This window comes from Microvirga aerophila (assembly GCF_003332305.1).
GTDB classification, from domain to species: Bacteria; Pseudomonadota; Alphaproteobacteria; order Rhizobiales; family Beijerinckiaceae; genus Microvirga; species Microvirga aerophila.
Window position 1 is genome coordinate 1 of sequence record NZ_QOIO01000026.1, and the last position, 82,829, is coordinate 82,829.

77 protein-coding genes and 1 tRNA gene are annotated in these 82,829 nt (G+C 64.3%); 37 read left to right on the forward strand and 41 right to left on the reverse strand.

What is annotated here, in order from left to right; genetic code table 11:
- Positions 1–254: 254 nt before the first annotated feature.
- A complete protein-coding gene (locus DRB19_RS30595) occupies positions 255–785 on the forward strand; it encodes a hypothetical protein (RefSeq protein ID WP_170148925.1) in 531 nt (176 codons plus the stop codon).
- A 67-nt stretch (positions 786–852) separates the two neighbouring features.
- Here the strand turns inward: DRB19_RS30595 and DRB19_RS15360 are convergent, their stop codons facing one another.
- Together DRB19_RS15360 and DRB19_RS15365 are read right to left on the reverse strand one after the other, a co-directional pair.
- Positions 853–1,854: a tyrosine-type recombinase/integrase gene (locus tag DRB19_RS15360; RefSeq protein WP_114186911.1), complete on the reverse strand. Its 1,002-nt coding sequence runs from the start codon at positions 1,852–1,854 to the stop codon at positions 853–855.
- Positions 1,855–1,963: 109 nt separating this feature from the next.
- A tRNA-Arg gene (locus tag DRB19_RS15365) sits at positions 1,964–2,040 on the reverse strand.
- A gap of 369 nt (positions 2,041–2,409) precedes the next feature.
- Between DRB19_RS15365 and DRB19_RS15370 the strand changes: the two genes are divergently transcribed.
- Entirely contained in the window at positions 2,410–2,706 is a 297-nt protein-coding gene (locus DRB19_RS15370; protein ID WP_114186912.1) for a hypothetical protein, read from the forward strand.
- 282 nt (positions 2,707–2,988) lie between these two features.
- Here the strand turns inward: DRB19_RS15370 and minE (DRB19_RS15375) are convergent, their stop codons facing one another.
- The 5 genes from minE (DRB19_RS15375) to DRB19_RS15395 form a co-directional block, all read right to left on the reverse strand.
- Positions 2,989–3,261: a cell division topological specificity factor MinE gene (minE, locus tag DRB19_RS15375; protein WP_114186913.1), complete on the reverse strand. Its 273-nt coding sequence runs from the start codon at positions 3,259–3,261 to the stop codon at positions 2,989–2,991.
- The gene (gene minD / locus DRB19_RS15380) at positions 3,258–4,064 is read right to left on the reverse strand and encodes a septum site-determining protein MinD (RefSeq protein ID WP_114186914.1); all 807 of its coding nucleotides are present in this window, start codon (positions 4,062–4,064) and stop codon (positions 3,258–3,260) included. Before minD (DRB19_RS15380) ends, minE (DRB19_RS15375) begins: the two co-directional genes overlap by 4 nt.
- A 365-nt stretch (positions 4,065–4,429) precedes the next feature.
- On the reverse strand, positions 4,430–5,563 hold the full coding sequence (locus DRB19_RS15385; protein WP_245439535.1) for a YsnF/AvaK domain-containing protein: 1,134 nt from the start codon (positions 5,561–5,563) through the stop codon (positions 4,430–4,432).
- 78 nt (positions 5,564–5,641) lie between these two features.
- A complete protein-coding gene (locus DRB19_RS15390) occupies positions 5,642–6,001 on the reverse strand; it encodes a PepSY domain-containing protein (protein WP_114186915.1) in 360 nt (119 codons plus the stop codon).
- 82 nt (positions 6,002–6,083) lie between these two features.
- Positions 6,084–6,521 carry a YsnF/AvaK domain-containing protein gene (locus DRB19_RS15395; protein WP_114186916.1) on the reverse strand — a complete coding sequence of 146 codons (438 nt, stop codon included), beginning with the start codon at positions 6,519–6,521 and terminating at the stop codon, positions 6,084–6,086.
- Between the two features lie 390 nt (positions 6,522–6,911).
- On the opposite strand from DRB19_RS15395, the gene DRB19_RS15400 reads away from it, so the two are divergent.
- A complete protein-coding gene (locus DRB19_RS15400) occupies positions 6,912–7,121 on the forward strand; it encodes a cold-shock protein (RefSeq protein ID WP_114186917.1) in 210 nt (69 codons plus the stop codon).
- A gap of 92 nt (positions 7,122–7,213) precedes the next feature.
- Here the strand turns inward: DRB19_RS15400 and DRB19_RS15405 are convergent, their stop codons facing one another.
- Together DRB19_RS15405 and DRB19_RS15410 are read right to left on the reverse strand one after the other, a co-directional pair.
- Positions 7,214–7,693, reverse strand: a complete 480-nt coding sequence (locus tag DRB19_RS15405) for a DUF4399 domain-containing protein (RefSeq protein ID WP_373867367.1) — start codon at positions 7,691–7,693, stop codon at positions 7,214–7,216.
- Between the two features lie 14 nt (positions 7,694–7,707).
- A complete protein-coding gene (locus tag DRB19_RS15410) occupies positions 7,708–9,315 on the reverse strand; it encodes an SUMF1/EgtB/PvdO family nonheme iron enzyme (protein ID WP_114186918.1) in 1,608 nt (535 codons plus the stop codon).
- Between the two features lie 353 nt (positions 9,316–9,668).
- Here DRB19_RS15410 and DRB19_RS15415 point away from each other — a divergent pair, with 353 nt between their 5' ends.
- The 4 genes from DRB19_RS15415 to DRB19_RS15430 all read left to right on the forward strand — a co-directional run bounded on the left by DRB19_RS15415 (position 9,669) and on the right by DRB19_RS15430 (position 13,463).
- Positions 9,669–10,868: an MFS transporter gene (locus tag DRB19_RS15415; protein ID WP_245439536.1), complete on the forward strand. Its 1,200-nt coding sequence runs from the start codon at positions 9,669–9,671 to the stop codon at positions 10,866–10,868.
- A 192-nt stretch (positions 10,869–11,060) separates the two neighbouring features.
- Positions 11,061–11,450 carry a septal ring lytic transglycosylase RlpA family protein gene (locus DRB19_RS15420; RefSeq protein WP_114186920.1) on the forward strand — a complete coding sequence of 130 codons (390 nt, stop codon included), beginning with the start codon at positions 11,061–11,063 and terminating at the stop codon, positions 11,448–11,450.
- Between the two features lie 83 nt (positions 11,451–11,533).
- Positions 11,534–12,325, forward strand: coding sequence for a hypothetical protein (locus DRB19_RS15425; RefSeq protein ID WP_114186921.1), 792 nt, complete (start codon positions 11,534–11,536; stop codon positions 12,323–12,325).
- Complete coding sequence (locus DRB19_RS15430) at positions 12,318–13,463, forward strand: thermonuclease family protein (protein ID WP_114186922.1); 1,146 nt, start codon at positions 12,318–12,320, stop codon at positions 13,461–13,463. The genes DRB19_RS15425 and DRB19_RS15430 overlap by 8 nt, the downstream gene beginning before the upstream one ends.
- Before the next feature lie 72 nt (positions 13,464–13,535).
- Here the strand turns inward: DRB19_RS15430 and minE (DRB19_RS15435) are convergent, their stop codons facing one another.
- The 3 genes from minE (DRB19_RS15435) to minC are packed head-to-tail and all read right to left on the reverse strand — an operon-like array spanning position 13,536 to position 15,346.
- Positions 13,536–13,799, reverse strand: a complete 264-nt coding sequence (gene minE / locus DRB19_RS15435; RefSeq protein WP_114186923.1) for a cell division topological specificity factor MinE — start codon at positions 13,797–13,799, stop codon at positions 13,536–13,538.
- Positions 13,796–14,611 carry a septum site-determining protein MinD gene (minD, locus tag DRB19_RS15440; protein WP_114186924.1) on the reverse strand — a complete coding sequence of 272 codons (816 nt, stop codon included), beginning with the start codon at positions 14,609–14,611 and terminating at the stop codon, positions 13,796–13,798. Before minD (DRB19_RS15440) ends, minE (DRB19_RS15435) begins: the two co-directional genes overlap by 4 nt.
- Positions 14,612–14,632: 21 nt before the next feature.
- A complete protein-coding gene (minC, locus tag DRB19_RS15445) occupies positions 14,633–15,346 on the reverse strand; it encodes a septum site-determining protein MinC (RefSeq protein ID WP_114186925.1) in 714 nt (237 codons plus the stop codon).
- Positions 15,347–15,766: 420 nt separating this feature from the next.
- Between minC and DRB19_RS15450 the strand changes: the two genes are divergently transcribed.
- Positions 15,767–16,954: a TAXI family TRAP transporter solute-binding subunit gene (locus DRB19_RS15450; protein WP_114186926.1), complete on the forward strand. Its 1,188-nt coding sequence runs from the start codon at positions 15,767–15,769 to the stop codon at positions 16,952–16,954.
- A 149-nt stretch (positions 16,955–17,103) separates the two neighbouring features.
- Positions 17,104–18,924 (forward strand): coiled-coil domain-containing protein, encoded by a 1,821-nt coding sequence (locus DRB19_RS15455; RefSeq protein ID WP_114186927.1) that lies wholly within the window; start codon positions 17,104–17,106, stop codon positions 18,922–18,924.
- Positions 18,925–18,949: 25 nt separating this feature from the next.
- On the opposite strand, the gene DRB19_RS15460 is transcribed toward DRB19_RS15455, so the two are convergent.
- Positions 18,950–19,210: a hypothetical protein gene (locus tag DRB19_RS15460; RefSeq protein ID WP_114186928.1), complete on the reverse strand. Its 261-nt coding sequence runs from the start codon at positions 19,208–19,210 to the stop codon at positions 18,950–18,952.
- Between the two features lie 325 nt (positions 19,211–19,535).
- On the opposite strand from DRB19_RS15460, the gene DRB19_RS15465 reads away from it, so the two are divergent.
- Positions 19,536–20,303, forward strand: coding sequence for a sulfite exporter TauE/SafE family protein (locus tag DRB19_RS15465; protein WP_114186929.1), 768 nt, complete (start codon positions 19,536–19,538; stop codon positions 20,301–20,303).
- Positions 20,304–20,418: 115 nt separating this feature from the next.
- Complete coding sequence (locus tag DRB19_RS15470; protein ID WP_147021759.1) at positions 20,419–20,850, forward strand: hypothetical protein; 432 nt, start codon at positions 20,419–20,421, stop codon at positions 20,848–20,850.
- A 55-nt stretch (positions 20,851–20,905) separates the two neighbouring features.
- On the opposite strand, the gene DRB19_RS15475 is transcribed toward DRB19_RS15470, so the two are convergent.
- On the reverse strand, positions 20,906–21,937 hold the full coding sequence (locus DRB19_RS15475) for a cysteine synthase A (RefSeq protein ID WP_114186931.1): 1,032 nt from the start codon (positions 21,935–21,937) through the stop codon (positions 20,906–20,908).
- A gap of 213 nt (positions 21,938–22,150) precedes the next feature.
- Here DRB19_RS15475 and DRB19_RS15480 point away from each other — a divergent pair, with 213 nt between their 5' ends.
- On the forward strand, positions 22,151–23,386 hold the full coding sequence (locus DRB19_RS15480; protein ID WP_174799954.1) for a YeeE/YedE family protein: 1,236 nt from the start codon (positions 22,151–22,153) through the stop codon (positions 23,384–23,386).
- Between the two features lie 42 nt (positions 23,387–23,428).
- Here DRB19_RS15480 and DRB19_RS15485 read toward each other — a convergent pair whose 3' ends face one another.
- Both DRB19_RS15485 and DRB19_RS15490 read right to left on the reverse strand, forming a co-directional pair.
- Positions 23,429–24,061 (reverse strand): DsbA family oxidoreductase, encoded by a 633-nt coding sequence (locus tag DRB19_RS15485; RefSeq protein WP_114186933.1) that lies wholly within the window; start codon positions 24,059–24,061, stop codon positions 23,429–23,431.
- On the reverse strand, positions 24,048–25,046 hold the full coding sequence (locus DRB19_RS15490) for a hydrogen peroxide-inducible genes activator (RefSeq protein WP_245439538.1): 999 nt from the start codon (positions 25,044–25,046) through the stop codon (positions 24,048–24,050). The genes DRB19_RS15485 and DRB19_RS15490 overlap by 14 nt, the downstream gene beginning before the upstream one ends.
- Positions 25,047–25,086: 40 nt before the next feature.
- On the opposite strand from DRB19_RS15490, the gene DRB19_RS15495 reads away from it, so the two are divergent.
- The gene (locus DRB19_RS15495) at positions 25,087–26,553 is read left to right on the forward strand and encodes a catalase (RefSeq protein ID WP_114186934.1); all 1,467 of its coding nucleotides are present in this window, start codon (positions 25,087–25,089) and stop codon (positions 26,551–26,553) included.
- A gap of 70 nt (positions 26,554–26,623) precedes the next feature.
- Here DRB19_RS15495 and DRB19_RS15500 read toward each other — a convergent pair whose 3' ends face one another.
- A complete protein-coding gene (locus DRB19_RS15500; RefSeq protein ID WP_114186935.1) occupies positions 26,624–27,277 on the reverse strand; it encodes an MBL fold metallo-hydrolase in 654 nt (217 codons plus the stop codon).
- A gap of 140 nt (positions 27,278–27,417) precedes the next feature.
- On the opposite strand from DRB19_RS15500, the gene DRB19_RS15505 reads away from it, so the two are divergent.
- The 4 genes from DRB19_RS15505 (at position 27,418) to DRB19_RS15520 (ending at position 31,154) form a co-directional block, all read left to right on the forward strand.
- Positions 27,418–28,530 carry an S-(hydroxymethyl)glutathione dehydrogenase/class III alcohol dehydrogenase gene (locus DRB19_RS15505; protein WP_114186936.1) on the forward strand — a complete coding sequence of 371 codons (1,113 nt, stop codon included), beginning with the start codon at positions 27,418–27,420 and terminating at the stop codon, positions 28,528–28,530.
- Between the two features lie 14 nt (positions 28,531–28,544).
- Positions 28,545–29,390, forward strand: a complete 846-nt coding sequence (gene fghA, locus DRB19_RS15510; RefSeq protein ID WP_114186937.1) for an S-formylglutathione hydrolase — start codon at positions 28,545–28,547, stop codon at positions 29,388–29,390.
- Between the two features lie 200 nt (positions 29,391–29,590).
- Entirely contained in the window at positions 29,591–30,127 is a 537-nt protein-coding gene (locus DRB19_RS15515; RefSeq protein ID WP_114186938.1) for a hypothetical protein, read from the forward strand.
- Positions 30,128–30,215: 88 nt separating this feature from the next.
- The gene (locus DRB19_RS15520) at positions 30,216–31,154 is read left to right on the forward strand and encodes a tellurite resistance TerB family protein (protein WP_162815710.1); all 939 of its coding nucleotides are present in this window, start codon (positions 30,216–30,218) and stop codon (positions 31,152–31,154) included.
- A gap of 10 nt (positions 31,155–31,164) precedes the next feature.
- Here DRB19_RS15520 and DRB19_RS15525 read toward each other — a convergent pair whose 3' ends face one another.
- Positions 31,165–31,740 (reverse strand): NUDIX domain-containing protein, encoded by a 576-nt coding sequence (locus DRB19_RS15525; RefSeq protein ID WP_114186940.1) that lies wholly within the window; start codon positions 31,738–31,740, stop codon positions 31,165–31,167.
- A 136-nt stretch (positions 31,741–31,876) separates the two neighbouring features.
- On the opposite strand from DRB19_RS15525, the gene DRB19_RS15530 reads away from it, so the two are divergent.
- On the forward strand, positions 31,877–32,698 hold the full coding sequence (locus DRB19_RS15530) for an SIR2 family NAD-dependent protein deacylase (RefSeq protein WP_114186941.1): 822 nt from the start codon (positions 31,877–31,879) through the stop codon (positions 32,696–32,698).
- Between the two features lie 57 nt (positions 32,699–32,755).
- Positions 32,756–34,075 (forward strand): AmpG family muropeptide MFS transporter, encoded by a 1,320-nt coding sequence (locus tag DRB19_RS15535; protein ID WP_245439540.1) that lies wholly within the window; start codon positions 32,756–32,758, stop codon positions 34,073–34,075.
- 128 nt (positions 34,076–34,203) lie between these two features.
- Here DRB19_RS15535 and DRB19_RS15540 read toward each other — a convergent pair whose 3' ends face one another.
- The 4 genes from DRB19_RS15540 to xylF form a co-directional block, all read right to left on the reverse strand.
- Positions 34,204–34,956 (reverse strand): SDR family NAD(P)-dependent oxidoreductase, encoded by a 753-nt coding sequence (locus tag DRB19_RS15540; RefSeq protein ID WP_114186983.1) that lies wholly within the window; start codon positions 34,954–34,956, stop codon positions 34,204–34,206.
- A 29-nt stretch (positions 34,957–34,985) separates the two neighbouring features.
- The gene (locus DRB19_RS15545; RefSeq protein WP_114186942.1) at positions 34,986–35,765 is read right to left on the reverse strand and encodes an ATP-binding cassette domain-containing protein; all 780 of its coding nucleotides are present in this window, start codon (positions 35,763–35,765) and stop codon (positions 34,986–34,988) included.
- A gap of 11 nt (positions 35,766–35,776) precedes the next feature.
- Positions 35,777–37,075: a sugar ABC transporter permease gene (locus DRB19_RS15550; RefSeq protein WP_114186943.1), complete on the reverse strand. Its 1,299-nt coding sequence runs from the start codon at positions 37,073–37,075 to the stop codon at positions 35,777–35,779.
- Between the two features lie 164 nt (positions 37,076–37,239).
- Entirely contained in the window at positions 37,240–38,286 is a 1,047-nt protein-coding gene (gene xylF, locus DRB19_RS15555) for a D-xylose ABC transporter substrate-binding protein (protein ID WP_114186944.1), read from the reverse strand.
- A gap of 287 nt (positions 38,287–38,573) precedes the next feature.
- Here xylF and DRB19_RS15560 point away from each other — a divergent pair, with 287 nt between their 5' ends.
- From DRB19_RS15560 to DRB19_RS15575, 4 genes are all read left to right on the forward strand, one after another.
- Positions 38,574–39,707, forward strand: a complete 1,134-nt coding sequence (locus tag DRB19_RS15560; RefSeq protein WP_162815711.1) for an ROK family protein — start codon at positions 38,574–38,576, stop codon at positions 39,705–39,707.
- A gap of 75 nt (positions 39,708–39,782) precedes the next feature.
- Positions 39,783–42,830, forward strand: coding sequence for a DNA polymerase I (polA, locus tag DRB19_RS15565; protein ID WP_114186946.1), 3,048 nt, complete (start codon positions 39,783–39,785; stop codon positions 42,828–42,830).
- 21 nt (positions 42,831–42,851) lie between these two features.
- A complete protein-coding gene (locus DRB19_RS15570) occupies positions 42,852–43,562 on the forward strand; it encodes a glutathione S-transferase (protein ID WP_114186947.1) in 711 nt (236 codons plus the stop codon).
- A gap of 158 nt (positions 43,563–43,720) precedes the next feature.
- Positions 43,721–44,005: a hypothetical protein gene (locus tag DRB19_RS15575; RefSeq protein ID WP_114186948.1), complete on the forward strand. Its 285-nt coding sequence runs from the start codon at positions 43,721–43,723 to the stop codon at positions 44,003–44,005.
- Between the two features lie 12 nt (positions 44,006–44,017).
- Here DRB19_RS15575 and DRB19_RS15580 read toward each other — a convergent pair whose 3' ends face one another.
- Positions 44,018–44,809, reverse strand: a complete 792-nt coding sequence (locus DRB19_RS15580; RefSeq protein WP_114186949.1) for a class II glutamine amidotransferase — start codon at positions 44,807–44,809, stop codon at positions 44,018–44,020.
- Positions 44,810–44,977: 168 nt separating this feature from the next.
- Between DRB19_RS15580 and DRB19_RS15585 the strand changes: the two genes are divergently transcribed.
- Complete coding sequence (locus DRB19_RS15585) at positions 44,978–46,384, forward strand: sodium:proton antiporter (RefSeq protein WP_114186950.1); 1,407 nt, start codon at positions 44,978–44,980, stop codon at positions 46,382–46,384.
- A 196-nt stretch (positions 46,385–46,580) separates the two neighbouring features.
- On the opposite strand, the gene DRB19_RS15590 is transcribed toward DRB19_RS15585, so the two are convergent.
- The 3 genes from DRB19_RS15590 to DRB19_RS15600 all read right to left on the reverse strand — a co-directional run bounded on the left by DRB19_RS15590 (position 46,581) and on the right by DRB19_RS15600 (position 50,323).
- Positions 46,581–47,675: an NAD(P)/FAD-dependent oxidoreductase gene (locus DRB19_RS15590; RefSeq protein ID WP_114186951.1), complete on the reverse strand. Its 1,095-nt coding sequence runs from the start codon at positions 47,673–47,675 to the stop codon at positions 46,581–46,583.
- A gap of 134 nt (positions 47,676–47,809) precedes the next feature.
- On the reverse strand, positions 47,810–49,420 hold the full coding sequence (locus tag DRB19_RS15595; protein WP_114186952.1) for a phosphoenolpyruvate carboxykinase: 1,611 nt from the start codon (positions 49,418–49,420) through the stop codon (positions 47,810–47,812).
- A 165-nt stretch (positions 49,421–49,585) separates the two neighbouring features.
- Positions 49,586–50,323: a HugZ family pyridoxamine 5'-phosphate oxidase gene (locus tag DRB19_RS15600; protein WP_114186953.1), complete on the reverse strand. Its 738-nt coding sequence runs from the start codon at positions 50,321–50,323 to the stop codon at positions 49,586–49,588.
- Positions 50,324–50,518: 195 nt separating this feature from the next.
- On the opposite strand from DRB19_RS15600, the gene DRB19_RS15605 reads away from it, so the two are divergent.
- From DRB19_RS15605 to trxA, 12 genes are all read left to right on the forward strand, one after another.
- Positions 50,519–51,217 (forward strand): response regulator transcription factor, encoded by a 699-nt coding sequence (locus tag DRB19_RS15605; RefSeq protein WP_114186954.1) that lies wholly within the window; start codon positions 50,519–50,521, stop codon positions 51,215–51,217.
- Positions 51,218–51,342: 125 nt separating this feature from the next.
- Positions 51,343–53,130 (forward strand): sensor histidine kinase, encoded by a 1,788-nt coding sequence (locus DRB19_RS15610; RefSeq protein WP_114186955.1) that lies wholly within the window; start codon positions 51,343–51,345, stop codon positions 53,128–53,130.
- A complete protein-coding gene (locus DRB19_RS15615) occupies positions 53,127–53,594 on the forward strand; it encodes an HPr kinase/phosphorylase (protein ID WP_114186956.1) in 468 nt (155 codons plus the stop codon). Before DRB19_RS15610 ends, DRB19_RS15615 begins: the two co-directional genes overlap by 4 nt.
- A gap of 89 nt (positions 53,595–53,683) precedes the next feature.
- A complete protein-coding gene (locus DRB19_RS15620; protein ID WP_114186957.1) occupies positions 53,684–54,085 on the forward strand; it encodes a PTS sugar transporter subunit IIA in 402 nt (133 codons plus the stop codon).
- 4 nt (positions 54,086–54,089) lie between these two features.
- On the forward strand, positions 54,090–54,410 hold the full coding sequence (locus tag DRB19_RS15625) for an HPr family phosphocarrier protein (protein ID WP_114186958.1): 321 nt from the start codon (positions 54,090–54,092) through the stop codon (positions 54,408–54,410).
- Between the two features lie 110 nt (positions 54,411–54,520).
- Complete coding sequence (ahcY, locus tag DRB19_RS15630) at positions 54,521–55,951, forward strand: adenosylhomocysteinase (RefSeq protein WP_114186959.1); 1,431 nt, start codon at positions 54,521–54,523, stop codon at positions 55,949–55,951.
- Positions 55,952–56,320: 369 nt separating this feature from the next.
- Positions 56,321–58,882, forward strand: coding sequence for a sensor histidine kinase (locus tag DRB19_RS15635; RefSeq protein ID WP_114186960.1), 2,562 nt, complete (start codon positions 56,321–56,323; stop codon positions 58,880–58,882).
- A 29-nt stretch (positions 58,883–58,911) separates the two neighbouring features.
- Positions 58,912–60,465, forward strand: a complete 1,554-nt coding sequence (gene tsaE / locus DRB19_RS15640) for a tRNA (adenosine(37)-N6)-threonylcarbamoyltransferase complex ATPase subunit type 1 TsaE (protein ID WP_245439542.1) — start codon at positions 58,912–58,914, stop codon at positions 60,463–60,465.
- 11 nt (positions 60,466–60,476) lie between these two features.
- A complete protein-coding gene (locus DRB19_RS15645; RefSeq protein ID WP_114186962.1) occupies positions 60,477–61,202 on the forward strand; it encodes a nucleotidyltransferase family protein in 726 nt (241 codons plus the stop codon).
- A gap of 10 nt (positions 61,203–61,212) precedes the next feature.
- The gene (gene addB, locus DRB19_RS15650; RefSeq protein ID WP_245439544.1) at positions 61,213–64,365 is read left to right on the forward strand and encodes a double-strand break repair protein AddB; all 3,153 of its coding nucleotides are present in this window, start codon (positions 61,213–61,215) and stop codon (positions 64,363–64,365) included.
- Entirely contained in the window at positions 64,362–67,808 is a 3,447-nt protein-coding gene (gene addA, locus DRB19_RS15655) for a double-strand break repair helicase AddA (RefSeq protein WP_114186963.1), read from the forward strand. Before addB ends, addA begins: the two co-directional genes overlap by 4 nt.
- Before the next feature lie 99 nt (positions 67,809–67,907).
- A complete protein-coding gene (gene trxA, locus DRB19_RS15660; protein WP_114186964.1) occupies positions 67,908–68,228 on the forward strand; it encodes a thioredoxin in 321 nt (106 codons plus the stop codon).
- Positions 68,229–68,485: 257 nt separating this feature from the next.
- Here trxA and DRB19_RS15665 read toward each other — a convergent pair whose 3' ends face one another.
- The 14 genes from DRB19_RS15665 to DRB19_RS15730 form a co-directional block, all read right to left on the reverse strand.
- Positions 68,486–69,811, reverse strand: a complete 1,326-nt coding sequence (locus tag DRB19_RS15665) for a bifunctional folylpolyglutamate synthase/dihydrofolate synthase (protein WP_114186965.1) — start codon at positions 69,809–69,811, stop codon at positions 68,486–68,488.
- 21 nt (positions 69,812–69,832) lie between these two features.
- Positions 69,833–70,714, reverse strand: coding sequence for an acetyl-CoA carboxylase, carboxyltransferase subunit beta (gene accD, locus DRB19_RS15670; RefSeq protein ID WP_114186966.1), 882 nt, complete (start codon positions 70,712–70,714; stop codon positions 69,833–69,835).
- Between the two features lie 104 nt (positions 70,715–70,818).
- Positions 70,819–71,658: a tryptophan synthase subunit alpha gene (gene trpA, locus DRB19_RS15675; protein WP_114186967.1), complete on the reverse strand. Its 840-nt coding sequence runs from the start codon at positions 71,656–71,658 to the stop codon at positions 70,819–70,821.
- Between the two features lie 73 nt (positions 71,659–71,731).
- Positions 71,732–72,181: a hypothetical protein gene (locus DRB19_RS15680; RefSeq protein WP_245439546.1), complete on the reverse strand. Its 450-nt coding sequence runs from the start codon at positions 72,179–72,181 to the stop codon at positions 71,732–71,734.
- 22 nt (positions 72,182–72,203) lie between these two features.
- Positions 72,204–72,542, reverse strand: a complete 339-nt coding sequence (locus DRB19_RS15685; RefSeq protein WP_114186968.1) for a hypothetical protein — start codon at positions 72,540–72,542, stop codon at positions 72,204–72,206.
- Positions 72,539–73,756 carry a tryptophan synthase subunit beta gene (trpB, locus tag DRB19_RS15690; RefSeq protein WP_114186969.1) on the reverse strand — a complete coding sequence of 406 codons (1,218 nt, stop codon included), beginning with the start codon at positions 73,754–73,756 and terminating at the stop codon, positions 72,539–72,541. Before trpB ends, DRB19_RS15685 begins: the two co-directional genes overlap by 4 nt.
- A gap of 86 nt (positions 73,757–73,842) precedes the next feature.
- Positions 73,843–74,496 carry a phosphoribosylanthranilate isomerase gene (locus tag DRB19_RS15695; protein WP_114186970.1) on the reverse strand — a complete coding sequence of 218 codons (654 nt, stop codon included), beginning with the start codon at positions 74,494–74,496 and terminating at the stop codon, positions 73,843–73,845.
- Positions 74,497–74,505: 9 nt separating this feature from the next.
- Complete coding sequence (gene lhpI, locus DRB19_RS15700) at positions 74,506–75,453, reverse strand: bifunctional Delta(1)-pyrroline-2-carboxylate/Delta(1)-piperideine-2-carboxylate reductase (protein ID WP_114186971.1); 948 nt, start codon at positions 75,451–75,453, stop codon at positions 74,506–74,508.
- Between the two features lie 7 nt (positions 75,454–75,460).
- Entirely contained in the window at positions 75,461–75,811 is a 351-nt protein-coding gene (locus tag DRB19_RS15705) for a lipopolysaccharide assembly protein LapA domain-containing protein (protein ID WP_114186972.1), read from the reverse strand.
- A 112-nt stretch (positions 75,812–75,923) separates the two neighbouring features.
- Entirely contained in the window at positions 75,924–76,235 is a 312-nt protein-coding gene (gene ihfB / locus DRB19_RS15710; RefSeq protein ID WP_114186973.1) for an integration host factor subunit beta, read from the reverse strand.
- 26 nt (positions 76,236–76,261) lie between these two features.
- Positions 76,262–77,227: a signal peptide peptidase SppA gene (gene sppA / locus DRB19_RS15715; RefSeq protein ID WP_114186974.1), complete on the reverse strand. Its 966-nt coding sequence runs from the start codon at positions 77,225–77,227 to the stop codon at positions 76,262–76,264.
- Between the two features lie 117 nt (positions 77,228–77,344).
- Positions 77,345–77,749, reverse strand: a complete 405-nt coding sequence (locus tag DRB19_RS15720) for a YkvA family protein (RefSeq protein WP_114186986.1) — start codon at positions 77,747–77,749, stop codon at positions 77,345–77,347.
- A gap of 139 nt (positions 77,750–77,888) precedes the next feature.
- A complete protein-coding gene (gene rpsA, locus DRB19_RS15725; RefSeq protein WP_114186975.1) occupies positions 77,889–79,589 on the reverse strand; it encodes a 30S ribosomal protein S1 in 1,701 nt (566 codons plus the stop codon).
- 373 nt (positions 79,590–79,962) lie between these two features.
- Entirely contained in the window at positions 79,963–80,589 is a 627-nt protein-coding gene (locus DRB19_RS15730; RefSeq protein WP_114186976.1) for a 2-hydroxychromene-2-carboxylate isomerase, read from the reverse strand.
- A 175-nt stretch (positions 80,590–80,764) separates the two neighbouring features.
- Here DRB19_RS15730 and DRB19_RS15735 point away from each other — a divergent pair, with 175 nt between their 5' ends.
- Positions 80,765–81,997, forward strand: coding sequence for an argininosuccinate synthase (locus DRB19_RS15735; RefSeq protein WP_114186977.1), 1,233 nt, complete (start codon positions 80,765–80,767; stop codon positions 81,995–81,997).
- A 66-nt stretch (positions 81,998–82,063) separates the two neighbouring features.
- Here DRB19_RS15735 and DRB19_RS15740 read toward each other — a convergent pair.
- Positions 82,064–82,829: M10 family metallopeptidase C-terminal domain-containing protein (locus DRB19_RS15740; RefSeq protein ID WP_114186978.1), on the reverse strand; the 766-nt coding region annotated here is incomplete at its 5' end.

Here is an 82,829-nt window from a genome sequence, read left to right on the forward strand (position 1 = left end):
GCAGGCCCTCCAGCACGATGCGGATCTTCTCCTCGGCGGAATAGTGCTTGCGGGTGGCGCGGCGGATCTCCTTGACCACCGTCTCGGCCGGCTCCTTGGCCGGTCTTGGTTTCTGTCTCATCGTCACGTCCTCATGGGCTACGATGAACCAGAACCTCTCCCTTCTTCAACTCACCCGATCTGTCTCATGAGCGCTGACGGCGGACAGCAGTCGACCAAAAATCGAACTAGAAGCTGATCAATTTGCTGGGTTCGTGATCGCCAAAATGGGTGGAAGTTTACAGCAGGCGCAAGCTTGCTTCCGTCAGATGAGCACCCAGGGTTCTGCCACGCACCCAGGACGGGCGGCGCGTATTGAAGCTGTAACTGTTGGGTGGAAGCGAGGACGGCCCAACGGAAATCAAACTGAACGGCAACAAGAGCCACAGCAGCCGCAAGAAACTCAACAACCTCAAGAGCCACAACAACCGCAACAGCCTCAGCCCACAGCGCAAGGCAATCCGGTAACTATTTTAGGGTGGGTCATTCAGGCCCTTACTACTGGGACCCTTAACGTATCGCGGTTAACACCCCAGCTGGCGATGTTCTATAACCAGCAGCGGTTCGCGATTTCTCAGCGAATGCAGTTCATGGGAGCGCCGGTCAATATTCAACTAGTGAACCAAAGCCAGAATGCCGACGGTTCGGCGCTCTATCAATTCTTCGTTCAGTTCCAACGTGGGCAGATGCAGTTCCAGCTTGGCCTATTGCCGAATGGGACTATCACTGCTCTCTGGTTCAACTAGTCGAATAAGCTGAATGATGAAGGGGCTAGATCGCGGTCTTAGCTCGCCATGCGTTCGCAGTGGATCGCTAAAATCGCTCTGAAGCAAGCTTGGCAAGCTTCTCAGCTATTTTCTCTGGCCTCAGGTGCGTATAGCGATTGAGCATCCTTGGGTCCCGATGACCGCTAATGAGGGCAACCTCAGGAGTCGTTAGTCCAAGCTCAAAAAACCTAGAAACCGCCTCGTGCCTCAGGTCGTGCAGCCGTAGGTCCTCAATACCAGCCCTCGCCCTGAGCCTCTCCCAAGCCAACCGGACGGCATTAGCCTTCACCGGAAACACGAGGTCATCGGACTTTTGAAGCGAGGACAGTAGGACCACGGCCTTAGGGGTTAGCGGAACGACACGAGGCTCACCGTTCTTCGTCCTGTAGAGCTTAACCGTGCAAGTCCTCAGGTTTACATCCCGCCATCGGACGGAGAGGAGTTCTCCACGGCGCATCCCTGTCTCAATCGCCAAGAGCAAGAGGGGACGAAGATACCAAGCTGTGCGCTTACCAAGAGCGTTGAGGATTTGCTCCGTCTCATGCTCCTCAAGCCGCCTCTCCCTTGGTCGGGAGTCGCTAGGCAGTTTGATGGCATGAACAGGATTACTCGTGAGCGGAACATTCCACTCGGAACGAGCGACCTCAAAGACATGCCTGAGGATCACAAGCTCTCGCCGGACGGTGGCGGGCTTCACCGCCCTCAGACGCTCATCCCGATACTTTGCTGCATTGGCTCCTGAGAGGTCACAAAGCTGCATCTTGGCTATCTCATGCTTCTTGAGAAGGCCGATGCGGGACCGCTCTATTTTTTCACCGCGCTTTGTGGGTGTGACCTCCCGTTCATAGCGGCTCAAGAGGTCGTCTACGGTCAGCTTGCGTAAGTCATGGATGTTCGACGGGAGTTCGGCTCGGTCAATCTGCGTCTCAATGCCCCTCGCCCATGCCATAGCCTCAGACTTCGTGGGAAAGCTTTTGGATAGCGGGGGATGCCCTTCGCGCCTGACTTGGACCTGCCAAGAGGAGCCGCGCTTTCTGAAGGTCGCCATAAGTGTCTCTGCCTCAGCGTTGTGACAATTGCTGTGACAGACGGGTGTTTCTGGCGGTTTCTGAAGGGACCCTTTGGAGCCAAACCTAAGCCTCTCAAGGACTTAAGAATGGCGCACCCGACACGATTCGAACGTGTGACCTTTGCCTTCGGAGGGCAACGCTCTATCCAGCTGAGCTACGGGTGCATTGAGGCGGCAAGCCTTGATGCTTTCCCTACCCGATTAGAGGCCGAAGAGCAACCTCTGTGGAGATTCACCTGCGCGAGCATTTTTTCAGGCGCAAAGGTGCCGCATTCTACGCTGCGGTAAGCTTGCTCAGTGATGACAGGGATATTGGTTAGGCCGACGCAGTTGAGGAAAGGTTTGTTTTGCATCCAGCCACAAAAGCCCAGCAACAGAACCACGATTTACCAAATGACAATCGACGAAATGCTATTTCATCCACTGTCTCTTTTGGATGAGTGGGTCGGATTTGCACAAGCCTCGACGAAACAATGGCATTCTTAAACTCTACGTCGCCGCAACCTGACCACATTCACAGTCGAGCTTGGCGCAGTGATTCTTGTGCTGCGTTTTGTGTTCCGGCCGGCCGTTGAGCCGAATGCCGCGAACTCCCTTCATTCGAACCTTGGGGCAGAAGGCATGCGGCGGATCCGATCGAAACGAATGGAAAACCTTGCCGGCTGGTCGGCCCTCATTGCAGCTTTCACCATTTGTCTTTCGATTGTTTTGCTGAGCTGGCCCATCACGAGCGACACGAAATACGCGAGCGCCCCCGAGGCGGGATGCTGCGAGGTCGGCGCGGGCAAAGTGATTTTCGTTTCGGGTTCGTTGGATGATTTGAAACGCTAGCGGCTGAACCACCTGTTGGACGCGATGTTCGCTGCGTGGTCCTCCCGCCGCCGGAGATGGCTCATCGAAGTGCCGTCAAAAGGTCGAACCGGGACTGACAATCTGTGGGCGGGGTTTGGAGCACTCAGGTTCGGCCTGGGCCATTAATCAGCAGATACGCCCTGCATCTCAGCGATGTGCAGCGGAACGCCAACGCAAAGGGCGCCGTTGTTTGAATTCAGCCTGCCATTCCAGGTCATGAAAAATGCCGCCGGCTGGTTGCCGGCGGCATTGGATCGTCCGTCATGCTGCAGGCCGGACGACGCTGTCGGGCGTCGGGATCTCGATGTCGACCTCCAGGGTCGATACCGATGCGCCGCGGTCCATCTTGACCTGCACGTTGTCGCGCTCCACTGCCATGTGCTTGGCGATCACCGCCAAGATCTCCTCACGGAGCGTGGCGACGAGGTCGGGCTGCCCTCCCACGATACCACGTTCGTGGGCGAGCAGGATCTGCAGCCGCTCGCGGGCGACCGGCGCCGACGTGCGGCGGTTGAGGAAGTTGAAGAAGCTCATGCGGCCCTCCGTGTGAACAGCTTGCTGAACAAACCACGCTTCTCGGGCGTCACGACCGCATCCCCGTTCAACCGGCGCGCAGCATCCAGATAAGCCCGTCCGGCGGCGCTGTTGGGGTTGTTGAGGGTCACAGGCGCACCGACGTTCGAGGCGCGAACCACTTCGGCGCTTTCCGGGATGATGCCGAGGAGCGGGATCGACAGGATCTCGAGCACGTCCTCTTTCTTGAGCATCTCGCCGCGCTCGGCGCGCACCGGGTCGTAGCGGGTGAGCAGCAGGTGCTTTTCCACCCGCTCGCCTTTTTCCGCCTTTTCGGTTTTGGAGTCGAGCAGGCCGATGATGCGGTCGGAGTCGCGCACCGAAGACACCTCCGGGTTGGTCACCACCACGGCCACGTCCGCGTGGCGCATGGCCAGCGTTGCGCCGCGCTCGATGCCGGCCGGGCTGTCGCAGATGATCCAGTCGAACCTCTCGCGCAATTCGCTGATGACGCGGGCAATGCCCTCGTCGGTCAGGTTGTCCTTGTCGCGGGTCTGGGAGGCGGGAAGGAGGGAGAGCTTGTCGAGGCGCTTGTCGCGGATCAGCGCTTGGCTGAGCTTCGCATCGCCTTGGACCACGTTGATGAGGTCGAAGACCACCCGGCGCTCTGCGCCCATCACCAGATCCAGGTTGCGCAGGCCGACATCGAAGTCGACGACGACCACGTTTTGCCCGCACTGAGCCAAAGCGGCTCCAAGTGCGGCCGTAGACGTTGTCTTGCCGACGCCTCCCTTGCCCGATGTCACAACAAGAACTTTCGCCATCCTCATCCTCCCGATAGGGTGTCTTGGTTCAAAGCTGCCCTGACAACGGCGCCCAGTGAGCTGCACGAAGAACGGCGAAGCCGGATCGGATGAGCGGGAGCGGGTTGCAATGGTCTTGGCTGCTTGAGCCTTGCTAACAGGCCAATTTCGCGCCCAACATGGTTACCGGCTGGTTAACAGCGCCCGGCCCGAAAGGGTTATTCAGGGGCTAAATGTCGGAAAAGCTTCATTTTGCGGCGAATCGGCGAGCTTTACAGGCTGAGGAGAGGCCGACAGCCATCGGAAAACGGGACTGACAGCCGCGAAAAAGAATTCGGCGCGCCTGCAAGCGCGCCGAATCGTGTCACGCACAGAAGTGCGTCGGCTTAAGGCAGATCGGTCGGCTTGCCGGTCGTGCCCGTGCCCCGACGGGTACGCTCGTCGTCCACTTCCACCTCGGTGCTGCGGACCGTGTCGGAAATCGTCTCGGCGCGCTGGTCGACGTCCTTGCGGATGACGAGCTCTTCCTTGACGCGAGCTTCCTTGGAGACCACGGCCTCCTCAGAGCGCTCTTCCATTTCGATGGTCCGCTCCTGGAAAAGGGCGTCCCTGTCGGCGGTTCCCGCCTGCATCGAGCCGCTGACGGGCCGGCGCTCCACATGGACCCGCTCCTCGCGCAACTCTACCTGCTCGTGAACGGGGCGCTCCACGATGTGCGAGTGGATGCGGACCTTCCCGCGGCTGACATCGCGCTTGCCGACGTGCAGCTCCTCTTCGACCACGGGGATCACTTCGTCCTCACGGCCCGACGTCGATGTGGCAGACATCCTGTCGCTGCCAGCACTCATACCTGTGCGGTCCATACCGGCGCCGGACGCGCCAATATCGGAGCCCAAGCCAGGAGTCATGCCGGTGGTGAGACCGGTCGTGGTGGAGCCGGCAGCCCCGATGGGTCCGGCATCGCGACCAGCCCAGCCTTCCGACCGCCACGTGTCCTGACGCTCGTCGAGGTCCACAGTTCCGTCATCGTCGAGGATGTCCACGATCCGGTCCACATCGGCTTCCGAGGATCGCACCGTCACGAGGGCGCCGCCGCGGCGAACGCCTTCGGCATAGGCATGGGCGTCGTTCTCATCGACACCCGCATCGACCAGCGCGCCCCCAAGACCGCCGAGCGCGGCGCCAGCGCCAGCGCCAACAAGCGTCGATACAAGCCAGCCGGCGGCCACGACAGGGCCGAGGCCGGGGATAGCCAGCATTCCGAGGCCGGCCAGAAGGCCAGCGCCGCCGCCGGCGAGCGTTCCTACGGTAGCGCCAGTTGCAGCACCGTCGCTGGCATCGTCATCAAAGCTGCTCGTCGAGTCGTAGGTGCGCTTGGCGTGGGACGAATAGCGGTCCCCCTCGTTGTTCGCCACAAGGCTGATGTCGCGATGCGGGATGCCAGCAGCTTCAAGCCGGCTCACAGCGTCGGATGCCTCTTCGTAACGCTCGAAGAACGCCGTAATGGTTTTCTGTGTCATGGGGTCTTTTCCTTTGGTGATAGAGCGAGCCATGGACGTAGGCGGCTCATGTGTTCGGCAATCTAGTTGGAACGCGAACTACTGCGCCTGCACGGTGCCCTTGTAGTCGATGGCGACGGTGACCGATTGGCCGTTGCGCATGGCTTTGCCGCGCCAGATGCCTTGGTCGTCCTTGCGCAGCTCGGCGACGTTGCTGAAACCCTGCGCTTCCAAGCGTGAGCGGGCTTGACCCTCGGTGAAGCTGTTTGCACCGGACTCGACCGAACCCGTGCTTTGCGGGCTGCCGGCAGGCTTGTTGGTGAGGGCTGGGTTCGACGAACCCGTCTGGCTGTTCATCGGCTGCGTGGCCGAACCGTTTCCTTGGGAAGTGGACGTCTGGGCAACAGCCGCTGTGGCAAGAACCGCAACGGTTGCTCCTATTGCGAGCGCAAGGCGCATGAAAGATCTCCGCATCTGAAAGGACACAGCGTCTCAATGTGCCAACACCAGAAGGGGTTCCTCTTTTGGTTAACGTGGGGGCTTATTCCTGCACGGGCGGGTCCTCGTCAGCAGCAAGCCGCTCCACGATTGCCCGCTGTTTGCGAAGCTGGACCGGTACCTCGACCTGCTCCGTTTTGACGTGACGGCGGATATGCAGCTCCTCCTTGAGGACAAGCCGCTTCTCGACCACGAGAACCTCCTCGACGATGGGCACGATGGTGACCCCGTCTTCTGTCCGAACAGCGGGCGCTTCGTCGACCATCCTGTCAACCGGCACACGCGTGACTTCGACCGTTTCTTCCTCAAGGGAGGCTTGAGCCATCTCGTCGACCACGTCGACGACGGTTCGCACCCGAACCTTGCCGGTCACCACGCTGCGCTTTTCCAGCCGCAGCTCCTCCTCAACCAGAGGGATGGTGTTCGAAGTATTCAGCTCGTCCCGCAGGGGCAGCCGGTCCGGATCGTCTTGTTTTGTCATGGGAGATCTCGCTTGCAGAACATGAACGTGTGCTTTGCAACGTCAGTTCCGCCCCTTCGGCGCACGTGACCGAAGGAGCTATTATCGCCACCATGATTGGGCGGCGGGGAGAAATTCCTTGAACCGTCAAGACCAAAAGACTTGCCGCCGGAGCCCTGCGAAACCGGCTTTCATCACTAAGCCTTTTGAGAGCGCATGCGGCTGCGCGGACAAGCTTGTAAAACCTAGTGGCTGATTATACGGTTTACTCATCGACATTTGGCCGGACGACTGGGCTACTCCGCTTTGGCACTGCCGAGCGCACGTTGCTTCTCTCTCTCACCAATATCGACCAACGGGTGGCTGGTTTCTCTGCCACCTACGTGCAAACGACAGTAGAAGGGACCCCTGATGGCTACGGGAACCGTGAAGTGGTACAATGAGACCAAGGGTTATGGCTTCATTCAGCCTGACACCGGCGGCAAGGACGTGTTCGTCCACGCGACTGCCCTGGAGCGCTCCGGAATGCGCAGCCTCCAAGAAGGCCAGAAGATCTCCTATGAGGTCGAAGCCGACCGCCGCACCGGCAAGGAAGCGGCCACCAATCTCAAGTCAGCCTGATTGAATGGGATGATCGCGTGGGTTCGCCCGCGCCTTCAAAAGCCGCTCCGCCTCGGGGCGGCTTTTTTGTTTCAAGCATGTGCTTCAGCGCCTCATCGCTCCGTTCGACTGGTCCGAGCCGGCTGGCGGGGCCGCGGGGGCAGCACCGTGACGGTGATCTTCTTCGAGATGAGAAGCGGCTTGAAAGGCTTGTGCTCCGCATCCCCCAGGATGAGCTGCAGCGTATGCCGTCCGGGCGGAAGATCGAGGCGGGTCTCCGTTTGGCCCGTGCCGAAGTGGAGATGCTGCCGATCGGTCGGGATTGGCTCCGTCGGATCGAGTTCCTCGCTCACGTCCACCAGGAGGTGATGGTGGCCCGTATTCGGCGTGGCGTCGCCGGCCCGCGTGACTCCCATGTTGCGCAGACCGAAGCGCACCGGGAACGAGCCTCTGATGCGCTGTCCATCATAAGGATAGATGATGTAGAGATGAGCGTCCGGGGGCGCCGGCGTCTGGGCCGAGGCCGGCCAAGACATCCAGCAACCTGCCGCCAGTACGGCGGCGATCATGCTCCGGCCCGTTGCACCGCTCATGGGTCTCTTTCCTTTCACAGCGACCGCGCAACCCGGAAACCATGGGCCGGATAACGCACGCCGCTGTCGTAATGCGCCCGGCTGGCGGACCGGGCATAGCTTGCATCGTTGCGCCATGATCCGCCGCGAAGCACATTCTCGCGGCAATTCGGTTCGCTCCAGGCCTTGCCGTCGGCCGGCGCGCCCTGATAGGTCGCGTGCCAGCAATCGGCCACCCATTGCGCGACACTGCCGGTCAGGTCGTGGAGCCCGAACGGGTTTGCCGGAAAGCTGCCGACATTCGCCGGCTGACGCGGGTCGTAGGGTTCGTTGCAACCTTTGCAATTGGCCATTTTCGGCGCAACTCTCTCGCCCCACCAATACCGGCTGCTCGTGCCGCCCCGCGCAGCGTATTCCCACTCCGCCTCGCTCGGCAGGCGATAGGCCTGTCCCGTGCTGCCGGAGATCCAGGTGATGTATTGCTGGGCGTCGGCCCAACTCAGGTTCCGGGCAGGTGCGGAGTCTTCCCCGTCCAGAACGAACTTGCAGGCCTTGGCGGCAACACATTGCCGCCATTCTCCGATCGTTACCGGATAACGCCCCATGGCAAAGGGTGCGACGTGAACCTGATGGATCGGCAACTCTGAGGGATCCTCGCTGCTTCCCATCCGAAAGGTCCCGCCAGGAAGGCGAACCATCTCCGGACATCCCTGGCAGTCACGGAAGCTCGTGCCGGGTTCCTGCGGGCGGTCCAACGGCTGGGGCGGAACAACCGCCGCCGTCTGGGTTCCGGCCGAGGGTGCAGGCGGGGCGATGACCGGGATCGGAATCGGCAGGTTGCCGGTGGAGGGCGGCGGAGGCGGAGGCAGGCCGGGCAAAGTTCCGGATGATGACAAGGCCGTGGCGGCTGGAGGCTCTGGCGGCGTGGAGGTCGCCGGATCTCCTCCAGCGGCGGTCGCGGCCATCTCGCGGAGATTTTCCAGACCGTCGGGATTCAAGGCGAACCAGCCGATGCCTGCCGCCGACAGAAGGGCCGCCGCCGCGAGGCCGCCCCAGCGCCACTTGTTGGAGAGGGCCGCACCTGAAACAGCCGCCGGATCCGGCAGAACGCGGTAGATCCGCACCGGGTCGGTAATGTTCTTGAGCTTCTCGTCCCCGAGAGACTGATAGCCGACCACCAGCTTGTTCTTGATCTGCTCGTAGACGCCGCCGGAAATATAAACCCCGCCGGGCACGGCGATGCTCTCCAGCCGCGCAGCGATGTTCACGCCGTCGCCATAGATGTCATCCGGATCGACGATGACGTCTCCCAGGTTGACGCCGATCCTGTAGCGAATCCACTGGTCGGGCGGGAGCGACATGTTGCGCGCCGCCATGGATTGTTGAATCACGATGGCGCAGCGCACGGCCTCCAGCGGAGAGTCGAACATCGCCAGAAAGCCATCGCCGTTCGTCTTGATGATGCGCCCGAAATGCTCCTGGACCGTCGGCTCGATCAATTCGCGGCGATGCCGTTTCAGGCGCGCAAGGGTGCCCTCTTCGTCAAGGCCCATGAGACGGCTGTATCCCGCGATGTCGGCGGCGAGAACGGCCACCAAACGCCGCAGATGACCAGCGTCATGCGATGCACTCTCTCCGGGCATGGTAACCCTCGATGGCGCGTTAGAGCTCTGGCAAAGTACACCCGATCACCCTTCCTGAGCAATCGATCATCCGTTTTTGCCCAGGCGTTCGCGAAGCGGCCGCATGGGGTCGGGCGGATCATCGGCGGCCTGATGGATTCTATCCCTAGATAGGGGAAGATTCAGTCCGTCATGACAGGATGAAAATCTTCGTCCCGATAGCGAGTGCGAGCGCAAAGACCGGATACGCTCCATGTCGGGCGAGAACGGATCAGCACTTGGTTCACGCTGGGTTTGCGTGGCATGGAGTTGATGCCGATCCATGCCCAGGAGTTCAGGGAACCGCGATGCAGCAGGACACGCCGGAAGCGCCGATGCTTCTTCAGAATGGCACGCCCGCTTTTCGCAGGCTGAACCTTGCGCTTTTCGCCGCCGGCTTCTCGACATTCGCGATCCTCTACTGCGTCCAGCCTCTCCTACCTTTGTTCTCGGCAGAGTTTCATGTCAGCGCCGCCGTCAGCAGTCTGTCTCTCTCGCTCACCACCGGCCTGCTGGCGGTCGCCATGCTGGTCACGGGTTCCCTGTCCGAGGTCTGGGGACGAAAGCCCATCATGGTGGCGTCACTGCTCTCGTCGGCGATTCTGACCATTCTCCTGGCCGCAGCGCCGAACTGGGCGACCCTGCTCGTTGCCCGCATGCTGGTCGGAGTGACGCTCAGCGGACTTCCGGCGGTGGCCATGGCGTATGTCAGCGAGGAGGTCGATCCGAAATCGATTGGGCTCGCCATGGGTCTTTTCATCGGCGGCAACGCCATCGGCGGGATGGCCGGGCGCCTCGTCAGCGGCGTGCTGACCGATCTCGGATCGTGGCGCTTCGCCATCGGCGTCATCGGAAGCCTCGGCTTCATCGCGGCTCTCCTTGCTTGGCGGAGCCTGCCGCAATCGGCGCAGTTTCGCGCCCGTTCGGCAAACCCTGCGGAGTTGCTCCGCTCCTTCGGACAGCACCTGCGGGACCCGGGCCTGCGTTATCTCATCGCCGAAGCGTTCCTGCTCATGGGCGGGTTCGTGACGCTCTACAATTATCTCGGCTACCGCCTCACGGCGGCCCCTTATGGCCTGAGCCAGACCGCTATCGGGGCGATCTTCATCATCTACCTCATCGGAACAGCGAGTTCAGCCTGGGTCGGTGATCTGGCCGGACGCTTGGGCCGCGGGCGAGTGTTTTGGATTATGATCGTTCTCATGCTGGCCGGCGCCGTCCTGACGCTCCTTGATGCAATCGTCCCCATCCTGATCGGAATGGTCACGGTCACCTTCGGATTTTTCGGCGCCCATTCCATTGCAAGCTCCTGGGTGGGACGCCGGGCCCGCACCGCCAAGGCGCAGGCCTCGGCGCTGTATCTCTTCTGCTACTACGCAGGCTCGAGCGCCATCGGAACGCTCGGCGGCGTGTTCTGGTCGAACTGGGGTTGGCAGGGGGTGGTGGCATTGGTGACAGCCCTGCTGATGGCAGCCCTGGCCTTGGCCTTCAGACTGGCAGCGCTTCCACCCATTTCACCGCAGCAGGAGGCATGAAGCCGAGGAAGGCTATAACGCATCCAATAATCCCAAGGTATAGGCTAATTCCGAGATAATATCGCACCTTCTACAGGGGCCACGAACGTCATTCGGTCAAGCTCGAGCCTATATCTATTTTCAGCAAGGTCTTATTCTCGCCCCATTAGCCTACAAATTGCGCTCCCCTACGAAAGCACAAGGGAATGCAACTTGAAACAACGTCAGATAACGCTTGCGCTCGCGAGCCTATTCATCGCAACGATCGCAGCCTCATCTCCGTCCTCCGCAGAAGCACAGCCCAAGTCCAAAGCCGGCGCTCACGTTCAGAGCGGTAAAGCCTCCTGGTACGGCCCGGGATTTCATGGAAAGCGCACGGCGAGCGGCGAGCGCTTCAACACCAACGATATGACGGCGGCGCATCGCACCCTTCCATTCGGCACCCGCGTGCGCGTGGTGAACAAGAACACAGGACGTTCGGTCGTCGTGCGCATCAACGACCGGGGCCCCTATGCGCATGGCCGGGTGATCGACCTGTCCCGCGCCTCGGCGCAGGCCATCGGCATCCTGGGCGTCGGGACCGTGGAGATGGTGCAGATCTAAGCCGCGCCATGGAACCTGGAGTGCGCCATTCCGCTTTTCCTCCGGCTCCCCTTGTTCCCTAAGGCGAGCATTTGGAGGGTTTTATGCGGCCTCGCTGGCACACTGCATCAAGCGCTGTTCTGCTGCTGACGCTGCTTGCAAGCACAAGCTCGGGTTTGGCCCAATCCCGCAGGACATGGGTCGACCCACCGGGCGACGCGGCGACGGCGGCTCCCAAGCCGCCGGACGTCCAGGGTCAGGCCGCTCCCGAGGCTCCGAGGTTGCCTGAGCCGCCAACCCCGCCGCCGCAAACGGCTCGGCCGCAGACGCCTCCCGCGTCCGAAGCGGCGCAGGCTCCACGCGCCGCGCCGCCTGCCGAGGCTGTCGAGGCCGCCAAACCGCCTGAAAAGCCCCGTGAAACGGCGCAGCCAAGACGACAGGACGACACTCGGCTGGCATCCCGTGACGAAGAGGCCCGGAAATTCGTGACCGGCTACCTCACATCATGGTCGGCGCCCAATGATGAAGCCCTGGAGGCAACGGCCGATCTCTATGCGGACCGTGTGCTTTTTCATGGACGCAGCATGAGCCTGGGACGGCTGATGAGCGAGAAGCGCCGGTTCGTACGGCGCTGGCCCGAACGCCAGTACCGCGCACAGCCGGATTCCCTGAAGGTCACCTGCGACCCGCAAGGCCAGTTTTGCACCGTGCACACGGTGTTCGATTTCTCGGCCGAGAATCCGAGGCGGCGCAGGCGAACCGAGGGCGTCGCGGCGCTCCAGGTCATCGTGAGCTTCGCCGAGAACCAGCCTGTCATCGTGGCGGAAAACAGCATGGTGCTCGATCAGAACCGTCGCAGACGGAATCTTGCCCTAGAGGGGGTCTCGGATGATTGATTCCAACCTCTTGAGCGCCGAATCACGCGCGAAGGCTGCGGACACGGACTGGACGCAGCTTCGAAATCAGGTCCGCGACATGATCCGGGCCGAGGTGGAACGGTTCAACCCCACGGATGAGGCGCGCCGGCCCCTCGAACTGATCGTCGAGTCGTTCGTGCGCTATGCCAATAAGAATGGCCGCCCGGTCATCACGGTGATCGACGCGAGCGGGCAGCCGCGAACTAAGACCGAACGGGGACAGGCTCTCGATTTCACCATCGGCGACCTGCTCGAGGAGCAGCGCCGGACCCGCCCCATGCTGTTCAAGGCGGTGCACGATCATGGCGAAAAAGCACAGCCCCCCGTTGCCGCCGTTAAGGAGCCGCCGCGGCGCGACTGGCTGAAGATCGACTCGGGCCCCATGGCGTCAGGCGAGGAAGCTTCAGAGAGTGCGCCCCAAGAACAGCGCATCCGCCGGCTGCGGCGCGGCAAGACGCGGCTGCACGTCCTGAATCCTAAGGCGTTCAAGCGGTGGGTCCGCCCGGCTGCGGCTCTCGGCTCGGCAAAGCTCCAGGCGGCCCGGAAAGAACTTCCGCACCGCTTTGATCAGGCCCGGAGCCTGATGGACCGAAGCTGGACGCCCTCTTTGCACGGAGGTCGCGGGCTCGTCCTCGGGGCCGTTGCGGCCTTAGGCTTTCTGATTATCGGCGGGTTTGTCCTGTCCGCACGGGACAGTGCCCCGGATGCCAGCAATGATGGGCCCGCGACGACCGGAACCGTGTCGGCCCAAGCGCCCGAGCCCGAGCGGCCGAGGGCGCCCACGAGAACGCCCCTTCGCGGGGTGCCAGACGTGATCGACACGGCGACGCTCTCGCTCCAGGGCGAGGTCGTCCGTCTGTTTGGCGTCGAATGGGCTCCGGGCGCCGGCAAGCCCGACGACCTGACCCAATATCTGAGCGGGCGGGAGGTGGTCTGCGAGCCGGCGGGCCAGTCCGACGCCTATCGTTGCCAGGTGGCCGGAGGCGCGGACCTGTCGAAGGTGGTTCTGTTCAATGGCGGCGGAAAAGCGACGGCGGACGCCTCGCCTGATTTGAAAGACGCCGCCGACAAGGCCCGCGATGCGCAGCTCGGCGTCTGGAGCAAGTCGCAGCCGTAAGAACAAGACGAATGCCGGGTCGATCCGCTGCAGGACAGGATCAACCCGGTATCCTTTGGTCGAAGCGCCACATTAGGCGCGGGCCAGGGTCGGACCTGGAATCTCGACTTCGATTTCGAGCGTCGAAAGATCTGCGCCGCGGTTCATTTTGACCTGCACCCGGTCCTGTTCGATCGTCACGTGCCGACCGACGACCGCCAGGATCTCCTCGCGCAGCAGCGCGACAAGATCAGGCTTACCGCCGACAATGCCGCGTTCGTGGGCGAGCAGGATCTGCAGCCGCTCGCGGGCGACCGGCGCCGACGTGCGGCGGTTGAAGAAGCCCATCAAGCTCATGCGGCCCTCCGTCCGAACAGCTTTCCAAGCAGGCCTTTCCTGTCGGAGGGGATTATCATCTCGACGTTCTCGCCCTTGAGACGGCGGACAGCATCGAAATAGGCCCGTCCGGGCGCGCTATCCGGATTGTTGAAGGTCACAGGCGCACCCACGTTCGAGGCCCGCAGGACCTCCTCGCTTTCCGGGATGATGCCGAGGAGCGGGATCGACAGGATCTCGAGCACGTCCTCTTTCTTGAGCATCTCGCCGCGCTCGGCGCGCACCGGGTCGTAGCGGGTGAGCAGCAGGTGCTTTTCCACCCGCTCGCCTTTTTCCGCCTTTTCGGTTTTGGAGTCGAGCAGGCCGATGATGCGGTCGGAGTCGCGCACCGAAGACACCTCCGGGTTGGTCACCACCACGGCCACGTCCGCGTGGCGCATGGCCAGCGTTGCGCCGCGCTCGATGCCGGCCGGGCTGTCGCAGATGATCCAGTCGAACTTCTCGCGAAGATCGGCCAGCACGCGGGCCACACCCTCTTCCGTCAACGCGTCCTTGTCGCGGGTCTGCGAGGCCGGAAGCAGCGAAAGGTTCTCCATCCGCTTGTCGCGGATCAGCGCTTGGCTGAGCTTCGCGTCGCCTTGGACCACGTTGATGAGGTCGAAGACCACCCGGCGCTCTGCGCCCATCACCAGATCCAGGTTGCGCAAGCCGACGTCGAAGTCGATGACGACCACCTTCTCGCCCCCATGAGCGAGCGCTGCGCCGAGCGCCGCCGTCGATGTGGTCTTGCCGACGCCGCCTTTGCCCGATGTGACGACCAAGATTTTGGCCATTGTGGTCTCTCTTTCTGTCTATCAGTCCATAGATTTCAGGATCATCGACTCACCATCCAAGTTCACCTGGATCGGCTGGCCGCGGAATTTGGAGCCGAGGTCGTCGGCGGTCTTGTAGAGGCCGTCGATGGCGATCAGTTCGGCCTCGAACTTGCTGCAGAAGATGCGCGCCTTGCCGTTGCCCGTGCATCCGGCGATGGCGCGGCCCCGCAAGGCTCCGTAGATGTGGATCGATCCGCCTGCCACGACTTCCGCTCCGGATGCCACGGACCCGAGGATGGTGACGTCGCCCTCCGTATGGATGACCGATTGTCCGGAACGGACCGATCCTTCGATCATCAGGGCGGTGACCGGCGCGGGCTGGGATTGCGGCGCCGCCGGAATGGGAACGGCATCGAAATCGGGCATCTCGATATCGCCTGCGGGACGTCCGCCATTGACCGGGGCCGGCATGTCGGCATCGACGACCGCTGCGGCCGCGCCCTCGAGGCCGATGATGCGGATTTCGCGCATCTTGAGCGCCGCGAGAAGAAATTTCAGCTCGGACTTCGACGGCTTGAGGGCGGACACGTCGACGATGATCGCTCGGCCGTCGAAGAAGCCCGGCGAGCTCTTGGAAACGGCGTCAACGTCTTCGAGCCAGTCCCGGAGCGGCACCGTCGGCGCAAGGACGAGCGCCAGGAACGACTTGCCACGGAAACGGAGAGAGGGGCGGGTGCGAACGGCGATGGTCACGGGTTATCAATTTCCTGCTGCCCGACGACTTCATCCTTTTATGGTTAATGGACGGTTAAGAACGGCCTCACCGAACCGGAATTTTTAACCTTGTGGAGCATGGCGGAGCGGCCGTTCCTCAGCCTGCCGAGGAAACGCGCCTGCCACGCTCGAAATATTCATGCAACCGAAGGGAACGAAATCGGCCTGGGCATAAGCCGTTGGACCTGTCTCAGGAATATAAAGATAAAATGTAGCCCTTTTGGCTTAGGCAAATCTCTTTTTGATTACTTTTAGGCACGGAAAGCTTGATTGACCAAGTACAAGATCCGCCTACGATGACTTTAACTTATCTCAACATACGCTCTGCCGCACATATCATAACATGGCAGGACATCAGAGGGACTTACACAACTACGGGACCGTCCTGGGGAGGACATCATGTCAGGTCGAATTTTCCGTTTTGCAACCTGGGATCGTGGCGAAGAATTGGGCTTCTGGAGCGGGACGAAGCGAAGGTTAACCCAGGCTCTCGCCATCGCGGCAGCACTCCTTTGCGGGACCCTGTCCGCCTCGGCCCAGAACACGACCGCTTCCAATTCCAACCGAGCCAATGCCGGAACCGTCGGGATCATATCCGGCGGCGCCGACGGCACCTATATTCGCATCGCGGCGGACCTGGCCAACGTTCTCGACGGGGAGAACCTGCGCATCCTGCCGATCATCGGACGTGGCTCCCTGCAGAACCTGCGCGACGTCATGTTCCTGCGCGGCGTGGATATCGGCATCGTGCAGATGGACGCCCGCGAGCAGCTCAAGGCGGAGAACCTTCAGGTCGATGCGGTTCGCCGGCTGCGATACATCACCCGCCTCTACAACGAGGAGGTCCATATCATCGCCAACCGGGACATCACGGATATCCGGCAGCTGGAAGGCAAGAAGGTCAATATCGACAAGGCCGGGAGCGGCACCAACCTGACGTCCCGCATCATCTTCGAAAAGCTGGGGATCAAGCCTGAACTGACCACATTCGACCAAGGCTCATCCTACGAGCGCCTGCGGTCGGGCGAGATCCAGGCCGCCGTTTACGTGGCCGGCCGGCCGGTCCGCGCCATTGCAGAGTTCCAGAGCGAAGGCCGGTTCCATCTGCTGCCGATCCCGTTCGAAGGCGAGATCGCCGAAACCTATTTCCCGGCGCGCTTCGCCAACGCCGATTACCCCCGGCTCGTCGAGGCGGATAGGCCGGTCGAAACCCTGGCGGTCGGCAGTCTCCTCGCAGTGTTCAACTGGCCCGAGAACTCGGATCGCTACAATCGGGTGAAAAGATTCGTGGACGCGTTCTTCTCGCGCTTCGACGAATTTCTGCAACCCGGCCGCCACCCGAAGTGGAAGGAAGTCAACTTGGCGGCCGACGTTCCCGGCTGGGAGCGCATGAGGCCGGCCCAGGACTGGCTCAGCCGCGTCGCCAGCGGTCCCTCCGCGGCGGAGCAGCTCCAGAGCTTCGAAGCCTTCATGAAGAGCACGGGTGCGCCTGTGTCGGCGGCGCAGCGTAAGGTTCTGTTCCGGGAATTCCTGTCCTGGCAGAGCGAGCGGCAGAAAACAAACCAGAGAGCCAACCGGCAGGATTGAGCATTGTTGACGGGACCGTCGCTCGCGGTCGGCGCAGACGCCGCCAAGAGCTTTATCGAAGGAGGTCCGACATGAATGGACGAGACCATTCCGCATGTTCCGCCGCACCGGCCCACGCAAGGCGACCGTCGCGTTCCGTGAGGGCTTGGATGCGTGGAGTTTCGATTGCGGCCCTTGCGATTGTGCTCACAGGCGTTCCGCTCGACCGGCATGCGAACGCCGCCGAGACCCCGAGCACTTCGGCACAGCCTGGCTCCATGGATGACATCTCGGCCCTTCTTCCGCTCCTTATGTCGTCGCCGGAACGCAAGCAGCTCGCATTGAACCTCGAAACCTCGATCCGTCAGGGTGATCTCGAGGAGGCCGAGCGCCAGCTGAACGGCGCAATCGAGATGGGGACGCTCGCCATCGTGCTCGTCGATCGGCTCCGCGACCCCACCTTCCTGCCGACTCTTCATGCGCTTGGCATCAAGGGAGCCGAACACTCGGCGGCATCCAGCCGAGCGGGGAGCCAGTCTGCGGCCGTCTGCACTCCTTCACCGACCCCAGCAGCGTCCAATGTGTCCGAATTGCAGGAGGCTTTGGAGCGGGAGCGGGCGAGAGGCGACGCCACCGCATGGGAGCTTGCAACGCTCACCGACGAGTTCCGCAATCTGCAGAGCTCACGCGAAAGCGACGCCACGTCCACAACCTCCAAGGTGGTCGAATTGCAGGACCAGTTGCAGCGCGAACGCGAGCAGGGCAGCGCTGCTTCACGGGAGCTTGCGGCGGCCCGGGAAGAACTTGCCAAACTCAAGGCCGATCTTGTGGCGATGCAATCGCGGCAGACGCATGAATCCACGAGCACGGCCGAACTCGCAGACCTCAAGAATGCCCTTTCGCAAGAACGGGAGCGGAGCACCGCAGCCAGCCGCGAAGCGATGGCCGCCAAGGAGGAGTTGCACGCCCTTCAGTCCACCCGTGAACGTGAGACCGCATCGACGGCTTCGAAAGTTGCGGAGCTTCAAGGAACGTTGCAGCAGGAACGGGAGCGCAGCGCCGCAGCGGCCCGTGATCTGAATGCCGCCCAACAGGAGATCCAAGCTCTTCGAACCGCTTACCAGTCCGACGCCACATCCACCTCCTCGAAGGTTGCGGAACTCCAGGGAGCCTTGCAGCAGGAGCGCGGTCGCAGCGAGGCGGCAACACGCGACCTTGCGGCCGCGCGGGACGAACTCAGCGCCGTGCAAGCGCTTCTGAAGCGCGAGACAGCCGGAGCAGCCGAGCTGACCGAGCAGAGGTCCATCGAGCTCAAGCAACTACGGGAAGCCTTAGGCCGGGAGCGGGCGCGGGCGGACGCGGTCTCCCGTGAACTCGCAGATGCGATCGACGAGGTTCGCTCGGCCCGAAACGTCCACGGAGGCGGATCGACTCCCCTGTTGTTCCGGCTGGACGCAACCGGAGCACCGAGCCCGATTGCGGTGCGGCATGTGACCGGCCCCCTGCAAGTCTCGGCCGATTCACTGCCGATCTCTTATTCGAACCAGACGCCACAGGTCGAGGATACAGGCTCTACCCCGGTCCGGATCAGCTCGCTCGGCGATGCGCCGCTTCCCGTGAGGGAGCCAAGCGCCTCCTCTGCCGCGTCGGCTCCAGACCAAAGGGCCTCGATTACTCCCCTTCCTGACGCCAGCAAGACGCAGGGCGCTTCCGCGCAAGCGACAAGCGACGACCGCCTGGTGATCCGCGCCGATACGCTCCTGCGGGCAGGCGACGTGAGCGGGGCCCGCCTTCTGCTCGAGCGGTCGATGGAATCGGGCAATGCACGGGCGGCGTTCCTGCTGGCCGAAACGTTTGATCCGCATTTCCTGTCGAAGCTAGGCGCCTTGGGGATCCGCAGCGATGTCGCCAAGGCCCGCGAACTTTACGCGCGGGCTCGCGCCCTCGGGATTACGCAGGCGGAAGAGCGCATGCAGGCTTTGAAACAATAAGGCTTCAACCTCAGGGGCGGCGTTTTTAGAACGGCACCCACTCTCCGCCTTCGGTCAGGGCGTCCATCGCCTCTTCGATTGCTGTGGCGGCATCGAGCAGGTGCTGCGCGGTCTGCTCGGCCCGGAGCGACGGCCCGGAGAGCACAGCCGCGCGGGCGGTCGCTTCGCGGACACGATCCATCAGATCGATCAGCGCGCCGGCGAGCGCGGCCCTCTCCTCGTCGGCGGAGGCGTCCGGTGCCTGCTGCCGCTGCTTGCGTGAGGAGAATGGGATCACGTTCGACATAGGTTTCAGAGTCCGCCTTTGCCCCGGCCGAAGCAATGGGCGAGTCACGTGATCCACAGCATTTGGCGATATAACCTGACATGAAGACTTCAGGCTACCGGGTCAGGCGTATGCCTGCGATTGGTCTTGGAGCATCGACGAAGCATCGAAACGCCGAACCGCGATACTTGGTTTTAGCCTCGCGTGCTACGGCGAAATCTCCCCTGGGGCGTCGCATTCGACCTGCATAGGATCAGGATTCACGGGTGGGCAGAGACGGGCCCGCCGTGCTATCGCGGGTTCGCCCCACCTCAGGCGGCCAAAATCGCCACAACAGAACGCCATCATGGAACTCTCGACTGCGCTCCTCCTTGCGGCTTCCGGCCTTGCGGCCGGTCTCGTCAACGCCATAGCCGGCGGAGGAACCTTCTTCACCTTTTCGGCCCTTGTGGCGGCGGGCCTTCCTCCTGTCGTCGCAAACGCCACGAGCGCAGTCGCGGTCACGCCGGCCAATCTGGCAAGCGCCTGGGCTTACCGCAAGGAGCTCATGGCCAACCTGAGGCGCTTCGCTGCCTTGGGAATCGTGAGCCTCCTGGGCGGCCTCGTCGGCGCATACATCCTGACCGTGACCAACAACGAGGCGTTCCGGCAGCTGGTGCCCTGGCTTCTCCTGTTCGCCACTCTGCTGTTTGCCGCAAGCCCCCGCATCGTGGCGCTTGCCCGGGCCATCGGTCGGCACGAGGGGCACCACCCCTCCGCCCGCGCCTGGGCGGCCGGGCTGGCGTTCCAGTTTTGCGTATCGATCTATGGCGGCTTCTTCGGCGCAGGCATGGGCATCGTGATGCTGGCGGCGCTTGCCATCACCGAGGGCGACGACTTCCACCTGATCAATTCGGCGAAGCATTTGTGCTCGACCCTGATCCAGCTGATCGCCGTCGTGCTGTTCGTCGCCGCAAGTCTGGTGAGCTGGCGTGAAACCGCTGTCGTGGGCGCGGCGTCCGTGATTGGCGGATATCTTGGGGTCGTGTTCGGCCGCCGTCTGCCCCCGGTGGCGATCCGCTGGCTCGTGATCGGCGTCGGCGCTGCGCTGACTGTTTACTTCTTCTTAAGGTAACCACGAAGACGCACTCGTCTGATGGGGATTTTTCAGACCGCCGCCTGATTCACGCCACACGAGTCACCCTAGCTGGCGCGGTGTGATTCCACCCTCTTGTGAAAAGGACGACGCCGTGGCCGAACCCAGAAACCCGTCAGGACTCGAAGGATCTCAATCGGTGAGCGCCCTCGGCCTGAGATGGGCCGCCTTGCGTGGCATGCTGACCTCGCCTCTGATCCTGATCGAGGAGCAACGGCCCCTGCGCGAGGAGCTGCTGCGGGAGCTCGGATCGATCGAACAGGATTTCGTTGCGCTGCAATCCCGCAACCCCATGGAGATTTCAGCCAAGATCGACATTGCGAAATCCGCAATCCGCGAAGGTTTGCAGGCGGGCCAGCCCTGGCTGCTCAATCTCCTGGAGAGCATCCAGTCCGACCTGCAGGCGGCAAACGCCAGGCCGACTGCGGCTCCGGCCGGACGGCCGACGACCAACCTCGTGCGCTCGCAGCAGCAGCGTCCCGAGGGAAGCACGGGCTCTGAGGCCGAGACACCTTCCGCGGCCTGATCTCCCTTGCACGACAGCAATGCGCGCCGCCTCCGTTGCGGCGCGCAAATTTTTATCAGACGAGACCAGGATCGATGGTGCTCTGGCGTTCCAGCCAGGCCGGGACCGGCAGGTTCTTTGCGCGCAGAAACTCCGGATTGAAGAGCTTGGTCTGATAGCGAGTGCCGTAGTCGCACAGCACCGTCACGATGGTGTGGCCGGGACCCAGATGCTTCGCGAGGCGGATGGCGCCCGCCACGTTAATCCCTGACGACCCCCCGAGGCACAGGCCTTCATTCTCCAAAAGATCGAAGATCACCGGCACGGCCTCTTCGTCGGGAATCTGGAACGCAACGTCGATGGGCGCTCCCTCCAGGTTCTTGGTGATGCGGCCCTGGCCGATGCCCTCCGTGATGGAGGAACCGGCCGCCTTCAGTTCGCCGGTGGTGTAGTAACTGTAGAGCGCCGCCCCCATGGGATCGGCAAGACCGATGGCGACCTTCGGGTTGCGTTCCTTCAGCGCCATGCCGACGCCCGCGAGGGTCCCGCCGGTACCGACCGCGCAAATGAACCCGTCGACTTTGCCGTCGGTCTGTTCCCAGATCTCGGGACCGGTGGTCTCGATATGCGCTTGCCGGTTCGCCACGTTGTCGAACTGGTTGGCCCAGATCGCCCCGTTCGGTTCAGAGGCGGCGAGGCGCTCGGCCAGCCGGCCCGACACTTTCACGTAGTTATTGGGATTGGCGTAGGGGACAGCTGGCACCTCGATCAGCTCGGCGCCTGCGAGCCGCAGCATGTCCTTCTTCTCCTGGCTTTGGGTGTCCGGAATGACAATGACGGTGCGAAAACCCAGGGCATTCGCCACGAGCGCCAAGCCGATGCCGGTGTTGCCGGCTGTTCCCTCGACGATCACGCCGCCGGGTCGCAGCGCCCCGCGCCTGACTGCATCCTCGATGATGGACAGCGCGGCCCGATCCTTCACGGACTGGCCTGGGTTCATGAACTCGGCCTTGCCCAAGATGGTGCATCCGGTGAGTTCGGAGGCGCGGCGAAGTTTGATCAGCGGCGTATTGCCGATTGTGGCAGGAACGTCAGGCTTGATGGTCATAGGAGCTTACCCAACAGAGGCGGCTCTCCGGCGAGAGCGAATGGAACGGGCTCTAGCCCGCCAGGTCGAGGAGATAAATTACATTTTAACTCCGTGATTATACGCGTAAATACATCTATTGACGTTTTATATCAAAAACAACATTTAATGGCGAACAAGCCGGAGGCGTACCGCCTGTCGGTCCAAACATCGGCGCGCACAAGAGGAAAGCCTATGTCCAGCTCTGCAGTGGCCTCGCCCATGCTTATCTCCAGCCGGGCGGGACTTGACGTCAACGTGCCCGCTTCTCTGGTGGCCGCAACGGGCATTCTCGGTGGCGCAGCCCTGATCGGGTCGATCGCCAATCCGAAGCAGGCGACGCTCTACATCCTGGGCGCGGCGCTCGGGCTCGTGCTTTACCACGCGGCCTTCGGATTCACTTCCGCTTGGCGCGTGTTCATCGCCGATCGCCGCGGCGAGGGCCTTCGCGCCCAGATGGTGATGCTCGCCATCGCGTCCACACTGTTCTTTCCGGTGCTGGCCTCCGGCTCCCTGTTCGGTCAGCCCGTGACCGGCCTGGTTTCACCAGCGAGCCTGTCCGTGGTCTTCGGCGCCTTCATCTTCGGCATTGGCATGCAGATGGGTGGCGGCTGCGCGTCAGGCGTCCTCTACACGGCTGGCGGCGGTTCGACCCGCATGCTGATCACGCTCGCGGCCTTCATCGCGGGCTCCGCTATCGGCGCGGCGCATCTTCACTGGTGGACGGCGCTGCCGAGCCTTCCCAAGATTTCCTTGGTCGAGGCTTGGGGCCCCTGGACGGCGCTTGCCGTGCAGCTCGCGATCTTCGCCACGATTGCGGCTGTCACCGTGGTGCTGGAAAAGCGCCGGCACGGTCGCCTAATCCCGGCTAACCCGTCTCCACGGGAGGGCCTCGCCCGCTTCCTGCGTGGTCCCTGGCCGCTGGTAGCCGGTGCGGTGGCTCTGGCGCTGTTGAACTTCGCAACTCTCTATCTGGCCGGCCGCCCTTGGGGCATCACCTCGGCCTTCGCGCTCTGGGGCTCGAAGATTGCAGCCGGAATCGGTTTCGACGTGGCGAGCTGGCCCTATTGGTCTAGCCTTGCCCGGCAGGCCGAACTGAACGGAAGCGTTTTCAATGATATCACGTCCGTGATGGATTTCGGCATTGTGCTCGGCGCGCTTCTGGCGGCGGCGCTGGCGGGCCGTTTCTCGCCGGTCTGGCGCATTCCTCTGCGCTCGGCGGTAGCCGCCGTCGTCGGCGGTCTGTTGCTCGGCTACGGCGCACGCCTCGCCTATGGGTGCAATATCGGAGCGTATTTCTCCGGCATTGCATCGGGCAGCCTGCATGGCTGGGTGTGGCTGGTGGCAGCCTTCTTCGGCAACGTCCTCGGGACGAAGGTACGCCCGCTCTTCGGTCTTGAAGTCGAGCGGGTCAAGCTGACCGCCTGCTGATCGGCTCGGTCTTGTGGCGCCGCCGCGGGACCCGAGCTCCAACTAGGCGATTCCCGGGGCCTCGGCTCTGGCCCGGGTAATGACCTCCTTGACGGTCTTGAGGGGCTGAGCGCCGCTGAGGAGATAAGCCTGCCCGCCCGCGCTGACGATGAGCGCCGGCACGCCCGAAATTCCGACCTCCCGCGCAACCCGCTCGTCTTCCACGACGGCTTGCGTATAGCGTCCACTGTCTAACCCATCGCGCAGGGCCACTGCATCGAGACCAGCCGACAGGCCGATGTCGATGAGCACATCGAGGCTGGCAAGATCGCGTCCATCTTCGAAAAAGGCCTTGAACAAGGCGCGGTTCATCTCGTCGAGCAGCCCCTGCTCCCGGGCGAATTCCGCGGCCTCGTGCGCCTTGCGGCTATAGGGCTGGACTGGCGGCAGGCGCAGCGTCATGCCGCGCTGCTCCGCCATGGGATAAACCGACTGGTTCCACACCCGATGGAGATATTCGCCATTAGGATCGAGGGTTGGCGTGGGCTCGGGCCGAAGCTCGAAGGCGCGCCAGTCGATCTGAACCTGCTCGCCGAACTCATCCTTCACCTGGTCGAGAACAGGCCGCTCCAGATAGCAGAAAGGGCAGACGTAATCGCTCCAGACCACGATCTGGATGGTATCATGCTTTTGCATCGCGCGTCTCCATGGCGGCCGGGGTTCGGCGTCCCCCATCGACGCCAGGCTGCAAGCCTCTGACGATCTGGCCGAGCGCTGTGAAATCGTCCTTTCGGCTCGACGTTTTGCGCCACGCCAGGCCAATCGTGCGCATCGGCGGATTGTCGGGAAACTGAATCAGGGCCACGCGCTGCCGGTCGACTTCCGCGGCCGCGCAGAGTTCCGGCAGGAGCGTGATCCCATGGCCCGCCGCAACCATCTGCATGATGGTGGTCAGCGACGCGGCGCCCAACGCCTTGCGGGACTGCACGTTGGCGATCTTGCAGAACTGAAGCGCCTGGTCCCTCAAGCAGTGCCCCTCCTCCAAGAGCAACAGGCGCTCGCGCACCATGCGCGCGTGCAGATTGCCGGACGACCAGCTCGGCGCTGCCTTGGCCTGAACGGCGACAAGAAACCGGTCGTCGAACAGCGCGGTCGCTTCCAGTTGGGGATGAGCCACGGGCAAGGCCAGCATCACCGCGTCGAGATCTCCGCGCACGAGCTCGTCGAGCAGCGTGTCCGTCTGGGTTTCGCGGACCAGAAGGTCGAGGGATGGGTAGCTTGCCTCCACCCTGGTCAGCAGGCTCGGCAGCACATAAGGAGCCACGGACGGGATGATCCCCAGGCGCAGTGCGCCCGTGAGCACGCCCCGCTGCTGGCGGGCAAATTCGCTCAGATCGCGAACATGATGCAGGATCGTTTCGGCCCGCGCGGCGATTTCCTGACCGGCCGAGGTCAGCGAGACACTGTTTCCCCGCCGCTCGACAAGTCTAACTCCCAGCTCCTGCTCGAGCTCCTTCACCTGCATCGAGAGCGCCGGCTGTGTCACGGCGCATTGCTGGGCCGCCATGCCGAAATGGCGGGTGCGCGAGAGCGTTTCAAAATAGCGGAGCTGTCTGAGCGTCACCATGCCGATAAGAATAACTGATCGGACGGCGCATGCAAAGCGATTGGACCTGATCATGCCCCTCGGCCATGGTTCCGCCCAAGCTTTGGAGAGGACCATGACCAAAAGCACCATCATGACGACGACGGGCGGCGCGCCGATCCCGGACAACCAGAACAGTATCTCGGCCGGCGAGCGCGGCCCGCTGCTCCTGCAGGACTACCAGCTGATCGAAAAGCTGGCGCACCAGAACCGCGAACGCATCCCGGAACGCGTCGTGCACGCCAAGGGCTCGGCCGCCTACGGCACGCTCACCATCACGCAGGACATCACCCGCTACTCGAAGGCGAAGGTGTTCTCGGAAATCGGCAAGCAGACGGAAGTGTTCCTGCGCTTCTCGACCGTGGCCGGCGAGCGCGGCGCGGCCGATGCGGAGCGCGACGTGCGGGGCTTTGCCCTCAAGGTCTACACGGAAGAGGGCAACTGGGACATCGTGGGCAACAACACGCCTGTGTTCTTCGTGCGCGATCCGGTGAAGTTCCCCGACTTCATCCGCACGCAGAAGCGTCACCCGGCCACGAACCTGCGCTCGGCCACGGCCATGTGGGATTTCTGGTCGCTCAGCCCCGAGACTCTGCATCAGGTAACGATCCTGTTCTCGGATCGCGGCCTGCCTGTCGGCTACCGGTTCATGCACGGCTTCGGCTCGCACACCTACTCGTTCATCAACGAGGCGGGCGAGCGCTTCTGGGTCAAGTTCCACTTCAAGTCCATGCAGGGCATCAAAACCTGGTCGAACCGCGAGGCCGAGGCCGTTGTCGCCAAGGACCGCGAGAGTGCCCAGCGGGACCTCTATGAGGCGATCGAGAACGGTGACTTCCCGCACTGGAAGTTCTGCGTTCAGATCATGCCCGAGACGGACGCGGAGAAGACCTCCTACAACCCCTTCGACGTCACCAAGGTGTGGCCTCACGCGGAGTATCCGCTGATCGAAGTGGGCGTGCTCGAGCTCAACCGAAACGCGGCGCACTACTTCGCCGAAGTCGAGCAGTCCTCGTTCTCGCCGTCGAACATCGTGCCCGGCATCGGCTTCTCGCCGGACAAGATGCTCCAGGGCCGTATTTTCGCCTATGCGGATGCGCATCGCTACCGGGTCGGCACCCATTACGAGGCGTTGCCGGTGAATCGTCCGCGCTGTCCGGTGAACCACTACCACGCGGATGGCGGCATGCTGTTCGACGTGCCCAACCGCGGCAATGCCTACTACGAGCCGAACTCCTTCAGCGGACCGGTGCAGACGCAGCGCGCCGCTGAGCCGCCGCTCAAGATCTCGGGCGATGCGGACCGCTACGATCACCGCGCCGGCAACGACGATTACAAGCAGCCGGGCGATCTCTTCCGCCTGATGACGCCCGCCGAGCAGGGACGCCTCATGGACAACATCGCGGAAGCCATGCAGGGCGTGCCGCAGGAGATCGTGAAGCGACAGATCGTGCACTTCTACCTGGCCGACAAGGCCTATGGCCTTGGTGTCGCAGACCGCTTGGGACTCAAGGGCGCGGTGTTGATCCAGGCGGCCGAATAGACTAAACCTCCGGCGAGGCAACGATTCTAGGCGGCTCAGGGGCAACCCTGGGCCGCTTTTTCGTTGCGGCTCAGATGAGCCCTTCGCCCTGAAGGAACGGATTGGTCTGCCGCTCCTGGCCGATGGTGCTCGTGGGGCCGTGACCGCAGATAAAGGCCACGTCGTCGCCCAGCGGCAGCAACTTCTCCTTGATGGAACGGATCAGCGCTTTTCCATCGCCACCGGGCAGATCCGTGCGACCGACCGATCCCTGAAACAGTACATCTCCCACGATGGCGAAGCGCTGGGTTGGCGACACGAATACGACGCTGCCGGGCGAATGGCCCGGGCAATGCAGGACGTCGAGAGCGAGGTCACCGATTGTCACGGTGTCACCTTCGTTGAGCCAGCGATCCGGCGTCACCGCGCGAGCGTCCCCGATTCCGTAGCCTTGGCCGGTCTCGGCCAAGCGGTCGAGCAGAAAACGATCCGCCTCATGCGGACCTTCGATCGGCACCCCGAGATCTTCCTTCAATTGGGCCGCGCCGCCTGCGTGATCGATATGGCCATGGGTCAGGATAATCTTTTCGACCGTTATGCCCATCTCCGCGATGGCCTGCCGAATGCGGTCGAGATCGCCCCCGGGATCGATCACCGCCCCTTTCTTGGTCTGATCGTTCCACAGCAGGGTGCAGTTCTGCTGGAACGGCGTCACGGGAATGATGGCGGCGCGGACTTCTGTCACAGGGAACCCTCAACTGATGCACGCAGCACATATAGCGGGTGAGGGTCCGTTTGAACCCCCAGGGCCGCGCGCTCCTTCTATTGACCTCGCATCGCGGTGGTTCACATAGTCCCGGCACAGAATCAGAGAGAGACATCACCATGGAAACACGGGCCGCAGTCGCCTGGGAGGCCGGCAAGCCTCTCACCATTGAGACCATTCGCATCGAGGGTCCGCGTCCAGGGGAAGTGCTCGTGGAGGTGATGGCGACCGGCGTCTGCCACACGGACGCTTACACCCTGTCGGGCCTCGACTCGGAGGGCAAGTTTCCGGCGATCCTCGGCCATGAGGGCGCAGGCATCGTGCGCGAAGTCGGCGCCGGCGTGACGACGCTCAAACCCGGCGATCACGTGATCCCGCTCTACACGCCCGAATGCCGCAACTGCAAATCCTGCCTGTCCCGGCGCACCAATCTCTGCACGGCAATCCGATCCACGCAGGGGCAGGGCCTGATGCCGGACGGCACCTCACGCTTCCGCTGCGACGGCGACACCGTATTCCACTACATGGGCTGCTCCACCTTCGCCAATTTCACGGTGCTGCCGGAGATCGCCCTGGCCAAGGTCCGCGAGGACGCACCCTTCGACAAGATCTGCTACATCGGCTGCGGTGTCACCACGGGCATCGGCGCGGTGATCTACACCGCGAAGGTGTGGCCCGGCGCGAATGTGGTGGTGTTCGGCCTCGGCGGCATCGGCCTCAACGTGATCCAGGGCGCCCGCATGGTCGGAGCCGACAAGATCATCGGCGTCGACATCAACCCGGCAAAAGTCGAAATGGCGAAGAAGTTCGGCATGACGGACTTCATCAACCCGAAAGAGGTCGGCAACGACAAGGTCGTGCAGGCCATCGTCGATCTCACCGGCGGTGGGGCGGATTTCTCGTTCGACGCCACGGGCAACACGGACGTGATGCGCCAAGCATTGGAATGCTGCCATCGCGGCTGGGGCGAGAGCATCATCATCGGCGTGGCGGAAGCCGGCAAGGAAATCGCCACCCGTCCGTTCCAGCTCGTCACGGGCCGTGTCTGGAAGGGCACGGCGTTTGGCGGCGCGCGCGGCCGCACGGACGTGCCGAAGATCGTCGACTGGTATATGGAGGGCAAGATCAACATCGACGACCTGATCACCCACAAGATGCCCCTTGAGGAGATCAACACCGCCTTCAACCTCATGCATGAGGGCAAGTCGATCCGCTCCGTGATCGTCTACTGAGCGAGGGCAAGCGCTTGAGCTTCGAGACGGTCTCGCAATCGCGCTGCTTCAACGGCACGCAGTTCGTCTATCGCCATGCATCGCATGAGACAGGCACGCCCATGCGTCTTGCCGCCTACGTTCCGCCCCAGGCGGAACACGGCAAGGCGCCGGTGGTCTGGTTTCTCTCCGGCCTGACCTGCACGGAGGAGAACTTTACCGTGAAGGCAGGCGCGCAGCGCGTGGCCGCCGAACTCGGCCTGATCCTCATCGCACCCGACACCAGCCCGCGGGGCGAAGGAGTCCCGGACGATCCCGAGGGTGCTTATGACTTTGGCCTTGGGGCGGGCTTCTATGTGGACGCCATACAGGAACCGTGGGCGAAGAACTATCGCATGCGCTCCTATATCGAGCGCGAGCTGCCGGCCCTGGTGGCGGAAAACCTTCCAGCCGACATGGGCCGCCAGGGGATCATGGGCCATTCCATGGGCGGCCACGGGGCGCTGACCATCGCGCTGCGGAATCCGGACCGTTTCCGCGCCGTTTCGGCCTTCGCGCCGATCGCCTCGCCGATGAACTGCCCCTGGGGCGACAAGGCCCTGTCGGGCTATCTCGGGCCCGACTGCTCCACTTGGCGGGAATACGACGCCTGTGCGCTCATCGAGGACGGCGCGCGGGTGCGCGATCTCCTGGTCGATCAGGGAGCGGCCGACAGCTTCCTGGAAACACAGCTCAAGCCCGAACTGCTGGAGCAGGCCTGCGTTAGGGCGGGTATTCCGCTGACCCTGCGCCGCCAGCACGGCTATGACCATTCCTACTTCTTCATCGGCTCCTTCATCGAGGATCACCTTCGTTGGCATGCCGAGAGGCTGAAAGCTTAACGGCCATTTCGAGGTATTCGACCACCAGCGACCCAAACGAAATCATGGCTTTGCAAGGTGTTCTGGCGCACCGCGGCAGAAATGACGCAGAGGAATAGATGTGCCTGGAACGATAGAGCATAGCTCTAAAAGCCTAAAGCGGCTAAGAGTGCATTCCTTCGTGCGAATCTTTCAGACCCTTGATCCCAGAAGCATCGACCATGGAACAGACCCGCGAGCCCATCCTGACCCCGAATGCCGGCAAGCTTGCCAGCAAGGCCATTGATCTTACCAAATCCGCCCTTGCGTCGGAGGCCAGCAAGGCTGCGATCAGAACCGCGATCACCAAGGGTCCTGATGGTCTCATGCAGCACTTGGCCCAGGCAGCCCAGAAGGCAGCGCCCGACCCGATCACTCACGCGCGCCTCCTGCTCGCCGAGCAGAGCCAGAACTTCGACGTGATGCGCGGCGCCATCGGCCAGATCGGCCAGTCCCTCGCGCATCTCCATGAAACAGCTCCGGACGCGCAGGCGCAGCAGCCCTACACCGTCGCGTTGCTCAACGCCCAGGCGGAGGCGATCCAAGGGCTGACCCTTCTGGTGCTCAAGGGCCAGCAGGTTCAGGCGGAGTTGATCAATGCCGTGGATGCCCAAGCTCATCGGGCGGCTCCCTCCGGCATGCCGAAGTGGGGCTATTACGCCATGGGGGGCATGATGGTCTGGAGCATGCTGAGCATGGTCTTCTCGTCGATCTTCTAAACTTCGAGAAGCGCTAAACATCCCGCAGTCTTGTTTGCCTCTTTACGTCACTTTCCATTAAATGCCATGGATTCGTGGGGACAGGTCCATGCTCGACGCCAAAAAACTTCTTGATGCCTTGGGAACGCCTGCCAGTCCGCCGGCGCCCGCTGCGGCTGCGCCAGCCCCGTCGCCTGACGCGCCTCCCAAGCCAGCCGAGGCTAAGCCTAGCGCGGCTGTTCCGTTGGGAGCTGGAACGTTGCTGAGCGAGCTGATCGGCTATGCGAACCAACCGTCGCGCCCGCCTGCCCAGGAGTCGACCCAGGATTCAGCATCGGAGCCCCCTGCCGAGGGAGAACAGGCTCCAGCTCAACCCAAGCCCGCCAAGGCAGCTCCCCAGCAGCCGGCGGACCTGACGGATCTGGTTCTCGGAAAGGTCCAAGACTTCCTCAAAACTCCGCAGGGGAACGCCGCCGCGAATGCGGTCGTCATCGGCTTGACCAAGGCCATGGTCAACTCGGAAGCGGGACGCAAGCTGACGGCCACCGCCAAGACCAAGGGCACTGCTCTCTTCAACCGCTTCCTGAACAAGGGAGCCGGGCCCGCGCCTGTCATCGACGGCACGGCGGCCCTGGTTCCGCAGTCCGAAATGGCCGCTCTCGCGCCCCCTGCCGAAGTGACGGCCGCAAGCGGCGAAACCGCCCTTCTGGTGATGCGGGCCATGATCGCGGCCGCCGCCGCCGATGGCCGGGTCGACGAGGGCGAGCGCGAACGGATCCTGGGAACCCTGAAGCGCGCCGGGATCGGTCAGGAAGGGGTTGCCCTCATCGAAGCGGAGCTCGCCCGACCAGCCAGCGTGGCGGATCTGGCCGCTGCCGTGAAGACGCCCGAGATGGCCGTGCAAGTCTATACGGCGGCGCGGCGCATCATCACGCCCAACACGGTGGAGGAGCGGGTTTTCCTTGCCCACCTGTCCGGCGCGATTGGCCTCGATCCGCGGAGTGTTGCCCAAATCGACGCCGCCGCCTCAGGAGCGTTCCAGGCCTGAGGGCCCTCCCTCAGGTCCTGCCGAACAGGTCCGGGCGCTGGATCCGCAGGGCTTGCACGAGCATCACAGTCTTGAGATCCGTGATGTCGCCCCGCTCCAGCAGGTCGACCAGATCATTGAAGCCGACCTCCAGCACCTCGATATCCTCGCTCTCCTCGGCAAGACCGCCCCCCTCGGCGACCCGGTCGGCTGCTGTGTAGGGCGCCAGAAAGAGCGAGATGCGCTCCGTTGAATAGCCTGGGGAGGTCCAGATCACGCCGACAGGTTCGAGCGTCGTCAGGCGAAGGCCCGCCTCTTCCATGGCCTCGCGCCTTGCGCACGTCTCGGGATCGTCCTCATCGAGAAGTCCGGCAATGGCCTCCATGAGGTTCGGCTCGCCCCCGGCCTGCAGGACCGGGGCGCGGAACTGCCGGACCAGGATGACCTGTCGCCGCTCAGGGTCATAGGCGAGCACAGCCGCCGCGTCCGGGGCGACCACGACCTCCCGTCCGATCATCTGCCCATCGGGAGCCTGTATGCTGAGCTTGAGCAGATCATGCCGTCCCTCAAAGAGGGTTTCCGCCTTGACGATCCGATGGCCGGTCACGTGTGTTCCTTCCTGTCCCGGTTGAGCATGTGCCCGGAACAACGCCAAAGGGCGCAGATGGTCTCCACGATGATCGACATTTGAAGCTTGGCGGCCCCTTTGCGCGTTATCGGCGGGAGGCCGAGAAGGGAGTCCTGTGGAACATCTGGTTCAAGCCATCAAGGAGCGGCAGGCCATTTTGTTTGCCGGTGCCGGCGTTTCGATGACCGTGGGGCTGCCCTCGTGGCGAACCCTCGTGGAGCACATCGCCAAGGAACTGGGGGTCGATCTCAGCGAATTCGCCGAAGGCGACATCAATCACCTTACGTTGGCGGAATTCTACCGGATCCGGCAGGGCAGCATCGGGCCCCTGCGCAGCTGGATGGACCGCAACTGGACCATTCCGGAGGAAGCCCTGAAGGCTTCCCGGGTGCACGAGCTCATCTGCCGGCTCGAATTTCCCATCATCTACACGACGAATTTCGACCGGAACCTGGAATCCGCCTTCGATCTCCACGGCAAGGATTACGTGAAGATCGTCAATGCCAAGGATGTGGCCCGCGTCCGGGAGGGCGTACCGCAGATCGTGAAGTACCACGGCGACTTCGACGACGATAAGTCCATCGTCATCGCCGAGACGGATTACCTCGACCGCCTGTCCTTCGAGTCGCCCCTGGACATCAAGTTCCGGTCGGATGCGCTGGGCAAGACCATCCTGTTCATCGGCTACAGCATGACCGACCTGAACATCCGCTTCCTGCTGCACCGGCTTTGGAAGACCTGGTGCGGATCGGGCTACGAGCGGGACCGGCCACCCTCTTACGTGTTCATGCTCCGGCACAACCCGGTCGAGGAAGCTGTCCTGGAGCAATGGGGCCTGCGGGTCCTGACCGAGAAGGACTGCCCGCCCGATCAGGCGCTGGAAGTCTTTCTCACCAAGCTCAGCGACGCGGTCGAGGAGAAAAATGCTGCTGCGTAACTTGCATCGTCATTCCCCTGTGCCAATGTCGGGCGCTCCTCGGGGATAAGACACTTCATGGCCCAAGCCCGCCGCCTCTCCCTCCGCGATGTCCTGACGGACAAGCGCATCGGCCTCATGCTGCCGCTGGGCTTCTCGTCCGGATTGCCCTTCCTGCTGGTGTTCAGCACTCTTTCGGCCTGGCTGCGAGAGGCCGGGATTTCCCGCACCGAGATCGGGATGCTGAGCTGGGTGGCGCTTGCCTATTCGTTCAAGTTTCTCTGGGCTCCCATTGTGGACCGCTATGACGTGCCGGCTCTGTCGCGGCTTCTTGGACGGCGACGCGGCTGGATGGCCCTGTCGCAGCTCATGACCGCCGCCGGTCTGATCGGCATCGCGTCCAGCAATCCGCAGACCAACCTCAGCCTGACCATCGTGTCGGCCCTTCTGGTTGCCTTTGCGTCGGCCACGCAGGACGTGGTCATCGATGGCTGGCGCATCGACGCGGCTTCGACCGAACGGCAGGGCATGATGGCGGCATCGCTTCAGCTCGGCTACCGGCTTGCCCTCATCTGCGCGGGAGCCGGAGCCCTCTACATCGCCGAGTTCGTGAACTGGCGCAGCGCCTATCTGGCCATGGCGGCCCTTATGGGAATCGGGCTCGTGGGCACATTGCTCGCGCCGCGCCTCGACGAGGGAGCAGCCCGGACGCGTGTCCCGTTCGTGCAGGCAATTATCGAGCCCCTGAGCGACCTGTTCCAGCGCAAGGGCATGATGCTGGTCCCGATCCTGGCCCTCATCGCGTGTTTCCGCCTGCCGGACTTCGTAGCAGGCGTCATGGCGAACCCGCTCTATATCGACCTCGGCTTCTCCAAGGCCGACATTGCCAACGTATCGAAACTCTACGGCGTCTGGATCGGCATCATCGGGGCGTTCGCCGGCGGATTGGCGCTGACGCGGCTCGGCCTCTGGTGGACTCTCCTCATCGGAGCGTTCATCGCCGCATCCTCGAATCTGATGTTCGCGTGGCTGGCGCTGGAAGGCGCGCGGCTCGAGCTCCTGATCCTGTCGATCAGCATCGACAACTTCGCGTCCGGCTTCGCAGGCTCGGCGCTGATCGCCTACATGTCGGGCCTGACCTCGCCAGGATTCGCCGCGGCCCAATACGCGCTTCTCAGCTCGCTTTATGCCCTGCCGGGCAAGCTCATCGGCGGAGCCTCCGGGGCGGTGGTGGATGCCTATGGCTATCCGCTGCTCTTCACCGCAACCGCCAGCATCGGCATTCCGCTCGTGATCCTCTGCCTCGTGGTGCGGCGCGACACGATGAAGACGGTCGAAGAAAGGCGCATCGAGGAACCAGAGAGCTCTCCGGCCGTAGGCGCAGGATCGCGGGCTTGAGGCGGCCCTAGATGGTCATCCCGGACGCCACAGGCGACCCGGGATCGTGTGCAGGATCAAGCGCTATTCTGGTCGAACGATCCCGGGTTCTGCTCCGCAGCCCCGGGATGACACTAAAGGGGGGCTGCTTAAACCCAGCCGCCATCCACGAGATACGTCTGCGCCGACATGGCGCTCGAATCGTCCGAGCCGAGGAAGAGCGTGAAATTGGCGATGTCCTGCGGCACGAGGCGGCGCTTGACGCACTGACGGTTCATGAGCTCCGCCTCGCCCTCCGGCGTGAGCCAGAGATCGATCTGGCGCTGGGTCATGATCCAGCCCGGCACCACGCAATTGACGCGGATGTTTCGGTCGCCAAGCTCGCGCGCCAGCGCGCGGGTGAGGCCCACAACGGCGGATTTCGCCGTCTTGTAGGCCGCAAACGAGTCGTTGCTGACCAAGTAGCTCGTGGAGCCCATATTGATGATCGAGCCGCCGCCGGCCTTCTCCATATCGGGCAGCACCGCCTGTGTGGCGAAGAACTGGTGGTCGAGGTTGGTGGCGAAGCGCTCGCGCCAGTATTCAGGCGTCACCTGATCGATGGTATGGCGATCGTCGCGGGCGGCGTTGTTGACCAGGATCGTGATCGGACCCAGCGCCTCGCTGGCGCGCCGGATCGCAGCCTGCAGGGCGGGGACGTCGCGCACGTCGCTGTGCTCGAAATGCACGCGCTCGCCGAGGCGCTTCGCCAGGTCCTGGCCGGCCTCCTGGTTGTAGTCGAGGATGGCGACCTTGCTCCCCTGCGCGTGAAAGGCCTGGGCGATGCTCTCGCCGATGCCGCTCGCGCCGCCGGTGATGAGGACGGTCTTGTCCTTGAGGGAGCCGTAAACAGTCTGGGTCATGAATGCTTGCTTCCTGAATGAATAAGGGGTCAGCTCGTGCCGGGTCCCGGCGTTGCGCCAGGCGGGCATTTGCCCAGAATGATCATGCCCAGCACCTCGTCCTGCGTCACGTCCGATACGGCCGCCGATCCCACCAGCTTGCCGTTCTTCATCACGCTGACCCGGTCCGCAAGGCCGAACACGTCATGAATGTCGTGGCTGATGAGGAAAATGCCGATGCCTTCTTTCTTAAGCTGGAGCACGAGATCAGCCACCTGCTGAGTCTCGGCGGGTCCGAGGGCCGCCGTCGGCTCGTCCATGATCAGCACGCGGGCGTTGAAGTAGATCGCGCGGGCAATCGCCACGGACTGGCGCTGACCGCCCGACAAGGCCTTCACGGGTTCCTTGAAGCGGCGGAAATGCGGATTGAGGCGCGCCATCACCTTGCGGGTCTCGGACTCCATCGTGGCGTCGTCCAGGGTGCCGTAGGGCGTCAGCACCTCGCGGCCGAGGAAGATGTTGCCGGCTGCGTCGATGTTGTCGGCAAGCGCCAGCGTCTGGTAGATCGTCTCGATCCCGTAGCGCTTGGCGTCGCGCGGCGTTCCGATATCGGCCTTTTCGCCATTCACGTAGATCTCGCCCGCATCCGGCCTGTAGGCCCCGGATAGGATCTTGATGAGAGTGGACTTGCCCGCGCCGTTATGGCCGAGAAGTCCCACCACCTCGCCGGGGCGCAAGTCCACTGAGACGCCGTCAACCGCCTTGATGCCGCCGAACGCGATGGAGATGTCGCGCATCTCCACCAGGGGCGTTGTGCCGTTTTGCTTCATGGCGCTCTCCCTTACTTGATGCGGCGGCGATAGAGGCTGTCGACGAAGACCGCCAGCACCAGCACGGCTCCGACGACGATGTTCTGCAGGGGCGTGTCAACGCCGAGCAGCACCATGCCCGATTGCAGGGACTGCATGACGAGCGCGCCGAGCATCGCGCCGGCAATCGTGCCGACGCCGCCGGCCAGAGACGTGCCGCCGATGACCGCCGAGGCGATCACGTAAAGCTCGTCCAGAGAGCCCGCGGAATTCGTCGCCGCGTTGAGGCGCGCCGTCGAGATGCAGGCGGAGATGCCGCACAAGACTCCCATGAGGCCAAACACCTTCATGAGGGTCCAGCGGGTGTTGATGCCCGACAGTTCCGCCGCCTCCGGGTTGCCGCCAATGGCAAACACGTAGCGGCTGAAGCGCAGGCGGCGCGCCAGGAACGTCATGGCGAGACCGACCACAATGGCGATCAGCACCGGCAGGGCGACCCCGTGGGGGATGAACAACCCCCCATCAGGCCACGGGATGCCGTTGGCCTCCGCCCAGCGCCGCGCCGTGCCGGCAGGCAGCGGGTAGGCATTGGCGATGGCGGCCGCGATCAAAACGGCTCCGCAGGCGAAAAGCGCGATGACCGCGTCTCCCCAGCCGGGACGGACCGGAAAACCGAAGCGGATGCGCCGGCGTCGGGCAAGGCCGAGCGCCACGACGATGAGTCCGCAGGCGATTGCGGCGATCACCCAGGTGGCGGTAGCGCCGAGCGCTCCTTCCACGCCGCCTCCGAAGGCCTTGAAGCGCGTGTCCATGGGGGCCACGGTCTGGCCGGTGGTGACCCACCAGGCCGCGCCGCGCCAGATGAGGAGGCCGCCCAGGGTTACGATGAAGGACGGGATCGCCAGATAGGCGATGAGCCAGCCCTGAAAGAGCCCGATGGCGCCGCCGATCACGATGGCTGCTGCGACCGCGATGGGAGCCGTGAGCCAATGCTCGAAACCGAGCCAGGCCGGCAGCCATTGCACCTGCAGCACGCCGATGATCATGCCGACGACGCCGAGGATTGCGCCCACCGACAGGTCGATGTTGCGGGTGACGATGACGAGCACCATGCCGGTCGACATGACCGCGATGGAGGCGGTTTGAACCGAGAGGTTCCACAGGTTGCGCGGCGTCAGGAAGACCCCGCCCGACAGGATGTCGAACCCGATCCAGATCACCGCAAGCGCCGCCAGCATGCCGAGCATGCGGACATCGATCTCGAGCTTCGACAGGAGCGAGCCTGACATGGCTCCCTGTGGCGGTGCGGTCGTCGCAATCGGTGCGGTCATGGCAGGCCCTTGGATGATCGGATGACGTTCCGGGCCCGCAGAGCGGACCCGGAATCAATCGGCGCGACAATGGGAGTAGGCTTTGTCATGGAGGCCGTGAGGCCACGTCTGTCGCACCTTTTGGCCGGCGCAATCCCTGATGGACTGCGCGGACGGCAGGACAGTTAGTTGCAGACCTTCACGGAGCCCGGCTTCACGCCCTGGCAGACCACATCCTTCGTGACCCAGCCGGCGTCGATGACAACGTTGAGGTTGTCCTTCGTGACCGCCACGGGCGTAAGGAACAGGGCGGTCATGTTCTGCTTCTTGGGGCCGAGGCTCCACGGCTTAGCGCCCTGGATCTCGCTGAGCTTCTTGCCGCCTGCGAGCTGCACGGCGATCTCCGCGGCCTTGCCGCCGAGTTCACGGGCATCCTTGAACACCGTGACCGTCTGCGTGCCGAGCGCCACGCGGTTGAGCGCGGCCTTGTCGGCGTCCTGGCCGGAGACTGGCACCGAGCCCGACAGGCCTTGGGCCGCGAGGGCCGCAATCGCGCCGCCGGCGGTGCCGTCATTGGCGGCGATCACCGCATCGATCTTGTTGTTGTTCTTGGTCAGGAACTGCTCCATGTTCCGCTGCGCGTTGGCCGGAAGCCAGCCATCCGTGTAGGCCTCGCCGGCATTCTTGATCTTGCCGGAATCCATGGCGGGCTTGAGCACTTCCATGGAGCCCTGGAACAGGAAGTTGGCGTTCGGGTCCGAACCCGAGCCCTTGATGAACGCATAGTTGCCTTCCGGCTTCACCTTGAGGATCTCTCGGGCCTGAAGGCGGCCGACCTCGACGTTGTCGAAGGTGAGATAGAAGGCCTGCGGGATCTCGATGAGGCGGTCGTAGCCCACCACCGCGATGCCTTCAGCCACAGCCTTCTCGACCGCCGGACGGACGGCGTCCGCGTCCTGCGCCAGGATGATCAGGGCCTTGGCGCCGCGGGAGATGAGGCTCTCGATGTCCGTGAGCTGCTTGGCGGGGGAGGACTGGGCGTCGGCCGACACATAGGTGCCGCCGGCCTTCTCGACCGCGGCCTTGATGGCGGCCTCGTCGGTCTTCCAGCGCTCTTCCTGGAAGTTCGACCAGCTGACGCCGACAACGGGACCTTTTCCCTGCGCGAAGGCAGCGGTCGCCGACAGTGCGAGAGCCGCAAGGCTGATCAGAGCATGTTTCTTGGACACCATAAAATTCCTCCTAGGCGGCATTTCCTCGAAATGCCCGGTTGTCATGGCCGATCACGTCTCAGGTTCGACGTGAGGCTGCCATGCTTTATTTTTCGAGCCCGGAAATAATTATCCGGTCCTCTGTGGCCTTCAAGCACCTTTTTCCTCATCCCTTGGTCGGATATCCCGAGCATCGGGAGTTGTTTTATTCATTTCATGAACAAATAAGGCCTATGTCGATGAACCCGCTCTCCCCTCGCGAAGCCGCCCGGCGTCGTCTGCTTGATACGTTGCGCCGCGAGGGCCCCATGGCCAGGGTGGAAATCGGCCAGCAGCTCGGCATGAGCCCGGCCAGCGTTTCCGATTTAACCGCTAGCCTCCTCGACGAAGGCATTCTGGTGGCAGACGAGACTGGGGAATCGGGCGCGGGCCTCTTGCGTGGCCGTCCCAAGGTGCGCCTCACCTTCGCGGATACCCTCGGGTCCGTGATCGGAGTCTGGACCGGCTTCAATCGCATCGAGCTACGCCTCGTGGACAGCGCCGGGCGAAACCGGGCGAGCCGCCATATCGAGCGGCCTCTTCGCAATCTCGCGGCCGAAGAACTCATGGATGTGCTGGCCGAGACCATTACCGCCTTCGCGCGGGAAACCGGCGCGCCGGACGTGAAGGCCATTGGCCTCGCGTGCCAGGGCTACGTGGACACCCGGGACGGGATCGTGGCCTGGAGCCCGGTGCTGGGCACCCGCGACATTCCCCTCGCGGCCGGCCTCGGTCAACGGCTCGGCCTGCCGGTGCTGATCGAGAACGACGCCAGCGCCATGGCGTTCGCCATCGCCCAGCGGCACACGGAACTCCGGTCCGGGCGCACGGCCTGCCTGATGGTCGGCGACGGTGTGGGTTTGGGATTTCTGATCCAGGGGGAGCTCTATCGCGGAGCGCGCTTCGGCGGCAGCGAGTTCGGCCACGTGCGCCTGCGCCGGAGCGGACCGCAATGCCGCTGCGGCGGGCGCGGCTGCATCGAGGCCTTTCTGGCCGATTACGCCCTGCACCGGGACGCGCAGCTCATAGACCACCGGCCCGCCCCGACCGTGCTGATCCCGGGCGAGGACGCAATGGACGCCATCGTGGCCCAAGCGCGGGCCGGCGACACGGCCCTGTCCGGCCTCTTCCGTGAAGCCGGGGAAGTGTTGGGCGATGCGGTCAGCATCCTGATCCAGACGCTCGAGCCCGATCACATCGTGATCTGCGGCCCCGGCACCCGGGCCATGGACCTGCTGCGCCCCTCCTTCGAGACCGCGCTCGAATCGCAGACGATTCCCGAGCTGCGGGCGCTCGCCACGATCCAGGTGGTGGAATCCTCCATGGATCTCCTGACCGAGGGCGTGGTCATGCAGGCCCTGCGGGAACTGGACTACGGCCTGGCGCGCCTCAAGGCTGCATAAGCGGCCGCCGGGCATAGCCATCCGGGCCCGAAAACATTATCTCTTTCCGTGACCCTTTCCTCACGAACGAGACCCATGGCTTCCTCCCGTCCCGTCCAAGCCGGCGACCACGTCTTCCTCGTCGACGGCTCCTCCTTCATCTACCGGGCCTACTTCCAGTCCATGAACCAGGACTCGAAGTACAATTCCCGCATCTCGGACGGGATGCCGACCGGGGCCGTGCGCCTCTTCGTGTCCAAGCTCCTGCAATTCGTCCGCGACGGCGCGGCGGGCCTCAAACCCACCCATCTGGCCATTGTGCTCGACAAGTCCGAGGGCTCGTTCCGCAAGGAACTCTACGAGGACTACAAGGGCCATCGGCCGGACGCGCCGGACGACCTGAAGGTGCAGATGCCCCTGATGCGCGAGGCGATCCGGGCCTTCGGTCTGGAGCCCATCGAGCAGGAGCGATACGAGGCGGACGACCTCATCGCCACCTACACGCAGGAGGCCAAGGCCCGGGGCGCGAACGTGCTCATCGTCTCGTCCGACAAGGACCTGATGCAGCTCGTGGGGCCGCTTGTGTGCTTCTACGATTTCGAATCCGGCTCCAAGGGCAAGCCCGGCTACCGGCCTGAGCGAAACCTGGACGAGGCGGCCGTCACCGAGCGCTGGGAGGGCATTCCGCCCGAGAAGATCGGGGACGTGCTGGCCCTCATGGGCGACACCTCCGACAACGTGCCGGGGGTGCCGGGCATCGGCCTGAAGACCGCCGCTCAGCTCATCAAGGACTTCGGCGACCTGGAAACCCTCCTGGAGCGCGCGCCCGAGATCAAGCAGCCCAAGCGCCGCGAGACCCTGATCAACAATGCCGAGTCGGCGCGGCTGTCCAAGAAGCTCGTAACCCTGGACTGCGCAGCCCCGTTGCCGGTGTCCCTGGACGAGCTGCGCCTGCCGGAGCCGGACCCGAAAACGCTCGTGGGCTTCCTGAAAGCCATGGAATTCAACTCGCTGACCCGGCGCGTAGCGGAACTCTATGACGCCGACCCGACGGCGATCGAGCCCGATCCGCGCCTCATGCCGGGTGGCGATGCGATCCGCTGGGAGCGGGTCGGCAGCACTCCGCCTCTGGACGAAACCGCCATGCCGTTCTTCGGCGCGGTCGACCCAGTCTCGGGGGAGGTCGATCCCTTCGCCGGGCTCGACCTGCCGGAAATCGCCGCGCGCAAACCCGTCGAGGGCTTGGGCACCCCGTCACAGCTTGCCGCAAGGCGCGCGACGGAAGCCTCGAGCATGCCCTTCGAGGTGCAAAATTATGAGACGGTCACGGACCTGGGACGCCTGAAGGAACTGGTTGCTCAAGGGCGCGAGAAGGGCGTTGTCGCGGTCGATACCGAGACCAGCGCCCTCGACGCGAACCTCGCCGATCTCGTGGGCTTCTCGCTTGCGCTGGAACCCGGCAAGGCGGTCTATGTGCCGCTCCAGCATCGCGGCGACTCGGATCTTTTCGGCGGCGGTCTCGTGCCGGGCCAGATCCCGGTCACGGATGCGCTCGATGCGATCCGTCCGCTCCTGGAGGACCCGGCGGTCCTCAAGATCGGCCAGAACCTGAAATACGATTGGATCGTATTCAAGCGCCACGGCATCGACGTGCGCCCCTTCGACGATACCATGCTGATCTCCTATGTGCTCGACGCCGGCAAAGGCCCGCACGGCATGGACGAGCTGTCCCGCCGCCATCTCGGGCACTCCCCCATCAGCTTCGGCGACGTGGCAGGCACCGGGCGTAGCAAAGTGACCTTCGACAAGGTCGAGATCGCAAAGGCAACCGCCTACGCAGCCGAAGACGCGGACGTGACCTTGCGCCTTTGGCAGATGCTGAAGCCCCGTCTCGGAGCCGAGCATCGCGCCACCGTCTACGAGACGCTGGAGCGTCCGATGGTCGACGTGGTGGCCAGGATGGAAATGCGCGGCATCGCGGTCGATCGCCAAATCCTCAGTCGCCTGTCTGGCGATTTCGCCCAGACGCTGGCGCGCCTTGAGGACGAGATCCATGAGATGGCCGGCGAGAAATTCGCCCTCGGCTCCCCGAAGCAGATCGGCGACATCCTGTTCGGCAAGATGGGTCTGCCCGGCGCGAAGAAGACCCCGTCCGGTCAATGGGCCACGCCCGCGACGCTTTTGGATGAACTGGCGCAGGCCGGCCATGAGCTGCCTGCCAAGATTCTCGAATGGCGTCAGCTCGCCAAGCTGAAATCGACCTATACAGATACCCTGCAGCAGCACATGCACCCTGAGACGAAGCGGGTGCACACTTCCTTCTCGCTCGCGGCCACCACCACGGGCCGCCTGTCGTCGTCCGAACCGAACCTGCAGAACATCCCGATCCGCACGGAAGCCGGCCGCAAGATCCGCCAGGCCTTCATCGCGCCGCCGGGCCACAAGATCATCTCGGCTGACTACAGCCAGATCGAGCTGCGGCTGCTCGCCCACATCGCCGACATCCCGCAATTGCAGGAGGCCTTCGCGCAAGGGATCGACATTCACGCGGCGACCGCCTCGGCCATGTTCGGCGTGCCCCTCGACCAGATGAACCCGGACCTGCGCCGTCAGGCCAAGACCATTAATTTCGGCATCATCTACGGCATCTCGGCCTTCGGGCTCGCGGTGCGCCTCGGCATCCCGAACACCGAGGCGGCCACCTTCATCAAGCAGTATTTCGAGCGCTTCCCGGGCATCCGCACCTATATCGACGAGACAAAGAAGTTCTGCCGCGAGAAGGGCTATGTGACGACCCTGTTCGGCCGCGTCTGCCATTACCCGCAGATCAAGTCGGGCAACCCGTCCGAGCGCGCGGGCGTGGAGCGCCAGGCGATCAACGCGCCGATCCAGGGCACCGCCGCCGACATCATCCGCCGCGCCATGGTGCGCATGGAGGATGCGCTTCGCGCCGAGCGCCTCTCCGCCCGCATGCTGCTGCAGGTCCACGACGAACTGGTGTTCGAAGCCCCCGACGACGAAGTGGACGCCACCCTGCCGGTGATCTCCCGCGTCATGACGGAAGCGCCCTTCCCGGCCGTGTCGCTGAAGGTGCCGCTCGCGGTCGAAGCCCGCGCCGCGCACAACTGGGACGAGGCGCACTGAATCGAACCCCTGGAGCGCCTCATGAGCTATGAACTCTACTATTGGCCCATGATCCAGGGACGCGGAGAGTTCGTGCGGCTCGCCCTCGAAGAGGCAGGTGCGGATTACGTCGATGTCGCCCGCGGACCCGAGGGCGTATCGGCCATGATGCGGATGATGGAAAGCGTCGAGCATCCGCCCTTCGCGCCGCCCTTCCTGAAGGACGGCGATCTCGTCATCGGCCAGACGCCGGCGATCCTGCTCTATCTCGGCGCGCGCCATGGCCTCGCGCCGAAGGACCCGGCAGGGGGGTTATGGACGCACCAAGTCCAGCTCACGATCTCGGATTTCGTAGCGGAAGCCCACGACACCCACCATCCGGTGGCGGTCAGCCTCTACTATGAGGACCAGAAGGACGAAGCTCGCCTCCGCGCCAAGGAGTTTCGCCAGAATCGCATTCCTAAATTTCTCGGATGGTTCGAGAATGTGCTGGCCAGGAATCCCTCAGGCGGACCGCACCTCGTCGGTACCGCGGTCACCTATGCGGACCTGTCTCTGTTCCAGGTCGTTGAAGGCCTGTCCTACGCGTTCCCGAAGACCACGAGGCGCGCCCTGAAGGATGCGCCACGCATTGCCGTCCTCCACGAAGCCGTGGCGGAGCGGCCGCGCATCAAGGCCTATCTCAGGAGCGAACGTCGCATCCCGTTCAATGAGGAAGGGCTCTTCCGGCATTACCCCGAATTGGAGGAGTAACGCGGAAGGACGCGCCTTGCATGGCAACGATGCGTTAAGGGCGTGGGCTTAAACTTCGCGATCCAGATCACGACATCGTCCATCATAAAGAAGCCACGAAAGAGGCTTTTGCACGGATGGGCAGGACGACACGATCTTGACCGCGCCGGGAGCCGAGCATGAGTGACGAAAACGAAACCGTTGCGACCCGCCTCTGGCGTGACCGGGTGCAAATCCGCGAGCAGGAGCGGAACGACGCCCAGGCCCGAGCCCGCATCGCCGAGGAGAAGGTGGCGATCCTCATGGCCGAGAACGACCGGCTCACGGCCGAGAACGCCCGTCTGCGCGCGCTCATCAACCCGGATACGAACCAGGCCCGCAGCGAGACGGAGCAGCAGATGGAAGCCCTCAAGGGCGCGCTGCTGCCGCTCCTGTCCCAGCCGTCCATGCGTCTGAATTCGTAACCGCCGACCGCCTCACGCGGCCAGCCGGTTCATGGCCTCGTTCAGGCACTGAACCTCGATGCCGCCCTTGGCGCTGGCGACCAGGGTGCAGCCCTTGGGCACCTCCTGCCAGCCCCTGTCCTTGTCGTCGATGGGCTCCGACACCACCAGAAGACTGCCGTTCTCCTCGCGGAAATAGAGGGTCGGCGGCTTGCCGTCGCAGGCCCAGCGGTAGGCCCAGAGGCTGTCGCCATCGGTCACGGCGGCGGTGAAGCGCAGCGGCTCCTCGATTCCCGCCTCGTTCATCAGACCCCGCACCAGCTTGAGGGTGCGGGCCATGGCGGCGACCGGATCGTCCTTCAGGCCGCTGGCGAGGGCCGCCAGGAAGATCGCCTCCGAGTCGGTGGTGCCGAGGCGACCGTCGTAGAGATCGTCTGGGATCAGGGCTTCGAGGCGGCGCTTGATGCGGGCATAGCCGCCGATCTGCCCGTTATGCATGAACAGGTGGCGCCCGTGGGCGAAGGGGTGGCAGTTGGCCCGGGTGGTCGAGGTGCCGGTGGAGGCGCGCACATGGGCGAAGAACAGGCCGGAGCGCACCTGGTCGCAGAGGCTTCTCAGATTCTCGTCCGACCAGGCGGGGCGAACCTCCCGGTAAATGCCGGGCTCGGGGCGCTCGCCGTACCATCCGATGCCGAACCCGTCGCCGTTGGTACCCGTCTTGGCCTCGACCGCGTGAAGCGATTGGTGGACCAGGGAATGGGCCGGAGCACAGACCAGATCGGCAAGGAAGATCGGCTCTCCCCTGTAGGCGAGAAAGCGGCACATCGGACAGGCACCCCCACGCATGCGCGATTTTTATGAGACCTTGTTTACTCTGTTTTACTTATGGTGAACACCCGGTTAACAGCCCGGCTGTTGCGGCCACATCGCCATTCCCCTAAAGCTGGCCATACCAAGAAAACACCGGTCAACCGGCAAGGGGGATCTCAAGACATGTTTCGCGCATTGGGGCTACTGCTCGCAACTTCCCTAAGCCTGCTGCCCGAGGCCGCCGCTGCGGCGGAATTCGATGGGCGCACGCTCGGGTTCGCCTGGGCCCTGCCATTCGTGGGCATCCTGCTGTGCATTGCGCTCTTTCCCCTCCTGGCGTCCCATGCCTGGGAACATCACCAGGGCAAGATCGCAGCCCTCTGGGGCCTCCTGGTCCTTGTCCCGATGGCGGCGATCTTCGGCCCCATGACGGCCGTTCACGCGCTGGCTCACACGGCGTTCCTCGAATACATCCCGTTCATCCTGCTGCTCCTGGCCCTGTTCACGGTGGCGGGCGGCATTCTCATCCGCGGCAACATCCACGGCGCGCCGGTCGCCAACACGGTGCTGCTCGCCATCGGCACGGTGCTGGCGAGCTTCATCGGCACGACGGGCGCATCCATGGTGATGATCCGCCCGGTGCTGCGCGCCAATGACGACCGGGTGCACAATGCCCATGTGGTGGTGTTCTTCATCTTTCTGGTGTCGAATATCGGCGGCTCCCTGACGCCGCTCGGGGACCCCCCGCTCTTCCTCGGCTTCCTGCGCGGCGTCGATTTTTTCTGGACCACTACCCACCTGCTGCCAGAAACCCTTTTCGCCAGTGCCGTCGTGCTCGCGGTCTTCTTCGTCCTCGACACCTACCTGTACAAGAAGGAAGGGCGCATCAAGCCCGATCCGACGCCGGACAAGCCGGTGCGCGTGACGGGCGGCATCAACTTCTTCCTGATCCTCACCATCATCGGCGCCATCCTGTTCAGCGCCACCGTGGATCTCGGCCGTTTCACGGTGCTCGGCACCGAGATCGAGGTTGCCAATGCGGTGCGCGATCTCATCATGATCGTTGTGACGATCATGTCACTCGCCCTCACCCCGAAGGCAAACCGGGAGGAGAACGGCTTCTCCTGGGGACCGATCAAGGAAGTGGCGAAGCTCTTCGCGGGCATTTTCATCGCCATCATCCCGGTGCTCGCCATGCTCAAAGCCGGCAGCGAGGGCGCCTTCGCGCCGCTGGTGGCTTTGGTGTCGAACCCGGACGGCACGCCGAACAACGCCGCCTATTTCTGGCTCACGGGTGGCCTGTCGTCGTTCCTCGACAATGCCCCTACCTACCTGGTGTTCTTCGAACTCGCCGGCGGCAATCCGCAGACCCTGATGACCCAGGGCGCGCTGACGCTCGCGGCCATTTCGGCAGGCGCAGTGTTCATGGGGGCGAACTCCTATATCGGCAACGCCCCCAACTTCATGGTCTATGCGATTGCCCGCGAGGGCGGCGTCAAGATGCCGAGCTTCTTCGGCTATCTCGTCTGGTCCGGAGCGATCCTGATCCCGACCTTCCTGCTCGTGACGCTGCTGTTCTTCCGGGGCTAACCGGGTCGTCATTCCGGGGCCGCGCAAGCGAGAGCCCTGAATCGAATGCTGGATCTTGTCGGTCCTCATCCTGAGGAGCCACGCAGTGGCGTCTCGAAGGATGTTTCAGTGCCCTCTGGAGACGCCTTGCCCTTCGAGACGTTGCGCTCCTCAGGGTGAGGCTATGGAAGCGGCGGGTATCTGGAGCAATCGCCTCCTACACCTCTAGCCTCCCGGCCACATCCTCGGCCAGCGACAGGCTCGACGTGAGCCCTGGGCTTTCGATTCCGAACAGGTGCACCAAGCCCGGCTGACCGTGCTCGGCCGGGCCGTCGATCATGAAATCCGCCGCCTTCTCGCCTGGTCCGGTGAGTTTCGGACGGATACCGGAATAATCCGGAACGAGCGCGCCGTCCGGCAGGCCTGGCCAATAGCGGCGGATGGAGGCGTAAAAACTCTCGGCCCGTTTCGGATCGACCTCGTAGATCTCCCGGTCGATCCACTCCACGTCGGGACCGAAGCGCATGCGCCCGTTGAGGTCGAGGGTCACATGGGTGCCGAGCCCCCCATCCACGGGAGCAGGATAAATCAAGCGCGAGAAGGCAGGTTTGCCGACACATCCGAAATAGTTGCCCTTGGCCAGGACAAGGCGCGGCACCCGCTCTTGCGGATAGCCTTCCGTCGCGTGGGCAATCGCCTGCGCGCCCAGGCCGGCTGCATTCACCACCGCGTCGACCGTGAGCGCCGTGGGCTCAGGCCCGCCCACATGGACCTCCCAGCCCTCCCCCGCCCTCTTGATGCGCTCGACCGGTGCATGAAACGCGATGACGCCGCCCGCGGATTCCAGGTCGCCCTCGAGCGCCAGCATGAGGGCATGGCTGTCGATGATGCCCGTCTCCTTGGAGAGGATCGCTCCTGTGCAGGCGAGGTTCGGCTCGAGCGACCTCGCCTTCTCGACCGTCAGATACTCGAGGCCCTCGACGCCGTTGGCGATGCCTTGTTCGTAGATGCCTTCGATCTTGGCCTGCTCCAGCGCGTTCGTCGCCACGATAAGCTTGCCGCACTTGGCATGGGGCACCCCGTGGCTCCGGCAGAAATCGTAGAGCATGCGCCGACCGGCAACGCAGTAGCGCGCGCGCAGCGAACCCGTCGGGTAGTACATCCCCGCATGGATCACCTCGCTGTTGCGCGAGGACACGCCGTTGCCGATTCCGCCGGTCGCCTCGGCCACGATGACCCCATGACTGCGCAACGCCAGCGCCCTTGCGATGGCGAGTCCGACAACACCGCCGCCGATGACGAGAACTTCCATCCGGGAACCCTAAAGCATCTCTAGGCTGCGCATCGTCTGAGGCGGAAAACCAGGACCGCTTTTCCGCACGATGCGCAGAAATAAAAACGGCGGCCCGAGAGCCGCCGTTCATGTAAGGCAAAATCGAAGCTGCGTCAGGCCGCAATCGACATCTGCGGAGCAGCCGCGCGCACGTCGGCGTCCACATGATCCTCGAAGCGCTTGAAGTTCTCCTTGAACATGTCGACAAGGCGCTTGGCGGTCTCGGCAAAAGCCGCCTTATCTTGCCAAGTCTTGACCGGGTAGAGGATGTGCGGCTCGACGCCCGGCACCGAGGTCGGCACCGCGAAGCCGAAATAGGGGTCGCGGCGAAAATCGGCCCGGTTGAGGGAGCCGTCGAGGGCAGCCGTGAGCAGGCGGCGGGTGACGCGGATCGGCATGCGCCGGCCGACGCCGAACTTGCCGCCGGTCCAGCCGGTGTTGACGAGCCAGCAATCCACATGGTGCTTGCCGATGAGGTCCCGCAGCAGGTTGCCGTAGACCGACGGATGACGCGGCATGAACGGCGCGCCGAAGCAGGTGGAGAACGTGGCCTCCGGGTCCTTCACGCCTTTCTCGGTGCCGGCCACCTTGGCGGTGTAGCCGGACAGGAAGTGATACATGGCCTCGGCGGGCGTGAGCTTGGCGATGGGGGGCAGAACCCCGAAGGCGTCGCAGGTGAGCATCACGATGTTCTTCGGGATGCCGGCGCGGCCCGTCTCGCTCGCATTGGGAATGAAGTAGAGCGGATAGGCGCCGCGGGTGTTCTCGGTGCGGGACGCGTCGTCGAAATCCGGAATGCGCGTGATCGGATCGACGATCACGTTCTCCAGCACCGTGCCGAAACGCTCGGTGGTGGCGAAGATCTCCGGCTCCGCCTCGCGGGACAGGCGGATCATCTTGGCGTAGCAGCCGCCCTCGAAATTGAAGACGCCCTTGGGGCTCCAACCGTGCTCGTCATCGCCCAGAAGGATGCGGTTCGGATCAGCCGACAGGGTGGTCTTGCCGGTTCCCGAGAGGCCGAAGAACAGGGCGACGTCGTTGTCCCGGCCCACATTCGCCGAGCAGTGCATCGGCATGATGTTCTGCGGAGGCAGCACGTAGTTGAGATAGGTGAAGACCGACTTCTTCATCTCGCCCGCATAGGACGAGCCGCCGATCAGCACGATCTTGCGGGCGAAGTTGACCGCGATCACCGTCTCGGACCGGCAACCGTGGCGAGCCGGATCGGCCTTGAAGGACGGCAGGTCGATGATGGTGAGATCCGGCGCGAAGCCCGGAAGGTCGCCCCGGTCGGGACGGATCAGCAGGTTGCGGATGAACAGGGAGTGCCAGGCATATTCCGTGAAGACCCGGGCCTTGACCCGGTAAGCCGGCTCGGCTCCGCCGTAGAGGTCCTGCGCGAACAGCTCCTTGCCCTCCGCATGGGCCAGGAAGTCCTCCAGCAGGGTGTCGAAATTGCCAGGGGTGATCGCGCCGTTGTTGTCCCACCAGACATTGTCCTCGGTGGTTTCGTCGCGCACCACGAACTTGTCCTTGGGCGAGCGGCCGGTATGAACCCCGGTTTCCGCCAGCAGCGCACCACCCTGAATGATCTGGGTCTCGCCGCGGGCAATGGACTGCTCATACAGCGAAGGCGCTTCGAGGTTCCAATAGACCCGCTTGAGATTGCGGAAGCCGGAGGTCTCAGCCCCCTGCGCGCTGTTGAAAACGCCGATAGTTTCCACGGAAGACTACTCCCTGATCGCAAGCCACTGCGCGGCCTGATGTTTGCCGACAAAATGGCGCTACATTGTTGTTGTTCAAGTCACACCGCCCAAGCTTTGCCGTTTATGCCGAAAAAGGCCTGGGCGGTGCGGACATGACACCATTCCATCGCATTCTATTCGCCCTCAGGCTAGGTCGTCCCGGGCCTGTTGGGCGAGATTTTTCAGCGCAAGGCGGAGCTTTTCAGGGTTAACCACCGGCTCCGGGAACGCCACCCTCGCCGTCTGGTCCCCCAGCATCAGGTCGATCCCGTCCGGGTCGAGCCCCGTGGTCCGCCATGCCCCCGGCGCAGCTCCGGCGAAGTGCGTCGCATAAAGCTGCAGAGCCTCGCGGTAGTCCTCGTTCATATGCGCGACGGCGCTCGCTTCGGCCTCGATCAAGGTCTCGGCCCTAGAAACGTCCGTGCGCAGGTCCGCGCCCGACAGGGTAGCGGCCTTGGCGAAGCCGCCGTTGAGATGGCCGGCCAGGATCTCAAGGCGCCAGAACGAGAAATCTGGAAAGTCCACATAGAGTTCGGCCTTGGGGTGCCGGGCGAGAAACCGGGCGCGGATGCGGGGCAGATCGGTTCGTTCCGCCCGGCCGATCACAGTCAGGCGCGGATGAGCCAGGGGATCGCCCTTGCCCGTCTGCGCGAGGAGAAGGGATACCTGCGGCTCACGCTCAAGATTGGCCGTATGGCTGGACAGGCGCGATGTCAGCAGGATCGGGGAGCCGTCGATGTCGGTGGCGACCGTCACGAGCGTTGCAAACGGAAAGCCCTGGCTGTCGAGGGTCGCGAGAGCGCCGGACCGGATCGTGCGCAGAAGGTGCTTGCCCAGGGCGACGCCGTCGAACCCTTGAATCGCCTGACCCGGCTTATCCATAATCGTTCATCTCCTGTTGGATCGACAGGCCTATCATCGGAATTGTGTCCTGGCCCTGGCATGGCGCAGGATGCACCTTATTTATGCCACCAGAAAGGCGCAGTTGGGCACGTATCGCTCCCTGCCGCGTTGTCAGGCCAGAGGCCGGCGAGATTTGCCGATCATGGCCCTCCGAGTTTAGCTAAGGAAGACTTCATGCCAACGATCGCCCTTGTCGATGACGATCGCAACATCCTGACTTCGGTCTCCATCGCCCTCGAGGCGGAAGGCTACCGCATTCAGACCTATACCGACGGGGCCTCGGCCCTGGATGGCCTGAAGCATGCCCCGCCGGACCTGGCGATCTTCGACATCAAGATGCCGCGCATGGACGGCATGGAGCTCCTGCGCCGCCTGCGCCAGAAATCGGACCTGCCGGTGATCTTCCTGACCTCGAAGGACGAGGAGATCGACGAGTTGTTCGGCCTGAAGATGGGCGCGGACGACTTCATCCGCAAACCGTTCTCCCAGCGTCTTCTCGTGGAGCGCGTCAAGGCAGTGCTGCGCCGCTTCGCCCCCAAGGACCAGACAGTCCCTCGCGAGACCGACGCCAAAGCCCTGGAGCGCGGCCAGCTCAAGATGGACCCGGAGCGGCATGCCTGCACCTGGAAGGGCGAGCCAGTGACCCTAACGGTCACCGAGTTCCTGATCCTGCAGGCCCTCGCGACCCGCCCGGGCGTGGTCAAAAGCCGCAACGCCCTCATGGATGCGGCCTATGACGACCAGGTTTATGTGGACGACCGCACCATCGACAGCCACATCAAGCGCCTGCGCAAGAAGTTCAAGATGGTTGATAACAGTTTCGAAATGATCGAAACCCTCTATGGCGTCGGCTATCGCTTCAAGGAAGCCTAAGGCCACTGAAGCGACCTGCGAGGTCGATTTCGGCCGGGCGAAAGCCGGCCGCCGCCAAGACCTTACGGAACCACCGAAACGGAAGGGCATGATCCGTTTTCACCGGATTGTGCTTTAATGGATGCATGAAGGCTGATCCGATCCACGTCGAGGCCCTTGCCGAAGACGCGCCGGCCCCGCGCGGCACCCTGGCGCGCCTGAGGGGTCTCGGCCGCATGCTCGCGCAGCGCGCCTCGTCGAGCCTGACGCGGCGCATCGTCGTGCTCAATCTCGCGGGCCTCGTGGCGCTCCTCGTCGGCTTCCTGTACCTCAACCAGTTCCGCGAGGGCCTGATCGAGGCGCGGGTGCAGAGCCTTCTGATCCAGGGCGAGATCATCGCGGGCGCCATCGCGGGCTCGGCCACGGTGGACACGAACGCCATCACCATCGATCCGGACAAGCTCCTCCAGATGCAGGCGGGCGAGACGGAAGGGTTTTCCGACGAATACCTCTCTTCCCTCGAATTCTCGATCAACCCCGAACGGGTCGCCCCTCTTCTGCGCAGGCTGGTGACGCCGACCCAGACGCGAGCCCGAATCTTCGACCGGGAAGGAGCGCTGCTCCTCGATTCCCGCACGTTCTATTCCCGCGGCGACATCATGCGCCTCGAGCTGCCACCGGTTCCGGCTGAGGACACCACAAGCGCCATGGAGCGCGCCTGGAACTCCATTCGCAAGATGTTCCGGCGCACCAAGCGCCCGGTGCGCGAAGAGGTGGGACCGGCCAACGGAAAGTCCCTGCCGGAGGTGCAGCAGGCCTTCGCGGGCAAGCAGTCGAGCGGCGTGCGCGTCAACGCCCGGGGCGAGACCATCGTGTCGGTCGCGGTGCCGATCCAGCGCTTCAGAGCCGTGCAGGGGGTGCTGCTTCTCTCGACCCAGGAAGGCGACATCGACGCCATCATCGCGTCCGAGCGGTTCGCCCTGCTCCAGGTCTTCCTCGTGGCCGCCGTGGTGATGATCCTTTTGTCCCTCCTGCTCGCCGGCGCCATCGCCGGACCGGTCCGGCGCTTGGCTGAGGCGGCCGAGCGGGTGCGGTGGGGCACCCAGTCCCGTCAGGAAATTCCCGATTTCACCAACCGCTCCGACGAGATCGGCCATCTTTCTGGCGCGCTGCGGGACATGACCAGGGCGCTCTACAACCGGATCGACGCGATCGAGAGCTTCGCAGCGGACGTCGCCCACGAATTGAAGAACCCGCTCACATCGCTGCGCAGCGCAGTCGAGACCCTGCCGCTCGCCCGGAGCGAGGATTCGCAGAAGCGGCTCATGTCGATCATCCAGCATGACGTGAGGCGGCTCGACCGCCTGATCAGCGACATCTCGGACGCGTCCAGGCTGGATGCCGAGCTGGCGCGGGCCGATGCGGAGTCCATCGACATGGCGCACCTGTTGCAGGCGGTCGTCTCCGTGGCCAACGAACGCCGGCAGAAGGACGATCCTCCCATCAGGCTCACGATCGAGCAGCACCCGCGAGGGCGCGACTCCTTCCTGGTCATCGGACACGACAGCCGCCTGGGTCAGGTGTTCAACAACCTGATCGACAACGCCCGCTCGTTCTCGCCGCCCGACGGGAGCGTCCGCGTCACCCTGCGGCGGCGCAAGGCGCAGGTCGAGGTGGTCGTCGAGGATGACGGCCCGGGAATAGAGCCCCATGCCCTCGACCGGATCTTCGAGCGCTTCTATACCGACCGGCCGGAGCAGGGCTTCGGCCAGAATTCAGGTCTTGGCCTGTCGATCTCGCGCCAGATCATCGAGGCCCATCGCGGCAAGATCCGGGCCGAGAACCGGCTCGGTCCTCCCGACGAAACCGGGGAGCCCCGGCGGCTGGGGGCGCGCTTCATCATCCGCCTGCCGGCGGCGGGGCAGAAGGGATGACCCCGTCTCGAGGCATCCCCGAGACGATCCACGCCTCCTGCGTGGTCGTCGGAGAGGCCGGATTGCTTATCCGGGGCGCATCGGATGCGGGGAAGTCGTCCCTTGCCCGAGAAATCATCTTCCACGCTGCACAGGCCGGTCGGTTCAGCCGCCTCGTCAGCGATGACAGGACGCGGGTCCAGGCCCTTCATGGCCGCTTGGTCGCCTGGCCGACCGACCCGCTCGCCGGCTGCATCGAGGTGCGGGGCGTCGGCATCGTCCGCCGCCCCTTCGAACCCTCGGCCGTCGTCCGGCTGATCGTCGATCTGTCGGAGGATCCGGAGCGCTATCCGGAAGAGTTGGAGGGCCACGCTGGCCTCTGCGGCGTCATGGTCCCTCGCCTTCATATGAGAACAGGGGCATTTTCGGCCGACATCGCCCTGGGTCGCCTGAGTGGTGTTTGCGACACGGTCGTGACACTGTGATGAACATTTCGTCGCAAACGCTCTTGCGCTTGGCTTCGCGGTGCACAAAATAGCGGCTCCGCTCCCCGGAGCGTTCGGACCTGGAAATTATGATTGGAATGGTGCTCGTCACCCACGGGCAGCTCGCGACGGAATTCAAAGCCGCGCTTGAGCATGTGGTGGGGCCTCAAGAGCAGCTCGAAACGATCACGATCGGCCCCGATGACGATATGGAAACACGGCGCAAGGATATCATGGCCGCCGTGTGCAACGTCAATTCGGGCCAGGGCGTCGTGGTCCTCACCGACATGTTCGGGGGCACCCCCTCGAACCTCGCCCTGTCATGCATGAACGGCAGCTCCGTGGAGGTGGTCGCCGGCATCAACCTGCCGATGCTGATCAAGCTCGCGAGCGTCCGGGACGAGGAGTCCCTCACGGACGCTGTCTCCCACGCGCAGGAAGCCGGGCGCAAATACATCAACGTCGCGTCGCGCGTTCTGTCCGGAAAGTAAGCCTATGCAGCGCAGCCTTGATGACGATTGTCCCCCGGCCCCGGTTCCCGATGGAGCCCAGGCTCGCGAGATTCCGATCATCAACCGCCGGGGCCTCCATGCCCGCGCTTCCGCGAAATTCGTCCAGACGGTCGAGCGCTTCGATTCCGACGTGACGGTGACCCGCTGCGGCGAGACGGTCGGCGGCCGCTCCATCATGGGCCTCCTGACCCTCGCGGCGGCGCAGGGCACCTCCATCACGGTTACGGCCAAGGGCCCGGATGCCGAGGCCTGCCTCCAGGCCATCGGCGATCTCCTGGCCAACCGGTTCGGCGAAGACGAGTAGCAATCAAGATATAAAGACATCTTTATATCTTGATTGCTTCCTGGCCGGCTCTCTGGTAGAGACGGGCTCAATCCGACACGCCACGTCATCTAACGCCAAGTGAGATCATCATGAGCCAAGCCGCTCTGAAGAGCGCGAACGACGCGCACGATTATATCGTCAAAGACATCAGCCTCGCCGAGTTCGGCCGCAAGGAGATCTCGATCGCCGAAACCGAGATGCCCGGCCTGATGGCGGTTCGCGAGGAATACGGCCCGAAGCAGCCCCTCAAGGGCGCCCGCATCGCCGGCTCGCTCCACATGACCATTCAGACAGCGGTTCTGATCGAGACCTTGAAGGCTCTCGGAGCCGATGTCCGCTGGGTGTCCTGCAACATCTACTCCACCCAGGATCACGCCGCCGCGGCGATTGCGGCTGCGGGCATTCCGGTCTTCGCCTATAAGGGCGAGACCCTCACCGAGTACTGGGACTACACCGCCAAGCTGTTCGACTGGCATGGCGGCGGCGTGCCCAACATGATCCTGGACGACGGCGGCGACGCCACCATGCTGGTCCATCTCGGCCTGCGCGCCGAGCAGGGCGACGTGGCGTTCCTCGAGACGCCCGGCGCGGAAGAGGAAGAGGTTCTGTTCGCCCTGATCAAGCGCCTCCTCCAGGAGAAGCCGAAGGGCTGGTTCGCCGAGGTCGCCAAGTCGATCAAGGGCGTCTCGGAAGAGACCACCACGGGCGTTCACCGCCTCTACATCATGGCCAAGGAAGGCAAGCTTCTGTTCCCGGCCATCAACGTCAACGACTCGGTCACCAAGTCGAAGTTCGACAACCTCTACGGCTGCCGTGAGTCGCTCGTGGACGGCATCCGCCGCGGCACGGACGTGATGATGGCCGGCAAGGTCGCCATGGTGGCGGGCTTCGGCGACGTGGGCAAGGGTTCGGCCGCTTCGCTCCGTCAGGCCGGCTGCCGCGTGCTCGTGTCCGAAGTCGATCCGATCTGCGCCCTTCAGGCCGCCATGGAAGGCTATGAGGTCACGACCATGGAGGACGCGGCTCCCCGCGCCGACATCTTCGTCACCGCCACCGGCAACAAGGACGTGATCACCCTCGACCACATGCGCGCCATGAAGGACCGGGCGATCGTCTGCAACATCGGCCACTTCGACAACGAGATCCAGGTTGCGGGCCTCAAGAATCTCAAGTGGACCAACATCAAGCCGCAGGTCGACGAGATCACGTTCGCGGACGGCCACCGCATCATCCTGCTGTCGGAAGGCCGCCTCGTGAACCTCGGCAACGCCATGGGTCACCCGTCCTTCGTGATGTCGGCCTCGTTCACGAACCAGACGCTCGCCCAGATCGAGCTGTGGAACAACGCAGGCAAGTACGAGAAGAAGGTCTACACCCTGCCCAAGCACCTGGACGAGAAGGTGGCCTCGCTGCATCTCGATAAGATCGGCGTGAAGCTCACCAAGCTGCGCCCCGATCAGGCCTCCTACATCGGCGTCAGCGAGACCGGTCCGTTCAAGCCGGATCACTACCGCTACTGATCGCCCGTCGACGATCAAACCCTTGAGAAAAGCCCGGCAATGCCGGGCTTTTTTCTTGCGCAAGGCCAGACGTCCCATCCGAATCGGCGCGATTTCCGCCGCGCGAAATAAGCCTGACGCAAGGTTAGTGGCCGATTGTCCACAGGTTCTCCAAAGGAAGCTTAAGAGGGCCTTAACCCTCTTTCTGGCGGAGTCATCGGTGGTCTATTGTGAACGCGAATCGTCCGGCGTGTCGGGTTTCACAAACCGTGCCGGCAGTTCCGTTCATGCGTAACCGAAAACCCCTCTGCGGCGATCGAAATCCGCCGGGGCAAGAACATTTTTGGCTCTTTTTCAAGAGCTTCCAACGACCGGGAAGGACAGCGCGGCATGGCCGAGGCCACGGAGCACAAGGGCGCAGACGAGACGGCGGGAATTCTCGCCGCGGCCCGGGCTCCCCTGGCGTTCACCCTGCTGGCGGGTACGTCCTGGCCGGCGCTCGCCGCCGACGTCACCCTCCCGTTCACCAAAGAAGCCCTGGATTTCTTCGGATTCCTGCAAAGCTACAACCTCCACAACGCCGCCTCTTTCGGCATTTTCTTAGGGTTGGTGGCTTTCTCGACCACGACCGCCCTGATGCTGCTGCAGCAGCAGCGGCGCTCCTCCCGGCGCGAGCGGGCCTTGCGGGCGGAGCTCGCCGCGTTGCGCGGCGCCGATGACCTCGCGGCCCTGCTCATGGGCTCGGAGCGTCAGCTCCTGGTGAGCTGGCAGGGGCGGGACGGCGAGCCGCGATTCGAGGGCGATCCGTCCATCGTGGCGGACGGCGCTCCGGCCAAGCGCGCCTTGGCGTTCGGTGCATGGCTCGCGCCAAGCGACGCCGCCGCTGTCGAGGCCGCTCTCGAGCAGTTGAAACAACGCGGCGAAAGCTTCCGGCTGACGGCCAGGGCGCTTGCCAACCGGTTCATCGACGTGGAAGGCCGCACCATGGGCGGCCGGGCGATCCTGCGGCTGCGCGACATCACCGGAGACCGGTCCGAACTGCTGAAAGCGCGCTCGGACCTTCTGGCGGCCCGAGGCGACCTGCGGTCGATGACCACGCTTCTCGATGCGGTCGCCTACCCGCTGTGGATCCGCGATGCGGAGAACAGGCTCGTGTGGGCGAACCAGGCTTATCTGCGCTCCGTCGAGGCGTCCGACCTGGACGACGCGGCAAGCCGCTCCCTGGAGCTGCTCGACCAGCAGACCCGCGATGAATCGAAACGCCAGCGCATGACCGGCGGAACGTTCACAGCCCGCGTCACCGCCTTCATGGCCGGCCAGCGCGCCGTGCTCGACGTGGTCGAGCGGCCGACAGTGGGCGGCAGCGCCGGCATCGCCGTGGACGTATCGGAACTCGAATCGGTCCGCACCGACCTGCAGCGCCAGATGGACGCTCATGTGCGCACCCTCGACCAGCTGCCGACGGCGGTTGCGATCTTCGATGCCAAGCAGCACCTCATCTTCAGCAACGCGGCCTATCAGCGCCTCTGGAATCTCGACCACGCATTCTTAAGCTCGCGCCCGACGGACAGCGAAGTGCTTGATCGTCTGCGCGCCGGGCGCAAGCTCCCGGAGCAGGCCGATTTCCGCGCCTGGAAGGCGGATTTCCTCACCGGCTATCAGGCGGTCGAGCCCCAGGAAATCTGGTGGCACCTGCCGGACCGCCGGACCCTGCGCGTCGTCATCAACCCGAATCCTCGGGGCGGCGTGACCTACCTGTTCGATGACGTGAGCGAACGCTTCGAGCTGGAATCGCAGGTGACGGCATTGACCCGCGTGCAGAGCGAGACCCTCGACACCTTGAAGGAAGGCGTTGTGGTGTTCGGCTCGGACGGACGGCTCAAGTTGCACAACCGCGCTTTCGCGGACATGTGGAGCCTGCCGTCCGACCTGCCGGCCGAGCACCCGCATATCGACGTGGTCATCAAGGCCTGCCGACTGCTGGCTCCGCGCGAAGAGCCGTGGATCGACATTCGCGGCGCAGTCGCAGGGCTTGCGGACATGCGCATGGGTCTCAGCTGCCGCATGGAGCGTCGGGACGGCTCCGCGGTCGATTGCACCGCGCAGCCCCTGCCGGATGGCGCGACGCTCCTGACCTTCATCGACGTGACCGCAAGCGTCAGCGTGGAGCGCGCTCTGACCGAGCGCAACGACGCGCTGGAGCGGGCTTCGCGCCTGCGCGACGAGTTCGTGCACCACGTGTCCTACGAGCTGCGCTCGCCGCTGACCAACGTCATCGGCTTCACGCAGCTTCTCGGCGACGAGACGGTGGGCGCGCTCAATCCACGCCAGCGGGATTACGCGGATCACATCATGCGCTCCTCGGCGGCGCTTCTGGCGATCCTCAACGACATTCTGGATCTGGCATCCATCGACACCGGCTCCCTGGAACTGGTGCCGGAGATCGTCGACATCCGCTCCACCATCGAGGCCGCCATGCGGGGCCTCGAGGACCGGCTCACGGAATCCACCCTTAACGTGATCATCGACGCGCCGGACGACATCGGCTCCTTCGTGGCCGACGGCAAGCGCATCCGGCAGATCCTGTTCAACCTCCTGTCCAACGCGGTCGGGTTCTCAGGCCCTGGCCAGACCATCCAGGTCAGCGCCCGGAAGACAGGCGGCGAAGTGATCTTCACCGTGAGGGATCAGGGACGCGGCATGCCGCCCGAGATCAAGGCCCGCATCTTCGACCGGTTCGAGAGCCACACCCTGGGGACGCGCCATCGCGGCGTTGGCTTGGGACTGTCCATCGTCCGCTCCTTCGTGGAGCTCCATGGCGGCCGCATCGACGTATCCTCGGAGCCCGGCAAGGGCACCACGGTCACCTGCGCGTTCCCGAACGAGCGGATGGAATCGCCGTCGGATGGCCGTTCCGCGCAGAATGCGCTACCACCGATCGCTGCCGAGTAGGATCGGCGATGGTGAATGGATTGGCCCGCATGTCCGACGAAGATGAGGCGCAGGACCTCTGGATCGTGACCCTTCCGGATCACGAAGCGACGGAGCGTCTTGCTCGAATCGTGGCCGAAGAGCTCAAGCCCGGCGATCTCGTCACGCTTTCGGGGGGCCTCGGCGCGGGCAAGACCACCCTGGCGCGCGCCCTCATCCGCGCGCTGGCGGGCGACCCGGAGCTGGAGGTTCCAAGCCCGACCTTCACGTTGATGCAGGTCTATGACGGCTCTCGTTCTCCGATCGTGCACGCGGATTTCTACCGCCTGTCGGGCGGCTACGAACTGGTCGAGCTCGGCTGGGACGAGATGACCGAGAACGCCGTCACGCTGGTCGAATGGCCCGAGCGTGCGGACGACGCCCTGAGGGAAGAGCGCCTCGACATCGCTCTCGACATTGCACCCAGCGGCGGCCGGGTCGCGACGCTCTCGGCCACGAGGGCATTCCTGCCCCGCCTCCTGCGGCTCAAAGCCTATCGCGGCATCGTCGAGCGCTGCGGTTGGGCGGATGCGGTGCGCAAGCCGATGCCCGGAGACGCATCCGTCATCCGATCCTACGAGCGCCTTGTGAAGCCCACGGGCGAAACCGCCCTGCTGATGATCTCGCCTCCCCGTCCCGTCGGCCCGCCGGTGCGCCGCGGCAAGCCCTACACGACGATCGCGAAACTTGCCGAGACGGTTCATGCTTTCGTGGCCGTGGACCGGGGCCTGCGCTCGCTGGGGCTCAGCGCGCCCGAGATCTACGGCGAAGACCTCGAGACCGGCCTGTTGCTGATCGAGGATCTCGGTTCCGAGCCGGTCATCGACGCAAACGGCCCAGTCCCGGAGCGATACGCCGAGGCGACACGGGTCCTGGTGCACCTCCACGGCACAGTCTTGCCGCAGGTTCTGCCCGCCGCGGAAGGCCATGACCACTCCATTCCGCCCTACGACCTGGAAGCGCTCCTGATCGAGGTGGAGCTTCTGGCGGACTGGTATGTGCCGCACATCATCGGCAATCAGCTGTCGGGATCCGCGCGGGCGGAATTCGTCAATCTCTGGTCGGAGGTTCTGGGCGAAATCATCGCCGCGCCCACCACCTGGACGTTGCGCGACTTCCATTCGCCCAACCTGATCTGGATGCCCGAGCGGGAAGGCCTGCAGCGGGTCGGCATCATCGACTTCCAGGACGCGGTGCTGGGCTCGCCCGCCTACGACGTGGCGTCCCTCCTGCAGGATGCGCGGGTGACCGTGCCGCCGGAACTGGAACTCAAGCTCATCGGGCTCTACGCCCGCGAGCGCAAGCAGTTCGACCGTAACTTCGACGTGGCGGCCTTTGCCCGCGCCTATGCGATCATGGGCACGCAGCGCGCCACCAAGATCCTCGGCATCTTCGCCCGGCTCGACCTGAGGGACGGTAAGCCGCATTACCTCAAGCACCTGCCGCGCATCGAAACCTATCTTGCCCGCAACCTCGCCCATCCGGCGCTGGCAAAGCTGAAGGGTTGGTACGAGCGCTATCTGCCTCGCCTCATCCCCGTGGACGACACGCCCCCCTCTTCTTAGAGCTTGATCCTTTGTCCCACTCGTCCCCGCAAAAAGCCATCGTTCTCGCCGCCGGGCTGGGCAAGCGCATGCTGCCGATCACGGCCACCATGCCCAAGCCCCTGGTCAAGGTCGGCGGCCGGAGCCTGATCGACTTCGCCCTCGATCGACTGCACGAGGCCGGCATGGAGACCGTGGTGGTGAACGTCCATCACTTCGCTGACATGCTCGAGGCCCACTTACGCACACGCAAAATGCCGCAGATCGTGGTGTCGGACGAGCGCGACGAGGTGCTGGAAACGGGCGGCGGCGTGAAGAAGGCGCTGCCGCTTTTGAGCGATGGTCCCTTCATCACCTTCAACTCCGATTCCATCTGGGTTGAGGGACAGGAGCCCAACCTCAAGCGCCTGGTTTCAGCCTGGGATCCGGCCAGAATGGATATCCTGATGCTTGTGGCGCCTTTGGAAACAAGCGTCGGCTACGAGGGACGGGGCGATTTCAGCATGGATCAAGATGGCCGCCTACGTCGCCGCAAAGGCGACGAGACGGCGCCGTTCGTCTATGCGGGCGTTGCGATTGTAAAGCCGGAACTCGTGGACGGCAGCCCCGAGGGGCCGTTCTCGGCCAATCTTTTCTACGACAAGGCCATCGCCAAGGACCGACTCTACGGCTTGCAGCTTGACGGTCAGTGGCTGCATGTTGGTGAGCCGCAGGCCATAAAGGTGGCAGAGGAGCGCCTGGCCGCCAGCCTGCGGTGAGGGTTTTTGAGTGTCGCGTATCGTAACCAACGTCTTTTCCATTCCGCCGGGCGGCGCGTTCCTGCCCACCCTGGTGGATTCGCTGATCGACGGCCGCCTCGTCGGCCCATTGCCGGATGATCCGGCGGCTCTCAGCGATGTGACGATCTATGTGCCGACCCGACGCGCCACCCGGGCGCTGATCGCCCTTCTGGCCGAACGAGGCGGCGCCAAGGCGCAGCTCCTGCCGCGCATCGTGCCTCTCGGCGAAACGGATGAAGCCGAATTCGAGCTGACGGGCCTCGAGGGCACGCCGCTCGAGGAAGCCGCCTCCTTGAAGCCGCCGATCCCGCCCCTGGAGCGCCGCCTCATCCTGACCCGCCTCGTCCAGCGCTGGTCGGCGGAAGTGGACAGGAGCCTGTTGCAGCTCGGTCCCGGCGTTCCGTTCATGGTGCCGGCCTCGCCCGCCGATGCGGTGGGGCTGGCGGGCGATCTCGAAACCCTCATGGATGCGTTCACCACCGAGGGCATCGACTGGCATGCCCTGGAACTCGCCGTGGATGCCGATTACTCCGAATATTTCCGCATCACCCGGCATTTCGTGCAGATCGCCAGCGAGAACTGGCCGAAGATCCTGCTCGAACGCCAGGCCAGCGACCCGGCGCAGCGGCGCGGCGCGCTGATCGAGGCCGAGGCCCGGCGCCTCACCCGCGAGCGCCCCGCGAACCCGATCATCGTGGCAGGCTCCACCGGTTCGGTGCCGGCCACCGCGAACCTGATGGCGGCAATTGCGCGCCTGCCGAAGGGCGCTGTGGTGCTGCCCGGGCTCGACGTGGATCTCGACGAGGAAAGCTGGGCCACCATCGGCGGCATCGGCGATGACGAGACGGATCCCGTGCACGGCCACCCGCAGGCGAACCTGCGCCGCCTTCTCGACAAGCATCTGCGCGTGAAGCGCGCCGAGGTGACAGTCTTGGGCGACGTTCCCGAGAAGGCGCGCGCCCGAAACCATCTGCTCTCGGAGGCGCTGCGCCCGGCGGACACCACCCATCGCTGGTCCCTCATCGCCCCTGCCGACAGGCAGGCCATGGCCGCTAAAGGCTGCGAGGGGCTCACTGTCGTGGAAGCGGCGGACGAGCGCGAGGAGGCGCTGGCCATCGCGGTGGCCTTGCGGGAAACCATCGCGCATCCCGGCCAGACCGCCGCCCTCGTGACGCCCGACCGGGCGCTGGCCGCTCGCGTGACGGCGGAACTCGCCCGCTGGGGCCTGTCGGTGGAGGATTCGGCCGGCATTCCACTTTCCGACACGCCCGCCGGCCGCATGGCGCGTCTCGCGGCGGAGGCGGCGGCGGACGATCTACGGCCAGTACGCGTCCTCGCGCTCCTCGCCCACCCCCTCGTACGCCTCGGCCTGCCGCGCGCTACCGTCGAACAGGCCGCCAGTGTTCTGGAAATTGGCGTGCTGCGCGGTCCCGCGCCGGCGCAGGGGATCGAGGGCATCCGCACCACATTGGCGATCCGTCGCACCGAGAAGGACCACCGCACGCCGCGGCCCCGGGCGCGCCTCACCGATGCTGATTGGGACTTGGCCGATGAGGTGCTGCAACGGCTCGGGATGGCGTTCGATGGCTTTACGCCCGCCGTGCATGGCGAAGGCGCGCTCGATCTGAAATCGCTGACGGAAGAGCACCGCCGCGCCGTCGAGATGCTGTGCGCGTTGCCGGACGACGCGGAGGCGGAGGAGCAGGACGCTTCCGTCGAGGCACTCGCGGCCCTTTTCGACGATCTCATCCTGTCGCAGACCGGCAGCATCGAAGGCCGCTTCGTCGATTATCCGAGTTTCTTCACGGCGCTCGCCAAGCAGCGGACCCTGAGCCCGTCGCCCCGCGCAACCCATCGCCGCCTCAAGATCCTAGGTCTTTTGGAAGCGCGTCTTCTGTCGGTGGATCGCGTCGTTCTCGGCGGCCTGGATGAGGGCACATGGCCGCCGCGCACGGTGACGGATGCGTTCCTCAATCGACCCATGCGCAGCCGCGTCGGCCTTGCGCCGCCGGAGCGCCGCATCGGCCAGACGGCGCACGATTTCGTTCAGGCGCTCGGTACCCACGACGTGGTGATCACCCGGGCGCAGAAGCGCGACGGCTCGCCCATGGTGCCCTCGCGCTTCCTGCAGCGCCTCAAGGCTTTCACGGGCCCCGAGATCTGGGGCCGCATGGTGAAGGCGGGCGAGCGGTACCGGGCGCTTGCGCGCCACCTCGACACGCCGCAAGCCTCACCGCCCCTGCCGCGCCCACGGCCGAAACCCGACCCAGCCCTGTTCCCGCGCACCCTCAGCGTCACCGAAATCGAGACGCTGGTGCGCGATCCGTACTCCATCTTCGCGCGCCATGTCCTGAAGCTCGATGCGCTCGATGCCATCGCGACCGCGCCAAGCGCCGCCGATCGTGGCACGATCATCCACGACGTGCTGGGCGGATTCGCCGAAGCCTACCCGAAGGCCCTGCCCGTTCATGCGCAGGAGGACCTGCTCTCACGTGGGGTGGAAGCCTTCGCGGAGATCGCCGAGGCCTATCCGGAACTCTACGCCGAGTGGTGGCCGCGCTTCACGCGGCTTGCCACCGACTTCGTCGTCTGGGAACAGGGGCGTCGTCCGGATCTCATCGAGGTTTTTGCCGAGCGATCCGGCAAGCTGCCGATCCCGCTCAGCGATGGCACGATCTTTACGCTTCGCGCCCGCGCGGACCGGATCGAGCAACGACGGGACGGCGGCTTCACGATCATCGATTTCAAGACCGGGCAGCCTCCCGGCCTGCGCGAGGTTTATGCGGGCTTCTCGCCGCAGCTCACGCTGGAGGCCGTGATGCTGATGAAGGGTGCGTTCAGGGGCCTGCCCGCCGCCAAGGACACGCCGGATCTCGTCTACATCCACACCACTGGCGGCCGCGAGCCGATCAAGCCGCGCGAGATCAAACCGGGGCGCGACGAAGAGCGCTCGGTTGCGGAGATCGTCGAGGAGCATCGCCGTCGCTTCGAGGGCATGATCGCCCGCTACGCCAAGGGCGAGGCCGCCTATCTGTCGCGGCCCTTCCCGAAATATGCGCACCGCTTTTCCGAATACGACCACCTGGCGCGCGTGAAGGAATGGTCTCTGGCGAGCGCGGGCGGCGGTGAGGGTTTCGAATGAGCGACGAACTCGTCATCCCAGGGTATACGGAAGAGGCACAGCGCCGCGCCGCGAACCCCCGCGCCTCCGCTTGGGTGTCGGCCAATGCGGGCGCAGGCAAGACCAAGGTGCTCACGGACCGGGTCGTGCGCCTGCTGCTCGCAGGCTCGCCGCCTGGACGCATCCTGTGCCTCACCTTCACCAAGGCGGCTGCCGCCAACATGGCGATCCGCGTGTTCGACCGCCTCGGCAAATGGGTGACCATGGACGAGGAAAGCCTCGTCCGTGAGCTGACCAAGCTCGAAGGCGAAGTACCGAGTCCCGCGCATGTGCGCCTTGCCCGCACGCTGTTTGCCCGGGCGGTCGAAACGCCGGGCGGTCTCAAGATCGACACCATCCACGCGTTCTGCGAACGGCTCCTGCATCTCGTGCCGTTCGAGGCCAACGTGCCGGCGCGCTTCGCGGTGCTCGACGAGAGCCAAACCGACGAGATGCTGGCGCAGGCCATGTCGAACGTGATGGCCGATGCGGCAAGCGGCGACTATCCCGAACTCAACGACGCATTGGCCGTCATCAGCACTGATGCGGCAGGCGATGCGCTCACCTCGGCGCTCAATGCGGCCATGCGCTGCAAGACGTTCCTGCATCACCCCGGTGGACTCGATGCAGGATTCGCGCGTCTGCGCGTGACGCTGGGTCTCGATGCGAACGAGGACCTGACCTCCATCGAGCGCACCATGCTGGAAGATGGAATCGCGCCCCCCGAATGGCCCTCCGTCGCCCAGGAGCTCCTTGCCGGGAAAGCCACCGACCAGGAACGCGCGGCCTCGTTAATCGCAGCCTGCGAGGCCGATGATCCGGCCGAGAAGCTCCGGCATTACCTGCTGGTGTTCCTGAAAGAGTCCGACGAGACGCCGCGCGCGGAATCGCGGCTCGTCACCAAGTCGGTCAATCCCGTGCTGAAGGAAAGGCTCATCGCCGAGCAGGCGCGCATCTGGGCCTTGATGGACAAGCGCAAGGCGGCGCGGGCCTTGGAGCGCACGACGGCCCTGTTCACCATCGCGGCGGAGATCAGCCGGCGCGTGGACGAGGCGAAGTCGCGTCTCGGCGCGCTCGACTTCCAGGACCTCATCGACAAGACGCTGACGCTCCTGTCGCGCGGCGATGCCGCGTGGGTGCTCTACAAGCTCGATCGCGGCATCGATCACGTGCTCGTCGACGAGGCGCAGGACACCAACCCCGAGCAGTGGGAAATCCTGCGCCGCATCACCGAGGATTTCACGACCGGCCATGGGGCTTCCGGCAAGCGCGTGCGCACGTTGTTTGCCGTGGGCGATCCCAAGCAGTCGATCTATGGATTTCAGGGCGCGGCTCCGCAGGAATTCGAGTCGAGCCGCATGACTTGGTCGCGCAAGGTGACCGAGGCGGAGCTTCTGTTCGAGGATGTGCGCCTCACCGTCTCGTTCCGGTCCGCCAAGGCGGTGCTCTCGGCGGTGGACGCGACCTTCGCGGTGGACCGGCACTTTCGCGGCCTGTCCTTCGAGGACAAGGCCATCGGCACCGTGCACGAAAGCGCCCGCCCCCATGCGCCGGGCCTTGTGGAATTGTGGCCCACCGAGACACCCGCCGAGGAGGAGGAGCCCGAGGCCTGGGTTCTGCCCATCGACGAGCCCGAGCAGCAATCCCCACCCGTGGTGGTGGCGCGGCGCGTCGCCAAGGCGGTGAAGTGCTGGACCACCAAGGGCGACGAGATGGGCCGGGTCTGGACCGCCGGCGACGTGCTGGTGCTCGTGCGCAAACGCGGCGCGGCCTTCGAGGCCGTGATCAGGGCTCTCAAGGAAGCGGGCGTGCCGGTGGCGGGCGCGGACCGGCTCAACATCGGCGAGCACATCGCGGTTCTTGACCTCGTGGCGGCGGGCCGCGCGGCGCTTCTGCCGGATGACGACCTGACGCTCGCGACTGCGCTGAAATCCCCGCTGGTCGGCCTCACCGACGACGACCTCATCCGCCTTGCAGCCTACCGGGCCGACGATGAATCCCTGCATGCCGCTCTCAAGCGCCACGCGGAGGCAGAGGACAGGGCTGCGATACGCGGTCTTGATGCTCTTCAGGCCTGGCAGGGGCTTGCCAAAACCCAAGGTCCCTTCGGGTTCTTCGCAACCCTGCTCGGCCCCTGGAGCGGGCGGCGTCAACTGGTGGGGCGGCTGGGGAGCGAGGCGGGCGACGCCATCGACGCCTTCCTGTGCTTCGCGCATCAATCGGAAATGACCGAGACGCCGTCCCTCACGGTGTTCCTCAACCGGTTCGAATCCGCCTCCCACACCATCAAGCGCGACCTCGACGCGGTGAACAACGAAGTGCGCGTGATGACCGTGCACGGGGCCAAGGGTCTGGAAGCGCCCATCGTGATCCTCATCGACGGCTGCGAGGTTCTGGGGCGCGACCCGGCGCTCATGCAGCTCACCACCCGGTCGGGCCTGACGGTGCCGGTCTGGTCGCCGGGGAAGAACTACGATTCCGCCGTGATGGCGCAGGCGCGCCAGCACCTGCACGACAAGGGGCACGAGGAGCACAACCGTCTCCTCTACGTGGCCATGACTCGCGCCAAGGACCGGCTGGTGATCGCTCCCTACCTGACCGGCAAGAAGAACTCGCCCCAGGAAGCCTGGTGCGAGATGATCCGGCATGGGCTGGTGCAGAAGGCGGGGGGCCTGGAGCTGAGCGAGGCGCCTTACGGGCCCATTAAGGTCTGGCGCGATGGCGCGGGCCTGGCGCGGCCGCCGGTCGTGTCCGAGGTCGCACCTCTCGATCCCGTGGAGGTGCCGGATTGGTTGAACGCTCCCGCGCTGGCCGAGCCGGAACCCCTGCCGCCGATCCGCCCGTCCAGCGCCCTTGGGGCCGCCGACCGGATGACCCGGCCGGGGGACGGTCCCTATGCGCCCGATGCGCGACTGCGCGGTACCCTGGTTCACTCGCTGCTGGAGCGCCTGCCCAACCTTCCGCTCGAGCGCCGGGAAGCCATGGCAAAGGCCTATGTGACCGCCCGCGCGCCCCGCCTGCGCCGGGATCTCCACGACGCTGTCGTGGCCAATGCCCTGAGCGTCCTGACCCATGAAGATCTCGAGGCTCTGTTCGGAACCCATTCCCGGGCCGAGGCTCCCATTGCGGGCCACGTGCGGACGCCGGATGGCGACATCATGGTGTCGGGCCAGATCGACCGGCTGGCCGTCCGCGACCGGGAGGTTCTGGTTGCCGATTTCAAGACCACGGCCCGCCCGCCCGGACCGGGGCAGCCGCTTCCCCGCTCCTACGTAGCCCAGCTTGCTCTCTACCGGAGGCTTCTCCAGGAGATCTACCCGGAGAAGCGGGTGCGCGCCTTCCTGGTCTGGACCTCGGGACCCGTCATCCACGAGCTGACGGAACCGGAGCTGGACCGAGCCCTTACCCTCATCAAAGCAGCGTGAGGGAAAGGCCCCTCGCTTGATTCCCGAAAGGGCCGTTCTTAACTAGGCCTTATCATTGTGCGGCTCTATGTTGAGTCGTGACAGAACAAAGGTGACACAATGGCGACCGTAAAGGTGACCGACGCGAGCTTCCCGCAGGACGTGCTGAACTCCTCCGAGCCCGTCGTGGTCGATTTCTGGGCCGAGTGGTGCGGTCCCTGCCGCATGATCGGACCGGCTCTCGAAGAGATTTCCAACGAGATGGCCGGCAAGGTGAAGATCGTGAAGCTCAATGTGGACGAGAACCCGCAGGTTGCGTCCCAGTTCGGCATCCGGTCGATCCCGGCCCTGATGATGTTCAAGGGCGGCCAGGTGGTGGCCCAGAAGATCGGCGCCGCCCCCAAGGGTGACCTCGCCAAGTGGATCCAGGCTTCGGCCTGATCTTTCTAAGCATTATGAGAATTCGAAGGGGGCCGAGAGGCCCCTTTTCATTTTGGCGCCACGCCTCTTCCCTCCCCCTTGCGGGGAGGGATTGAGGGGGGTCGGACAGTCAGAGCTCTAAGCTGATTGTTAGAGCGCGAGGTTGCTACAGTCCTACCTCGTCGCCTTTCACCTGGGCGCTCCACCCCCACCCGACCGCTGACGCGGCCACCCTCCCCGCAAGGGGGAGGGGAACATGAGCCGTGCAAAATGGGGATCTACTGCGGCAACGTCCCGTTTGCGGCCAGCACCTCGCCCGCCAGATACAACGAGCCGCAGATGAGCACCCGGGGCGGGTGCTCCCAGACGTAGTCGTGCAGGGACGCCAGGGCCGATTCGACGCTGGGCTGGGTCGAGGTGGTGAGCCCGACGCTCGCCGCGATGGCGGCCACTTCTTCGGCAGGACGCGCGGCGATCTGGCCGGAGATCGGCACAGCGATCACTTCGCGAGCAAGGCCCAGGAAGTTCTTGAAGAAAGCCTCTGAATCCTTCGTGCCCAGCATTCCTGCGATGACCACCAGCGGGGCATCGCTGCGCTCGCTCTGGTCCGCCATGGCAGCGGCAAGCACCCGTCCGCCATCGGCGTTGTGCCCGCCATCGAGCCAGATCTCGCAGCCTTCGGGGGAAATCTCCGGCAGGCGGCCCCGGGACAGGCGCTGCAGCCGGCCGGGCCATTCGGCGCGGGTGATGCCGGCCTCGAAAGCCGAGGTCTCGAACTTCTCGAAGCCTGCCGCCCGCAGGGCCGCAATCGCCGTTCCGGCATTGATGAACTGATGCCGCCCGACGAGGCGGGGGCGCGGCAGGTCGAGCAGGCCCTTCTCGTCCTGATAGACGAGCCGCCCGCTCTCCTCATGGATGGAAAAATCCTGCTGGCCGACGAAAAGGGGGGATGCGCCGATCCGCTCGGCCTCCTTGCGCAGGGTCTCGTCGGCCGAGAGATAATCCTGCGGGGCAATGACGGCCGGGCAGCCGCGCTTGAAGATGCCGGCTTTTTCCTTGGCGATGGCTTCAAGGGTCGTGCCGAGATATTCCGCATGGTCATGCCCGATCGACGTGACCACCGCTGCGGCCGGATGGTCGATGACGTTGGTGGCGTCAAACCGGCCGCCGAGGCCCACCTCCAGCAGAAGCACGTCGGCAGGTTCTTCGGAGAACAGCAGGATGGCGGCAGCGGTGGTGATTTCGAACACTGTGATCGGCTGGCCCGCATTCACCTTTTCGCAGCGGCGCAGGGCCTCGACCAAACGGTCCTCGCTCACATACTCGCCGCGCCCGATGCGGCCGAGCCGGATGCGCTCGTGGAAGCGCACCAGATGCGGCGACGTGTAGACGTGGACGGCCAAACCGGCGCTTTCCAGGATCGCCCGCATGAACGCGATGGTCGAGCCCTTACCGTTGGTGCCCGCCACATGGATCGTCGGCGGCAGGCGTCGCTCGGGATGACCGAGCTCCCCAAGCAGGCGCTGGATGCGCCCCAGCGACAGATCGATGGTCTTGGGGTGCAGGGCGAGAAAGCGCGCGATCAGCGCATCCGAGGAATCCATCGCCCTGTCTCCGGATAGATCTTACTCGGCGGCCTCAGCCACCGGCGTGCTCGCCACCGGAGCCTTGGTGAACAGGCGCGACAGACGGGCAACGGTGGCTTTGAGCTCATGGCGATGCACCACCATGTCCACCATGCCGTGGTCCTTCAGGTATTCGGCGCGCTGGAACCCGTCGGGCAGCTTCTCGCGGATGGTCTGCTCGATCACGCGCGGACCCGCGAAGCCGATGAGCGCGCCCGGCTCCGCCAGGTGCACATCGCCCAGCATGGCGTAGGACGCGGTAACACCACCCGTGGTTGGGTTGGTCAGCACGACGATGTAGGGGAGCTTCGCCTCCCTCAGGCGGCGGATCGCCACCGTGGTGCGCGGCATCTGCATGAGCGACAGGATGCCCTCCTGCATGCGCGCGCCGCCGGAGCCGGCGAAGAGCACGTAAGGGGTCTTCTTGTCGAGGGCCGTCTCCGCGCCCTTGATGAAGGCCTCGCCCGCCGCCATGCCGAGCGAGCCGCCCATGAAGCCGAAATCCTGCACCGCGATGGTCATCGGGGTTTCTTCGACCCGGCCGAAGCCCACCTTGAAGGCGTCCTGCTGGCCGGTCTTGGCGCGGGCGTCCTTCAGGCGGTCCACATAGCGCTTCTCGTCACGGAACTTGAGCGGGTCGACCGGCACTTCCGGCAGGGCCACGTCGAGCCAGGTGGCGCCGTCGAACATCATCTGCAGGCGCTGGGTGGCCGAGACGCGCATGTGGTGGTTGGAGCCGGGGATGACCCACTGGTTCGCCTCCACGTCCTTGTGGAACACGACCTGTCCGGTCTCCGGGCACTTGATCCAGAGATTGTCCGGCGTCTCGCGCTTGAAGAGCGTCTTGATCTTCGGACGGACGACTTCGGAAATCCAGTTCATGACTTATCCTTTCGTCATGCCCGGACTTGTTCCGGGCATCCACGCCTTTCGCGTGGCAAGACGTAGATGGCCGGGACAGGCCCGGCCATGACGCCTGTTGTTTCTCAAGCAGCCGCGCGCTTGGCGACCGACCGCACGCCTTCGCTCAGTTCCTTTACCAATGTGGTGACGGACTCGACCGTGCGCGAGGTGGCGCGGTCCTGTTCGTCGAGGGTGCCGCGCATGGCGTCGATCAGGGCAGACCCCACCACGACCCCATCGGCCCCTTGCGCCACCGCCGCCGCATGCTGGCCGCTCTTCACCCCAAAGCCCACCACTACCGGAAGCGGCGTATGGCGCTTGATGCGCTCCACCGCCGTGGCGACCCGGCCGAAATCCGGGGTAGCCGCGCCGGTGATGCCGGTGATCGACACGTAATAGACGAAGCCTGCCGTATTCTCGAGCACCGCCGGCAGGCGATGATCGTCCGTGGTCGGGGTGGCAAGCCGGATGAACGCGAGGCCCGCGTCAAGGGCCGGCAGGCAAAGCTCATCGTCCTCCTCCGGCGGCAGATCGACCACGATCAGGCCGTCCACGCCGGCTTGCTGCGCGTCAGCCAGAAAGCGGTCGACCCCATAGACGTAGATCGGATTGAAATAGCCCATGAGGATCACGGGCGTGTCCGCATCCTCCGCCCGGAAGCGCCGGATGAGATCTAGGGTCTTGACCATGTCCTGACCGACCTTCAGGGCGCGAAGCCCTGCCGCCTGGATGGCCGGACCGTCCGCCATCGGGTCGGTGAAGGGCAGGCCGAACTCGACGATGTCGGCCCCCGCCTTGGGCAGGCTCTTCAAGATTTCAAGCGACGTCTCGGGATCCGGATCGCCGGCCATCACGTATGTAACGAGGGCGGCGCGGCCTTCCGCACGGCACTTCTCAAAACGGGCTTCGATGCGCTTTGTCATGGGCGGGTCTTTAGCATGGGAAATCGGGGATGTGGACAGGGATGTTGCCGGTCACGGCCAGGATGATGGGCCTTCAGCAAAACCCTTCAGCCATCCAGTCCCGCAGGTAAGCCTCAGGCGATGAGTCAGGGTCCATGGCGGTTCGCGTCCAGGCCCGGCGTTCGTGATCAATCACGGCAAGCTCCCAGACACAGGCCATCAGAGGGCGGTCCTGCTCCACGAACGAGAGGACTTGGGCATGAGCAGCACGCCAGAGGCGCTGGGCGCAGATGCCGCCGTCAAGCCACCAGTGAAGCAGAAGCCAGATCGCCTCATCGCCCTGATGGAGAATGGCGAAGCCGTAGGGTGTGTTCGCGCGCCCCTCAGCATTCAGCGAAGTTTGGGCCACAAGCGCTTGGGCTGTTTCGATGGAGGCCGCAGACAGGACAACATCGCTGCCGTGCATGCCATAAGCCTTCAGGACCCGCTCTCCCGCGCGCCAGAGACTTAAAGGCCGGACCTTGCGAGGATGCCAGAGTTCCAAGGCTACGCTCACCATCCAACGCCTATTTGCCGAGCCTGCAGACAGGGCGATTGAAAGGGCCCTCGACTTTCTCAGGAGCTTCGTACTTGTCCGATCCGGGTTGGACCATCAGACGTGGAATGGAAAACTGTTTAGCGAGCTTGGCGCCGTCATAGAACTCGCAACGGATATTGCGGACTTCCACGGCTTCGGCGTTTGAATTGGCAAGCTTAAGGAAAATCGTGGAGACGCGTTTTCCCGTTCCAGTGTTGAGCACTTGCTCCACCTCAATACCTCCATAGGTGACGGGCATTCTGGCTTGCGCAAATGATGGTGAAGCGCTTGCCGAGATGAGAGGGATGAGAAGGAGAAGGCGCTTCATAGATTATCCCCCAGGATCTCAGCGATCTGCGGGATGTCCTTGTCGCCGCGGCCGCTGATGTTGACCACCATCAGGTGGTCCTTCGGCTTCTGCGGCGCGAGGTCCGCCACCTTGGCGAGGGCGTGGCTCGGCTCGAGCGCCGGCAGGATGCCCTCGAGCCGGGAGCAGAGCTGGAACGCTGCAAGCGCCTCGTCGTCGGTGGCGGAGATGTAGTTGACCCGGCCCGTCTCGTGCAGCCAGGCATGCTCCGGGCCGATGCCCGGATAGTCGAGACCCGCCGAGATGGAATGGGCGTCCTGGATCTGACCGTCCTGGTTCATCAGCAGATAGGTGCGGTTGCCGTGCAGCACGCCCGGGCGCCCGCCCGTGAGGGAGGCCGCATGGAGCTTGTCGAGCCCATGGCCCGCCGCCTCGACGCCGTAGATCTCGACGCTGCGGTCGTCGAGGAAGGGGTGGAACAGCCCGATGGCGTTGGAGCCGCCGCCGATGCAAGCGACGAGCGAATCCGGCAGGCGGCCTTCGGCCTGCATCATCTGCTCGCGGGTTTCGTTGCCGATGACGCACTGGAAGTCGCGCACCATGGCCGGATAGGGATGCGGGCCCGCCACCGTGCCGATGCAGTAGAAGGTGTCGGCGACATTCGTGACCCAGTCGCGCAGGGCCTCGTTCATGGCGTCCTTGAGGGTCTTCGTGCCGGACTGCACCGGCACCACCTTGGCGCCCAGCATGTTCATGCGGAACACGTTGGGCTTCTGCCGCTCCACGTCGACCGCGCCCATGTAGACAATGCACTCAAGGCCGAACCGCGCGCAGAGCGTTGCGGTGGCGACCCCGTGCTGGCCCGCGCCCGTCTCGGCGATGATGCGCTTCTTGCCCATGCGGCGGGCGAGAAGGATCTGGCCCAGCACGTTGTTCACCTTGTGGGCGCCCGTATGGTTCAGCTCTTCGCGTTTGAAGTAGATTTTCGCGCCACCGAAATGGTCGGTCATGCGCTCGGCGAAATAGAGCGGGCTCGGCCGGCCGATGTAATGGGTCATGTACCCATCCATCTCCGCCTTGAAGGACGGGTCGGCCCTGGCCTCGGCATAGGCCTTTTCCAGTTCGAGAATGTTCGGCATCAGGGTCTCGGCCACGAAGCGGCCGCCGAAAATGCCGAAATGCCCACGCTCGTCCGGGCCGGTGCGGAAGGAATTGGGTTGGGCTTGAGCTGACACGCCTGTCCTGCCTTAAGGTGTTCGGTGCACTTTTACCGGAACGGTGAATAGCGCTTTTCCGGAGAAAGTGCGTTGTTTTCTTTGTCTCAGGCGGCGAAAGCCGCCCGGGCGGCCTTCACGAAGGCCTCGATCTTGTCTGGGTCCTTGACGCCCGGCTTGACCTCGACCCCGGACGACACGTCGACGGCCTTGGATCCGGTGAGCTTGATCGCCTCCGTCACATTGCCCGGGCCGAGTCCTCCTGACAGCATGAAGGGGAGCCGGGGGTCAAGCCCGACCAGAAGCCGCCAGTCGAAGGAGAGGCCATTGCCGCCCGGAAGAGCGTCGGGCATGCGGGGCGGCTTGGCATCGAGAAGCACATGATCGGCGACGCCCGCATAGGCGGCCAGCCCGGAAAGGTCCGCCGCCTCGGCGATGCCGATCGCCTTCATGACCGGACGGCCGAAACGGGCGCGAATCGCCGCCACGCGCTCGGGGCCCTCATGCCCATGGAGCTGAAGCAGGTCGGGATCGAGCGCCTCCACCGCCTCCTGAATGAACGAGTCATCCGCATCGACCAAGAGCACGACGCGCAGGGCGCGGCCCTTGGCCTGAGCCGAGAGATCGCGGCCCGTCTCCAGGCTCACATGGCGTGGGCTTTTGGGAAACCGCACGAAGCCGACCCAGTCCGCGCCCGCCGAAAGGGCGGCGTCGAGGGTATCAGGCGTCGAGAGCCCGCAGATCTTGACCAGCTTGTCCATGGCACGATGTTACGACGCTTTGGCCTGCTTGCGCCACACCAGCATCGCCGCAGCGAGATCTTCCAGCGCCGTGCCGACCGACTTGAACAGGGTGATCGCCTCCGGGGCCCGCTGCACGGAGCTGCGGCATAGATCGGCCAGATCGCCCTTCACGTGACTTTCCGCGATGGCGCCGCCTTGGAGAGCAAGCGCCACGTCCCCGCCCTCGTGCTTGGCCGCTGGGGTGTCCACATAGACCTGCGCCCGGCGAATGGCCTCATCGTCAACCTCACGCATGTGAAGATTGAAGGCCCCGACGAGATCGAGATGGGCTCCCGCCTTCAGCCATTCGCCCTTGACGATGGGGGAGCGCGAGAGCGTGGCGCAGGAGACGAGGTCAGCCTCGCGCACGGCGCTTTCGAGATCAGTCATCGCCGTCACCGGCAGGCCTTCCGCCTGCAACTGCTCCGCCAGGGCTTTGGCCTTGTCGGCGTTGTGATTCCACAGCACGACTTCGAGGATTGGCCGCTGGCTCATGTGGGCGCGAATCAGGAAAGGCGCGAGGGAGCCGGAACCCACCATCACCATGCGGGCTGCCTCGGGCCGCGCAAGAAACCGGGCCGCGAGCGCCGAGGCGGCGGCGGTGCGCCACACGGTGAGGCGCGTACCGTCCAGCGCCGCGCGGGGCTCGCCGGTCGCCCCGTCCATGAGCAGGTAGGTGCCGAGAACGCTGGGAAGGTGTTTCGCGCCGTTGTCGGGGAACACCGACACGATCTTGACGCCCACATAGCCGTCTGGCGTGGCAGGTCCCGTCCAGGCCGGCATGAGCAGGAGCGTTCCGTGGGAGCCGGGGCGCTCGATCTCGTGGTGGTGACGCACCGGCGTGACGAAGTCGCCGCGAAACGCATCGGCCAAGGCATCGATCAGGGACGGAAACGTCAGCGCCCGGTCGATCTCGGCGGCGGTGATGACGTGCATGAGAGCCTTAATAGGTCGAGGGCTGCGGTCGCGGCAGAGTGGCCGGCAGGTTGGTGCTTGGCACCTGGGCGCGCAGGCGCTCGGTCTCGTAGCGCAGCTGGCGCGCCTCGCGGCGGGACTGGCGGCGCGCCCTGCGGTTCTTGCCCTGGGCAAGCCAGGTCGCCGTACCGCCGATCACGACGCCGAGCATGACCGCCGCGAAGATGACCGCGAAGAGGGGAAGCTGCGTGGCGATTTCCGGCGCTTCCTGCGAGAACGGGTCCAGCGACAGGGTCACCGGAGCCCTGTTGGCGACGGCGAGCAGCACGACCAGAATCGCCACGGGCAATAGAATCAGCGCCTTGAGAAAACGAATCACGACTGGCTCTCCCTAGAGCATCCTGCGGCGAACCGGATTCGGCCCGCCGTCAAAACACGGCACAATAAAACGCGAAGGGATGTTTCCACGGCCGCGGAAGCACCTCGCGTGTTCAATGGGATGCGGCAGCCTTCAGTACCTTCGGGGAGGTGTTGAGGCGCTGACGCATCTCCTTGCCCGTCTTGAAGACGGGGACGACCTTCTCGGAGATGGAAACGGACTCACCCGTGCGCGGGTTGCGTCCGGTGCGAGCGTCGCGCTTCTTGACGGAGAACGCCCCGAAGCCGCGTAGCTCCACCCGGTCGCCTCGGGCAAGCGCATCCGCGATGGTGTCGAGAATCGCGTTCACGATGTTCTCGACGTCTCGCTGATACAGATGCGGGTTCTGCTCGGCGATCTTGAGCACCAGTTCGGATTTGATCATGTAAGGGCTATATGTTTGACGCTGCTTTATTTTTCCGAAGGGTGCCAGACCGCCAACAGACCGTCAAGCTGCGCAGCGCCAACGCTGACGGAAGCACGGCGAAGCGCGGCGGCGGCCTCGTCGAATCCCATCAGATCGGCCCCGGTCGCGGCCCAGGCGAAGACCGAGAAATCCCGGTCGCCGCGCGGCTTCCAATCGCGAACCGGCAGGTCCTTGGCGACGCCCTTCTCCTGTTCGAGCCACGCGATGGCGTCGCGCTCTCCGCCGATCTTGTCGATGAGCTTCAGGGGCACGCCCTGACGTCCGCTGAAAACTTGGCCGGTGGAGGCGGTTGCCAGCTCCTGATCGTTCAGGCGTCGGCGCTCGCGCACGAGGGTCTTGAACCAGTCATAGGTGTCGGCCACCACCTGCTGCAGGGCGGCCCTCGCCTCCGGGCTCGTGGGCTTGAAGGGGCTGGGCTCAGCCTTGAGCGGAGCGGACTTCACCTCCTCCACCTTGACGCCAAGCTGGCCGAGAAGGCCCGAGAGGTCGGGATACTGGAACAGCACGCCGATGGAGCCGACAAGGGCCGTCTCGCGGGCCACGATGTGGTCCGCCGCGATGGCCGTGATGTACCCGCCGGAGGCGGCCGTGCCTTCCACGAAGGTGACGACGGGCTTCTTCTCCGAAAGCCGGCGGATGTTGCGGTAGAGCTCCTCGGACCCGGTGGTGGTGCCGCCGGGGCTGTTGACCGAGATGACCACACCCGAGACCGAGTTCGCCTCGCCCACCCGCTGCATGAGATCGGCCATGCGCTGGTTGCTGGCGATGAACCCGTCGACGGAGATGCGCGCCACGTGGGATTGCCCGGCCCCGACGCCCATCCGGTCGGCGGCCGCATACCCTAAGGCAACCACGGCCGCGATGAGGGCCAGGACCCCGGCTGTGCGCCAGAACGTGAGCTTGCGTCGCAACCGGCGGCGATCGGCGATGGCTTCGGCATCAATGGACATGAATCGTCGTCTCTTGCTTGGGGCCTGTTCGAGGGTGTCACCCTATGGCGAAGGCAGATAGGGCAGCAAGGCGTTTGGCCAATAAAAAGTGCCGCTCTTGCGGCCTGCTGTCGCCCGTTATGAAACCCGTCGGGGCCAGAAAGCCCACAGAAGAAGGATTGCGGCCGCGATCCAGAGGATCACGATTGCCAGGGCGCCAACCTGGCTGACGGGGCGCTGTGCCCGCTGGCGTGCCGTTGCGCGCAGCTCGTCCATAAGCCCGGACGGAATCAACCGGACGGCCAGCAGGATCCCGAGAGGCACGAGAATCACATCGTCCAGGTAGCCCAGCACGGGGATGAAATCAGGGATCAGATCGATGGGGCTCAGCGCATAGGCCGCCACCGTGGCCGCCGCGAGCTTGGCATACCAGGGCACGTGCGGATGCCGAACCGCAAGATAGAGCGCGACTACGTCGGTCTTGATGGCCTTCGCCCAGCTTCGCAGGCGGGCGAACACTCCTGTTCTTTTCGGTCGATCCATGTCCGCGCCTCCGGCCTGACGAGGAGCCAGCGTATCAGGCTGCTTGAGACAAAGAAAAACCCGCGCGATCACTCGCGCGGGTCGTTTGATGTTCGAAGCGCTCCTCGGACGGATCCGGAGAGCATCGGGCTAGGCCCGATTACTTCTTGTCCTTGGCCTTGAGGGCCGCGCCGAGGATGTCGCCGAGCGACGCGCCGGAATCGGCCGAGCCGTACTGCGCCATGGCTTCCTTCTCCTCAGCGACCTCGAGGGCCTTGACGGAGACGGTGACGCGGCGAGCCTTGCGGTCGAACTGCGTGACGCGGGCGTCGAGCTTCTCGCCGGTGGCGAAGCGCTCGGGGCGCTGATCGCCGCGATCGCGGGCCAGCTCGTTGCGCTTGATGAAGGTGGTGAGGTCGGTATCGACGATCTTCACCTCCAGGCCGCCATCCTTCACCTCGAGAATCTCGCAGGTGACGATCTGGCCCTTCTTGATCTCGCCGGCTTCCGCGAAGGGGTCGCCGCCGAGCTGCTTGATGCCCAGCGAGATGCGCTCCTTCTCGACGTCCACGTCGAGAACCTGGGCGCGCACCATGTCGCCCTTCTTGAAGTCGTCGATGACCTGCTCGCCCGGACGGTTCCAGTCGAGGTCCGAGAGGTGGACCATCCCGTCGACGTCGTTCTCGAGACCGATGAACAGACCGAACTCGGTCTTGTTCTTGACCTCGCCTTCGACTTCGGAGCCGACAGGGTGCTTCTCGGCGAAGGCCTCCCACGGGTTCTGCAGCGTCTGCTTCAGGCCCAGCGAGATGCGGCGCTTCACCTGATCGACCTCGAGGATCACGACCTCAACCTCCTGCGAGGTGGAGATGATCTTGCCCGGATGGACGTTCTTCTTCGTCCAGGACATCTCGGAGACGTGGATCAAGCCTTCGATGCCCGGCTCGAGCTCAACGAACGCACCGTAATCGGTGATGTTCGTCACGCGGCCCTTGAGCTTGGCGCCAACCGGGTAACGGGCGGCGATGCCCTCCCACGGATCGGCCAGCAGCTGCTTGATGCCGAGCGAGATGCGGTGCGTCTCGTGGTTGATCTTGATGATCTTGACCTTGACCGTCTGGCCGATGGTTACGACCTCGGACGGATGGTTCACGCGGCGCCATGCCATGTCGGTCACGTGCAGCAGGCCGTCGATGCCGCCGAGATCAACGAACGCACCGTACTCGGTGATGTTCTTGACCACGCCGTCGATGACCTGACCCTCTTCAAGGTTCGCCACGAGCTCGGAACGCTGCTCGGCGCGGCTCTCTTCGAGGACCGTGCGGCGCGACACGACGATGTTGCCGCGGCGGCGATCCATCTTGAGGATCTGGAACGGCTGAGCCACGCCCATGAGCGGGGTGACGTCGCGCACGGGGCGGATGTCGACCTGGCTGCGGGGCAGGAACGCCACGGCGCCGTCGAGGTCGACCGTGTAGCCGCCCTTGACCTGGTTGAAGATGACGCCGTTGACGCGCTCTTGGGCCTCGAAGGCCTTCTCGAGCTTGACCCAGCTCTCTTCGCGGCGAGCCTTGTCGCGGGAGATGACGGCCTCGCCCAGCGCATTCTCGATGCGCTCGACATAGACCTCAACCTCGTCGCCGACATTGATCGTCTGGTCGCGGTTGGGGCCTGCAAATTCCTTGAGGGCCACGCGGCCTTCGGTCTTGGCGCCGATATCGATGACCGCGACGTCCTTTTCGATCGCGACCACTTTACCCTTGACGACCGAGCCTTCGCTGATCTCGTTCGTGCGGAAGGATTCTTCGAGCAGGGCCGCGAAATCTTCACGGCTCGGCGCTTGTTGGTATGCTGCGGACATATGTTCTCCTGAATGGCCCTTGTTTGAAGGGGCAACGCCGGCGGCTCGTGTGAACGGGCCGTTTCCAGCCGCCGCTGCCAGGATCGCCCCTCGAGGGCCAGGACCAAGGCATGCCGCTCTATCGAGCGGGCCGGCGTATCATCGACGGATGGAAACGCTTATACCGAAAGGACTTTTTGGAAGCACCGCGAGGGCGCGGAACACGCACCCTCACATAACGACAACCGCCACTGTCCTGTCGGATGGCGCTGTTTTATCCCATTTCGACTGGCATCACAAGGGTTTCCGAACCCTCCGGCGACCTCTGGCCTCCGGGCTTCTGCCAAGCTTCGTTGCGCCGGGTCTTCCGGCGCGGGAACGAGGCAAGGACGGCCTAGACGGGCACGTCGGAGTGCCGCGCTCGCGCGGTCGCCCAGTCCAGGGCGCGCTCGAGACGGTCGTTGCCCCAGAACAGCTCCCGGTCCTCCGCCACAAAGCACGGGGCGCCGAAGATGCCGCGCAGTTGCGCCTCCTCGCCGATCCGGCGCAGGCGAGCCTTGTTGGCCTCGGCCTGCGCCTGCTCCATCACGGCCCCGGCGTCGAGCCCCAGATCGGTCAGGACGATGCTTAAGGCGGCCGGATCGCTGATGTTGCGGCTCTTCCCGAACTCCGCCGCAAAGACCGCCTTGGTGAAGGCCGGGGTCCAACCCTGATCGAGCCCCACCAGCGCCACCCGGGCGGCGAGAAGGGAGTTCTGCGGAAAGGGATCGGGCCGGCAGAAGGGCACCCCAAGGCGCGCCGCCTCTCGCTCCATATCGCGCCACATGTAGCGGCCCTTGTCGGGGAAGAGATTGAAGGGCGACGTGGTCCAGCCCTGCGCGGCGAAGATCGGTCCCAGGAGGAAGGGCCGCCAGTGCACCTTCACGCCTGCCTCCTCGGCGGCGGCCTCGATGCGCATGGCCGCCAGATACGAGTAGGTGGAGGCAAAGTCGTACCAGAACTCAAGAACCGGCCCGGGCATGGCAATCTCTTTCTTAGGCGACACCAGAGTTCAGGCCCGTATCCTATTCCACAACCGGACAACAGCCGCCCTTATTCCGGCCAGGAATGCCCCAGACGCATATCGATCCCCGGTTGCGCCGCCTACGCTTACCCTTTAAGTCGCAGGGCATCCTTCGTCCTTTGGAATCCTTGCTATGGCCGACAAGCGCGTGAACAAGGTCGTGCTCGCCTATTCGGGCGGTCTCGACACCTCCATCATCCTCAAGTGGCTGCAGACCACCTATGGCTGCGAGGTCGTGACCTTCACGGCCGATCTCGGCCAGGGCGAGGAGCTGGAGCCCGCGCGCAAGAAAGCCGAGCTTCTCGGCATCAAGCCGGAGAACATCTTCATCGAGGACCTGCGCGACGAGTTCGTGCGCGACTACGTTTTTCCCATGTTCCGGGCCAACGCCCAGTACGAGGGCCTTTATCTGCTCGGCACCTCCATCGCCCGGCCGCTCATCGCCAAGAAGCAGATCGAGATCGCCGAGCGGGTCGGAGCCGACGCGGTGGCTCACGGCGCGACCGGCAAGGGCAACGACCAGGTGCGCTTCGAGCTCGGCTACTATGCGCTCAAGCCCGACGTGACCGTGATCGCCCCCTGGCGCGAGTGGGACCTGCGCTCCCGCGAGGCGCTGATCGCCTTTGCCGAGCAGAACCAGATCCCGATCGCCAAGGACAAGCGCGGCGAGGCCCCGTTCTCGGTCGACGCCAACCTCCTGCACGCTTCCTCCGAGGGCAAGGTGCTTGAGGACCCGGCGGCGGAAGTGCCCGACTACGTCTATTCCCGCACCAACGATCCCGAATCGGCTCCCGATCAGCCCACCGTGATCTCCATCACGTTCGAGAAGGGCGACCCGGTCGCCATCGACGGCCAGAAGATGGGGCCCGCCGACCTCCTGGCGAAGCTCAACGAACTCGGCCGCCTCAACGGCATTGGCCGCCTCGACCTGGTCGAGAACCGCTTCGTGGGCATGAAGAGCCGCGGCATGTACGAGACGCCGGGCGGCACGATCCTACACCTCGCCCACCGGGGCATCGAGTCGATCACCCTCGACCGGGGGGCGGCTCACCTCAAGGACGAGCTCATGCCAAAATACGCCGAGCTCATCTATAACGGCTTCTGGTTCTCGCCGGAGCGCGAGATGCTGCAGGCGATGATCGACAAGAGCCAGGAATTCGTCACCGGCGAGGTCAAGCTCAAGCTCTACAAGGGCGGCGTCCACCTCATCGGCCGGACAAGCCCGTACTCGCTCTACGACCAGGACCTCGTCACCTTCGAGGAAGGCGCAGTGGCCTACGACCACCGCGACGCCGCGGGCTTTATCAAGCTCAACGCGCTTCGCCTGCGCACGCTCGCCCAGCGCAAGAAGAAGCTGGGGCTGTAAAGCAGCCCCTCACGGCCGGCCCTTTAAGCGAGAACCTCCGACGCCTGGCGTCGGGGGTCTTTGTCATCAGAGGACGAAGTCTGCGTTTGCGAAGGTGTGGGCGCCAAGCGCCTTGATGGCGAAATCGGCAGAGCCGTCGCCGTTCACGTCTCCAGCGATGTACGTATCACCGCCCGACTTGTAGGCCTTCAGCTCGCCCGCGACCTTGTGGAAGCCCTGCGTGCCGATGAACGTGAAGGCCTGGTTGCCGGCGGCACCGGTATTCGCGTCGATGCCTTTCAGGTTGATCCTGTCGGCGCCGTGGACGAAGTCGCCGATGGCATCGCCATTGGCTTCAGACGCCGTATCGAAGATGAACGCATCCTTGCCTGCGCCGCCCCAGAGAATGTCGGCGCCGGCGTTGCCATTGAGGTTATCGTGGCCGCCCTTGCCTTTGAGGGTATTGGCTCCGGAATTGCCCGACAGTTTGTTGCTCAGGCTGTTGCCGGTGCCGTTCAGGTTGTCCGCACCTCTCAAGGTAAGACGCTCCACCCCTTGGCCTGCCAGGGAATACGAGATCGTGCTGAGGACCTTGTCGGCGCCCTGGTTGGCCTGCTCGTAGGCCTTGTCGCCTGCCTGATCGACGTAATAGGTGTCGTTGCCCTTGCCGCCATACATGGCATCGACGCCGGACGTGCCGTGCAGCACGTTGTTGCTGCTGTCGCCGGTGATGGTCTCTCCGGTCGTGACGGAGGGCGTCGACTCAGTGGCGGGGGAGGTTGTCGGAGGGGTCGTGACCGTGGGGACGCCGGCATCGTCGGCCTCGGCGCGCTCGGCAGCGTTGGGGGTGCCG

Excerpts from the sequence above, each read along its gene's own strand:
- DRB19_RS15550 (WP_114186943.1), bottom strand. The coding sequence starts at position 37,075 with ATGACCGCACCGATTGCGACGACCGCACCGCCACAGGGAGCCATGTCA.
- DRB19_RS15405 (WP_373867367.1), bottom strand. The coding sequence starts at position 7,693 with ATGAGCGGTGCAACGGGCCGGAGCATGATCGCCGCCGTACTGGCGGCA.
- tsaE (WP_245439542.1), top strand. The coding sequence starts at position 58,912 with ATGTCCGACGAAGATGAGGCGCAGGACCTCTGGATCGTGACCCTTCCG.
- DRB19_RS15575 (WP_114186948.1), top strand. The coding sequence starts at position 43,721 with ATGAGTGACGAAAACGAAACCGTTGCGACCCGCCTCTGGCGTGACCGG.
- DRB19_RS15585 (WP_114186950.1), top strand. The coding sequence starts at position 44,978 with ATGTTTCGCGCATTGGGGCTACTGCTCGCAACTTCCCTAAGCCTGCTG.
- DRB19_RS15570 (WP_114186947.1), top strand. The coding sequence starts at position 42,852 with ATGAGCTATGAACTCTACTATTGGCCCATGATCCAGGGACGCGGAGAG.
- minD (WP_114186924.1), bottom strand. The coding sequence starts at position 14,611 with ATGGCCAAAATCTTGGTCGTCACATCGGGCAAAGGCGGCGTCGGCAAG.
- DRB19_RS15695 (WP_114186970.1), bottom strand. The coding sequence starts at position 74,496 with ATGGACAAGCTGGTCAAGATCTGCGGGCTCTCGACGCCTGATACCCTC.
- DRB19_RS15735 (WP_114186977.1), top strand. The coding sequence starts at position 80,765 with ATGGCCGACAAGCGCGTGAACAAGGTCGTGCTCGCCTATTCGGGCGGT.
- accD (WP_114186966.1), bottom strand. The coding sequence starts at position 70,714 with ATGAACTGGATTTCCGAAGTCGTCCGTCCGAAGATCAAGACGCTCTTC.
- DRB19_RS15455 (WP_114186927.1), top strand. The coding sequence starts at position 17,104 with ATGCGTGGAGTTTCGATTGCGGCCCTTGCGATTGTGCTCACAGGCGTT.
- DRB19_RS15460 (WP_114186928.1), bottom strand. The coding sequence starts at position 19,210 with ATGTCGAACGTGATCCCATTCTCCTCACGCAAGCAGCGGCAGCAGGCA.
- xylF (WP_114186944.1), bottom strand. The coding sequence starts at position 38,286 with ATGGTGTCCAAGAAACATGCTCTGATCAGCCTTGCGGCTCTCGCACTG.
- DRB19_RS15450 (WP_114186926.1), top strand. The coding sequence starts at position 15,767 with ATGTCAGGTCGAATTTTCCGTTTTGCAACCTGGGATCGTGGCGAAGAA.
- DRB19_RS15520 (WP_162815710.1), top strand. The coding sequence starts at position 30,216 with ATGCTCGACGCCAAAAAACTTCTTGATGCCTTGGGAACGCCTGCCAGT.
- addA (WP_114186963.1), top strand. The coding sequence starts at position 64,362 with ATGAGCGACGAACTCGTCATCCCAGGGTATACGGAAGAGGCACAGCGC.
- ihfB (WP_114186973.1), bottom strand. The coding sequence starts at position 76,235 with ATGATCAAATCCGAACTGGTGCTCAAGATCGCCGAGCAGAACCCGCAT.
- DRB19_RS15400 (WP_114186917.1), top strand. The coding sequence starts at position 6,912 with ATGGCTACGGGAACCGTGAAGTGGTACAATGAGACCAAGGGTTATGGC.
- DRB19_RS15545 (WP_114186942.1), bottom strand. The coding sequence starts at position 35,765 with ATGAAGCAAAACGGCACAACGCCCCTGGTGGAGATGCGCGACATCTCC.
- trpA (WP_114186967.1), bottom strand. The coding sequence starts at position 71,658 with ATGACAAAGCGCATCGAAGCCCGTTTTGAGAAGTGCCGTGCGGAAGGC.
- rpsA (WP_114186975.1), bottom strand. The coding sequence starts at position 79,589 with ATGTCCGCAGCATACCAACAAGCGCCGAGCCGTGAAGATTTCGCGGCC.
- DRB19_RS15620 (WP_114186957.1), top strand. The coding sequence starts at position 53,684 with ATGATTGGAATGGTGCTCGTCACCCACGGGCAGCTCGCGACGGAATTC.
- lhpI (WP_114186971.1), bottom strand. The coding sequence starts at position 75,453 with ATGCACGTCATCACCGCCGCCGAGATCGACCGGGCGCTGACGTTTCCG.
- DRB19_RS15720 (WP_114186986.1), bottom strand. The coding sequence starts at position 77,749 with ATGGATCGACCGAAAAGAACAGGAGTGTTCGCCCGCCTGCGAAGCTGG.
- DRB19_RS15480 (WP_174799954.1), top strand. The coding sequence starts at position 22,151 with ATGTCCAGCTCTGCAGTGGCCTCGCCCATGCTTATCTCCAGCCGGGCG.
- ahcY (WP_114186959.1), top strand. The coding sequence starts at position 54,521 with ATGAGCCAAGCCGCTCTGAAGAGCGCGAACGACGCGCACGATTATATC.
- DRB19_RS15385 (WP_245439535.1), bottom strand. The coding sequence starts at position 5,563 with ATGACACAGAAAACCATTACGGCGTTCTTCGAGCGTTACGAAGAGGCA.
- DRB19_RS15665 (WP_114186965.1), bottom strand. The coding sequence starts at position 69,811 with ATGGATTCCTCGGATGCGCTGATCGCGCGCTTTCTCGCCCTGCACCCC.
- DRB19_RS15625 (WP_114186958.1), top strand. The coding sequence starts at position 54,090 with ATGCAGCGCAGCCTTGATGACGATTGTCCCCCGGCCCCGGTTCCCGAT.
- minD (WP_114186914.1), bottom strand. The coding sequence starts at position 4,064 with ATGGCGAAAGTTCTTGTTGTGACATCGGGCAAGGGAGGCGTCGGCAAG.
- DRB19_RS15560 (WP_162815711.1), top strand. The coding sequence starts at position 38,574 with ATGGCCAGGGTGGAAATCGGCCAGCAGCTCGGCATGAGCCCGGCCAGC.
- minE (WP_114186923.1), bottom strand. The coding sequence starts at position 13,799 with ATGAGCTTGATGGGCTTCTTCAACCGCCGCACGTCGGCGCCGGTCGCC.
- DRB19_RS15610 (WP_114186955.1), top strand. The coding sequence starts at position 51,343 with ATGAAGGCTGATCCGATCCACGTCGAGGCCCTTGCCGAAGACGCGCCG.
- polA (WP_114186946.1), top strand. The coding sequence starts at position 39,783 with ATGGCTTCCTCCCGTCCCGTCCAAGCCGGCGACCACGTCTTCCTCGTC.
- DRB19_RS15490 (WP_245439538.1), bottom strand. The coding sequence starts at position 25,046 with ATGATCAGGTCCAATCGCTTTGCATGCGCCGTCCGATCAGTTATTCTT.
- DRB19_RS15485 (WP_114186933.1), bottom strand. The coding sequence starts at position 24,061 with ATGCAAAAGCATGATACCATCCAGATCGTGGTCTGGAGCGATTACGTC.
- DRB19_RS15580 (WP_114186949.1), bottom strand. The coding sequence starts at position 44,809 with ATGTGCCGCTTTCTCGCCTACAGGGGAGAGCCGATCTTCCTTGCCGAT.
- minE (WP_114186913.1), bottom strand. The coding sequence starts at position 3,261 with ATGAGCTTCTTCAACTTCCTCAACCGCCGCACGTCGGCGCCGGTCGCC.
- DRB19_RS15390 (WP_114186915.1), bottom strand. The coding sequence starts at position 6,001 with ATGCGCCTTGCGCTCGCAATAGGAGCAACCGTTGCGGTTCTTGCCACA.
- DRB19_RS15540 (WP_114186983.1), bottom strand. The coding sequence starts at position 34,956 with ATGACCCAGACTGTTTACGGCTCCCTCAAGGACAAGACCGTCCTCATC.
- DRB19_RS15685 (WP_114186968.1), bottom strand. The coding sequence starts at position 72,542 with ATGAAGCGCCTTCTCCTTCTCATCCCTCTCATCTCGGCAAGCGCTTCA.
- DRB19_RS15590 (WP_114186951.1), bottom strand. The coding sequence starts at position 47,675 with ATGGAAGTTCTCGTCATCGGCGGCGGTGTTGTCGGACTCGCCATCGCA.
- DRB19_RS15430 (WP_114186922.1), top strand. The coding sequence starts at position 12,318 with ATGATTGATTCCAACCTCTTGAGCGCCGAATCACGCGCGAAGGCTGCG.
- DRB19_RS15465 (WP_114186929.1), top strand. The coding sequence starts at position 19,536 with ATGGAACTCTCGACTGCGCTCCTCCTTGCGGCTTCCGGCCTTGCGGCC.
- DRB19_RS15730 (WP_114186976.1), bottom strand. The coding sequence starts at position 80,589 with ATGCCCGGGCCGGTTCTTGAGTTCTGGTACGACTTTGCCTCCACCTAC.
- DRB19_RS15605 (WP_114186954.1), top strand. The coding sequence starts at position 50,519 with ATGCCAACGATCGCCCTTGTCGATGACGATCGCAACATCCTGACTTCG.
- DRB19_RS15535 (WP_245439540.1), top strand. The coding sequence starts at position 32,756 with ATGGCCCAAGCCCGCCGCCTCTCCCTCCGCGATGTCCTGACGGACAAG.
- DRB19_RS15415 (WP_245439536.1), top strand. The coding sequence starts at position 9,669 with ATGCTTCTTCAGAATGGCACGCCCGCTTTTCGCAGGCTGAACCTTGCG.
- DRB19_RS15410 (WP_114186918.1), bottom strand. The coding sequence starts at position 9,315 with ATGCCCGGAGAGAGTGCATCGCATGACGCTGGTCATCTGCGGCGTTTG.
- DRB19_RS15515 (WP_114186938.1), top strand. The coding sequence starts at position 29,591 with ATGGAACAGACCCGCGAGCCCATCCTGACCCCGAATGCCGGCAAGCTT.
- trxA (WP_114186964.1), top strand. The coding sequence starts at position 67,908 with ATGGCGACCGTAAAGGTGACCGACGCGAGCTTCCCGCAGGACGTGCTG.
- DRB19_RS15505 (WP_114186936.1), top strand. The coding sequence starts at position 27,418 with ATGGAAACACGGGCCGCAGTCGCCTGGGAGGCCGGCAAGCCTCTCACC.
- DRB19_RS15600 (WP_114186953.1), bottom strand. The coding sequence starts at position 50,323 with ATGGATAAGCCGGGTCAGGCGATTCAAGGGTTCGACGGCGTCGCCCTG.
- DRB19_RS15360 (WP_114186911.1), bottom strand. The coding sequence starts at position 1,854 with ATGGCGACCTTCAGAAAGCGCGGCTCCTCTTGGCAGGTCCAAGTCAGG.
- DRB19_RS15635 (WP_114186960.1), top strand. The coding sequence starts at position 56,321 with ATGGCCGAGGCCACGGAGCACAAGGGCGCAGACGAGACGGCGGGAATT.
- DRB19_RS15475 (WP_114186931.1), bottom strand. The coding sequence starts at position 21,937 with ATGACCATCAAGCCTGACGTTCCTGCCACAATCGGCAATACGCCGCTG.
- DRB19_RS15395 (WP_114186916.1), bottom strand. The coding sequence starts at position 6,521 with ATGACAAAACAAGACGATCCGGACCGGCTGCCCCTGCGGGACGAGCTG.
- DRB19_RS15495 (WP_114186934.1), top strand. The coding sequence starts at position 25,087 with ATGACCAAAAGCACCATCATGACGACGACGGGCGGCGCGCCGATCCCG.
- DRB19_RS15615 (WP_114186956.1), top strand. The coding sequence starts at position 53,127 with ATGACCCCGTCTCGAGGCATCCCCGAGACGATCCACGCCTCCTGCGTG.
- DRB19_RS15425 (WP_114186921.1), top strand. The coding sequence starts at position 11,534 with ATGCGGCCTCGCTGGCACACTGCATCAAGCGCTGTTCTGCTGCTGACG.
- sppA (WP_114186974.1), bottom strand. The coding sequence starts at position 77,227 with ATGTCCATTGATGCCGAAGCCATCGCCGATCGCCGCCGGTTGCGACGC.